This is a genomic window from Fictibacillus phosphorivorans (assembly GCF_023715845.1).
Taxonomy (GTDB): Bacteria; Bacillota; Bacilli; order Bacillales; family Fictibacillaceae; genus Fictibacillus; species Fictibacillus phosphorivorans_D.
Genome location: NZ_JAMBOR010000010.1, coordinates 1 through 115,343, shown reverse-complemented (window position 1 = coordinate 115,343; position 115,343 = coordinate 1). Strand labels below are relative to the sequence as shown.

Genomic DNA, 115,343 nt, shown 5'->3' with positions numbered 1-115,343 from the left:
AGTTGTTTACAAGATTCAAAGAGAATAAATCTTCCTATATCATCGATCAGTCCGATCTCTTCTGCAAGTGGAACAAACTGCATGGGTGAAACAAGGCCAAGTTCAGGGTGGTTCCAGCGTATCAAGGCCTCGAAACCTATAATTCTCTCTGTCTTCATACAAAGCTGGGGTTGGAAGTAAGGCTGAAATTCTCTCTTTTGGATTGCTTTTCGTAAATACCCCTCAAGTTTAAGGCGTTCCAATGTAAAAGCGTTCATTTCACCCGTAAAAAACTCTCGTTTGCCCCGTCCTTTTTCTTTCGCCTTATGCAGAGCAATATCAGCGTTTTTAATAAGTATCTTTGCATCTAGACTATCATCTGGATAGATACTGATTCCGATCGATGTGCTGACCGTATACTCCTGTCCATCTAAATAAATTGGCATATTTAAGACCTCTGTAATTCTGTTTGCCGTATCGATCACTTCTCCTAGCTTATCTAACGTCGGAAGAATAAGCGTGAAAACATCTCCTGCAAAACGGCATAAAAGATCATCCCTCTTTATCGTCTGCCTAAGCTGCTTGCTGACATGCTTTAGTACCACATCACCGATATGGTGACCTAAGCTTTCATTTATTATTTTAAAATGATCGATATCAATAAACATAACAGCTAATTTATTTTTAGTGAGCTGGTTCTCCGCTACTAACTCACGAAGTCTCTTCTCAAATAGACTTCGATTCGGTAAACCCGTTAGCGAGTCATGAAAAGCCAGTCTTTCAATCTTTTTTTCTGCATTCTTTTGCCATGTTATGTTTTTGCTAATCCCGTAAACACCGACAACAGCCTGGTTTACAACGATCGGGATGTTTGTAATGCTGCAGACAATTTCACTGCCGTCTTTTTTCTTGATGCTTGTAACAAAAGTTTGCGGTTTGTCATGAATGGCGAGCCGAAAATGTTCAACCACACGTTTATGATCTTTTTTACAAACAAAATGCAATGCATGAGCTTGAAGCATATCGGTCTCAGAGAACCCTAAAGTCTCTATAAGGGCGGGATTCACACTTGTTATATATCCATTCATATCCATGGAATAGATCATATCCGGGTTGTGTTCAAAAAGTGATTTATATCGCTGTTCAGACTCAAGAAGTGTATGGTTCAGCTGCTCCATTTCTTTCGCACTTTCTTGAACTAAATGAGACATCGCTAAAAAGTCATCTATTTTTTGTGGCTTCTTTGTCATTTTAGAACTAATTTCTATATCTAATTCTAATCTTTCTCGTTCTTTGATGGTTCTCATGAATACACCTCATCTGCTAAAAGAACAATCCTTGTAAATCGGGCATAAGGCCATTATTAATATCGGTGGAACGTTCAATATATTAACAGGACTATTGAGGGTTATTTTTACCATTAAAAAAATCGCCTGATATACGTACGATCAGACGATTCTCTAGCATTTATTAACCTATCACGATATAACCGTAGAATAATACTAAAACCAGTGTAATCCAGAAAAACACCCAGTTCATTAAACGGCCTTCTCCGCGTTTACGTTGAACCAGAATGATTTCCATCAGCCCAACCATGATTAAGCCTAACGTCCCTTTAATAATGAGTGGACCTTTATTAACTATTCCTGGGTCAGTAATATAACCAGCAAGCAGATGGCCTCCTGTAGCTAGGATGGCTAAAAACAAAACGCGCAGGATCATATGAAAAATTTTAGATTTTTTTCCAGCGTTCTTTTTGTATAGCATATACGTTACAAAGAACAAAATGAGACCCAAAAACCAAGATGTCACATGTACATGAATCATAAATATATCCTCCTATGTATAATTCTCCATATTAATATAACACGAAGCCCGCCTAACAAGACAACTAAATGAGTTACCTCTGTAAAGAAAGCACTTTCACTGGTATAATAGCACTGTGAGAAAACTTGCAGAATAGAGGTGTTTCTATGAAACAGACACAGACGAAGAACACAGAAACTGTCATTTCAAAAACGGAGCAATATGGTGCACAGAACTATCATCCGCTGCCGATCGTTATTTCAAAAGCGGAAGGTGCGTGGGTAACCGATCCTGAAGGAAACCGTTATATGGATATGCTAAGTGCATACTCTGCGGTAAACCAAGGACACCGCCATCCTAAAATCATCCAGGCGCTAAAAGACCAAGCGGACAGAGTAACACTTACTTCTCGAGCATTCCACAATGATCAGCTCGGTGATTTCTATGAAAAAGTATCATCCCTAACGAAAAAAGACATGGTTCTTCCTATGAACACTGGTGCTGAAGCTGTTGAAACCGCCATTAAAGCCGTACGCCGCTGGGCATATGATGTGAAAGGCGTTGCTGATAACCAAGCAGAAATCATCGTGTGTGAAGGCAACTTCCACGGACGTACGATGACTGCTGTATCCATGAGTTCAGACCCTGATTATCAGCGTGGATTTGGCCCAATGCTCCCAGGAATTAAAGTGATTCCTTACGGAGATCTAGAAGCACTAAAGTCAGCGATTACACCTAACACGGCTGCTTTTGTTTTAGAACCGATCCAAGGTGAAGCTGGAATCGTAATCCCGCGTGAAGGATTCCTAAAAGAAGCACTTGAAGTATGTAAATCTGAGAATGTTCTTTTTGTCGCTGACGAAATTCAATCAGGCCTTGGCCGATCTGGAAAAATGTTTGCTTGCGACTGGGAAGACGTTCAGCCTGATATGTATATCTTAGGAAAAGCATTAGGCGGAGGTGTCATGCCGATCTCTTGTGTAGCAGCAAACCGCGACATCCTAGGTGTATTCAACCCAGGTTCACATGGATCAACATTCGGAGGAAATCCACTTTCTTGCGCCGTTTCTGTCGCTTCACTCGAAGTACTAGTTGAAGAAAACTTAGTTGACCGCTCATTAAAGCTTGGTGAGTATTTCTTAAACGAACTGAAGAAGATTGATAACCCCGCGATCAAAGAAGTCCGTGGAAAAGGATTATTTATCGGTGTAGAGCTAAACGAACCCGCTCGTTCTTACTGCGAAAAATTAAAAGAGCAAGGACTGCTATGTAAAGAAACACACGAAAACGTAATTCGCTTCGCCCCACCTCTAATCATCTCTCAAGAAGACCTAGACTGGGCGATCGAACGCATCAAAAACGTACTTTCCGTTTAATCATACTAAGAAAGCTGACTAACAAGGTCAGGTGAGACCCTTTTAAGAAAGACTCACCGCCTGCCCCTCGGAAAGGGAGTGCCTGAAGCGGAAATCAACCACTTTCATGAGTAAAAACATAAAGAAGCAGCCAAAAGCTGCTTCTTTTCACTTTACAAAGCTTTCACCATACCACCATCAATCAACAAAGACTGCCCTGTAACATACGTATTAGCACCTGAGCACAAGAACACAACCGTCTTCGCAAATTCTTCAGGCTTCCCATACCTACCAAGCGGAATACCACTTTCCATGGTTTCCTTTACTTCTTCCGCGGAAACACCTTTCTTCTCCGCAGCCATCTGATCAAGCTCACCTACTCGATCTGTTCCAATTCGTCCTGGCCCGATTGTATTAATTAAAATACCATCCTTCCCAAGCTCTTGAGAAAGACTCTTTGATAAACCATGAATCGCAGTACGGAACGTGTTTGATAAAATCAACCCATCGATCGGCTGCTTGAAGGAGGATGATGCAATATTTACGATGCGACCGCCACCGTTCTTTCTCATAGTTGGTGTCACCGCACGGACGGTACGCACCAAACTTAAGAGAGTGAGTTCGAACGCTCCTTGCCAGTGTTCATCTTCAAAGTCATTAAAGGTCCCAGCTGGCGGACCTCCGGCGTTGTTCACTAAAACATCAATACACCCTAACTTCTCTACGGTTTCTGCAACAAGTTCATCGATCTCATTACGCTGCGTGATATCACATTTTTTATATTGAACATCCGCACCTGTTTCGTTTTTGATTTCTTCAGCAGTTTGAGAAAGCTGATGTTCATCCCTGCTTGTAATCATGACGTTGGCGCCTTCTCTGGCAAACTCGAGCGCACATGCTTTTCCGAGTCCTTTACTAGAAGCAAGAACGAGTACATTTTTCCCTTTCAATCCCAAATCCATCTATTATCACCTCGGCTTAACAAAGATTTATAAAACAAAACTTACATATTTGGTTTCAAGATAAGCTTCCATTCCTTCGACTCCGCCTTCACGGCCAAGACCGCTTTCTTTCATACCCCCAAATGGAGCTTGTGCCGCTGATGGTACCCCATCATTCCAGCCGATGATCCCATAGTCCAATCCTTCAATCAGCTGTGTTCCCTTTGACATATTTTCCGTGTAAACATATGCTGCCAAACCGTATGGGCTTGTATTTGCAAGCTTGATCCCTTCTTCTATTGAACCTATCTTATGAATTGGAATAACCGGTCCAAACGTTTCTTCGTTCATGATAAGCATGTCTTGTGTTACATTTTTCAGCACAGTTGGCTCATAATAGTATGCTCCGTCCTCTGCTTTTCCTTTTCCGCCTGTCACACATTCTGCTCCGGCTTTCACGGCATTCTCCACATGTTCAGCTATTTTTTCGTATCCGTCTTTATTGATGATCGGTCCGATATCTGTACCTTCTTCAAGTCCGTTGCCCACTTTCAGTTTTTTCGCTTCAGCAGCAACTTGTTCTACAAATTCATCATAAATGCTTTCTTGAACATAGACCCTATTGATGCAGATACACGTCTGTCCTGCATTACGAAACTTTGAAGCTACTACGCCTGCCACTGCTTTTTTCAAATCCGCATCATCTAATACGACGGCAGGGGCATGACCGCCTAATTCCATCGATATGTTCTTGACCGTCGCTGCACTTTGTTCGATGAGCTTTTTCCCGATTTCTGTTGAACCTGTAAATGTTACTTTTCTTACCTTTTCAGAATCCATAATAGCTTTCCCGATAATTGAGGATGAACCTGTAACAAGGTTGATTACCCCTTTTGGAAAGCCAGCTTGATGTGCAAGCTCTACTAGTTTTATAGCGGTAAGAGGGGTTTCCTTTGGCGGCTTTACGATGAATGTACATCCTGCTGCAAGCGCTGGACCAAGCTTTCTCGTAATCATGGCTGCAGGAAAGTTCCACGGTGTGATCGCAGCTACTACTCCAACCGGCTGACGCAATACTTGCATTCTTTTATTTCCAGCGCTTGAAGGGATCGTTCTGCCGTATACACGCTTTCCTTCTTCTGCGTACCATTTCATAAAGGAAGCAGCATACATCACTTCACCTACAGATTCCTTTAGCGGTTTTCCCATCTCTAACGTCATCAGTTTTGCGAGTTCTTCTTTTTCTTCAATCATCAAATCATGAAGTTTCATAAGATAGTCAGCCCGCTCGTAAGCAGTCAGTTTGGACCAACCCGCAAAAGCTTCATGAGCCGCATCGATCGCTGCATCCGTCTCTTCTTTTCCGCAGGATGGCACAGTTCCGACAACCTCGCCATTCGCAGGATTAAACACCTCTATTTTTTCAAGAGAATTTCCTGTCCATGAACCATTAATATAAAGCAGCTTTTCCAAGTGAATTCCTCCTCTATGTATCTAGTAAAATTCGACTTCATTCTACTATTTCATTACGAAGTGTCCCGATTCCTTCTACAGTAATTTCAATCGTATCCCCGGCTTTCAAGAAAACTGGCGGCTTCATGCCTTTGCCTACTCCTGCTAGCGTTCCTGTTGCGATAATGTCCCCTGCTTCAAGGGTCATGCCTTTTGATAGTTCAGTGATCATCGTTCGTATGTCAAAAATAAAATCTGATGTATTTCCTTTCTGACGCACTTCCCCATTTACTTTCGTTTCAATCATTAGGTTCTCTGGGTTGGATATCTCAGAATGATGGACGATCCATGGCCCCATCGGACAAGTGCCATTTAAACTTTTTCCGAGCAAAAATTGCTTATGCTTCTGCTGCAAGTCACGCGCTGTGATATCGTTGATGATTGTATAGCCGAACACATGATCCATAGCTTCAGCCTCATTGATCCCTGTACCTGTTTTCCCGATAACCACAGCTAGTTCTCCCTCATAATCCAACTGGTTCGTAATATTCGAATGACTTGGGATCCCCTCTTCATGTCCGATAATTGCTGTTGGTGCTTTTGAGAATACCATGATGTTTTCAGGTACATCTGCCTCACTTCCCATCTCAATCGCATGATCACGATAATTCTTTCCGATACAGAAAACATTTTTAGAAGGACGTGGAATTGGTGCTAACAGCTGAACCTCTTCCAATTGATATGTATATTCCGAAGCATTAGCCGTATTCATCAGATGATGTACCGCAGAAGTGAACGCTTCCCCTTGCTGAATACCTTCTAGTAATGTTCGCGCTACCTTTTTTCCATCCGAAGCAGCAAGTGCCGACACATTGATTACAGCTTCATTTTTCACTACTCCTATAAAGCGTTCTTCCTCTCGAACAGCAGTAACAAATTTCATTTCGTATCTTTTCCTCCTCTTAATAAGCGCTTTCATGATTATAAGTTCTACTATATAGTCCAGAGCTTCGTACCGTAAAGAAATTTGCTGTTCCTAATCCCATTCAGAACTGTTTTTTCTTCTTTTTAAAAATATGGTAAAATAGTGTGTCATCTAAATCACCCATTAATGGGGTATATGTAATGAGGGAATGAAATCATGAAAATTGTACTAAGTACATTAAATGCGAAATATATACACACTTGCCTTGCTTTAAGGTATCTAAAAGCCTACAGCGAACCTGAATTTCCTGTAACGATCCGTGAGTTCACAATAAAAGACCCATCTTTAAATATCGTGACCGATCTCTACAACCAGCAGCCTGATGTCCTTGGTTTCAGCTGTTATATATGGAACATCGAAGAAACGATCAAGGTTATTCAGATGTTTAAGAAGATCAAACCCGAAACGAAGATCGTACTCGGCGGCCCTGAAGTCTCTTATGATGTAGCGTATTGGCTTGATCGTATTCCAGAAGTCGATTTTATTGTTGTGAATGAAGGGGAAGAGACTTTCAAACACTTGCTTAGCGAGATTCAGACTAACAGTTCGTTCGAAGCAGTAGCTGGCCTTGCATACAGAAAAGAAGGCAAACCGAAAATCAATGGACCACGTGAAAAACTTGATCTCAAAACCGTACCATCTCCATTTCGGTTTGAAGAAGACGTGGCCAATCTTTCAAAACGTATCACTTATTTTGAAACGAGCCGTGGCTGTCCATATTCATGTGCATTCTGCTTATCTTCCATTGAAGTAGGTGTCCGTTATTTTGATCCTGATCTTGTGAAGGATGACCTGATCTTTTTGATGGATAATGGGGCGAAGATTATAAAATTCGTCGATCGAACGTTTAATATTCGCCGTGATTATGCGCTTGATATGTTTGCCTTTTTAATCGAGAATCGCCGACCAGGCGTCGTGTTCCAGTTTGAGATTACAGCTGACATCATGAGACCTGAAGTAATTGATTTCTTAAACGAACATGCTCCTAAAGGATTATTCCGATTTGAGATCGGTGTTCAATCAACAAATGATGCGGTAAACGAGCTGGTACAACGAAGACAGAATTTTGATAAACTAGCACGTACAGTTACTACAGTGCGAGACGGCGGAAAGATTGTACAGCATCTTGACTTGATCGCTGGTTTGCCTGAAGAGGATTACAACTCGTTCCGTAAAACATTTAACGATGTTTTTGCATTTGGAATTGAGGAAGTTCAATTAGGATTTCTAAAAATGCTGCGTGGCACAGGACTTCGTCTTACAGCCGAGAAGCATGATTACGTTTATATGGATCATTCTCCATATGAAATTCTAGGAAACAACGTCCTAACCTTTGACGAAATCATTCGTATCAAGCAAGTAGAAGATGTTTTGGAGAAGTACTGGAATGATCATCGAATGGATCACACGGTAAAATATTTGATCAACCATGTATTTGAATCACCATTCGACTTTTTCCAAGAGTTCGGAACATTTTGGGAAACAAGAGGCTGGTCGAGAATCGGACATCAGCTGGAAGATCTCTTTAAACGGTTGATCGCTTTCTTAAAAGAATCCGCACCACACGCATTACCTGTAGCGGAAAGCTTGATGAAGCTTGACTATTTGGAGCGCCAGCAGTTCAAGCCTCGGAAACCTTGGTGGGAACATACACAAAATAAAGAAGAAACATCTAAGCTTTTAGCGTTGCTAGCACAGTCACCGGAAATGATCGAAGGCTTCCCGACACTTTCTGAAAAAGATATATTTAAGCATGCTTTTGTAACAGAAACAGCCATTGATCCGTTATCAGAGCAAATTGAACAAGATCCTGAAAAATCAAATATGTTGATTGCTCTGTTTGACCCAAAACAACAAAGTACAAAGATCTTCACAGCACCAAAGTCAATCATACATGCAAAAAAGGACGCGTAACCCGCGTCCTTTTTTCTTTTCAAATGTTCTTGACTAACTAACAGCACTACTTTTTTAACGCAGTTTGTCCTGAAACAAATACTGGTGAAGGATTCAATACGACTTCTTGGTCTTTTTCAAGCCCCTTCTTGATCTGAACAAATCCGTTTTGCTCGATCCCTGTTTCAACTTTTCTTTTATACAATTTATCCTTTATGATAACTAAGACATATTGATTGCCGTCCTCTTTCAAAACGGCTTTTTTAGGAACACTTTTCGCTTTTTCTGCTAGTTTTTCAGAAATGATGATCTTCGCAGGCTGTCCTTCTACCCATGCTTCTTCTTCCTCTATTAGAACGGTCAAAGTAAACGAATTATTTTCCTTAGTCGGCAGAAAGGTTTGGACGGTTCCTTTTACCTTTTCCTTATGATTCGGTGCTTCGATCTGCACAGAATCACCCGTTGTTAAAAGACCTGCGATCTCTTGGTTAACATTAGCCTTTACTTCAAAGTTTCCTTGGCCAACGATTGTTATCAAAGGCTTTTCATCTTGGATGCCGTTCACTTCTGAAACAACACCATCTGCTGGACTTTTTACAGAAAGATCATCCAGGCGATTTTCTAACTCACTGATCTCATCGGATAGTGCTGAACTTTCATTTTCTGCGAGGTCTTTTTGAAGTTCTGCATCGCTTAATTGCTCTTGCAGTCTGACTTTCGTCTCAGCACTGTCTTGTTTTTCATCAAAATTTGAAAGTTCACTTTGCCATTTGCTGATTTCGCTCGAATAATGATCAGCACGTACATCTGCCATATCTTTTTCTTTTTTTAACGATCGAAGTTCTTTTTCGATCGAAAGATTTTCATATGCAATAAGGGTCTGACCAGCAGAAACCGTTTCACCTATATTCACCATGATTTCTTTTATGGAGCCAAATGAATCTTTTTTGTAGATATCAAACGTGTTTTTGGAATAAGTGATTCCTGTCACTTCATGTTTTTTTGAAAAATCTCTTTCTTTGGAAAGTGTCGTTTCAAGTCTTGGTGCAACAACGGCTGAAGACTCTTTTTTATCGAAAATAAAAACATTCATCACAAGTAAGAGGGCAATCATTATACCAGCCGCGATCCACTTCCATTTATTCATATGCCAGTCCCCCTTACACCAATTGTCCGCTGACTAAAGCAGCATAGAAAGAATAGAAAACCAACCAGAAAATAGAGCCACAGATTGTAACTGCTAAACAGTAGCTTTTTGCTTTAAAGGATAACTGTCTCAACGCATAGTAGATCACAACTGCTCCCCATATGTTAAACACATTGATCAAGTTCAACAACTCCTGCCAAAACCCATGCTTAAAGAATAAGACTCCCGCAAAGCCAAAACCTAAAGGCTGTACAACTTCTTCAGCACCTAACACGAATTGAACCGGCAGCTCGAATGCTAATCCAATCAAAAATAGAACGTAGACGACGGTTATCAGATAAAAAAGAGTCTTGTAGCCGATATCTCGGAAGAATGCATATAAAAATAACGTTCCCGCCTGCAGGAAAAGTAGCGCTACGACAATGCCCCAAGCCCCTCCTGCTAATGAAATAAAGAACCTCAGAAGTTCATGCTCTGCTCCAGAAAGTTTTGCTGCTTTTACAAATGAAATGGATTTAAAAGATGGATAGGCTGCGAAGAAAGACAACGCATGAAGAAATCCGCTCACCGCTAAAATCGCAATGAACCTCACCCAGAATCCCTCTTTTTCTTTCCACTCTTTATAAAAGGAAAAATATGTATAAGGCTTCGTTAAAGCAGGAATGAATTGAGCTCTTCCTGTCATAAGGCCTCCCCCTTCTCTCTCTGTTTATCTCTATATCGTATCACAAATTTTTACTCATAATGACAAATTCTGACTCATTTTTTTCAAAAATAGGAACATCTCCGTATAAATGCCTCTGTTCCGCAAAAACTAACGCAAACTACTGAGATCGGGATGAGGTCGAATGACTTTTTTCAAGAAACCTAAAAAGCTGATAACAGAAGCAAAAGTTGAACACGACATTCAAAAAGGATTAAATAACAAATCAACCGTCGTTCAAAATCTTAATCTAGATGAATTATTAACAAAAGTAAAAGAACCATTCTCAGCAACTGAAGATTTAGTGACACAAGAAGTAGAGCTTCCATCTGATACTAGCCGGATAGCTCTTCTTTATATAGAATCCATTGTTGATAAACAGCTGGTGCAAAGTATGATTTTAGACCCTTTATTCACGACGGGTAAAGAGATTACCTTCGAGTCTTTTAAAAAAATGGCGAGCATTGATTTAAAGCAAGAAACAGATTTTAACCAAGTTCCAAAGTTCCTTCTTCAATCAAACACGCTTGTTTTCACTGAAGATACAACTTGTTTTTACACCGTATCAACTCCTGTAAAAACACAACGGGATATTACGGAACCCGATAATGAATCTATAGTTCGCGGTGCTCATGATGGCTTTGTAGAAAACTTGTCAACAAACCTGGCACTTGTGCGAAAAAAATTAAGATCGTCAAAACTAACGATTAAATACCTCCTACTAGGTCAGGAGTCACACATGAAATTAGCATTACTTTATGTGGATCAAATTGCAAATCCTGAACTTGTAAAAGAAGTAGAAAAGAGAGTTAAGTCCATCGAGGCTGATGCCGTCTACGCTCCTGGAAATGTGGAAGAAAGTATAGAAGACAAACCTTTTAGTTTCTTTCCGCAAATATTAAACACGGAACGTCCTGATCGTGTGGCTGCCAACTTAATGGAGGGCAGAGTAGCCCTTCTATATGACACTTCTCCTACGGCACACATCATGCCTGTAAACTTTTTTACGTTCTATCAATCTGTAGATGATTACAACAAAAGATGGCATATCAGTTCATTCTTTCGTTTTATCCGTATTATGGGATTTTTTATTGCCTTAGGCTTACCAGCTATATATATATCAATCGTTTCATTCCATTACGAGGTCATACCGTTTGACCTTATCCTGTTGATCAAAAGTTCCCTTGAGGATATCCCTTATCCCCCTTTAGTCGAGGCACTTCTCATGGAGCTTACGATTGAATTCATTCGAGAAGCTTCGATAAGGCTTCCTGCCAGGATCGGTTCTACGATCGCTATCGTTGGAGGTCTCGTAATCGGAGATGCCGTTGTTAAAGCAGGGCTTGTTTCGAACTTAATGATCATAGTCGTTGCGGTTACCGCCATTGCCGCATATATCGTACCATCTAACGAGATGAGTGCTGCAGTACGTATTCTGCGTTTTCCGTTCATGGTGGCAGCTGCTACTTTAGGTTTTTTGGGAATCGTTTTCGGATTTCTGTTATTGCTTTTTCATTTGTGCAGACTTTATACGTTTGGATCACCTTACTTTGCTCCAATAGCACCGCTGAACGTTAAGGACTTAAAAGATACATTCTTACGTGCTCCTTTCTGGAAACAAGATACACGACCTCAAGACCTAAACACTCAAAAACCGGACAATCGCAACCATACACGAAAGTGGGATAAGTCATGAATAGTCATACCATTACACATAGACAGCTATTCTTCTTGGTTATACAAACACAAATTGGTGTCGGTGTATTATCTTTGCCTTATACCTTATTCAGTAAAGCAAAGATCGACGGATGGATATCGTTGTTCATGGCAGGTATTTTTATTCAATTTTCAGTTTTAGCCATCTGGAAACTATGTGATCGATTTCCGAAACAAACGATTTATGAAATCCTTCCAAAAATCATGGGAAAGAAACTAGGTTACGTGTTCAATGCCATTTATACAATCCATTTTTCTTTCATATCCATACTGATTTTGATTATGTATAACAGCATTGTAGGAAAGTGGATTCTGTTTGAAACTCCGCATTGGGTGATCATTTTTATCATGGCGGCAGTAGGATACTACGTCATTACGAGTTCACCTAGGGAGATTGTAAGATTCTTTGTTCTTGTCACACCACTCTTGATTATTTTGTTTATACTCATCCTGTACGCCTATACAGATGTTCACCTTCTATACCTTTTTCCTGTAGGGCATACTGGAATCTTAACGATTATTAAGAGTTCAGCTGATGCCGTTGTGGCACTGCTGGGATTTGACGCAGCACTCGTATTTCTAGCTTATTCAAACGCTTCAGCAGCAAGAAATATAAAAGTCATCTCGTTCGCATCCTTTTGTATTACGATTTTATATGGATTTATCGTTTTTACAACTTATATTTTTTTCAATCCAAAGGAAATCATAATCGTTCCAGAACCTGTATTATATATGCTCAAAGCTTTCTCGTTTTCGATAATAGAAAGAACCGATCTAATCTTCCTATCAGTGTGGATTATCTCAGTGGCTACTTCGTTCGTTTGTTACCTTTTTATCGCTGCAAAAGGAGTACAAACATTATTTGGCTTAAAGGAACATCAAAAAGGAGCCCCCTATATCGCCATCTTCTGTGCGGTTATCGCTATCATACCTGACGATAAACTAGAAGTAATGACATGGAACAAATATATCACCATGACATCTGTTTTTTTGTCCGCCGTGTTTCCTATCGTTTTGTTGGTTATCGCTGTTTTGCGGAAAAAACAAGAGAAAGGAGCAGCCACTTCATGAAAAAAAAGCTATCTCTTCTATCTGTTCTGCTTCTTCTCACGGGATGCTGGGATCAAAATGTACTGAATAAAACGAAACTTATTACAGCAGGCGGCTTCGATTATACAAAAGATGGGAAGATTATCACTACAGCTTCTGTTCCTGAAGCGAATGCAATGGAATCCGGAAAGGACAGCATCGAAAACCAAATTTATACCGCTACGGGCACCACGGTCCGGCAGAGCAGGTTCAAACTTGATCGAGAAGTATCAGAGCGATTGGATATTTCTAAGAATCAAATCATCATTTTAGGAGAGGATGCTGCAAAAGAAGACATTTACCAGCTTTTAGATGTTTTTTACCGCGATCCAAAATCAGCTTTAAATGCGAAGATAGCAGTAGCAAAAGGAAAAGCTTCGGATGTGATCAGTAAGAAATTTGAGGAAACAAAAAAGGCTGCGGGTTTGGGAGAGTATCTAAGAGATTCGATTCTCAGTGCGGAAGAATCTTCAGCCGTACCACGTGAAAATATACAGACCGTTTGTCCAGTCATGTTCGATCCGGGTCAGGATTTTGCACTTCCTTATCTGGAAGCATTAAAAAGGACTATCCACATTCGAGGAGTAGCTTTGTTTCGTGGACAAAAAATGGTTGGAGAGATTAAAGAACCTCTATCCGTTACCTATACGATGCTAACCGGAAAGAAACATGAAATCGCCATGAATACTACGAAAAAGATCTATAAAAATAAAAAACCAGCTCGACTAAACTATGTAACCATAAAGGTAAAAAAGAATAAGCGATCTTTTCTTGTTGATGTAACCCCAGAAGGTAAAATTTCTGCAAAAATTAAATTAAAAACGAAAGTGACCATAACCGAGTATCCTAGTGATAACCTTTCAACACCTACTGAGGTAAGAAATATCGAAAAACAGCTGTCAAAAAAGCTAACAAAAGATGCACAAACCGTGATCGATAAACTTCAAGCTATGAACAGTGATCCTTTTGGAGTCGGCAGACAAGTAATGGCTTTTCATTATCCAGTCTGGGAAAGACTAAACTGGGAAGAAGAATATCCGAAAATTGATTTCACTGCATCCGTTGATGTCGAGGTGATCGGACACGGAATCATCGAATAAAAAAGGGGCTCGACCCAAAAGTTTTTACACTTTTGAGTCAGCCCCCTCTTTTTAAAACTGATCCAACTTCACTCTCGTTCCTTTCCCTGCATGTTCAGCTGGTTCGACAATGAGTCGTTTCGTTAATCTCGCCTTTAACTCAGGTACGTGTGATATGACTCCGATCGCAAAATTCTCCATTTGAACTTTTTCGAGAGCAGTTACGACCGTATCAAGAAGTTCTTGATCCAGCGTACCAAACCCTTCATCTAGGAAAAAGAATTGCAGCGGAAACTTCCCTCTTAGCTGTATTTGTGCAGATAGGGATAGTGCTAATGCGAGCGAAGTCAAGAATGTTTCTCCTCCTGATAAAGAAGTAACAGGTCTCTTGATGCCTCCATTTGCATCATCACGAATCACAAAACCACTGTTAGAGTCTACTTCAATCGCATAACGCCCCCGTGTTAGCTTAGAAAGCCGGCTAGAAGCATCGCGCGTAACATGGATGAGCTGCTCTTCTGCCATAAATTCTACAAAAGCGTTTCCTCTAAACACACTTTGAAGCTTACCGATTTGTTCGAGAAGAGCTGATACTTTTTGCTTTTCATCTTCAAGCTCTTTAAATCGAGCATGGTTTTTTTCTACTGTAAGCCAGTATTGTTTTGCCTGGCCAACAGCTTCCCTTGTCGCATCGGCTTCATCCTTGCATTCTTTTAAAGCTTTTTGCTGATTTAGCTTCTCTTCCTCCGTTATTGGTTGTTCAGGAAGTTTTGTTTTTATTGCTTCAATGGCAAGTTTTACTTCTTTACACTGATCATCATAGTTCGCCAGCTCTTGTTCCCATTTTTTCTGTAAATCATCGTCTTTAACAGACGTTGCATATTCTTCATAGCTATTAAAAATGGATTGCTGCAGTTTCTTATTCCATTGGATATGAGCTTTCTCACTTCTCTTAAGAGCATCTTCAAAACGGTTTAGCATGGAATGAAAGGCTTTGTCCGCTTCCAAAAAGTGTTTTCTAGAATGCTCATATTGCTCAAAAGCACCCTTGTATTCTGCCACAACGGCTTTCAACTGTTTTTCGGCGGTGTCAAATTGTTCACTTGCTTGTTGATCACCTAAACGGTTAAACAGTTTTTCTTTAAGTTGCGAAATATCTTTGTTCAACATCTCGAGCTGATTCTTACTCGTTTTTATGGACCATTCAAGCTTTCTGTTCTCTTCTTTAAGATTTTCGATTTTGGTTGATTGTGATTCCAGAAAATCCACAGCAGCTTTAAGGCTCTCCTGAATTTCACTCTGTCTCGTTTCGCGAATTTTAAACTGCTCTTTCACTTCTTCAAGGTCTTCTTGCTCAAATGGAATTTTGCTTTTTTTCCACTCGGCCGCAATCTCTTTTTTTACCTTTTCATTACGCTCTACTTTTTCTTGTAAGTCTTTTACTTGTTTTTCGGCATACTCAAGGTTAACCATTAGATGCTCGAGCTCTTTCTGCTTTTCGTCAAAGTGAGATGTGAGTGTTTCAAAACGGTTCTCAAGTGAAAGCTGATCTTGGTACGCTCCTTTTACTTTTATGGAGTGATCATTCAGCTTCTCCATCTCGAATGTTCGGTTGGACATCACATTCTCCGTTACAGCAACCTCACGAGTTGCGGCTGTTTCTTCGTTTACCACATTCATCTTTGACCAAATTTTATTGGATAACTTTTCAAGCGCTTCAGTAAGATGAGTTAGATCATGGTGCTTATTTTGCAAGGTAACCTTAGCCGCTTCTAAATATTCGATCGCATCTTCGTTATTTTCAAGATCATGAGATTCCTTATAAGGAAAAGGATGGACTGTCGATCCGCAAACTGAACAAGGCTCGTTCTCGACTAACTGTACAGATAGCTGTGCCGCCAGCTGATGAACCTTATATTTTTCCTGATGTTCTTTTTCCTTTTTTAGAGTTTCCTGCAATAATCCAGACAGACTTTCATTTTCTCTCACCGCATTTTGCACGTCATCATAAATCGTTAGAACATCCGTTGATAGTGATTTCAGATTTCCTATACTGGTCTTGATCGTACCCTTTACATGGTTTACCTTTTGTTTCCTTTCATCTAGATTTTGCGCTGCTTGTTTAAGCTCGTTTTGAAGGGTTCGTTCATCGTTTTCCACGCTTTGCATTCTCTGTAAGAGCAAGAGCGCAGACTGCATCATCGCACGCTCGTTTTGACTGATCTCAATCTTCGTTAATTCTTCTTTCAAGGCACTTTGTTTATTCTTTCCTTTTTCAAGCAAGTTGATCGCAGCTTCTTCTGATTTTTTACCAATCAAATAAGAGCTTTCCATCTTAGAAAGTTTTACCTTCTCCTTCTCTCGCACGGTTTCCTTTTCATGGAGCTCTTTTTCCCACCCGAAGGCTTCTTCGAGCACACTGAGTCTTTTTATCAATGCCGGCTCTTTTTTATCTTTTATCTCTTTCGCTTGTTCGTACTGTTTCTCATGTTCTGTAAAAAGCTGTTTTAATTGTTCAGCATTTTGTTCAAGTTTTTCTTTTTCTAAGCCTAATTCTTTTTTTGATTTGTTGGCCCCGAGCCATTCTTCCGCGTACGGAGTTAGACGGTCTGCCATCACTGCCTTCTTATGAAGTTCTTTCAGCTTTTCCATGTCAGGCCATTTCGAATCCAGTTCTTCTTGTTTCAAAAGAAGTTTTTCATTTTCAGATTGTGTTTCCCAGTAAGCTTTTATCCGCTTATACTTTTCTTCTTCAGTTGTTAAACGTTTAGAAATGTTAAGCAGCGCTTGTTCTTTTTCTTTGAGCTGTGTTTCAGCTTCTTGCAAAGCTTCTTTTGAAGCATCTCCAAGACCCGCTTGTTCGGCCACAATTTCATTTAATCGGTTCTTTTGTTGATCAGACTTTTTCTTGAGCTTTTGGTTTAAGACATCGCCATATTTTTCTAGCTGGAAAAGACGCTGAAGCATCTGTCTTCTGTCAGCACCTTTTAACGATAAAAATTCGGCAAACTTTCCTTGAGGCAATACGACTGCTCGAGTAAAGTCTTCGATCGTCAATCCTAAAAGTTCTTGAACTAGTCTCGTAACCTCTCGTTCTTTGTCGGCGTGCACAACAGATTCACCATTTACGGATTCAATTAATCTAGAAGTGCTCGTCCGGATCGTATGTTCACCTGTCCTTTTATAAGAGCGTTCAACCGTATAGTTTCTTTTGTTATCCCCTTCGCCTAATTGAAAAGAAAAAGAAACAGAGAGTTTATCCTCAGCCTGATTCATAATGCCATGGGTTCCGCCAGCCGCACGCTCTACTTTACCGTATAGAGCTAATGTAACGGCATCTAGAATAGTAGATTTCCCGCTGCCCGTTGGTCCGAAAATTCCAAATACGCCACCTGAACAAAGTTCACTGAAAGGAATCGTTTGTGGTTCACGAAAACTTTGGAGTCCGGCAACACTTAAATGTAATGGTCTCATCCTGCATTCTCTCCTTCTTCTTCCCCTACAAGATCGAGGAAAAGAGAGATCAGTTCTGAGTCAGGCATCGCACCGCCAGTTTGACGTTTATAAAATGTGGTAAAAAGCTCATCTACCGGAAGCTTTTGTGTAGAAACGCTGGTCTGTTCATTAAACGCTTCATTGAATACAGGCTTAATATGAACAATGCCATCATGCGCTTTTCTAATTCTTTGGATCTCTTCCATTGAAAGAGCATCCTGTATATGAACAGACAGATCAATCCAGCAATTGTGATGAAGCCCTTCCTGGATTCCTTGAAAGACTTCAGAAATGCCATTCTTGGCTTCCCATGCCACGAGTGGTTTGCCGCAGGTTAAGTGGATCTCTTCCACTTTTGCCTTTTGATTAGGTTCAACATCGATAATCGTTACAGATTTCGATTGTCCGCTCTCCGAAAAACTGTAGGATAGCGGAGAACCTGAATAACGCGCTTCTGTTTTAGCTCGTTTTACGATTTGTGGTCTGTGCAGATGGCCGAGTGCAACGTATTGAGCGGCAGCTGGCAGACTTTCTGCTGCGACCGTGTAAGCACCGCCGATATGTACAGGACGTTCCGAGTCGGACTCCTTGCTTCCCGCAACATAGAGATGGCTCATAGCAAGATGTACGCGTCCAGGTGTGAATTTGGATGTTATTTCTTTAAAATAACTGTCAACCCAGTCATCATACTGGGTCCGTACGTCAAGCTCTTCAGCTGATTCACTCAATAACATCTTCAAACGGGATTCAGAAGGATACGGGAGTGCCGCGATCTCCAGCATCTCTCCCGTTCTCCTGATTGGAATCTTCTGCAGCTCCAGAGTCGGAAGTCCGACTAGCGTGATGCCCAGCTCTTTCGCTAGAGGAAAGGAAGCGGCTAGTCTGTCTGGATGATCATGGTTTCCTGCTATCGCGATAAATGGACATTCCCCTTTCCGGCTGATCCTAGCAAGCGTCTCATAAAACATCTGTTCAGCAGCTGCAGGAGGATTCACTGTATCGAAAACATCCCCTGCCATAACGACGGCATCGATCTTTTCCCTTGAAACAATCTCGACGAGTTCATCTAAAAAAGCTTGCTGTTCTTCAAGCCTGCTGCGTCCTTCCAATGTGCGTCCTAAATGCCAGTCAGCCGTATGAAGCAATCGCATCGTATCCCCCCTATTTAACCTGCAGAATATGTCCACCGTCAAAGAAGTAGAGATAGCTTTCTTTTACCGGTTTCTTTAAAATTCTTTCTATTGCTTTTGCGTATAACGTTAACTGCATTTCATATCTGTTCAAGAGCGTTTCTCTTGCTCCTGAAAAGCCCTTTGTAAATCGGTTGTGTATTTTATCTGTTTTATAATCGATCAGGACAAATCCATCTTCATCTTCAATTAAACAGTCGATTACACCTTGAACAAGAACATGCGCCTCTTCCTCATCACTTGTTCTCGTCTCAGAAAGGGGGAGTGCCATACTGAACGGAATTTCCCGCTTTACATTCTCGCTTTCTCTGATTCTCTGTCCAAGTGGACCATCGATGAATTCTTTGATTTGCTCAAACTGGATATAACGGGCCTGTTCAGAGGTTAGAAGCTCTCTTGATTCCATCCTAGTTACCTGTTCTTCCAGATCATTAAGCGTTTCGGAACTCTTAAAATCTACATGTTGCATGACCATATGCATCGCAGTACCCGCTTCAGCAGCACTTAGTTGAGACTCCTGCATGAATCTTGGCCGTTCATGGATCATAGGCTGTGCTGCTTTTACTAGATCTGTGCTGCTGTATTCGTCTGTTGTCTGAAACTGCTTTTTCAGTTCTGTAACAGATTGCTTCGAGCGCGTTGCTGTTGAAGACATATGCTGATACTGCCAGGAAAGTCTTCGGCTAACTTCCTCATTGTCAACACTTGTGATAGCAACCGGTTCAGATTGCTTCAGTTTTAACAACAGCTCTTCTTGTTCCTGCTCTTTTGTTGTTTCTAGTTCTTCATATTCACTCGCTGGAAGAATCGTAATCTTCCAATCTGTTTCATCTATGAAAACTTCTCCTCTTCCTCGTTCAGCCGTACCAAGTACAGATAATAGAGGACCTGCATTTTTATGCCGAATTACCGCACGTCCAATCCAATCCAGGTAACTCTTTACTCCTGCTCGTTCATGGTCTGGCAGCAGCCAGTTCTCTTCAAAAAGAGAATCACTCCAGCTTTCAGCAGATTTTTCTATGTCATTCACAGTACCGACCAAATACAATTTTTCTTTTGCGCGAGTCAGCGCCACATAAAGAACCCGCATTTCTTCTGCGATCAGCTCCATCTTTTTTCTTCCGATGATGGCTAAACGAGGTAGTGTAGGATAGGTTACACGATAAACCGGATTAATATATTGCGTACCAAGACCGAGCTCTTTATGAAGCAATACTTTTTCTTTTAAGTCTCTCGTGTTGAACTGCTTGTTCAAACCCCCGACAAAAACGATTGGGAATTCAAGACCTTTACTTTTATGGATGGTCATGATGCGCACGACATCTTCCTGTTCACCGAGTGCTCTTGCTGCTCCAAGATCTTTGCCGCGTTCCTGCATCCTCTCAATAAAACGAAGAAAACGAAACAGCCCGCGAAAAGAAGTGCTTTCATACATTTTTGCACGGTCATATAAGGCTCTTAAGTTTGCTTGTCTTTGTTTACCTCCAGCAAGACCGCCCACATAATCAAAGTAACCCGTTTCTCTATAAATATCCCAGATCAGATCAGCCAATGATCCTTGACGAGCCTGATGACGCCAAGATTCAAGCTGTTTTAAGAATAGAGAGAGTTTCTCTTTGATCTCTTGATTCTCCCCTTCTTCACTATAAAGCTCGACTGCTCCCAGGTAGTTATCCTTTTTTTGAATGAGCCGGACGATGGCTAGCTCTTCTCCAGAAAGTCCGACGATCGGAGACCTTAGAACCGCTGCAAGCGGGATATCCTGAAGTGGATTATCGATTACTTTTAGAAGCGACATCATCACATGGATCTCGGTCGCATCAAAATATCCGGTTGAAAGTTCTGCATGCGCAGGAATTCCCTGCTGTTTAAATTCTTCAAGAATAACAGGTGCCCACTGAGAAGTCGCTCTAAAAAGCAGGACGATATCCTTATATTTTGCAGGACGCATCATCTTCGTTTTCTTATCAAGAACAAGATGAGGAGAATTCCCTGTTGTTCCCACGATCTCTTTAATTCTTTCAGCTATTACACGCGCTTCGAGTTGTACAGTCTCAAGATCTGACTTCTCCATTTCTCCGCTCTCAAGACCTTCTTCATCGATAACGGGTTGACTTTTATTAATCAAAATAAGTTCCGGTTCGTTGCCAGGCTGCTCTGGATAATAGTCAGCACCTAATTTAAGCTCAGCATCTTCACTGTATTCGATCTCTCCGACTGTTTCGTTCATGATCTGTCTAAACAAATAGTTAGTAGCCTGCAGCACTCCGTTTCGGCTTCTAAAGTTCTTAGCAAGGTCGATTCGAAGTCCGTTGCCGCCTTCTTTTGTGAACTCTTTATACTTCGATAAAAAGAGAAGAGGTTCAGCAAGCCTGAATCTGTAGATCGACTGCTTTACATCTCCAACCATGAACATGTTTCCGGCGTCTTTTGAAACGAGCCGAACAATAGATTCTTGAACAAAGTTCGTGTCTTGGTATTCATCTACTAAAACTTCAACAAAGCGGTCGCGGTATTCAGATGCTGCATCGGATGGAACCGGATTGTCCATTGTTGAACCTTCGCCTTTTAACACTTGCAGACAATAATGCTCAAGATCCCCAAAATCAACGAGTGATTTTTCCCGCTTAGCCACTGAATATCTGCGGCCGAACTCTTTTACAAGTAATGAGAGCTCTCTTACAATCGGTGCCATCTCTTCAATATGTGCAACATACGAATCAGGATGGCGTTCAAAGTATTCTTCCTTTAAACTCACCGTTTTCTTTTTTATGGTGTCTCTCATTGCTTTTACTTTGTTCTTTAAATCTTCATCAATCTCTTTTCCTCGCACTGCCTTAAGCTTTGGCGGTTCATACGTTTGGAAAACTTCGTATAGTTGACTCCAGTTGTCTTTTACACGATTCAGCATTTGTAAAAATTCTAGATCTTCTTCCAATGTCCCAGCATACGGAAGGGGCCCTCCCGGAGTTTCCGCGAGATCTCGTGCTCGAATAGCCATCGCTTGCAGTCCGTCCAACTGAAGAGAAATATCAGCAAGAAGTTCTTTGGTCCATGGAAGATCATCAATCGACGAAGCATTGATCTCGTAAGCATCAGCCATTTCATCAAGCCAGCTTTCAGGATCTGGATGGCTTCTCGCAAAATCATAAAGGGAGAGAATAAGCTTCTGAAGATCCATATCATTTCGGTCTGAACTATAGGCGTCCACCACCTGATAAAACGTATGGTCTTCTCCTTTGCTGTACTCTTCCTCAAAAAGCTCTTCGATCACTTCCTGACGGATAAGTTCTGCTTCCGTTTCTTCAGCTACTCTAAACCCTGGATCTAGATCGGTTTCATAATAATACTTCCTTAAGACCTCGATACAAAAGGAGTGGAGTGTCGAGATAGAAGCTTTGTTCAATAAATTCAATTGTCTTCTAAGATGCAGAGAAGAAGGATGTTTGGTCAGTTCCTTATCGATCGCTTCTCCGATACGCTTGCGCATTTCTGCGGCGGCCGCATTTGTAAAGGTTACGATAAGCAATCGATCTACATCCGCAGACTTCTCTTTTATCATCGTAATAATTCTTTCAACGAGTACGGCTGTTTTTCCTGAACCTGCCGCTGCTGCTACGAGTATATTCTCACCACGCGCCTGGATGGCTTGCCATTGTTCATCCGTCCATGTGGATCCTTCTGGTTTGGGAATCAACGTTTTCAAACGAGGCTGCCTCCTTCCTCTTGCATTTTTTCTAAAATAATTTCATCTTTTTCTGGTCTCAGCTGACGGTATTGATTCTCTTCAAGTGTCTGATCAAACTGACAGACTGGTTTATACGAACAGAACGTGCAAGGCACCTTCTTTTTCATCTCATAAGGCGATATATCGATCACTCCGTCTGTAATACCTGTTCCAGAGTGGACCGCCATTTTTCGTGCGTAATGTCTCATCGTTTCAAAATGAGAAGCAGATGCAACGGAAGAGTGAGACTTATGAAATCCTTTATTCGTAAGTGCCACTGGAATAATATCAGAACGTTTATCCATCGTGCTGTCCATTAATTGCACCGCTTCTTCCTCCGCCAAGACAAGACCCTTCATCTTAAACTTCTTCAGTACTTCTTTTTCAATTTCTTCGGCAGTTAATAGCTTCTTTTGATTTAAAAGAGGATTATGAACATGGAAATAGAGCACCCCTGCAGGAATGGCTTCTTGTCCCAGCCATTTCTCAGAATGAGCAACAGCAACATCTAGATACGTGAGCATCTGCAATGCAATACCATGATACAGTTCAGCAAGGTTCAAACCTGTCGAACTCGATTTATAGTCGATCACCCGCATTAAGAGTCCTTTAGAACTTGCAGCAGTATCTACTCTATCGATACGCCCGATTACTTCCATCGTCGTTCCGTTCGGCAGTTGATACACCAATGGCGGCAGCGGTCCTCCTGTGCCGAATGCCAGCTCAAGGCCTGCCGGAGTAAATCCGCTTGCCTTTGCATGTTCACTTAAAATATGCGATGCCTTGCCTACCACTTCTTTCAGCTTTTTCTTGATATAAAGATGGCGGTTCGAACTCAGCAGGATCTCATGCTGAAGCTGAGGCGCCAAGAGATCAACGATATCTCCGGCCAATCGGTAGCAGTCTCCCTTTGAAAGATCGCTCCACTGAACTCTTCTCTGCTGCAATGCATCATTCATTTGTTTCAACGCGGCATGGAACAGCTGCCCGATATCAGGAGCTTCCAGCTTGTACATCTGACGTTCTTTCAGTTTCAAGCCATATGACATAAACTGTGAAAACGGACAAGACTGAAACAGTTCCATACGTGAAATACTCGTCAAGATGCTTTCTCCATAGAGCTCTTTTGATACAGAAGGACTTAACGGTGCTTCACGATTAAAGAAAAACAAACTCGATATCGCCTTTTTTGCGTAGTGTTCATATTGATCATCTGTGATGATCCAATTATAGACATCCCACCAAACAGGTGAAATTGGATATCCCTTTTTCCATTCGCGCAGTTGTGCACTTAAATAGGACACACTTTTCACAGGATGCTGAACAAAAGATAGATCATCTTCCATACCAGGTTCATTTTGATAAAGGTGCTCTTTTAGATTAGGAAATAGATCTCTCAACCTTTGAATCACCATGGATGGCTGCAACGTTTTTCCCTCTTCATCAGCAAGTGCATAAGATACGAACAGACGGTCACTACCGTTTGTCAATGCCAGATAGATCATAAATTGTTCATCTAATAGCTTTCTCCGTGCAGAAGGTGCCAGCATGACACCGTTTCTTTCGAGCGTCTCTCTTTCGTCTTCCGATAACAGTCCATCATCTTTTGGTTTTTGCGGGATGATCCCATCGTTAACTCCTAATAGAAAGTTTACTTTCACATCCGTGAAGCGGGAGCGCTCTAATGTTCCAGCAAGCACCTGGTCTAGTGATGGCGGAACTAGAGCAAACTTCATACTTTCGAGACCCGTCTCCAGCATCTGCATCCATGTCTCTTTGGAGAGCTTCTCGTCTCCGGTCAGCTCTACCATTTCATCTAGAAGTCCAAGCACTGCATTCCATACTTGCCCATGTTCACTTGCAGCTCGAAGTCTTCCCTCAGATTCAGCGTGAAGCCTTAGACGTTCAAGTTTCATAGGAATAGAGAGGTCTTCTAAATATTTATAAAGAGATGTACACAAATCGGCTACGGTCTCACTCTTTGCTAGATCTCTTGAGAGTCTCTTAAGAGGAGACACGATCATATCTCTTAAGTCATTGATCAGCTTTTCTTTTTCGTCATCCTTGCTTGTTTTTCCGAAATCATCCGCTTCAAAGCCTCTGAATCTCTTATACTTCCAAGGTTTTGAATCAGTCCACTTGCCCCCTTGAATACCGAGTGCCAGTACATAGTTTTCCAGTTCGTCCATACATTTTCTTATTTCAGAAGTTGTTTTTCTCATCTCATCAAGCGGATAGAGCATGTCTGTTTTAACAGCACGAAAAACAGCTTCATACCGCCAATTCTTTAAAACAACGTCCAGGGAAGAACGGATCAGTTCGATAAGCGGATGATGAAGCATGGATTTTTTTTGGTCCAGAAAGACAGGTATGCCATAATCTGAAAATATCGTCTCAATTAAAGGCTGATAACTGCTGGCATTCCTTACCGTTATTGCGATATCCCGGTATCTGTATCCTTCATCACGGACAAGTTCAATAATTCTTCTTGCTGCTCCTTCCACTTCCGCTCTTAGATTGACCCCTGCTGCTAAGTGGATCCCCTCAGGGTTCGAATAGCTGATCGCAGGTCTTGCATCATACTGTTTTTCGATATGGGCAATCGCGGGTGACGTAAATTTTGGCGTATGAGACAGCACGATTGGCTCTTCGATCTCCACGTTCATCTCTTTTGCTTTTTGTATAAGAACTTGTGCGGTCTTCTTTGTCATATAAAAGAGATCTAATTCATGCGGATCAGAGTCTGGTTGATACGATTCCTCTGAAGTCAGGGCAACCGTCACTTTCTTCGCATGTGCCATAAGCCCAGCAGTCGCTTCAAGTTCTTGCGGTGTAAAGGAATGAAAGCCATCTATGTAAATCTCAGCGTCCTTTATCAGATCTGAATAAGGCAGTTTTTCCTGAAGGAGCTGCAAATAATCTTCTGAATCTATATATTTTCCGGCAAGAGCTTTTTCAAGCGCTCCGGAAATGATACTTAAGTCATCCAGCTTGTCTTTGAGCACTTTTTGATTGTTTTCTTTCTGACCAAGTGAAAGCAGCGTTTCTGCATTCCAGGAAAGGTCTTCTGAAGTTAAGCAATATCTCTTTAGCTCTGTCGTCATAAGTTCAAGCAATTCATAGAAACCGCTCTGTTCAGAAGCTTTCTTAAAGATTTTCAATTCTTCTTTTTTGCTTTCAATGATTTTCCGGAGCATCATTCTGATCCCCGTACTCGTGATGTGCATTCTTGTCATCCCGCCTGTTTCTCCAAGAACGCGCCAAGAGAGGCGTGAAAAGCTATAAACTTGCGCACGGATCATTCCGTTTAATCCGGGAGTTGTTGCAAGCTTATACTCAGATTGAAAAGTCATCTGATCGGGCACTAAGTAGATAATCGGATTCCCCGTTGGTTCTTCTGCAAGTTTGTTACGTATATCTTGAAAGATAGAGTGGGACTTTCCGCTGCCGGGTCGTCCCAGAATAAATTGCAAACTCATATTTTCCATCCCCTGTTCCGAACATAAATTCTGTTTTTATTATCTCATAATCTCCTAACAGGGCAAAGGCTAGTATGCTCAAAACTAGCGAAATCACGCTGGGATTTATAGGGTATCATTTTAGCGAGGGCTATTGATTTCCGCTCCTGACCGCTCGCTTTCCATGGTGTGTGTGGGGCGTGCGGACCCTCCTGCCACTTCATGCCTTTAGGAGTCTCCGCCTGACCATGCGTCCCATAGGAGTCTCGCATCTTACGCTTCAATCAACTTGAATAGGAGATCAAATAACGACAACCATTTTTAAGAAAATATCCTCTTGATAGTAGTTCTTTACAAAAAAAAGAAAACAGCCGTATGATGAGCTGTTTTTTATTATTTCCATGGATGCTTTTACTGGAGTTTATTCGAACCACTTGACCCCATTCACTGTTAGTTAGGCTTTGATTTCTCTTTTATTGCTGTACATCCGTTCATCTGCTAGCTGCAGGTAATAGTCTATATTTTCGCATGCATCGCCTAGCAGTTCGATTGCTCCGTATGCTAATGAAATGGATTTGTTCCAAGCCATCAGCTGGTTCTCCATCTTTTCGACAAGTTCGTAGGCAGCATCTTCTTTTAAACCTGGCAGCAAGAAGACAAATTCATCACCGCCAAACCGGAAACCAGATAGAAGCTTTAAACGCTTTGATAATTCTGCGATCTGCTGTAAGAGCTCATCCCCGGCATGATGACCGTATTCGTCGTTAATATGTTTGAAATTATTGATGTCAAACATAACGAGTGTTATTGGGAGCTCTTGTTTTTGAGCTTTGTTCATCTCGTTTTCAAGACAATCGTAGAAGTAACGGCGATTGTATAGATTTGTAAGCGGGTCCCGGATGCTGATCTCTTTTAAATCTTTAAATTGTTGAGATGAAAACCCGCTCAAGAAACCTGTGATGGCACGGTGTGCAACCGTATTCCAGCGGTCTAGCATAAACAGCTGTACCTGCAGGGAATCAGAAGCGATCACACTCTTCATTTCTTGCAGAACGGATTCTCTTATGCTTGAAGAGAAACAAGCTAATGCTTGATGAGGAATTCTTTGATGTCTTAAGAAATGAATACCTGAACGGAATGCTTTCTGTTCCGCTTGATTCAAGAAATGCTGAAAACGTTCCTCTGGTAAAAATACTGCATGTACGATTCCTCGCAAAAATTTCTCTAATATTTTTTCGTATTGCTCAACAAAATCGTTCATGAATGAATGGAAGCTATCAAACTGGCTTAAGTAATCTTTATGTGTATGTATCATGTTTGGAATGGACTTCATGAAGCTCTTAAACAAACTTTTTTTAAGTGTGCGTAATTCTAGTTGGAAGTTTTCCATTATGGCAACCCCTCAAATCTCAAAAATTTGCATACAAAAAGCCATTACCCTTAAATAAAGGGAAATGGCTATAATCTTTAATAAGTATCGGGCTAAACATCAGTAACAAGCAGAGTTACATGAAAAATACAAATGACACCATAGTACCAGGTGCATTGTTTTCGTGACCTCATTCTGTCCCTAAGTATAGATCCTTTCACCTTTAAAACATCAATAAATCCGTTCCCCTTTGGCAACCGGCTGCCATTGTATGTTATTCATACTTTAGGCCCATAGCTTTGCGTCCCAATTTTTCAACTGGTTTGCCTTTAAACAAAGGTTTTCTATTCGTTTATAGATATTATATCTTATGAAGGTAAAATGTGCCAATGTATTTATTAGGACTTTTTAACTATTATTTATTACCCTTATTTTTGGATATTTTTGCCTTACTGTAATATCTATACCCAATTCTGATAGCATTCAAAACAAAATGAGGAACCGGAATGGGAAAACGATAAAATATAGGCTTATAAATCTTGAAATAAGCCTTTCTTAAGTCCTTCCACTTTCGGCAAGGTATCTTCTTATAAAAGTCAGAAACATCAACAATAATGCCTTTTCCTTTGGAAATCATCACATTTTTCCCGTGTACATCATTAGGAAATAACCCTCTTTTTTTAGCGTAATCCAGCGCATCATCAACATCCCGGATAACACTTTCAGGGATTCTGATTCCTTTATGAACACAATCATAAAGCGTGATTCCTTGTATTCTCTTTAAAATTAAGAATCTTTTTTCCGTATAGTAGCAAACCGAATAGCCTGGATGTTCACCTAACCGTTCATAAACCTTCTTCTCTTCAAGCAGACCATGTTCATCTCTGCCATAAATCTTCACAACATAAGAAGGGTAGTCTGGATGGCCAAAGACAGCGGCGTAATTGCCGCATCCGAGCAGCTTCCAGGGATATGGAATATTTACAGGACATACAGGATCAAGTGGGTTGCGGCTTTCGATCATAATCTCTTTATTCAATTGTTGCGCTAGTCGGATAAATCGTTCCATGTGCTTCCTCAATTTCTGGATATTCTTCAATAATCAATATGTCCATTGTATACCTCTAGTGTTAAAAGGCAAACAAAAGGACTATTGATTACTTTGATGCTACTTTAAGATATGAAAGCATGAGGGTTTCTGCTTTATTTTTTAAGTGGACATTTGGAAACCGCATAATTTCGCGATATCCTCTGATAAATATTTCATATTCCGTAATATCATGATCCCTTCGCCCATCCATCACTTTAATTTTTCTTTTTCTAAGTTCAATGCGGACATCGTGAAGGTCTTTGCTTACTTGATTCATGATTTGTTCCAACAAGGCAATATACGGCCGTTTTAATTTAAATGGCGAACGATTCACCACTTTTAAATCTCTATCAAATAAGGTGAGCATTATCGGGTACATCACAAATTTTTCAATTAGTGAACGTTCCTCTTCATTTCCATATTGCACCCCTATCCCCCCATTCTACGAAGGCAAGAACCTGAATTGTGCAGATAAAATGTTTTTAAGCTCAAATGTTCTTATTTGTTTTCGTACTGCGCAATAGGCTGTTATCAATTTACCATCAAAGGAATATGGCCGAATCAATCGATGGCTGATCTCACCTTTTTCAGATAAATAGATCATTTCGATGGCACTCCTCTCTTGGATGCATCTTAACAACATGTTCGTCATTAAAAAAACCTCCTTTTTATTTTTATTATATGCGAACAAATGTTCTTTTTATACAAGAAAAAAATACCTGCCCTTAAAATGGCAGGTATTTTTCTTATTAAATGGTTTGTTGAGCGATTCCCATTGTTTCAAGCTCCTGATAAAGATTCCCCGCAATGGAGATTCCTTTAAAACTGATTCCTAAAGATACAACGGTTTGTGCTAATTCTGGACGCATTCCGCTTAATGTAACCTGAACTCCCAACAGCTGAAGTGAATTGATAACTTTAAAAAGGTTATGAGCCACCATTGTGTCAATGACTGGTACGCCTGACAAGTCGATGAACAAATGTTCAACTTGCAATTCGGTACATTTCTGAAGAGATGTTTCCATGATTAACTTTGAACGGTGTGTATCGATGGTACCAACCAGAGGCAGTACTGCAACTGTTCTTGTTAATCTGACAACAGGAACAGATAATTCCTCAATCGCCTCACGAGCTAGTCCAAGCACTCTGTTGTTGTTTTCAACATAAGCAACACTAAAAGCATGAACGGTTTCATCCAATAGAGGATCAATAATCGAAGCTGCTTTTAGCACAGTTTCAACTGAAAAACTTTCATTATGAATCTCATTCCGGATGAAATCCCACAAGACAACCCTAAAGAATCGGGTGCTCTTTAAGGCAGCGTCTAACGGAACCTCGTATTGAACGGCAAGTTCGCCGCTTCTTTTTCCCCATGCTATAAAATGAGGTTCAACTTCCTCTATTTTTTGATAGAGTGCTTCTCCAAAGTAACGAAATAAATCTCCACGAATCTGCAAAATTTGTTCACTAGGCTTCGTTACGGTTTCGCCATATTCCTTCCTAACTTCATCAATCTTTCTGGCAAGTTCATATTTATGTGCCAGAATTTTTTGCCCCAATTCGCGTAATTGATGTTCCATCTTAACCATAGTCCCCCTATAGAAAATAAAAATGATTGAATACCACTTATCTCTATACCATTCTTATATCTACATTAAACTACTTTTTAAGAAGTTCTGCCTCATTATTTTGTTATGAGCAGGGTGGAACAATAAAATAGAACAGCAGAACCTCTAGCTATGTTCGATATAAACAGTAAAACCAGCCGCTTTCGCTTTTTCTGCAAGCTTCTGTGCGTTTTCCCGTGATGAGAACGCTCCAATCTGGACTTTAAAAAGGCTTTCTGGTGAAATTGCTGAATCCTTGAAAACTGCATGATTCACCCGCATTTTTTTTAGTTCGTATTGAACGTCGTCTAAAAAGAAAGGAAAGGTTTTATCATATTGATAAAAACAGTTCAGCGGGTCTGTTCTTCTCTCTGGATCTAGTTGAAAGTGTCCTTTGATGTGGGTATGTGGATCCCAATTGAATTTTTCACATAAGTACGCAAAGAACCAAACATAGCGGCTGTATGCTTCAGAAAAATGAATGGAAGAACCGTAACAAAGTTCCACACCAATCGCCCAATCATTCGCATCGGAAACATTCGCCCGAACATGCCACGCTTTCTCATGTAATGGAATAAGAACGAGGATTTCTTTATCGTCAATAAAAACATGAGCGGAAGCTTCTAGTTGTCTGCTGTTGAAATAATTAAAATTCTGCCGGGCTGTTGAATTAGGGTTCCCCGTATCGTGGGCGACTGTATAACGAGGGGTTCTGTTTCCTCCTGGACGCTGCTTCAGTTCCTTTTTAATATACTGGTTGGTGATGGGGTATTTCTCCTTCAAAATAGACACCTCCAAATGTGGATAGCTTTCTATATATAATTGTTTTTTTGCATAAAAAAAGAGCCATAACGGCTCGAATAGAGTTTTTATTACATTCCACCGGGTGGCGATTGAGTGGTGATGGCCCAGACCCAATAAGCGATTCCTACTAAAAAACCAAAACCAAGAAGCACAAAAAACAATGTTGAATTCTTCATCTTGTATTCCCCTTATCCCTTTCTTTACCCTTTTACTTTCTTTCTTATTAAATATAAATTATCATATACTAAGAGAAGAAACAAAAAGCAAGGGTGTTTATATGGATAAAAACGAACAGTCCCCATCAAGAAATCAATTGGAACGCAATTTGGAAATGAGTTTACGCAAACTTTTTCGGACACTTAGAAAAGGATTGAATGAGCTTTATTCTGATTATATTCCCAGCAATGAATTTGCAGTTCTACAGACCCTTTATAAGAACAGTCCTTTAATGGCCTCAGAGATCGCTAATGAATTAAAAGTTTCATCCAGCCATATCACTGCCGTTACGGATCGACTCGTTGGAAAGAACTACATTCAACGGGTACGTTCAGATTCTGACCGTAGAATTGTATATCTGGAGATTACAGAAGACGGCAAAAAGATTGCAAATGAGATGGATGAAATTAAAAACGAATATTTAGCTAAAAAGTTTATTCATTTAACAGAAGAAGAAATGAAACTTCTGATAGCTGCTTCTACAAAACTGCTTGATTAGTGAGGCAGTTTTGCTTTTTGCAGATACTTCACTTTATTAATTATTCGCATGATAAATAGGAGGAAACAGCTTATGGAGCATCTTGAATTAAAGCGGAAAATTATCATCATGATTTCTATTATGGCTGCCATGCTCTTTGCAGCTTTAAATCAAACGATCGTAGGAACTTCGCTTCCGAAAATCATTGCTGATCTTGGCGGCATTGAATATTATAGCTGGGTATTTACGATTTTCATGTTAACATCCAGTATTACTGCCATTTTAGTAGGAAAGCTATCCGATATATACGGCAGAAAACCTTTTATCCTTATAGGTATCGGTGTTTTCACTGTTGGTTCATTGCTTTGCGGTATTTCAAACAGCATCCTTGAACTTATTCTTTACCGAGGAATCCAAGGTTTTGGCGGAGGAATGATCATGTCTACAGCTTTTACAGCTGTTGGGGATCTATTTTCTCCACGTGAACGAGGAAAATGGCAAGGGATCATGAGCAGTGTTTTTGGGTTGGCGAGTGTCTTTGGCCCAACTCTTGGCGGCTATATCGTGGATCATTTTCATTGGCACTGGGTCTTCTGGATTTTCCTTCCGTTCGGTTTAGTAGCTTTTGCCGCTATTTATTTTCTCTTTCCATCTGTGCAAAGAAAAGAAAAAGAATCGATTGATTATACCGGGTCACTGCTTTTAACGATAACCGTCGTACCCCTCCTGCTCTCGTTCACATGGGCTGGAAGTCAATATGAATGGCTATCACCAGAGATCCTAGGACTGTTTGGTGTCACAATCGTTGCGTTCTTTTTATTTATCCGTACTGAAAAACGTGTTAAGAGTCCCGTACTTCCTCTTGGTATGTTTAAAAATAAAGTTTTTACCATCTCAAACATTATCGGGTTATTTTTAGGAGCAGGTATGTTTGGTTCCATCATGTATATGCCGTTCTTTATTCAAGGCGTTATGGGCACATCAGCAACAAGGTCCGGATTTGTTATGATGCCATTGACACTTGCGATGGTGGCAGGAAGTACAATCAGCGGTCAGATTATAACAAAGACTGGAAAGTACAAGAAACTGGCACTCTTAGGATTGTTTATCATGGCTAGCGGGATGACAAGCATGCATTTCATGGACACGGAAACGACGAATATGACCGCTACACTAAATATGATTCTTGTTGGAACAGGCCTTGGCGTAACGTTCCCCATCTTTACATTAACCGTTCAAAATGCGGTTGACCATAAATATTTAGGGGTCTCCACTTCTTCGGTACAGCTTTTCCGTCAGTTAGGTGGAACAATCGGTGTTTCGATCATGGGCAGTGTCATGAACAATAAACTGGCAGATCATTTTAATGAACAATCTCAAAAACTAATCGCTTCTACCCCAGATGTCACTCCTCAGATGAGTGAACAAATTAAGGAACTGGCGAATCCTCAAGTATTATTGAATCAAGAAGCAGTGATGGCAAAGTTCAGCAACTTGCCTCCAGAGTCTGTAGTTTTCCTAAAAGAAGTTATGGAAATACTGCGTGAATCATTAAGCTATGCTTTAAATGGTGTTTTCCTGACAGGAGCGCTCGTAATCGGGACCGCATGGCTGTTAACGCTATTCTTCTTAAAAGAGATACCGCTAAGAACATCTAACGAAAGTAAAGCAGAATTAAAAGATCAATCGGCATAAAGTAAAGACGGCAGAAAATCTGCCGTCTTTTTATTTAACAAATGATTCCTGAGTCGGATTGTTCTCTGGAACAGTCATATGAACAGGAAAATTCATACTCCATATCCCGATATCTTTAAATCCAAGCCTTTTATAGATAGAACCTGCTTTTGGATTATCGTAGAAAAGACAAAGTGTCTTTCCTTCTGAAAGTACATCCTGACAAACTGCTTCCATACAAGCGGTCGCAAGTCCCTGGTTTCTTTTTTCAGGATGTGAACATACCCCAACGATCATAGCGGATAACGAATTTTCTGCAGTGGTTGAAGCGCAAGAAACAATGATATTCTCATCCTTCATAAAATAGGTCCGCCCCGTTTTTGTTTTCAGCGCCTGTTCCAAACTATGTCTAGCAGTCTCTCGAATCGTAAATTCTTTGATCTGTTTCTTCAGTTCTAGTAAGGAATCCACATCTTGAATAGTTGCTTGCTGGATTCCCTCTCGGCTTCTGTTTTTATTTAACAGACTGTCATCTTTTAACTCAGCAAAATACATTTCTTTTGTTCGATTAAACGTAACATATGGACGGAACTGTTCCGTGATCTCTTTTTTTCCTGAGAGCATCTCATAGTTTTTGTCTTTACTAATAATCTCTGAAAACCCTTCGGCATGAATGGCTCCTTTTGAATAAGGCAAATAGTTCCCCATGTAGCGGAGCAGAACCCCTTGTAATTCTCCTGCTTCGTCCTGGTCTACCCAGATATCCTGAAAATCAGTTTCATAGCCAAAATTCTCTATATCTCCAATAATAAATAGATTAAGAGCGGGTTCATCACTCAAATAATTCATTATTTTCTCATGCAACGTCTGATCTGCTTTAATTATCATGTATCTGTGCCCCTTCCATATGTTTCTATTTATTTTAACGTCCTTAAAGGAAAAAGCAACAATTTTTTCCATAAAAAAATAAACCAGTCGATGGACTGGTCTACATGGAGACGAGATGGTTTTGAACGGCATAGATGACAGCTTGGGAACGGCTCTTAACTTCTAGTTTTTTATAGATTTTACTGACATGAATCTTTACGGTTTTATCACTGATGAAGAGCTTGTCCGCAATCTCCTTGTTACTAAGCCCTTCTACTAGACCAACAAGCACTTCGTGTTCTCTCTCCGTTAAATTCGAGTCATCTTTTTTAACTTGGGTTTGCTGCAGATGGATATTTACAAGTTTTTTTGTCATACGCGGTGTGATCATTGACTCACCCCGATACGCAGCTTTTATAGCATCCACAACATGTTCAGAAGGAGCATCTTTCAATAAATACCCATCTGCTCCTGCTTTTAACGCAGACATTAAATATTCATCATGCGTGTACATCGTTAATACGAGTATGCGTGCATCAGGATTTCTTTGTTTAATCACGGCAGTTGTTTCGACGCCATTCATCCCCGGTAAGTTGATGTCCATAATGATTACGTCTGGCGATAATTCTTCCGTTAATTTTAATGCTTCTTCACCCGAGATCGCTTCACCAATAACTTCTATATCCTCTTCAAAAGATAAGATATTTTTTAATCCGTCTCTCAAAATAGCATGGTCATCTACGATTAATATAGAGATCATGGAATGTTAGCCTCCTTTGTTTCTAAATGAGGGATTTGAAGTTTAATTTCCGTTCCTTTTCCTTTGGCAGAATCAATATGAAGAGAAGCTCCCAAAGTATCAGACTGTTCATTCATGTTTAAAATGCCGTAATGTGGTTCTTGGCGAGCTTTAATCATGGACTCATAAAGAGAGAACCCAACGCCGTCATCTTTTATTCGAAAGGTAACTTGATCGGATGAATAACTCAGGATGATCGTCACCTTGGCAGCCTTTGCATGTTTCAAGACGTTTTGAAGACTTTCTTGGAAAATATCAAAGATTACTTTTTCGACCATCTGGCTCAATCTGCATGGTGTTCCACGCACTTGAAAATGAATTTGAATGGTATGCCCTTCTTCTTCAACCGATTGAATCTTCGCTTTAATCGCTTGATGAAGCCCGATCCTTTCAGTGAGATAGGGTCTTAATGCATAGATGGATTCTCGTAATTCTTTCAAACTTCCCCTCAGTTTCTCTGTACTTACCGCTACTAGTTGTTTTGTTCTTTCAGGCTTTTTAGTAAAAACACGCTGTGCGGATTCAAGCTGCATTACAGATCCCGCCAATGTTTGGGCGATCCCATCATGTATTTCTCGGGCTATACGATTACGTTCTTCTAATAAAATCCTTTTTTCCCGTTCAGAAATCAACAGTTTTGTTTTCCAAGCAACTGTCAATTGATTGGCCAAAGTCGACATAGATTGTGTATCAACAGCCGAAAAGGCATGCGTTCTTGTTCTGCCAGTAAGCAGTACTCCCAATATCTCTTCTTCCGTCTTTAGCGGTGCAATCATGACAGATTTTATAGACTCCGGAAAAAACGTGAATCCCCATTTATTGTTTTCATTTTTTTTATTACAAACATGCATAGAAGGTTTTGATTCCAACTGATCAAAAAATTCGCTGTAAATTCCCTCGTCAGACGAAAGCATGCCATTTTGATAAGCTTGTTTCCACGAGTTTCCGTCATACAGGAACAGCAGTACTGCATCCGTCCCTAGAAACTCTAAAAAGGGGAGCTCCGCCTCTTGCAGCCAGTCTTTAGACGGAAGATGCGCGTTTAGAGTTGTACTTATCTTATATAAAGCCTTCAGCCGGTTCCTCTCCTGATTCAGTCTCGCGATAAAAGATGAGATAAGCGCGAGTGCCACAAGCGGTGAAAAGAAAAAGATATAGGAAAATACATCAACGACACCGCGGTTTTGGCTCCCTAATAAGAACATTAACGTCATATATGCGATTGATAAAAGGGTAACAAGGCTCTCTGAGATGGTTTTGGTTTTCCACATTTTCAGAGGATAGGATTGCGGCCGAATAATCAAAAGTGTGTCAACGATCAGGTTATTTAAAATATAGAACAAACCCGCCACGAGAATCATTCTTATCTCTGCGTATCCAAAAGGACTCAACCACGTTTTGACGGAAAAAAGAAGGAAATCTGCAATATGAACAGCTCCAAAAAAACTGAGCATGAGCTGTGCTGGATTAAAAAGAACGATACGGAAAGGACGCTTATTCAATGCATGAACAAGACACACCATTCCTCCAAGTACAATAATCGTAATTCCCAAGCCATACAAAAGTTCAATGGTATAAAATAAAGGAAAACTTAATGCACTTAGTCCCTTCCATATAGGAATCGGAAAATTCTCTGTAATAAAAAGAAACAGGAGTAACGTAGAGAAAATGAAGAAATCAGGTGTAGTCGTGATCGAAAAAGCACTATAGATCCAAATCGTTATCCCGAATAAAATGATAGCGCTAACATATTTACTTGCTGCTGCCTCCCGTTTAAAACCCATTCTCCCCACCTTCTTTTTAAAAAAATTCAGTTAATTTATTATAACATAGCTATTCAGCAAACATTTTCATTAAAAAATGTGCTGAAATGTAAAAAATACCGAAATTGATCGAAAGGCTTGCGCCGCTGACCAATTTCGGTATCTTTTCACTATTTTATAAGAGTTTTGATAAAAACATAGTGGCTGTTCCAAAATAGACAAATAATGAGAAAATATCATTCAGTGTTGTAATCAAAGGCCCTGATGCAACAGCTGGGTCTACTTTTAAGCGATACAACAATAAAGGAATCAATGTCCCAGCAAGCGTTCCGATAATTAAGGTGAAGAATAGAGAACTTCCTACAACAAGCCCTAAAATGAGGTTGCCTTTCCATAAGAAAGCGACAATTGCAATGAGAACTCCGCATGTAATTCCGATAATAAGTCCTACACCAAACTCACGCATGATCAGCTTCATGATCGTTGCTCGGTCAATATCGTGTGAGACTAATCCACGAACAACAACGGCAAGGGATTGGGTACCTGTATTTCCGGTCATACCTGCAATCATCGGCATAAAATAGGTCAAGGCAACCGCTTTTTCGATGGTCCCTTCAAATGTGCTGATGATACTTCCAGATAAAATACCAATAAAGAGCAGCAGGATCAGCCAAGGCAGACGGCGATAAGAAGCTACAATCGCACTAGTCTGAAAGTCAATTGATTTACCGGTCGCTGATAGCTTTTCGATATCTTCATTTGCTTCTTCAATTAAGACATCAAGAACATCATCGACGGTAACAATCCCGATCAGCCTCTCCTGATCGTCAATAACGGGAACGGCAATGAAGTCATATCGTTCAATCGTACGTGCAACTTCTTCCTGGTCCATTTCTGCTGGTACAGCTATGACCCTGTTATACATGATGTCTTCGATCTTTTCATCCATTTCAGCAAGAAGCAGGTCTCTGTAAGAAACAACACCAACCAGCTTTTTTTCTTCATCAATTACATAAAGATAATAGATGTTCTCAGCAAATCCAGCAAAGGTTTTGAGCTTCTCAACGGCATCTCGAACCGTATAGACTTTTGGAATCCAAACAAAACGATTCGTCATGATTCCGCCGGCCGTATCTGAGTCATATTGCATCAAGCTCTGAACCGATTTAGATTCGTCTGCTTTCATGGAGGATAAAAAGTCTTGAATTTCGTTTACATCCAGATTACTAAGCAAATCCGCCAGATCATCATTTTCCATCAAGTTCATGATATGAGATGACCGTTCGATGCCTAATTTATGCAGAATCTCCATCTGAAGATCACTTTCAAGTTCTTGAATCAATGAGGCAATCTGTTTAGTCGTTAAGAACGTTACGAACTTATGCCTATGTTTTTCCGGCAAATCCTTATAGACATTTGCAATATCATAAGGGTGAAGTTCATCAATAAGCAGCTGAAATTCTTTTTTTCGAAGCTCTTTTAGGTTTTTGATTACATACAATAAAATCTGGTTTTCTGACATCTCTTTAAACAAGGAACGTCACCTCCTTATAAAATACTCATTCATTATAAGTGATTTTTCTATACATGACTATGAAAGAAATACAGTCTTTTTAAGCTTTTTTAACTTATTTATAGGATGACGATTTTCATAAAGAAAAAACCACCTGAAACAGATGGTTTTCTCCCTATTTTTTATTCTATTTCCCTATTTCAGCCATAAATAATCCAGTGAATAAGTACCCGCTCCCGTTAAAGCGACTCCTACCACTACTGATATAAGAACGAGATTGAATTCATATCCGTTAGCAGTTACCCAAAAACCGTTCTGCAAGTGAACTTTTAGGATAGCAACAAGCATAGTGGCGGCGATCAAAAGTGCTCCTATTTCTGTAAAAAGTCCTGCCGCGAAAAGCAATCCTCCTGCAAATTCTGCAAGACCTGCGATTAAGGCCATAGTATAACCTGGCTTTATACCAATGGATTCCAACCAGCTTCCTGTTCCTTTTAATCCATAGCCTCCGAACCAGCCAAATAATTTTTGCATGCCATGTGCTGCAAGAGACAGACCTACAACAAGACGAATAATAAGTAATCCTACTGATAACATTGTATAATACCCTCTTTCTGACGTTTATTTTTACTTACTTTATGTTAGTATATTACAACTAGTAACTTGTTTATGTCAAGTAACTTTTAAAAAATAATTATAGAAACAAAAGATAGCCGCATTTCTTATTAAAAGAATATGCGGCTAAATCATTTTTAAGCTTGTTCTGTTAAAATAATCGGTCCCTCTCTCGTTATAGCTACGGTATGCTCATATTGAGCTGACAGGCTTCCGTCAAACGTTAATGCTGTCCAGCCGTCTGAACCCATCGCTATAAATGGGAGCCCTTGAGTGAAAATGGGTTCGATCGTGATCACCATCCCTTCCTTTAATTTCATTCCTGAATTTCGTTCGCCAACATGATGTACTTCTGGTTCTTCATGTATTCTTCGGCCTATCCCATGACCGATGTATTCTCTCACGATGGAATATCCTTTTTGATAAGCATACGATTCGATCGCATATCCTATATCTCCTAGCCGGTTACCTGGCTGTGCCTGTTCAATTCCTTTATATAGGGCCTTTTTTGTGGCTTTCATTAACCGCTGTGATTCTGGCGTGATCGTTCCGACTCCATATGACCATGCGGAATCAGCCAACCAGCCATCCAGGTCCACAACAAAATCGACGGTAAGAATATCTCCGTTTTTTAATGGCTTACGATTCGGAAGACCATGGCACACCTCATTGTTCACGGATGCACACGTTGCGAAAGGGTAACCCATATACCCCTTTTGTGCAGGTTTTGCACCTCTTTCGTGAAGAAAGTCTTCCACAAACTGATCAAGCTCTGCTGAAGTAATACCAGGTTGTATTTTTTTACTCAAAGCTTTATGACATTCAGCAAGGATCGCTCCGGCACGTTTCATCTTCTCTATTTGTTTATCGGATTTAATCTCTACCAAACCGCCCTCTCCCTTCCTTTCTTAAACTATATTCGGAGGAAAAGTTCTGCGTGAATCATAAGTGCGGCTTGCTTTGTGTCTTGAAAAGATGTTTTACGGTACGTCTTTTTATATTTGTTACACGTTCGCTCAGAATTTCTGAGTTTCGCTCAACAATGCCAAGTTTCGCTCAAGAATCTCTCCCTGCGCTCAAACTTGCTCTAGTTTCGCTCAAGATCATCTTTTTTCGCTCAAAGTGCACTAGTTTTTAAAAAATACGCATAAAAAAACACCAAGCAATGAATCATGCCTGATGTTCTGATTGTTTTAATCGGGATTCTACCACTTTGCCGCCTAACCATAAAACAAAGATTCCAAAAACAATCAATCCTAACTTCAGCGGGCTTTTTAAAACATCTAAAAAGTCGTAGCCGATGAATGAGACGATGGCAATCATGACTAGTTTTCCAAGTGCTAAGGCTAAAAAGAACGTTTTTTTATGAATCCGTGAGAGTCCTCCCACAATATTTACGATTGCTGAAGGGGTAAATGGAAAACAATAGATCAAGAAAAGCATCCCAAATCCGTGACGTTCCATCCAACTCAGCATACGCGTTGTACTCGTATATCTGTTTAGAAAGTTCAAAAACCGTTTTTGACCATATTTACGAACCAACAAAAAGACAATTGAAGAACCTAAACAGACCCCTATCCAAGAGTAGATAAAACCTAACCAAAATCCATATGCAGCTGCATTACCTGCTACAAAAAGGAATAAAGGTAGGATTGGAATAAACGATTCCAACATAGGTAATAGAATGCCTGGTAAAAAACCAAGGTCCCTGTATTGATCAAGTAGTTTGAGTACGTTTTCTTCTGTAAAGTATTGCTGCCAGTTTTTCCAATCCATCGTTCGCTCACCCTTTTCTTCCTCATACCCTCATCGTTGCCATCGTTAACAATTTTAAAACTAGACTGAGGAAAAACAAAGAGTCTTTATATTCAATAATAAGTTATACTTGGCAGCTAAACTTAGTATTCATATTCTATTTAAATGGGCATTCATCTGCTGAATCAATGACCAAATTCCTCTCTTTACCAGAACATATAGCAAGTGTGTGATAAAACTCGTCTAATTCAAATAATCATTATTTTCGCATATCCAGGTTGCCTGAAAAACTGACTTCATTTACGCATTTCAAGTTGATATCAAATGAAAAGCAAATCCATCACTAAGGGCAGCTAACATGATGGACAAGAGGCTTACATCACTCGTACCTAGTCACTCCCGTAGCCAGCTTTCGAAGCTCCCAGGCAATATGCGCACTCTCCTCCAACTCTTCTAATGCATAAAATGCTTCCATGATTCCTTTTCCCGGTACTACCGGCCCATGATGGCTAAGCAGCCATCCGTCACTTGTATGGACGCGTTTATCGAAAGCATTGAACAATTCTTGACTGCCAGGTTTTTCGTAAGGAATGAGGCCGACTGTTCCCAGCTTCATTTTCAGGTATGGAGTATGATTGGGCATGCAGTCCGATTCATTCAGCCCGGAAAGGCAGCTCCAAAGTACACTATACGTACTGTGCACATGCAAAACGGCACTGGCATCCGGTTTTGCTTTGTAGACCGACAAGTGCAGTGGCCATTCTTTGCTTGGTTTTGTTTCATTCAATCGGACGCCTTCTATGTCGAGGACGGCAAACTCCTCCGGCTTCAGGTTTCCAAAACATGTCCCGGTAGCAGTTACATACATGTTCCCTTCATGCAGGAAACTCAGGTTCGCGACACTTCCAGTTGCTTTCCCGCGTTTAAAGAGATTGTTTGCGGTCCAGATCGCCTCTTTGATCTTTGTGTCTAATGTTTGCTCCATATATTCCCCTTCTCTCTTATGTTAACGATAAGGCTTGAAGGAAAAAATCGGATTTCCCGAAGTTTCCGCTTTTAAATACGACACGGATGCGCCGATCTTCAATCGGGATCATGACGGGCACGCCTGGTGAAATACTGTCCCCGATATGATATCCCTTATAACCAAGCCTTTTCCCCACGGCCCCGCTTGTTTCTCCGCCTGCCACAATGATCCTGTGAAAGCTGGCTTGAACCGCGCGTTCTGCTAATTCTGCCATTGCTTTTTCCAGCCTTTCTGCCACTTCTTCCTTGCCTTGCTGCTGAATATCCCGCACCTTCTCAGGTGTCTCGCTGCTGTAGATCAGGATGGATTCTCCTGAGTGCTGTGAAATCATATCCCATATTCTTTCGACCGATTCCTCACCTGAAAGCAGTTTAAGGGGGTCCATGAAATAGGTTCTGCCGCCTGACTGTTCGAATTCTTTAATCTGGTTCCGGGTCGCTTCACTGCAGCTTCCTGCTAAAAGGATAGCATGGGAATGAGAAGGGCCAAATCTGCCGGCTTCTCCATGTTCCTCATACATTTTCGCCAAAGGATATGCAAGACCGCTTCCGCCGGTGAGGAGCCTGAGACCCCCGAACACTTCAACTAGCTTTTCCGCGTCTTCTTCCTTCTCGTAATCCGGTATGAGATAGAAATGCGAATGTTCCCTTTCCAGTTTTACCAGTTGTTCATTCACTTCTTCTTCGCTTGCATCAGCCGGGATTTTCACACTGGGAAATGAACTTTGCGGATCCATTAAGCGGGCGAGATCACAATCCAGCATAGGCGTCAGCGGATGATTCTTCATCGGGCTCTCATGCAATGGAACCCCGTTTACAAATAAACACCCATTTCTGACAGTTCGGCCATTCACCGGAAGGGCCGGACATAGAATTGTATAAGGCACATTAAGCTCTTCCATAACCGCATCACAAATCGGACCAATATTTCCCTCGGGGGTAGAATCAAAGGTTGAACAGTATTTAATATAAAACTGTTTTGCCCCCTGTTCTTTAAGCCAGCGAATCGCCTCGAGGGAATCGCTGACCGCACCGTTTCGATTCTGGGTTCGGGTTTTCAAGGCTATGACACATACCTCAGCGTCAGGCGCTGCGCCGCTATCAGGCACCTCCGTATATAAAACGGTGCTGAGACCGCCCTTAACAAAAAAAGAGGCGATGTCGCTGCCGCCTGTAAAATCATCTGCAATTACTCCAAAGCGCAAACGGGACACCTCCTTATATTTTTTTAATTGACCAATTCAGCTTCCGCTTCCTGGTAGCTCTTCTTCCGTACCTTTACTCCGAGAAGATCCTCAAAGTAGCGGATCATCGCATGTTTATAGAAATCACCCTGACCGTTCTGCAGGGCAAGCTGATAAGTCTGCATCGTCCCACTCAAGGTTGGAAGCGGCACTTGGTATTTCATCAATACTTCGTTCATGCTTTCCATGTCCTTATAGGCCCGTTCAAGGGAGAAACTATGTTCGAAATTCCCTTCCAGCACCTTCGGAATCAATGTCTTTGATGCAAAACTCGATCCGGTTGCCGTCATCAATACGTCACCGAGCTTCTCGGGATCGAGCCCTAGCTTCACGCCTACCGGCAAAAGTTCGCTGAAGCTTGCGCAGCATATATTCAATACGCAGTTATTGATCATCTTGGTCAGTTGTCCGGCACCGTGATCTCCCATATAGAGGATTTGTTTCCCCATCCGGTCAAGCATTGGCTTAATCGTATTGAACAGTTCCTCGCTTCCGCCGCACATGATGGTAAGCGTTCCTTCGACCGTCGTTCTCGGATGACCGGAAATCGGGCAGTCCATATATTCAACGCCTTTCTCCCTGCAGGCTTCCGCGATTTCGACGGCCCCCAGATAGCTGATCGTGCTAAAATCAACAATCGTTTGTCCCGGCTTCATATGATGCAGCACACCTTTTTCCCCGACGATCACATTTTTGACAATCTCCAGGTCCGGCAGGCAGAGGAAGAGATAATCACTGTCTGCAGTATCAAGGATGTTATTGGTGGTGGTGATCCCCTGTGAAGTAAATTGCTCCAATGCAGCGGGGTTTGCGTCGCACACGAGGTACTCATACTCCCCTTCTTTTTCACCTTTTGCAAGGTTGAATGCCATTCCCGTTCCCATTACGCCTAATCCAACAAAACTCACTTTCATTGAAAACTCTCCTTTTTTATTTCGATTTTATGCCAGACCGGATTGGTTTTACTTATCTACGTGTTTACTTTATCCTGTGCCAATACACGGATGATCTCGTTTACCGCTTCTTTCGGACTCGTTAACACCGGCAGGCCTAACTCACTCGTTTCATCTTCTGCGCAAGCCTGAGTGATCTGGGCAAGGATGATGACTTCGCATCCTCTTTTCTGAAGTTCCGCTGCCGCCAGACGGTTGAGCTGATTATGTTCTTCTTCGTCCCCGGCCTTTAAAGCCGTCATCGCCTGCGTGACGATCTCTGTTTCCACTTCAATGTCTTGGCCCCATTCACCCGCAAGCTTTACGAGCTGGGCTTTTGTTGCCGGTCCTGATGGGGCGGTTGTGGCGACGACGCCTATTTTCCTGTGATGGGTAACGGCCTTTTCGAGCATCGGGCGGTCCACCGCAAAGATCGGCACGGATATAAACGGCTTCACCGTATCAACGACAGGCGTCAGGACGGTGCAGGCTACAAGGATTGCATCCACTCCCGCTTCCTGGGCTTTGCCGGCCATATGGACAAAATCCCGGAATAATTTATCATCGAGCCCGTTGATCCGGTTAGCGTGATACTGAATATTTTCGTCAACAAAGTTTAAAACGGTTACGTCCGGAGCCAGCTGCTTGAATGCTGCATTCAAGGCTGGTACGGCGTTGCAGGTTGCATGGATAATTCCTATTTTCATATAGATTCTCCTCTATTCTCAGTAGTCAGAGAGTTTCATAGTGTGACCATTTACAGTGTAACCTTCACCATACTTGAAGTTTTTTTTAACACATCGATCATTTGATTGATGTCCAGTACTTTGTCACTGAGATTCAATGTATGACACAGCCTGCTGATATGCGGCTGTTTCAGCATCGCTTCCTCCAGTACACCGTGGTTCCAGAAGACATCCTGCTTATGACTGTCGAGGACGACTCTTTTATTAGCCATTACGATGACGCGTTCAAAGTTGTTCACGACGAACTCCATATCATGTGTGATCGTGATAATCGTTTTCCCTTCCCTGACCAGTGCATCTATGATGACGCCCAGCCGCCCGATCGCTTGAGAGTCCTGGCCGGCTGTCGGCTCATCAAGGATGATCGTATCTGTATCCATCGCAATGACAGAGGCGATCGTGACAAATTTCTTCAGGGAATATGGCAGGTTATACGGATGCACATCCAGGAACTGCACAATCCCGGTCAGTTCCGCTGCCTTCATGACATTCTCTTCTATCTTCTCCTCTGAAAATCCAAGGTTCTTCGGGCCGAACCTTATCTCACTCTTGACCGTTTCGTGGAAAATCTGATCATCAGGGTTTTGGAAGACATATCCGACCTTTCTGGAAATCTGAGCTGTTGTATAGTCCTTTGTATTCAAGCCGTCGATGATGACATCACCCTCTGTCGGCTTTGTCAGACCATTCATCATTTTCACAGTGGTCGTCTTGCCCGCCCCGTTTTGTCCGACAATGGCCACGGATTCGCCCTTTTCGAAAGACATGCTGACATTCTCAACCGCTTTGAAACCGTTTGGATAACAATAGGTCACGTTATTCAGCATTAAGTAACTCATGCTTTCACCCCCTGGAATTCCATCCACTGCTTCATCACGCTAACGGAATCACCTTCTGTGATGGGAATCCTTTCCGTGTGCATATGCTGTTTCCGCATCGCCAAATCCAGCAGCGTATACTGGGTCAGTCCCAATCCGAAGTCCTGTGTGGCTTCGTCCGCAAGCACTTCTTCAGTTCTTCCCTGCTTCTTGATTTCTCCGTCTTGAAGCACGATTACATAGTCCGCGTATTCCGCGATCAATTCGATCTTGTGCTCGACCAATATAATGGTCTTCCCTTTTTTCTTCATGATATCGATGACCCTGAATATTTCCTCGGTACCTTGCGGGTCAAGCTGTGAAGTCGGTTCATCAAAGATGAGGATATCCGGCTCCATGACGATGATCGATGCCAGCGCCACCCTTTGTTTCTGTCCGCCTGACAGCTCATTCGGATTTTTGTCCTGGATATACCCGATCCCGAGCAGTCCGATGATGTCCTGAACCCGCTGCCTGATGACGTCCACTTCCACCCCGAGGTTCTCAAGTCCGAAAGCGATCTCGTCAAACACCGTTTCCTTCACGCCGCTGATTTGGGTAAATGGGTTTTGAAACACAAACCCGACTTTCTGCGCAAGATCACTTGGATCCCAGTCCTGGACATCCTTCCCCTCGATCAGCACTTTCCCGGTTCGTTCCCCCTTGAAGAAGTGGGGGATGAATCCGCGGATCACATTGCAGAGTGTCGTCTTCCCTCCGCCGTTCACCCCGGCGAGCGCATAGAACTTCCCGCTTTCGATTGTAAGATTCAGGTTATGAAGCACTTCTTCACTGCCGGTAGGGTACTGGTATGAAAGATTCCTGATTTCAATGGCACTCATAAGAAAAACCTCCCGATCAAGATTGACACAACGGCGATCACGAGCAATGCCCTTACCACATGATCACTTTTCGTCTTTTCCAAATGGTGCAGGCTGGTCTTTTTCGTCCGGGCGGTAAACGCCCTCGATTCGAGCGTGATGGCTTTCTCGTCTGTACTTGAGAATGAAGACAAGATCAGCGGGGTCAAGGCCGGTACAAATGCTTTCATCCGGATAGTGAGGCTCCCTTCTGTTTCAACACCGCGCGTTTTCTGTGCATCCATGATCCGCAGCAGCTGCAGCCTCATTTCTGGGATGATATTCAGGGCGGCCGACAGGACATAGGTCGCTTTTGGCGAGATGCCCATCAATTCCAATGCCCGTGATAAATCATTGATTTTGGTGATCTGAAAGAATAATACAATGGAAGATCCGATTGCCAAGATCTTGGAAGTCAGCTGCAAGCTGAAATGGATTCCTTCTTGTTTAATGGAGAATATGCTCCAGGACCATAAGACGGTATCTCCCGGATAGAAAAATGATTGCAAAAGAAAAATCATGACAACAATCGGGACCAATCCTTTTAGGACGAAATTTACATACAGCTTGGTTTTTCCTGCAATCAACGCAATCACCAGACACAGCACGGGGACCATATAAGAATAAAGATATCCTGGCAGCAGCAGCGGGGTCATCATCAAACAGAAGGCAAACAAGAATTTAGTCGTCGGATAAAGATTCAGTATGAATTTTCCCGGTCTTTCCATACATACAACTCCCCTTTCATCTGTTGGTTCGTATTCATTCGGCAATCCTTATAAATCCTGATGTATAAAGGTGGGGGTGAAGGATGCAAGACCGAAGTCGGACCGGCATGATCACCCCGTGCATGTTAAGCTCCTATTTTGCGGTTGTGCTTGTTTTGGTTCATGTTCAGATATAAGTGTCCATATTTTTGTTTCGACAGGTATTGATCTGACATCTTCCGGACAATCATATAAGCGACCATGATCGAAAGGATTTTGTCGATACTTTCAACAAATATCTTCTGTGTAAAAACGGATGCCCAGATCTCTTTGCCTGAAGCTAAAAGAACGGCAGTGATCGTATCGGATCCGGTACCTGAAGCTCCGCCAAACACGATGACCGTTGTCGGGGTGGCGATCAAGATGGCAACGAGGGCGACGATGAATCCTGTGAAAGCAGTCTTCCAGGCATTTTTCGTGAATCCCTTTTTGGCCATGAGGCCGACCACAATCCCGGAAGCCATGGCAACCGGCATGAATGCCAGCTGAGTCGGGTTAAAGATTCCGAAGATGAGCTTCGAGACCCCTCCGGTCACGGCGCCCACCCAGGGACCTGCTACCATCGCGACAATCATGGTGCCGATCTGATTCAAGAAGAGAGGGATTTTTAAGATCTCAACCAATTCTCCGGCAACGACATTGACTGCAACACCAATGGGAATGAGCAAGATGGAAATAAGCGTAAAATCTTTCTTGAAATTCTTCATGATACATCCTCCTATTAATGGGACTTGCCGATTTCTTCTAACATTCCATGCTCATCAGCAGCATCCACACTGCTGAATGTTGAATCCTTCCCAAAACCCGAATGAAACTTTTTATACATCCTGGTGAAATGAGGCTCTAATGCATTCGCCAGAGAAAGACTCTCCCGGCTCTTTTCAAAAAGGGATTTCTGTCTTTCATTCACCGATCGCAGAAGAGCTTCTTCATCGATTAAGACCATTTTGCGTTCCTTTAGAACCCATTCGCCCTTGATCATGACCGAATCGACCGAGCTTCCATTCTCGTAATACACAAGCTGGGCATATAGATCGGTGCCCACCGCCAGTGCGGGTGAGCGCCTGCTCAGTAGGACGAGATCTGCTTCATACCCCTGTTTGATCCTGCCCCGCTTCTCTTGGCCCAATAAACGGGCGCCGCCGACTGTCGCCATATTTAGTACATCCTTTGGCTGCAGCCATTCCCCGAAATCTGGCTGTTCCTGTCGGCTGTGTATGACTGCGATCCTCATGGCTTCAAATAGATTGTGGGAGATTCCGCAGTTGGAGGAATCGGTCCCTAGCGCCACGTTCATCCCTTTTTGCAGATATGAACCTATCTTCGCCCTCCCGCTTCCGAGCATCATATTGCTGACTGGGTTATGAACAAGAGAGACACCATGCTCAGCAAGTACCCCTGCCTCCTCATCGTCAATCCAGATGGAGTGGGCGCCGGACAACCTCCTTGAAAGCAATTGCTGATCACGTAGTCTGCCGATGATCCCGTCTGGAAATGCAGCATCTCCTACTTCCTTTTGAATCCTTGTTTCGAGGAGATGAGTATGAATATGGGCTCCTCTTTGTTCACTTAATTCCTTGCATAAAGCCAGCATGCCTTCTGAACACCGCTGCGGAGCGTTGGGGCCCAGCAGGATTTGTATGTTCTTTCGACCATGCCATTCTTCGAACAAGGAGTGATAAAACACTCTCATGCCATCAACGGATATCGGTGTTGCTTCGTCAAGCTTCCGCCTCAACTCGTCAGGTAAATCGACTGGCAGGAAGTGATGATCCGGCACATCATGCATCATCGGGGCAAATCCTACCCTTATTGATGCAGCCTCATATGCTTTAAGTGCAGCTCCGGATCTTCTGATATGCGGAAAATGGTCGATACAGCTGGTCACTCCGCTTTTAATCATATCGATCATCCCTAACAGGACGGCATTTGTAATATCTCCATCTTCAAGCGAATAACCATATGCGGTTGTATAAAGAGACCAGATTTCCAATGGAAAATGGCTCGTCGTCCCTTTCAACAGGTTCGAATAGGAATGATAATGAGCATTTGTCATACCGGGCATGATCAACATGTCAGATCCATCGATTGTTTCTTCAGCGGCGATCCGTGGTCCGCTCCCTGGCTGGTGCGGAATCACCTTTTTGATGATCCCGTTTTCCACCAGCACACTGCCCTCTATGATTCTGTCATCATCATCCATCGTCATGATGACGGCGTTTGTAATCAGAGTTGACATGTCGTCACTCCTTTAGTTATCAGAATAGTAAGATATCGTGCAAGACAGGTTATTTTTGCACTTCGGCCACTTTTGTTTCCAGGGTCGAAATACGTTCTGCAAACCTTCGCGCCAGCGTCTCTCCGTCCACATCCATCAGGATGGTTGTATTGGGTTCTGAATGCCCCCACTGGCCGGTAAACTCGGTGACAGTCTGACCTGATGTAAGATTCCCCGCTGTTTCGATCGAAACAAACGCAGGCACCTCCTTGTAGAGCTCCGGCCAGAGCGAATAGGCGACGGCCGGTACGTCATTAAAGAATACGCCGGTCTCCGTTTCCGAGGATTGCTTGGCAGTAATGTATGCCTGGCGCCGGAATTCAGCGGCCTCGAGGAGAAAAGCCCCCGGACGGGTATCCGCCTGCCTGATGCACTCCAGATTTTCCTGCGAGATCCTCACCTTCGTACATACATCGAGACCCACCTGGACGACCGCAACACCCGAATCGTATACAGCCCTTGCAGCCTCAGGATCCGCTGCCAGATTGAAGGACGCCACCGGGGAATAGTTGCCGGCTGTACGGACTGCACCGCCCATCACAATCACTTTTTTCAACTTCTGCGCGATACCGGGGTCTATAGAGAGAGCCAGCGCCACATTTGTCAGCGGACCGATCGCCAGAATCGTGATCTCGTTCGGCGCTTCGTTACAGAGCCTCACCATCTCCATTGCCGCGTATTCTCCCGCCTGGGATACTGTAGGTTTAGGGACCTCAACACCGCCGAATCCATTATCGCCGTGGATATGCTTGGCAAACTGCGGTTTACGAATGAGCGGTTTGCTCGCCCCGCGATAAACGGGGATATCGGTCCTTCCTGCCAGTTCAAGCAGTGAAAGGGCGTTATGTGTAGCTGTTTCCACCTCGATATTTCCATGTACTGTTGTTAATGCTTCGATATGAAGTTCCGGTGACGCAAGCGCAAGATAGATTGCTGCAAGATCGTCCACCCCCGGATCTGTGTCAATGATGACTCGTTCTGCCATACTGTCAACTCCTCCTTCTATTAGGACTGTTTTGAAAGATTACTGCTTTTCGCAGATTTTGTAGGTTCTTCCGTATTCAGATGAAAGGGTGCCATACCTGTAATTCTTTTTATCTAGTTAAAATGATGCCCTTACACCAATAGGTGGTTTCTTTCTCTGTCCACGCCTTCACAGAAGCGGCGTGTTTTTTCTTCATCAACCGGGTTCGTCATGATGTCATCAATTTTCGCTCCGTATCCAAAGACAGCGCCATCCGCATATTTTAGTAGATTTGCCGTTTCTACTTTCATCCCGCTTCCAATGATGATCGGCACATCAGGAACTGCGTTTCTGACAGCCTCTAGATTTTCTACCGATGGCGGCTGAGCTGATTCCTCGCCTGCAAGGATGATGGCATCCGCCATCCCGCGATAAGCGGTATCACGGGCCAGCACATCGATGGGTCTTGCCGCCAGAGGAGCTGCGTGCTTTGTTTGAATGTCAGCGAAGATTTTGACTTTCTTCTCTAATCCCAGGAATTTACGATATCTCGCCACCAGATGCGCGGTACCGTTGATGAGTCCCTGATCAGTCACGTACGCATCCGTCAGGACGTTAAGTCTGATAAAATCAGCCCCGACTGTCCCAGCAACCGCCAATGCGGATTTCCATGAGTTCCTTAGGATATTGATCCCCATCGGAAGCTTCACTTCGCGGCGGATTTCATGGGCGATCAATGTCATAGCCGCCACTGTTTCAGGTTCCTCCGTTTCCGGATAAAACGGATAGTCATTGAAGTTTTCCACCATAACGGAGCTGGCTCCGCCTTTTTCAAGACTTTTCGCATCGCGCAGTGCCGCTTCCAGTACCTGATCGATGTTCCCTTCATACAGGGGTGATCCGGGCAGCGGTCCCAAATGAACCATCCCGAGTACCGGCTTTTCCACACCGAAGATATTAGTGAATGACTTTTTCATGATAATTCCTCCTCCTCCACTTTTCTACTTGCCGCTGTGTATATATGGATGACATCCCACTGATCTTTTCTATGAACCTAGTGATCTTGGGATTTATTCTTTACTTCCGAATGAAGCCAATTCTAAATCGATTTCGTCGAGCGAGAGTGCAACATCGGCATCCATGCTCGGCGCCCGGAGCTGGGACGTAAGGCCGCCGTCAATTGCAAGGATGTGGCCTGTTATATACGAAGCGTCGGGTGAAGCCAGGAACCGGACGCCCTGACCGACATCTTGAGGCATCCCGAGCCTGCCGAGTGGAATAAGAAGATCCGGTGAAGACTCATTCCCTACGGCTGTGCGGTTTTCCACCCACATAGAGCCCGGCATGACCGCGTTCACGCGGATTTTCCAGGGAGCCAGGTCAAGTGCCATCGCTCTGGTGGCTGCCTCGATCGCACCCTTCGTCGCATCATAAGCGACACGGTTCCGATGGGCGCGGGTCGCTCCCCCGGAACTCATATTGATGATGCTTCCGCCCTCACCTTGGCGGATCATGGCTCTTGCTGCCAATTGGCTGCAATGGTACAGGCCATTAAGGTGTATATTCATCAGGTTCTCCCACATCGCGAAGTCCGTCTTCAGGAAGTGTCTTTCCGACATCGGACCGTGCCCAATCCCTGCATTATTCACGAGTACATCAATTCCGCCTTGGAAACGGCGGGATTCCTCAAAGAGGTTCTTCACATCCTCACCTGAGGATACATCCGTATAAACGAATAGCCCCTCGCCTCCGGCTTCATTGATTTCCTGTACGCAGCCCTCACCCGCTTCAGTGTCAACATCGGCAACGACTACCGACGCACCCGCCTCTGCAAAAGAGAGGGCAATTCCGCGCCCAAGCCCCTTGGAACCGCCAGTCACGATCACACGCTGTTTGGTTTGCTCTTTCATATTTTCACCCCTCATGTAAAGTCCGTTCTCGATTTTGTTCCGAAAACCATTCCTGTATCCATTTCCACCTTTATCTTGCGTAATGACATTCATGTAAACCTTTTCATTTTCATGAACAGCACCCCGAATGCAGATCGCTTACCTGGTCTATTTCGCTAACGCTGCATCCTCGGCCAATTCAATCGTTGTATATTTCTCCAGTGTGTCAGTAAACCAATACTGTAAATCAGCTTTTCTTTCATGAAGATAAACCGGTTTCCCGTCCACAAGCTTCATCGGGATATCGTGTCCGGGAATTAAGATACTGTTCTTCTTCTTCTTCCATAATCTCCAAAGATAATCGATCGATTCTTGGCTGTCTAAAAGATTCAGTGTCATATCTGCCTCCCTTGATACAAGCTCCGCCCGGTTCTTAGCAGCATCTCCGCTAAATATCAGGTCATAATCGCCATTGTCTACGGTGTAGGCAAGGTGCCCTGGTGAATGTCCATCCGTCTGATGCGCTGTGATCCCGGGGACAATTTCTTCACGATGCACGACCTGCCGCATTTGTGAAGAAGCGTTTAATTCCCTCACATACAGTTCAGGGACATGCCATCCTCCAGGCGGCTCGTTTAATGCCCATTTCATATCCGCCTGCCCCACCACGATGGTCGCGTTAGGAAACAAAGTCCAATTTACACAATGATCCCAATGCGTATGGGTCAGCAAAACCATCGATATATCCTTTGGGGACAATCCTCTCGATTTGAGTTTATCCAGTATCAACGGTCTGACGCCGAAGCTGCCGACATCGATGATGATGTGTGTATCATTGTGGGACAGCAAGGTGACTGTGCTCCATCCCAGCCCGCCATGGGTGGAAGACTTTCCGGGAAATCCTTGAATAAATATGTTGTATTCGAACATGACGATCCCCTTTCCTATTGGAAGTGCACCGGATACAATCGAGATGTTTTATGGACATTTCAGACCAATAATAAAACGCTATATATGGAAACGTTTCCACAAAACATTCCCTTGATCCTATCCATCGATCGCTTACCAGGTGTTAATTCATCCGAACAACCGTCTAAATGTGTTTCATGGAGGTTTCTTTTACTCAAAAGGATGCTAAAGTGACTTCTTCTTGCTGTATTTCTCTATGAACATCTGTTAACACAAAAAAATTTGATTTAAATAGATGGAAACGTTTCCACTTATTTAAATCAAATTATACATACTCCGTCATTCAGTTTCAATCATTTTTTGAAAATTTATAAAATTATATTATTTAACGCTGCCGAATCAACGTTCACCGTTTATCGTCATCGTGGACTCCCTTTCGATCAGATCTGGATAAAACAGGACTGTTTCTTTAATGATTTGCTTTTCCTTAATGGCTTTCACCATGATTTCTATTGCCCTTTGACCCATTTCTTTAATGGGCGTACGGATAGTCGTCAGCATCGGATACAAAATTTCCGCATACTGAGAATCATCAAAGCCGACAACTGATAATTGCTCCGGAATGTTGATACCCAGTTCCCTTGCTGCTTTATAAACCCCTACAGCTATACTGTCGCTCCCCGCAAAAATCGCCGTCGGCCGATCGTCTTTCTGCAATAATTTCTTCGTATTCTCATATCCGCTTTGTATGTAAAACGTATCAAAGATCACATAGTCATCATTGTAAGGAATGCCCCGTTCATTCAGCGCCATCTTATAGCCCTTATGCCTTTCAACGGATGCATACGTTTCAGGATCCCCGCCCACAAAGGCAATATCCTTATGCCCTAAATCTAGAAGATGCCTCATCGCTTTATATGCCCCATCCACATTATCAACCACGACTTCATTGAGAATTAATTTTGGGAATTTCCCCCCTAATATGACAACCGGCAGCTCCGGAAAGTTTTCCTTCAATTCTTCTATATTTCCATCATCAACCTCTGGAGACGAAAAGATGATCCCATCGACACCTTTAGCAACCAACAGGTGGATATATTCCGCTTCTTTCTGCAAATTGTTATCCGTATTGCATAAAAAAATGTTGAATCCGTGGCTGTTCGCCCGGTCCTCGATTGTCCTGGTCAGATCGGAATAAAATATATTCTTTATATCAGGGATAATCAAACCTAGCGTCAAGGTTTGCTTCTTCTTCATGGCAGCAGCTACCAGACTCCCCTGATAGTTAAGTTTCTTAACTGCGCTAAGCACCTTCTCTTTCGTTTTTTCACTCGTATACCCGCTTTTATTCAGTACTCTCGATACAGTGGAAATCGAAACATTAGCCTCTTTTGCCACTTCTTTAATGGTTACCATTTCTGACACATCCTTATGGAAACGTTTCCTTATTTTTTCCTCAAAAACAAACTATTCTACAGAATTTGTCGATTTCCTTTTATTTTGTAGTGAATTGTTGTTAGAATTCTGCACACAATCATTAAACTCACCTGCAGCCACTGGTTCCAATCAATAAAGCAAAAAGCTATATTTCTACAAGTTTATAACTTTGCTTCTTCTTGTTCTTTCTTTATACGCTTGCGATTGATCTAACCACTTATATTTAAGGTCCAACAATGCTTCTTTTTCATTTAAATACTTTCTTATAAATGTTTAAGAGTCTTTTTAATTATTTTAAGTTAATCTGTGTTTACTAAAAAATAATAAAAAATATAAATGTTAGTAATAACCCTAACCACCCTTTGTGATTTTAGCTGATTACTAACACTGATATAGCAGATAAAAGAAAAAACAGCTTCATCAATTTATATCGAACTCCTAAATTTAATAATAATAAAAATGCCTATTTAACAACCTAACATTTATATCCATTACTGAAAAAATTAAATGAAAACCTAAATACAGGCCCTGATTTACCATTAACGTTTCCTTCGATTCCATCATCATGTCAGATGTTCCTGGAAGCTCTTCAGCTCATGGTTTATTCAACCAATAAAGAAGTTCAATATGTTTAAATTTATGATCAGACTCAGAAATGGCCTGAGGTAGAATAGTTTCAATGGAATCCATTAATAAACCTAGGGCATGTTTAACAGTACCGTTCTCAAACTGCTCTATAGGCTCAGGCAACTCATCTTCGTCTAATATAAAGAATTCACCATTAGGCAGCACCATAATATCAATGATCAAATCTTCAAAGCACACCAACTTATCAGTAAAATATGTATTTTTTACGATATTAAAATAGGAACCTAAATATTTCCCTTCACGATCTCTCCAGATGTATACATTATATGGACGGTCTCCCCAGTAATATGCGATTGTATAACTGCCTTCGGGAATGGTTAATGGCGTCTGATTTGCTACATAGTAAAGGAATTTAATATTCTATGAAATAGCACGAAGGTTTGATCTTGTGCCTTTAATAGTCTACAACTATATTCTATAACTTTGGAGTCATACCGTATCTTTCTTTCAATCATTTTATCCCCTTTTTGAATCGCCGCCTGATTATTCCTCCTTTATACTCTACACCATTCAATTAGTCTATCATTATAAGAAAACTTTCCTGATTCAAACAGCGCGTTCTTCAATATCCCCGTTGAACAAGAAACTAACCTATGAAAATCCATAGGTCAGTTTCAATGTCGTTTATACAAAACGCTCCCGAAAGCGGAACCCATTACGGTAGTATCCCTAAACTTTTATCGTAGTAGGTCCCGGCTTCTGTAACCAGTTTTCAGTTCAGCAAAATTTTAAAAAACACTCTATTTAGAAATCGAATGGGAGCTTATTTTTCTATTCCCCTTTTTACCGATTATGAGGATGCAACAAACAACTGAAAGCCCTGAAGCTAGGCCATAAAAAGAGTTCCCTTTTCCTAGTTCCTGTCCAAGGCCGTCTGGGAATAGGACCCAATATAAAAAAAGTGGTCCGTGAAGCAGAATTCCTGCTCCCGCTAAAACCTTCATCAGCCAAAAATAAGGTAGCCGTTTGAACGAAATCAAGACAGTGGCAATCCCCCAAAACAAAAGAAAGTAGCCCCATAAGCCCATACCTGAAACGGACTTCGTTTTTAATAGATCCGTTACAAAGAAAATACCGGTTAGGACCGATAACAATCCTGATAAAAGCAGCATACGAAAGGCAACAATCATAGCTCTCACCCTCTTTTCGGTATGATAAAAACCGCCTTAACATGTTATAAGACGGTTTCTGATGATGATTTATTCTCTTTATAGATTACTTCATAAGAGCTTCATATACCTTCTCATCCAGCTCTTTTGCTTTCTTTTCGTTATACGTTTTTTCATAGACAGGCTCTTGGACAATCTTAGCACCCCAGAACATGCTCTCAAAAACATGTTCAATGTCTACTTCGATCTTCGCAAGCTTAAGAGGGACATCTGCCATAGCGTTTTCAATGATATTCGCTTTCCCGTTGATCGAATACACGGTTTCCAGTCCGACAACTGTCAGCACAACACTCGGGTTCGCTTGAATGTTCGTAACGATTCGGGAATTGTTTGTAACGGTAAAACGGATTTTTTCTTCTGACAAACTCTTTACCCAAGAAATTGCATTTACAGATGGTGAATTTGTTTTTGCGTCAACTGTACCAAGTAATACGAGCTGCTCGCCTTGCAGGTGTTCAAACAATTCAGGACTTAACTTTGTTGGTGTTTCCTGTTTAGCCATATGATCGCCACCTTAATTTTTTTTATGTATGGTGTCTATTTTACCATATTTTTCTCACGCAGAACATGTGTACAGAAAGCTAAAAAAACCTCCATTTACTCAAAAGTCCCCTTTATTACTGCACGACCGCTCTGAACCATCACTTGCCCGAGGGCTATGACTGTATCGATGTTCAAGTTATCTTTATTCAGCAGAACAAGATCAGCATGAAGCCCTTCAGCAAGGATTCCTTTTTCTTTAAGCTTTAGAATTTTTGCAGGATTGCTAGTAATCGTCTGCAAAGCGGTTTGAAGAGGTATCCCCTCATGAACGACAGCATCTCTTATTTCTTTATACAGCGAGTTCACTTTACCGATACGAAGCCCCGTAAATTCTCCATGTTCATTAAAAGCAGGAAGACTTCCCTGTGCATCAGACGTGAAGGTAATACGTTCGATCGGTACTCCCGCTTCAAGCATCCTTTTTAAGCCGGTGCTGCACTTCACTTCGCCTTCTTCTATAAACTGTTTCGTTGTACTGGTCGTAAAATCTACATAGCCGCCCTTTTTCGCATATTCGATCCCGGCTTCAAACACATATGAATTTCGGTTGATATGCGTCGGGTAAAACTGAGAAATAGGAAGATCAGTTGTTTCGATTACTTCCTCAATCAATGAGAGCATGCGCTTTGAGTCCCCGAGATGGATGTTGACTACTCCCGCTTTCCCTGACAGCATTCCCGCCACACGAGCTTGTGAAGCGAGTCTGGCAAGTTCGTGCGCATTAGGCTGAGAAGATCGATGGTCACTAATCGCAATCTCTCCCACACCGATTACTTCATCAATCATCATGATGTCTGTTTCGATGCTTCCAGTCAGTGTTTTAACAGGTACTTGATAAGAGCCCGTATGTACAAAGCAGGAGATGCCTTCTTCTTTAAGTGCTTTCGCTTTTCCGATCAGGTTGGTCATCGTGCGCGCCGTTCCATCCGTACCAATTACTCCAACAACAGTTGTAACACCTGCAAGCGTGATGTCGGATAAATAAATCTCCGGTGTTCTTGTCTTATATCCCCCTTCTCCTCCGCCTCCTGTTATATGAACGTGAGCATCAATAAAACCGGGTGCAACGATTTTTCCAGTCGCGTCGATCATATGGATATCAATATCAGATACTGGCCATTCAATATGATCAGAGATTTTCGCAATTTTCCCAGCGGCTATTAAGATGTCCTTTTTTCCAAGATGATGAGGTGCATATACCTCACCGCCTTTAATCAATGTAATCATAAAATCAGTCCCTTTTTTTATCTGTTAAACTGGAAGATTTATCATCTTAGTCTATTATCGATGAAATCGTTCCTAAAAGGAAATGTAATGATCCTTCTGCAGCGCATTCTACAAACGACAAAAAAGCTGACTTTAGAATCAATGATCCTCTAGTCAGCTTCCATCTTTGATCACGTTACAAAGTCAGGCTTACGCTGTGCCAATGTTGGGCTCTTTTGTTTAACTGGCTTTCCGGTTTCCACATCTAAAAACGAAGTCGCCTCATTAAACCAGCTGTCTGGTGCTTTATGTCCCCAAAACGTCTGTCTACGTGGGTCATTGATATCCCATTTCACCGGCTTAAAGTCTGGATCACTTGTTAAGTAATCTCCATTGTAAAGTTCGATGCGGTTTCCATCCGGGTCCCGAATGTATAGGAAGAATGCGTTAGATAATCCATGTCGTCCTGGTCCGCGCTCGATATGATCTGCATATCCCATACTTGCCATCACATCACAGCAATGGATGAGACTCATCGGATCTGAAAGCCAGAATCCCACATGATGCAGACGTGGGCCTTCCCCGTTCATGAATGCTACATCATGGACCGTTGGTTTTCTATGAAGCCACGCAGCCCAAGTTCTATCATCTTCTGTAGCGGTATACTCTGAAACTCTGAAACCAAGTTCTTTTGTATAGAAGGAAACAGCTGCTTCAACATCAGGAACCATACAGTTGATGTGATCGATCCGCTGAACCCTTGCTCCCTTGTACAGATCATACTTTTGAATGCAGCGTTCTACCCCTTCCATCTCTACAAAAAACTCTAGAGGTATGCCTGATGGATCTTCCACACAAAGGGTTCTGCCGATGCCCACTGACTGATCGGCTTCTTTCCACAGTACCTTTGACCCTTTTCCTTTAAAAAAGGACGCTAATGCATCGAGATGTGCATCTTCCCAAACTTTATAACTGACGGCATGCACACCGGGCTTATCAGCTTTTTTCAAAAGGAGGCTATGGTGGCAATGTTCTTCTAACCCCCTTAAAGCCATCCAATCGGAAGAGGAAGCTGTTTCAATGAAACCGAGAGCATTTACATAAAAATCACGTGAAGCGTTCAGGTCAGTCACGTTCATGACCACTCGCGCGATTCGAATAATGTTAAAGTCCAACATCTGCACCCCCTTATACACTCGTATAATTATGATCTGAGGATTTCACACGGTTCAAGAAATCTTTCACCATATCTTTATACGGCTCTTTGTTGAACTGATCATAATAAATATTTGACATACGTGCTGGATCACCAAAGAAATAATATTCATATAGTGCTTGGCGGCCTCCAAATGTGCTGATTGAAATATCCCAAGCTAATCGGAATAACTGTGTACGCTCATAACCGTCAATATTTGCGCCTTGCGTATAGCGGTGAACGAGTTCGCCGATATCTTCCGCATTAAAATCTGCTTCAGTCGGAATCCCCATCAAGCCGGAGGCACCAAGAATCTTCACGATCTCCACTATGCGCTGATATATTTTTGGATACCAGTTGCGAGCTGCGTTTAAGGGAGCAAAGTCAGGCGTCATGTTGCCGTACTTATCGATCGACGCATTATGTTCCGCCCGATAAAGGTGGGAACGCATCGTCTCTAGAATCAGCATTACTTCTGATGCTTTTTCTTTTACATGTGGGAACACATCGATTCCAATGGCTTCCATCATATTTAAAATTACACCAAGGACAAATTCTGTTTTCACCGTATTCTTTGCTATAACCTGGTGAGCCATATGAACAATCGCGTTCGTCTCTACATAAGTCCTATTGCAGATGTCAGAGTTTCCGCTGACAAACACACGCTCCCAAGGGACCAGTACATTATCGAACACAACGATCGCATCACTTTCTTCAAACCGTGAACTAAGCGGATGATCCCACTGACTTCTGCCTTGGTCAAAAGATTCTCGGCATAAAAACTTCAGGCCATCTGTATTGTTCGGGATCGCAAATGCCATTGCATAAGGATCGTCTTCTGAAGACGCCTTGTTCAACGTTGATGGGAAAACAACGATCTCATCTGTTACTCCGCCGAGCGTTGCAAGCAGTCTTGCGCCTTTTACAACGATTCCGTCTTTGTTCTTTTCAACGATCCGAGCAGACAAATAAGGGTCCTTTTGCTCGGACTGCTTTTTTGAACGATTGGTTTGCGGATGAATGAGCGTATGCGTTAAGCTAATGTCATTCTCCCTGCAATATTCATAGTATTTCTTCGCATTCTCAGCGAACATCGGATCATCTTGAGCAAAGAAGTTTCCAGATGTACCAAACGCCATCACACTTGTATTCAGATAATCCGGTGTGCGGCCCATCATTCCCCCTGTATACCTTGCCCATTCGGAAATCATCTCGCGGCGGCGGATCAGATCTTCAACCGTTTTTGGAGCGATAAATGAAAGTCCTACCTGATCTCCTGTGGTCTCAGAAGTGTATAGCATCTTGTCTGCTTTTTCATGCTGGAGGTCATACAGGTTGGCAATAGATCTCACAATATTTCTGAATGCGGGATGAGATGGTACGTCATCCACTTTTTTACCATGAATCCAAACATTGTTTTTTGCTTTCGTGATTCCTTGGATATATTGTTCCCCCGTACGTGCAGGCAAAGAAATTCCTCCCTAGTGTTTAGCTTCGGTCTGAAGCGTTTGTTTTTTCTTTCCGAACTGCTGAATATGATGATCAGCGAGTGCCACATGCACCACTTTCGTTTCTGTGTAGAATTCAAACGCATAGTGTCCGCCTTCACGTCCGATCCCAGAGTTTTTTGATCCTCCGAACGGAATGCGAAGATCACGTACGTTCTGCGAATTCACCCACAGCATGCCTGCTTCAACAGCGTTTGCGACACGAAGTCCTTTTTTCATATCGTTCGTCCAGACATAGCCCGCTAGACCATATTTAATGTCATTTGCGTATTCGATTACTTCCGCTTCATCTTTAAAGGTCATGACAGAGAGCACCGGTCCAAATATTTCTTCTTGCGCCACCGTCATATCATTCTTCACATTTAATAAAAGAGTAGGAGCTACAAAGTTTCCTTTTTTATGAGATTCAGAGAGCTGCTGACTGTAGAGCTCTGCCCCTTCATCTTCTGCAATCTTTAGATAGCGTTTCACATTTTCATAGTGTTCATGATGAATGAGCGGTCCAACTTCTGTATCCGGGTCCGATGGATCACCTACAATGATGTTATCTACTCTTTCTTTTAGTTTGGCTATGAATTCATCTTTAATAGATTCCTGTACGAACAAACGTGAGTTAGCGGTACATCTTTCACCATTGAAGGAGAAGATTCCCCACACACAAGCATCCATGGCACGGTCCTTGTCGCAATCGTCAAAAACGATAATAGGAGATTTGCCGCCCAGTTCCATCGAGAACCGTTTTAATGAATCGGCTCCGTTCTTCATAATTTCTGATCCGGTTTTCGTCTCGCCTGTAAATGAGATCAGCTGAACATCAGGATGTGCTACGAGTGAGGCTCCCGCTTTTTCACCAAAGCCGTGAACAACGTTGAAGACCCCTTTCGGCAACCCTGCTTCATCAACCAACTCTGCTAGTTTATTTGCTGTCAGCGGAGACCATTCGGCTGGTTTTAGAATAACTGTATTTCCAGTCGCTAAAGCAGGTGCGATTTTCCACGTTTCAAGCATAAAAGGAGCATTCCATGGTGTAATGAGCCCTGCAACGCCAACCGGCTTCTGGATGGTGTAGTTCATGAACTCTTCATCCACATGATAGGCTTCTCCAGACAGGCGGTTCTTCACCATCTCCGCATAAAATCTGAAATTATCTGCCGCACGCCCGACCATCTTTCTTGTTTGGGCGATCGGTAGACCTGTATCATAAGATTCCAGTAAATCGATCTCTTCGATGTCGCGATCAATAAGTTCAGCGATTTTATAGATGTACTGAAGTCGTTTTTCTTGCTTCATCTTGCCCCATGGCCCTTCCTTAAACGCTTCTTTTGCCGCTTTTGCTGCGAGATTGATATCTTCCTTTGTTCCTTCACTGACAGTATTAATTTTTTCATTCGTAAAAGGATTCAAGTTTACGAAGAATTCACCGGTATGACCGGATACGAACTGTCCGTTTATATAATGTTGTATCGTTTCATTAACCTCTGGCTTCATTGTCCTTCCCTCCTGTTGGCACCTTATCGGTACGGCCATCAACAATCGTGTTTTCCAATGCACCAAGATAATCGATCTCAAGTCTTACAACATCACCTGGATGTACGTGTGAGATCCCTTTTGGTGTTCCCGTCCAGATCACATCGTTCGGCTCAAGTGTCATGAATGAAGACACGAACTCAATGATCTCTGGGATGGAATACATCAGGTCTTTTGTGTTCCCCTGCTGTCTCAGTTCACCATTCACAAATGTGCGGAGTTCAAGGTTTGTTACATCCGGAATATCCGCGGCATCCACATAAAATGGCCCCATCGGACCGAATGTATCGTGCCCCTTCGCACGTACTGGCGGACGGTACCAATTGTTAACGAAGTCACGTACCGTTACGTCATTCGCAATCGTGTAACCGCTTACAAATTCCATCGCATTTTCAGCTTTAATATTTCTTCCTTCCTTTCCGATCACAACGGCAAGTTCGTTCTCATAATGCATGTACGTCGCACCGTCAGGATAGAATACTTGCCCTTTATGTCCGACGAGGGATGAATTGGGTTTTATAAAAAGGACAGGTTCAGCAGGCTTTTCCAGACCCAGTTCATCGGCGTGATCAGCATAGTTTAATGCGAGACCAATCATCTTATTTGGCTGAAAAGGAGGAAGCCAAGTATCGATATCCTTGATATTCGCGGTTTTTCCTGAAGAAAAAGTAATCATATCATCAATAATCGTTCCCTTTTGTTCTCTTCCTTCATAGATCACTCTTGCATGTTTCATTTATGCTTCACTCCCTATTTTTTCTACTAAACCATAGTCAGCCAGAACAGATCTGATTTCCTTCTGCAATGAATCTGACGGCAAGTCCATCGGCATTCTCAAGGTTGGATTAATTCTACCCATCATTCCAAGGGCAGCTTTCAAAGGTGCTGGGTTCGTATCTTTAAACAGAATATCATTTAATGGCATCAGATCATAATGAAGCTTCATGGCTTCCTCAACATTACCTGATTCCCAGGCGTTATATACTTCAGCTACTTTAGACGGCAGGACGTTTGCTGTCGCAGATATGTATCCTGCTCCCCCGATTGCCAGCATCGGATAGCAAAGCAATTCAATACCTGAATACAGTAAAAAGTCACGTCCGCAATTTAATAGCACACGGTTTACATGTTCGAAGTCTTTATTGGATTCTTTGACACCAATGATGTTCGGACAATCTTCATTAAGCCGGGCAAGTGTTTTCACCTCCAAGTTAACGGCAGTTCTTCCAGGGATGTTATAGATGATAAGCGGAATATCTACACTGTCTGCGATCGTCTTAAAGTGTTTGTATAGAGCATGCTGTGAAGGCTTGTTGTAGTATGGGACGATCACCATTGCACCATCTGCTCCCATTTCCTGTGCGAGTTTAGTAAGGTGAAGCGATTCCTGATGATTGGTAGATCCAGTTCCAGGAACGATCGGTACTCGTTTATTAACAGCCTTAATCGCTGTTTCCATCACTTGCTCACGTTCTTTCAGCGTTAATGAGGAAGGCTCTCCTGTCGTTCCGGTTACGGAGATCCCATGACTCCCTGATTGAATGTGCCAATCTATTAAACTTTTTAGTGATTCAAGATCCAATGACTCATCCTTGTTAAAAGGAGTGATAATGGGTGCAATGGAACCGCGCAGTGTTTTTTTAACTTCTTCGATATTCATTTTGTTCCTCCTTAATCAATAATTGATAGTTTTTGACTGAATGGATTTGTCCTCAAGAAATGCTTTTAGCGTGTTCAACTTATGATTGCGGGTAAAAGACTCAATCTTCACAGGATCTTCTCGATTTTGAATCATTTCAATAAGCTGATAATGTTCTGCTATGGACCGTTTCATTCTGGAAGGTTTCATGGTCATACCACTTTTTCGGACAGTACAAAGTCTCTCCCAAGTTGAATGAATCTGTTCTTTTAAAAATTGGTTTGAACAATATTTGTAGGTTAGTTTGTGAAATTCTTTGTTGTAGTTGGAGAAAAGAGAAAAATCCAGTGAATCAAGTGCTTCTTCCATTAACGTGGTGTAGGCTCTTAGTTCGTCGAGTTTTTCGTGAGGAAAGGATTTAGATGATTCTGCTGTTGCAAAACCTTCTAGTACGGCAAGTACAGATAACGTCTCAAGATATGCTTCTTCATCAAAAGGTGTTACGATCGCTCCTGAATATGGTTTGAACGAGATTAGGGAATCAGCTTCCAACTGCCTGATGGCTTCACGCACAGGGATAGCACTCGTTTGAAGCTCTCTTGCCAACTGATCAATAACAAGCTTGTGACCAGGTGGATATCTTCCATCTAAGATGCGGGAACGAATGACTTGATAAGCATATTGCTGTTTGTTGGGTTTATGTAGAGTTTTCATATTTCTATGTTAATCCCAAATCATATATGATTTCAAGTTTATTTTCAGAAAAATCATATATTATTGTCTATTTAGTAATATAGTAATGAATTTAAGATAACTTTCAATATTATCTAGTTATAATGTCATGTTAGATTATTAAAAAGTTTACACTTGTAGTAAGAATAAGCTATGCTATTTATATAGATTGTAAATAAATAAAGGGGTAACCAACCCATGAATGTAAAAAATGCTATGGAAATATTAGTAGATGAAGCACTAAGTAATTATTGGGGACAGCTTCAACTGCCATGCAAATGTGAGATTTGTAAAGCAGATGTATTTGCCATTACTCTCAACAACTTACCTCCCCGATACATATCAAACGAAGATGGCTATGCATACGTAAAAGCACAAAACTTTGATGACCAATCACGAGTGAATATACTGAACCAGATTGTTAAGGCAACGGGTATCGTAGCAACACGTCCTTCACATGATATAAAACCATCTTCCTCACAAGAGTAGAAGATGGTTTTTTAGATACGATTTAGTGATGATGCTCACCTGACTACAAGAATAGCGTGTCTCTTTATTCCTATTTTTCAGAATAGTTCCTTGCGGGGCAAACTACTTTGTGATATATTTGTGACAACCATTCAGTACTGGATTACATCTTAACAAGAGTTTGAAAGTTGTTTGGTAATTACGGCACACAGGTGCAAACGTTCTAGGAGGCATTCACATGCAAACAGGTAAAGTAAAATGGTTTAACGCAGAAAAAGGTTTTGGTTTCATTGAAGTTGAAGGTGGAGACGATGTATTCGTACACTTTTCAGCCATCCAATCTGAAGGATTCAAATCTCTTGACGAAGGTCAAGAAGTAGAATTCGAAATCGTTGACGGAGCTCGCGGACCTCAAGCAGCTAACGTAACTAAAAAATAAGTTTTAACTTATATACGAGACCGGCACACATTGGTGCCGGTTTTTTCTTTTTTTATTTCATAGTGGTTGATTTCCCGGCTAGTGGTGAGCAACCCCTGCATTACACGATTAGAAGTCTCCAATTCAAAAAAATCCAAATAAAAAGAAGAGGCTCCTTGGGGTCAGGACCTCTACTCTTTATAACCAATTTTAGATTTGTAACTTTCAATCTTTCCGAGTATATCTACCTTCTCTTCTTGTGAGAATATACCGAGTTTGTGAAGGATCAATGTATACTGCTGCAGTTTAAACAAAGAACTTTCTTTGTACCACATGGCTGTCACCTATCTTTCCTTAAGGAAACTTTTTTACCCTTTGTAAATACTATATGCCACATGCTACTTTTATGATTCTAAATCTCAACGGCATTTTCCATTTTATAGAACTTCGAGTAATCAACTCCATCATCACTTAATATAAATTTGTGTGTTCGATAAAGTGCCAATTTAAGTGATTCAGGCATTCTTTCTTCATCATAGGCACACATGATGGTTAATCCCATATCTGCCGAAAGTTGATCAACCACCTTTTCAAGTTCTTCCACTATTTTGAGAGGTCCCTCAATCGTACTCCATTCTACATGAGTCCAAGTGCGGATAGACTTATTCTGTTCGAGTAAGGACATGTACATTTTTTCAATATGACCAAGAATGGCTGGGGGGTGATAACATCCAGTTGAAAAATAAAAGTCAAAATTATTTATGATATGGATATCGGTCATCTCAGTATCATTCAGATGCACCTTTAATTCTTTCATTACTAAGGGCAAATACCTTTCATTTTCTATCAATATAATCGTTTGTTGGTTTGCAACCCCATCGATAATGTATTGGACTACTTTTTTTATGTAATTAGTCATACTGTTAAAGGCATAGAGCAAATGGGCACTTCGGTTATCTGCTAAGAGTTCGTCTAGGTCTATTTTCAAACGTTTCCCCTCCCCATTCTTTAATTTTCTTAACTTTTATATACATTAAATTCTTTGTTGTTATAAAAAAACCTTTATTTATCCCTAATAAATAAAAAAAGCGCTCTAATCAGAACGCTTTCTATTATCCTATTTTATTTTTTTAATGTTGAAAGCATAGCCCAGATCGCTTGCTCCCATTCTGCTGATTTTTTATGTTCAGGAAGATTAACCGTGTATTTCACGTGATCTCCGCTCTTAAGCTTTTGAATAACAATATATTTCTTAAAAGAATCTTTTGAAGCGGTGATGAAAAGTTCAGTTGAATCAAAAGCTGGGCCAGCCGTTTCAACACCGTTCAGTTCTTTCACCTCTCCAACCGCTTCAAGTTCATCATGCGCCCATTCTTTAAGATCTTCGATTGATGCATCTTCAGAAAGAGGCTCAATTCTAACGAATGTTTCCGCGAACTCGGTAGCAAATATAACATCTTTACGAGGTTCTTCAGCTGTAAACTCAAATTCATCTATTTTATAAAAATAGTAATCTTGTTCACTCTTCGTCAGAGCCGCTTCTTTCTCAACCTTTTTTCCATCTACTGTATATTTAAGAGTTTGTGAGGCAGCTGGCTGATCTTCACCTGATTCTGCAGCTGTGATCTTCTCAAGAATCCATTGATCATCTTCGTTTTTCTTATAGACGATCGAAACTTTCGATCTTTCTTCTAATTCCGCGACCGTATCCCTTACTTCATCAGTTAATCGGAGAACAAGTGGTTCACCCGCTGTTTCTACTTCAATCGAATGATTATCAATTTGGCCGATGTAAATAACTTCTTCTTCAATAGATGCAGCAGGTTCTGCTATTGCTTCTTTCTTTTGATCTGAATTTTTTTGATCTTGTTTAGCAGATTGATTAATCTCTTCCTTTTTCTTGTTATCCTTTATATCTCCGCTGCACGCTGATAGTAAAAACGCAAGCGCCAATAAAAAGCTCTTCAACCATATCTTTGTTGTCATTACTCATCACCTCATTTAATTAGACGAACGTTTGAGAAAATTGTTACATATTGGAAATTGTTTTTCATAGAAAAATAATTCAGTCGATATATAGAGTGTACGTAACCATTTTAAAACGGAGCTGTATAATTTTGAATCCATCATTTGCCTCAACTTTACAAACAAACAAGCTTGTAGCTACATGTTATGGGGAATGTATTACTATGCCTCGCAAGCACATAAGCGAGTACACAAACGATTAGCAGTGTCATGTTTAGGGTGTATCTGGGGATCTCTTTCTAATCACATATCTATCTTATTATCGGGCGTAAGAGGAGTATTGTTAACCCATTTTTTCTACTTTCACTATACTTGGGCAAAATTTTAATTAACACCATTTAAATAGCCTCACCATCTTCAGAAGTATCTCCATTGAGCTATAATGAATCTACTGGCATCATTGTTAACGTCGAATTAAGTGAACTGCTAAACACAGCGCGGTTTTTATGAATACAAGAGGAGGTATTTTGAAGGAGGAAACCATGCATACACATAAAGGGATCTATGGTATCTGCATAGATGATAAAGGTCATTTGCTTACGGTGGAAAAGAACGGAGGACCTTATAAAAATCGCTTAGACCTCCCTGGCGAACGCCTGAAAAGGGGGAAACGGAAATCGAAACTGTTGTACATGAGATATTAGAAAAAACCGGTTATACGGTTCTTACCGCTGTAAAAATAAAAAAACCGCCAATGGCGGCTTTTTTAATAGCAATAAATGGCCAGAATCTGGCGTGTATCCATGGCGAAGTAAACCCAGCGGCGTCCGTTCCAACGAAATCCTGCTGCTGTTCCTCTGCCTACGAATATCAGCCATGCCCAGAATCCAGGACCCCATGTCGGCCAGATGTAAGAGTATCGGAACAGGCAATAACGAAGTGTAATGGGTGCAACGGCATATGCGCCAGCTTGACCGCCTACTCCGCCACCGCCTTGCAGACTGTAAGCTTGTGATTGTGAAGGTGTGAAGCTTGGAGGAGGTGATGTTGGTGCTAATCCGCCTCCGCCACCGCCTGGAGGGCCGCCTTTACCGCCTGGTCCTTTTCCCCCTGGTCCTTTACCACCCGGTCCTTTACCGCCTGGCCCCCCTGTAAATCCCTGTCCTCCTGGATTGAAGCCTGGGGGATATTGTTGACCCGGATCATAAAAAGATCTATGCCTCAAAATATTCATCTCCTGTATAGATTGTTGTGCTCGGTTTAGTTTATTCACTTAGAAACCTATTCGTATAGACAAGTATCTCGCACTTTCTTATTAAATAGGATTGCTGTTCTATGATTTAGGGTATATTACAGGAAACATCATTGTTTTTAAGGAGGCTGATATCATGGGACGCATTAGCAAAGGGATAAAAGGAATGGTTATTGCTTATTTAATTAAACAGGGTAAAAAGAGATTGCTTCCGGTTATAAAACGAAAACTTAAAAGCAGATAATAAACGGGCCCAGATTCGATGGGTCTTTTTTATTCGGTATTTCTATCCTCTACCAGTTAGTGTTCTCCCGATGTTCTTTCATCTCATCGATTAAGAACCTCAACTCAAACTCTATCATCGATTCATCCAGTACAGTTTCAAACGTATGATAAAAATTTTGATGGTTCTCCATCAGTAATTTCTTTATTTTTGACTGGTTTCCGTCTCTAACTAATTGATCGATCGCATAATAGCTTTGCCGGTATGGAAGATGGGGAGAAATTCTGCGGTTTTCATTTGCCCAATCACTCACGCTCTCTATCCTTTTGAAAGGAATGAAATGAAGCGGGAAAAATTCAGGCGTTTTGTCTATGCTTCTTAATCCCGCATATTCAGCTATCCCTTCCTCAAACCACCGCGGCAAATGGCCGTTTACAAGCCCTCTTTGCCCGAGATAACTCACGATCCAATGATGTGTGTATTCATGAGCGATTAGTTCTAAAAAGGGTAAATCGTCCTCTTCCATTGTTTCAGTAAGTAGAAGGTGCACCGTTTCTTCTGTTGGAACATACATACCATGTAAATTTTCATAGGAATGAACGGGAAGTTGTTTTTGAAAATTCTCTGGGTCTCGATAGAGTATAACCGTTACGGGTACGGGTTGGTGGGCATCTATCAGCTTTTCATTTTCATTGATAACTTTCCGGATATGGTTAATGGCGGCAGCAGCGAAATGCTCGTCCTCGGGGCTAAAGTACACAACCGCCTCTTTTGATGATTTTACGGAGAGTGTTTTAAGGAAGTCAATTCTCTTAAAAAAGAATTGGTTGTCGTAAAATACGGTTTTCGTATAGATTTGATTTTTAGCTCGTGCAGGTAAATCTGGAGTTAACGTATGATGAAGGTAAAAATTGAAAGAAGAAAATATAGCTGAGGATAAAATTACAGTCGTAACGAGACATAGTAAACCGATTCTTTCGGCTTTCGATTTCGTGGACTTCTTGATCAAATAATATTTAATACTGGAAAGAACCAAGGTCACACCTAGCGCTAATCCTAACAGTTGATTGGTCAATAAAAATAAACCATAGATCAGTAATAATAAACAGATTGAATAACCAAGAAATTTCGTAATAAGATAAAGCCTGTTCAAAATATATAAGCCCCTTTTTTTATGTGTAATTTTCTAGAAGTTGTACTATTATCAATATGCAATCCATAAAATCATAGTGAATCCAAGTTTTACAGGAGGCGCTATGACCGGATACATTGTTGAAGGAAAAAGTGATCAACTGAGAGTGCAAAGTGTAGACCCGCTGGCACATTTTGTGATTTTAAACGGCATCTCATTTCGACATAAAGAAAGAAGAGCTATTGAAGAGGCATTGATAATCTGTAACGAAGTGTATGTTTTAACCGATCCTGATGAACCTGGTGACAAGATAGCTAAGAAAATCATGGATGCTTATCCAGAAATTAAACGGATTCCCATCGACCCTGAAAAAGCTAGAAATATAAGAGAACATCGATACAAATACGGAGTGGAATATTGTTCGAATCAATATTTAAAGGAAACACTTCCAGGCATTTAAAAAGAGGCTGCAGAGAAATTCTCTGCAGCCTCCAATTATTTTTATTTTCCTTCAAAGAATTCAAGCAACTCTTCATCAGGTCCGTAAAAGAAAAAATATTTTCCGTTTGGCAGTTCAGTAATCTCTTTATCTTTTAACTGAATGCCTTTTTTCTTTAGAATTTCAAACTTTTCTTCAATGTTTGTAACAGAAAAAGCGAGATGATGAACCTTCCCTTCATTTGTTACCTCTCCTGTATAACCAGCGATCAGTTCTACGAGCACTTTACTTTCTAATCCTAAAAAGGCAAGTTCTACTGGAACGCTTGTATGATCGAATCTGTCGAGCAGTTTTAATCCTAATGTTTCCGTATAGAACGAAAGGGACTTTTCCATGTTTGTTACCATAATCCCCGTATGTTCAATACCAGTAATCATGTTGTTTGCTCCTCTCTTATGTTGAAACAGAATGTTCATCCGCTAATTTCTTACGAATAGATTCCCCGTATTGAAAAAATGGCAAAGACAATAATGAAATCAGTGTGAGACTCCCAAATACGTAGAATCCATGTTCAAAACCGAAAGCACCTAATAGGAGTCCCCCAATCCATGGTCCCGCACTAAAGCCGATCGAGCGAAAAGACATCGCTCCAAAATATGTACCTCTCATATGATCTGGCGCGAGATCGTCTAATAGTACATCACTCATTACGAAAACAATGATTTCACCTATCGTTAAAAACACCATACTGATTACGAGGAAGATCCAATTTGTCGATAACCCGAATCCCAATAGAGCGAGACTGAACGCAATACTTCCAAATCGCAGGGCATTCATCGGCTGAAATCGCCTTACAAAGTTTGTAACCGGAAACTGCAGCAGCAGAACGGTCACAGCATTTGTAACCACTAGATACGCGAACAGCTTAACGCCATTTTCAAATTGCGGGGCATTCCCTATATATTGCGCAAGTGTTGTATCCATTTGTGACTGTGCCATCATCACAATCGTGTTACCTATTAAGAAAAATGCTAAGATCCGATCTCTTGATAGAACCGTTAGTGCAGATTTAATAGAAAATTTCCGAGCATCACCTGCTTTAAGTTCTGCTGAATATCCCTTCAACGTAAAAATGATCAACAGCCCATATACAAGATATGCAGAAGCAGTGATATAAAATGCACTTGTTGAAGAACTCGTTCCTAAGTAGGTCCCTGCAACAGGACCTATCGCGGCCCCGACATTGATCGCAAAATAGCGCGCATTAAAAACTCTCAAGCGGTTTTCTTTCGTTGTCACATCGGCGAGCAGCGCTCGAGAAATAGGCTCGAACCATGATCTGCAAAGACCATTCAGCATATTTAATAAAAAGAAATGCCATACTTGCTCAGCTAGGGCAAACCCTGCAAAAACCATACTCCACGTTAAAATAGCTGCTGTCATAACCGGAAGTCTTCCTATGCGGTCGGAAAGATAGCCCCCAAAAAATCCTCCAAACGTTCCAGTTAGTGCACTGATTCCGATGATCAAACCAACCAAAGCAGGATCGATTCCTTTTTCACTATACAAATAGATCGCTAAAAAGGGCATCGTCATAAAAAAAGCAGCACGTGTAAAAAGTGTCCCCGTAATAATTACAAGAACCGCCGGATGCCACTTTGCAAAGAATCCCTTCATCCCCATTCCTTCTCTCTTCTAATCTGTTTTATGACTTTATCACTATTATATAAATTGATAGAAAAGAATTTTACATTTTCTGAAACTTTCTGTAATTTGTTTCGTCTGATATAGGTGTACCCCCCTTTCCCGGAAAAAAGCCCTCCCCTTAAATGGGCTTTTTTCTTTTTTATTTTATGAGAGGGGATTTCATGTATAGTTGCGATGTTTGGCGAAATTCACCTATTGATCTAATAATCATAAAATTAGACTTAATAATCTTAAATTAGACCTAATTCCTAGCAAATTAGACTCCAATGAAAAGGAATATAGAGCTGAAATCTACTACTTTTAAGATCATCCAATTAAATGTAAAAGTAAACTTTTTGTGCTTCTTTAGTCCGTCAACGCGACTTTGTCACAAAGTGATAACGTTTATCAAAAAAATCACATATTCCCCATAAAATTTATGGGAATTGCTATATTATAAACATCCCTATCAACAACCCCCTTTTTTCATTGTTAAGAATGAAAAAGAGCGCTTAGAGGAATTCCTACTAAGCGCTCTTTTTTCAGTTGTTCGTTTTATTCACATTCATCGCCTTCACAAAATTCCATCTTCTCATCACGGATTGCTCCTCGAAGAGCACGTTCAATATTTGGCTGAGGATGCAGCCCTTTTAATACTCTTTCTCCGACAAACATTGTCGGAACAGCTGTTATCTGCATCTCTTCAAATGCTTGCCGCAAGCATTCTTCCCTTGCTTCGCTAAATTCACGAGCAACGAGTGCTTTTTCAAACGATTCTCCATCTAGTCCAATCTCTTCCGCTATCTCACGAAGTACGTTGATTTGACCGATGTCTTTCCCTTCTTGAAAGAAACTAGCAAAAACACGATGTGTATACTCTTTTTCTTTATTATGCTTTTTTGAATATAATAGACCCTCATGTGCCAAGTGTGTGTGAGGCTGGGGTGATACATCTGGCAGAATGATTTCTACGCCCATTTTCTGTGCGAGTGGACGTACAGATTCCTGCCATGCACGCTGAAGATAATCTTCTTCAGGTTTTAGCGTTTCTTCAGGATAAGGACGCAATTCAAACGGCATCCATTCGATCGTGACATCTTTATCTTTCGTTGCTGCTAATAGCGGAGCTTCCGCTAAAAAACAATAGGGACAAACGAAATCTGTATAAACTTTAACCTGTATCGTCATGTTATATCCCCCTCGTTCCTTTTTTTAATCTTCCTTTACCGGGATTATCCATATTCCGACAAACACCCTCTATTCACCTTTTGGAATACATGATATATTTAGAAGGGCTTATAAGCCATACATACCATATATTGATTTACATACATATGAACCACCCTCGCTTTAGCGCTACCCGCTTTAGCACTTCAATTTAGGAGGATATACTGTGATTTTAATGGCAGGTATGATCGGAACAGGCAAATCAACGTATGCTGAATTTTTAAGCGAACAATTAAACAGTGAAATTTTTTACGAAAGCGTCGTTGATAACCCTATTTTACCCGATTATTACAAAAACCCGAAGCGATGGGCTTTTCCGCTTCAGATTTATTTTTTAAATACACGTTTTAAAACGATCCGCCAAGCTAGAACGAGTCCAGACAACGTATTGGACCGCAGTTTGTATGAAGATCTGATTTTCGCTGAACTCAATTTTGACTCTGGCAACATGACACAGCTCGAATTTGATACGTACAAGGACCTTCTTGAAACCATGATGAATGAGATCGACAAAACACCTAAATCTCGTCAAGACCTTCTCATTTATTTGGACAGTGATCTGGATACCGTTCTAAACCGGATTAAACAAAGAGGCCGTTCTTATGAGCAAGTTGAAGAGCACCCAGAACTTTTCACTTACTATAAGACGCTGCACACGAAATATAAAGAGTGGATCAAAGCTTACGATAAAACACCTGTATTGATGATCGAAAGTGACCAATACGATATCTTTGATAAGAACGATCAGGATAAAATCATGACACTTGTCAGGAATGAACTGAATCGTCTTGAATCTGTTCATTCACGCTCTGCTGTCATGCATGAAATCCGTTAATTTCACAAACACTATGTGGACAATTATGCTTTAAGGAGTGAATATTTTGTTTTCACTATTCTTTATCTCACTGGCTGTCATAGTGGTTGCCGCTGGATTATGGATGACAATGAAAGTTGCAAGAAAACAAAGAGTCTATAACGAAGATGAAGTGAATCCTGCCGTTTCAAGACATCCAGCAACTCTTAATCCTATTTTTTTAGCATTGCTCGGATTTGCAGTAATCATTACGATCATTATCTATATCGCATTCTTCGTATATTAATAAAGAAAAGGCCAATAGACTATTCGTCTGTCGGCCTTTTTTCAAGGTCTTGCGGTTTTTCCGGATTCCAGAAGCTCATCGTCTCAATAAATTTTCTTGTTTCATCTTGACCGAGATCATGGATGATTTGATAAGCTTCCTTTAATTTTTGATCATACCGGTCGTTATCCGAATCATTAGAATAAGGAAGATAAGGTACATGTGAACGATTGAAAGTATCTGTTGCTGCGCTGTCTATTTCTTGAAACTTTTTCTCAAGTTTCCTTACATCCTCTTCTGAAGCTGAGATCTCAAATTGAAAGGAAGATGCGGTCTTGATCGGTAAAATTTCTCCACTCTCTACATTCACATAATAAGGTCTTTTCTCCAAAGTACGCCCTCCTTTTTTCTATATTTTCTACTACACGCTCATTTTTATGTAATCCTCATCATCATCTTTTTCTCTTATAATAACCCATGATCATAATGGCTATCGCAAAACAAAGAGTAACACATAAAAATAGCCGTAACGCCATTTCTATTTTGGGAATATATTCAAAAAAATGGTTTTACTGTATTTTAGCATGATCCTTTTTTAAGTAGCTTTCCCTTCGCAACCAAACTGCATAACAAAGGTTTACAAGAAAAAAACCCTTAAGCAAGATCGCTAAAGGGTCACATGGCTGATGCTTTTTACTTTTTTGACGACAACACGATCACCGTGTGCGGGTGGCTGTGATGTGACGAGGAACTCAGCAGGAAATTCGCTGTCATTTCGAACTTGATGAGGTGTGCCTGCAGGGATTTCAATTCCTTGATGAGCGCTTAGCACACATTCTTCCCCGTCTTTTTCAATAACGATTTCTCCATTTAGAATAAAGAAAAACTGACGGGAAAACACATGATAATGTCTTACCTCTGCTGTCACGGGCGGCATTTTTTCGTGAATGATGCTAAGGTCATCCTGTTTAACGAGTTGCCACCCGTCACAATTATTTCCCCACTGATAATGTTCAGCATTTAAGGTGCTTATTTTAGACATACATCCTCCAATTACTTCTTCAAAACGTCCTCCAGATTCACTTTCATCCGCTGTGCAGTCGGCGGACAGGTTAAGTTATGCTGAAACACTTTTTGGTTAATCGACTCTACTGTTTTTTTGATGTTATATTCTACTGTATATGACTTTAACTCTTCTTTTAATACGTCTATCTCTTTTCCAAGTTTCACCCAATTGGGCAAAATATGATTATCTTTCATGATTTTGTGGAGCCTTTTCTCCGGATTATAGACAAGATCTTCATCAATATTGAGGGGTTTGCCCATCCCTTCAAGATCATCAAAAGCTCCTTCTTTGCGAGCACGGTTCACAATAGCGGTAATATGGTCTTCATAGTACCATGCATGGGTCTGTTCGTCCTTCATTAAAATTTCTCGCTTCTGCAGTTCCTTTTCATAAGACGGTTTTTTATCCACTTAAAAACCTCCAGGAATAAATTTACTTCTTATATATAGTTTATGTAAACCTTTCCATTTGCCTTGTGAAATTTATGACAGATTTGTAGCGAAATGATGTACGAATTATGAACGCTTTACACCATTAAAATTTCTGATGAAAGGAAAAGAAAACACGAGTAAAGCTATAAGCATCTCCATTGAACCACCCCACACAAATACATCAGCTGCACCTATCCTTTCAACGAGGAGTCCAGCGGCTCCTGCCGCAATGGGTTCAGAAATTCCCATGATGATGACCATAATTCCGATCACACGGCCAAACAGCTTTGGCGGTATTAAAGCATGGTTCACACTCGGCGCAATCACATTGACCGCTGCTTCAAGAAAACCGACCATAGATAGTAAAAAGAGAAGAACCGCCAGTTCTTTTGAAAAGAAACCAATCAGAAAAATACTTACCCCCTGCAAAAAACAGGTTAACAACGTCATATATGGCTTAGGTTTATGAATGACAAAAAGGGAAAATAGGACTGCAGCCACAACACTCCCAACCGCAATTGAGGTATGCGCCCATCCGTATCCTTTGATGCCAAAATCTAAATCCTTCATCAAAAAAGGAAGACTAACCATTACTGCACCCACCGCTGCATTTGCAAAAAAGGCAAAGACGGCCATCGTGGCAAGAACAGGAGTACCGGTGAAGAACGCAAATCCTTCTTTCATTCCAGCAAAAAAGGAAGATGTCCTTTCCTCCTGCACCTGTTCGTTTATTTTAATAAAGATGAATAACCCTGCAGCTGTAAAGAAGGCCAGGCCATTTAATAGGAAAGCTATCTTAGCTCCATACATGGCATAAAGAAGTGCTCCAAGTCCTGGACCTACAACGCTTGCTGCCTGTCCAGCCATCATGAGGAGGCTCATAGACTGTGTGTAATGTTTTTCTGCAACGAGACGTGTTCGAAAGGTGATACCCGCTGGCTCGCTTACCGCATCAATCAAACCAAAGAGGACACCAGCTATGTAAAAAATATAAATGGATGGATCGCCTGCAGCAATAACTGCAAACAGGAGAAACAAGAGAGTTCCTCTTCCAATAGCTGACCCAATAAGAAGTCTTTTAACGGAGAAACGGTCAACGAAGGCTCCACCAAAGAGTACAAAAGAGAATTTCGTCAGCGTTACCAACAAGATGTATGTTCCTACAATGACAGGCGAGCCTGAGATTTGAACGAGCAGCCACATTAATGTGATCATAAAAATGCTGTCGCCCAAAGCGGTGATAATCGAACTCAGCCAAAAATATAAAAAACTTCGATTGCGAAAGATTTCCCCTGAGAGTTTCATAGGTATTAGTCTCCTGACCTTTTCATCTACACTCATTATAGGAAAATTCAAACAGGAAAACGATCACTGATTTAATATTTTTTTGAAAGTGGTTCATTTCCGCTGCAGGGCTCGCTTTCCGCAGGGCGTGCGGTGAGCCCCCTCTGTACTGCGTATATTGAGTGGTCTCATCTGCCCCGCTCGTCCTGACCAACGTCAGCCTTCCTTTATAAGTTTACGGTACGTGTTATTTTATTCTGTTACACGTTCGCGCAAGATGACCCGCTTTTCGCTCAAAAACGTCGAGTTACGCTCAGAATCGCTGAGCTACGCTCAAAATTCCTGATCTTCGCTCAAACAGGGTGGGTTTTCGCTCAAACTTGATGTTTCCAAGCTTATAAAATCACCTCGATAAGCAGTCATTTAGGTTAAAGTCCGTAACTTAATCTCGTTTTGATCCATCAAAACGTCCTTTTTCTCTTGTTTGAAATAAAAAAAGAGATTGGACTCAAAAGTTTTTGCCCTTTTGAGTCCAATCCCCTATCATATTAATATTATTTTTCTAAAAAGTACTTCTCAAGATCATCAAGCATTAGATTAGCTGCTTTTACGCCGCCTGCTGTATTCCAGATGGCGTCACTTACTTTGTGTGCATTTCCTTCTTTTACAGCTCCAAGGTTTTTCCAAAGTGGGTTATTTGTCCATTCTTTTTCAGTTGCTGTTGCTTCTCCGTCTCCTGTTTCATAGGTGAAGTAGAAAAGCATGTCTCCATCCATATCAGGAATGCGTTCTTGTGTTACTTCTTCAGCGAAGTCAGGTTTGTTTTGATCACCAGGACGAGCAAATCCGATCTGTTTGAGGATGACACCAGAGAATGAATCTTGGTGGTAGATACGAGATTTCCCAGGCATGAAACGTACCATAGATACTTCTGTTTTCAACTTGTCGCCAGCTTCAGCTTTAAAATCTTCAATACGCTTATCGAACGCTGCTAATACTTCCTTCCCTTTTTCTTCTTTATTTAGAGCTTTAGAGTAAAGTTCAAAGTTAATTTTCCAGTCACCGCGAAGATCTTCCGCGAACACAGTTGGTGCAATTTTGTTAAGTTCATCGTATTGCTTTTCTTGACGCATCTTGTTACCGATAATTAGATCTGGTTTTAAGGCCATAACTTTCTCAATGTTCACTGCGCTCTCGTCTCCAACGACTTCTACGCCTTCCATATCGTCCTTAATATGATCATACCAAGGATCTCCTAACCAAGATTTGACCGCACCGACCGGTTTTACTCCAAGTGCTAGTACAGCTTCCGTTCCTTCGTTTGTAAGAACAACGACACGTTTGTTGCTTTTCACTTCTGCAGTGCCCATTGCGTGTTCTACTTTATAAGAAGAATCTTTTGATCCGTCTGATTTTGCTCCCTCTGTTTCTTTGTCTTTCCCGCCGCATGCTGCTAACGCAAGCATTAATGTGAGTAAGGCTGCAAAAGCCAGCCATTTGTATGTAGTCTTTTTCATTCAGTTGTCTCTCCCCTTTTCATTTATGTAACTGATAATGAGAATCAATTACAATTCGTATCATAATACGGAGATGTATGCGTTGTCAACAACTAATTGATAATGATTTTCAAAGTCATTGACAGATATCCATTTTACTTTTAAACTGTAAATGAGAATATTTTTCATTATTAAAAGAGGACCTGATGAACGGAATATTACAAAGTAATTTATTAAGAACAGCCGCATTAATTCTAGGTGTGATTTTCTCTTTGGTCGTCATGGTAATGAGTGTTGTATTAGGTTACACAGACACTTCGCTATCAATGGCCATCGAAGCATACACCGCTTTTGACGGCTCGAATGAACATTTAATTATTCAGCTCTCTCGAGTTCCTCGTGCACTCGTCGGAATGGCTGTTGGCATCAGCTTAGGAATTGCAGGTGTCCTTATGCAGGCACTTACCCGCAATCCAATCGCCTCACCTGATATTTTTGGTGTAAATGCTGGTGCAGGATTTTTTATTGTTTTTGGTGTTACATTCTTAGGCATTACTTCTATCCAGCAATTCATGTGGATTGGATTTCTCGGCGCGGCTGTAGCTTCTGGTCTTGCTTATGCACTCGGCTCTGCAGGAAGGGGCGGCTTAACGCCAGTTAAACTTACATTAGCTGGAGCCGTTATTGCTGCGCTATTTGCTTCTCTTACACAAGGGATGCTCGTAACGAACGAAAAGGCACTTGATGAAGTATTGTTCTGGCTGGCAGGTTCAGTAGAAGGAAGAAAGCTTTCCATGCTGGCAGCAGTCATGCCGGCGTTACTGATCGCCTGGGTTATCTCCATCCTTCTTTCTCGCCAGTTGAACGCTTTTGCACTAGGAGAGGATGTAGCAGTCAGCTTAGGACAGAAGACTGTAATCTTTAAATTTGCCGCCGCACTCATGGTCATTTTACTAGCGGGAGGTTCGGTAGCGATTGCCGGACCAATCAGTTTTATCGGAATAGTAGTTCCTCATTTTGCAAGATACCTAGTCGGCAGTGACCACCGATGGATTGTTCCTTTTTCAGCACTTACTGGCGGAATCATGCTTGTACTTGCTGACATTGGCGCACGGTACATCATCATGCCGGAAGAAGCTCCTGTTGGAGTCGTTACCGCTTTACTTGGTACACCGTTTTTTATTTACATTGTCCGTAAAGGAATATTTCAACGATGAGAAAGTATTGGGTCATACAGCGAAAATCATTTTCATACTTAATTGATAAAAAAACAATGTTTGCGATCATCATTCTGACCATGATCGCGCTGCTTTCAATACTGATCAGTATCGGAGTAGGTGAACTCTATATCCCGCCGTTAGAAGTATTTACAGCTCTAATCGGGTCTGGGCTAGAAATGAATCAAATGATTATTACTGAATTTAGACTTCCAAGGGTACTCGTAGCGTTTATTGCAGGCGCTTCCCTCGCTCTTGCGGGTGCAATCCTGCAAGGAGTGATCAGGAATCCCCTTGCTTCACCTGACATGGTTGGGATTACAGGCGGTGCTGGATTTGCCGCCGTTGCCTTTTTAACCTTGTTCAGTGATGACAGCAACAACCTGTTGTTAAGCATGAATTATATGCCTTTGTTTGCTTTTGTCGGGGCGACGATCGTAGCTTTCCTAATATATGCTTTAGCATGGAAAGACGGTGTAACGCCGATACGACTCATCTTGATAGGGATCGGGTTGATGGCGCTGTTTCAAGCGCTGACAACGCTAATGATGCTGATGGGTCCGATCTATCGTGCAAGTCAAGCTACGGTCTGGCTGACAGGAACGGTATATGGAACTTCATGGAAGGAAGTAAAGGCGATGCTGCCTTGGTTTTTAGGAATGCTGCCAATCCTCATTTTGCTAGTAAGACGCTTAAACATACAAGGGTTTGGAGATGACCTTACAACAGTTGCAGGAATATCGGTTCACCGGGAACGGTTCATGTTATTAATGGTTTGTACAGCATTGGCTGGATCTGCGGTTGCTTTTGCTGGAGCGATGGGATTTGTCGGATTGATCGGCCCGCATATCGCTAGACGGATCACGGGATCATCATTTGGAGGATTGTTCCCTGCTGCAGCATTAATAGGAGGAATCATGGTTGTACTGGCCGACCTAGCTGGCCGAACTCTTTTCTCTCCATTAGAAGTTCCTGCTGGTGTTTTCACTGCAGCTATCGGCGCACCATACTTTATATATCTTTTATTTAAAAATCAATAACAGGAGTGGATGACAGATGGCTGTATTAACAACCTCAAAACTTACGTTAGCTTATGGTAAAGAACCGATTATTGATGGATTGAACCTTCAGATTCCTAAAGGTAAGATCACTGTCTTTATCGGGAGCAACGGATGCGGTAAATCCACCCTGTTACGTTCTATGGCACGTCTTTTGAATCCGAAGGCCGGAAACGTTCTATTGAACGGAAAAGATATTGCTAAACGCTCTACAAAACAAGTAGCAAAAGAGCTTGCGATTCTTCCACAGGGACCTGTGGCACCAGAAGGATTAACCGTACTGCAGCTCGTGAAACAAGGACGTTTTCCTTATCAGTCCTGGCTTCAACAATGGTCGAAGGAAGATGAAAAAGCGGTTATGAATGCGTTAAAAGCAACGAACCTTCTTCCTTATATGGAAACACCTGTTGACTCTCTTTCAGGCGGTCAGCGTCAGCGTGCTTGGATCGCCATGACACTTGCTCAAGGCACTGATACAATTCTCTTGGATGAGCCTACCACTTATTTGGATATGACACATCAGGTGGAAATTCTCGATCTCTTGTTCGAGTTAAACGAAAAGGAAAAGCGCACAATAGTGATGGTACTTCATGATCTGAACTTAGCTTGCAGATATGCCCATCATATTATTGCGATTCAAAATAAATCAGTTTACGCACAAGGTGCACCTGAAGAAATTATGACGGAACAGTTAGTGGAAGATGTCTTTCAGATGACGAGCACTGTGATTCCGGATCCGGTATTCGGAACGCCGATGTGTATCCCATATGGAAAGGGGCGGGTTGTTCGACATGTCAATACTCCTCAGTACGCCTAAGTCTAACGGTTGGACGGCAGATGAAAAAAAGCATATCAGTTCAAACTACCGATTCTCTTTTCAAGCACCTTTTGAGAATGAAGCCGTTATCTCTGCCGAGCAGCTATTGAACGAAGAAAACTTGCTCGATTTCCTGGATCAAACAGGTCCGCGGATCGGATCTAATAAACGTCCAGTTACAGCGTCCCTATTTTTTAAACGATATGCTTTCTGTAGCCTTACAGCTTCTCTGTACGGAATGACAATGTTAAATAAATCCTTTGATATGAACATTAAGAACGTCTATTTAATCGACCATAACTCTGACGCTATGTGGCTGCCATCATTTACTTTAAAAGATGCCTCTGCACAGCGATCCTTATCATCCAGAGAAGATTGGCGATCAAGTGTGATCGAAACTCTTTTTAAAGAAAATATTTCCGTGATGCTTAATCATGTGGCTAAATCAGCCCGTATTTCTAAAGCAACATTATGGGAAAACGCTTGGATCTACATACGCTGGGTTTACGAAACATGGCTCAGTGAGGATCATCCAGATGAAGTGAAACAGCAGATCCAAGAGGATTATGCATTCTTCATGGATGCGGAAGCCTTTCATTTTGGATTGACGAAGAATCCATTTCATCGATTCATGGTGCCTGTAGGCTGTGGACCTACGAAAGTCCGTAAAACATGCTGTCTTTATTATAAAACCGAAAACGGGACTTGCTGTTCAACATGTCCTAAGAGATAACACCAGGATGAAAGATATCCTGGTTTTTTGTTTTTTCTTATTCATTTCCGGGTACTTTAGTAAGGAAAAAGGATTGGAGGCGTTTGGTGATGATGTGGTTATTTCTATTCTTAGCAGTTTGTGTAGGTGTGGCTATTTTCTTTTTGATCCCAGGTATTAAAGCGATCAAAGAATCAATGAATACGGTTCAGGAAATGAAAAACACAGGAGATACTATTACGGCCCGTATGAACGATATCAAAGCACAGCAGCAGCTTCTTCAAGATAAGAAGGATTACCTTCGTTATGATCTCTATCAAAAGAAGAATAGCTTTTTGGCTGTAAAGGAAGGCTTTTCTGAAGTAAAAGACACCATTCATAAAATAAAAAACTAGAGGATCGTGAACGTATTGCGCATTCATACCTTTGTGATGACAGCTATCGAAACACCAGAGGAACTTGTAACAGAATCATTAGAACAGGAGAAACTTCCTGATTATGAATTCAATAAAAAAGATTTATTTACTGCTTATTCCCTTCCAACAGGTGAGAGGCTATTTAAAGATCAAAACGACCAATGGTATGCGGCTGCTCATTTCGTAAAAGATTCATTACATGCCGTAAAATATGGGAGACAAATCTTTCGTCCTCCTTATAAAGAGATTTCTGAGGAGGAACTTTCGTTTGTAGAAGTATTAGAAAAGAACGGCTTCGTACCTTTGAATCCTCATTATGATAAAGCATTATGTCATGTTGTTGCAGAAGTAGAGAAACTTGAGGAGCTTTCTTTAGAAATGCAATCCCGATTAGCCCATGCCGATGGAGATGATGACCCTCAAGTGGCTCACTCGCTTCACTATATGGAATCTAAACTTGATGGCAAAAGGTCTCGATTCATTTCTGGCTGGGAATCTCACTCTTTTGCTACCATTACAGAAAGCAGTGAATTTGCAGATGATATCTTGATGCCCGTTTCGTCTTGGCTGTATTTGTTATACTTTTCTCATTTCCTTGATAACCAAGGTACAATGGCTTCAGATCAAATGATGCCTCGACTGCTCGGCAACTTATGGGCTTCAACAATGAAAGAATTTCCCTACAACAAAGAACTTATACGGATTCTGCCACTTTCTTAAGCACAAAAAATCCCTCCAACTCAATGTCGGAGGGATTTTTCATTTTATTCAACGACTAGTTTAGAAACCATATCTGCATGTCCGTTTCCACATGGAACGCTGCAGCGAATCGTATATTCACCTGGTTTCAAGTTCACAACATCAGAGGATCCGCCTTGAATATTCACATCTTCCCCTTCAATCATAAGGGCATGATTTCCGTCAACGTTTTCTAATTTTAGAGCAACATCTTTATTTGCAGGAATTTTGTATTCCTTTTTATCGAACTCAAAATTCTTCGCTTCGACCGTTACCGTTTCTTCCGCTTTCTTAGAGCTTTCTTCTTTATCCTTACCTCCACCGCAAGCCGCTAAGATACCAATAGCCATAACTGCGATTGCTGCAAGCCAAAATGATTTTTTTAACATTTGAATTGCCTCCTTGATTCTTTCTACTTTCATTATACCCCTATTTTAACACGTCTTATATGGAGAATCTGTGACATCTGTCACAAAGAAAAAAGCCCGGTGAAAGTTCACCAGACTTACTTTTCCATTTTCTTATATTCTTTGTGTATGCCTTTTGAGGTTTGGTCAATCTGTTCTCCCCAGTGATCGTTTACTTTTGTAAAGATGACTTTACCTTTTTTATCGACTAATGCATACCCGCGCTTTGCAACACCTTCACCTTTCATATCCAGATGGTCGATCAATTTAAACTCAGGAACGGATAAAAATGGGAACGGCGGTTGCATTTCTTGATGGAGGGATGATAGATGCTCTACAGTATCAGAACTAACTGCATAGATGTTTAGATCCATATCTTTAAACTTATCAACATTTTCTTTCAGCTGAACCAGCTGAGCTTGACAGAGTCCTCAGCCAGCTGTTGTAAATAAAAATATGAGTGATGGTTTATCTGAAGGAAATACAGATACCGGTTCACCGTTCTGGTTTTCCAATTTCGCTTCTTTCAGCTTAGAATCATTCCCGCAGCCGGCAACCGCCAACGTTAAAATCAGAGCAAAATAGATTGCAAGTCGTTTATGTATCTTTTTCAAAGGCAATCTCCTTTCTAGAATACCCCACTTTTGTCATGCAATGTGATATTCTATAATTTCTTCAATCTATCTTTATTATAATAGATTCAAGTAATGCATATACCATAAAACGTATTGATAAAGGATGATACATATATGAAATTTAACTTAAGATTTTGGCTGACCCTATCCTTAGTTCTACTCGTTCTCTCAGCTTGCAGCCAGTTGCAAAAGTCTGACAATGATAGAATTCCCGTACGAGTAATCGATGTAGTGGATGGTGACACAATAAAAGTAAAGGTGGATGGGAAAAAGGAAACAGTTCGTTTCTTGCTGGTAGATACTCCGGAGAGCGTCCATCCCAATAAACCCGTTCAGCCTTTTAGTAAAGAAGCAAGCAGCTATGTGGAAAGAATGCTAAGTGGATCTAAGGTTGAACTCGAACTTGGGATCGGGGAACGGGACAAGTATGGAAGGCTGTTAGCATACGTTTATGCAGATGGAAAGAGTGTTCAAGAAGCACTGCTTGAAAATGGTCTAGCCCGTGTCGCCTACGTTTTTGAGCCGAACACAAAATATGTGGAGGACTATGAGAAGATTCAAAAACAAGCGCAAAAAGATGGGATCGGCATCTGGAGTCTGGAGAACTATTCTCAAGATGATGGTTATGTTCCGAAAGAATCCAAAAATCGGAGCGATAAGACTGCTGATTCAAAGTGCACGATCAAAGGGAATGTTAATTCTTCCGGCGAGAAAATCTATCATGTTGAAAGTGGCAGATATTATAAAATTACGAAACCAGAAGAGTGGTTCTGCACAGAGCAAGAAGCAATAGAGGCCGGATTTCGGAAATCTCAGCAATAAACAATAAAAACCGCTGTTAGGCAGGAAAATTCCTGTCACAGCGGTTTTGTTTTAGCAGCATTCATCCTGCCCGACCATGATTAATCCAGAGCCATGCTTAGAATCTTCAAAATCGAGTTTCAAGCTAGTTGTCTGATCTTTAATCCTTGGGTCAAACGCAACACGTATACCATTAATATCTTCAATTACATCAGAGTTTTCCGGCTCATCCAGAGCCAGGCCAAGCTTTGGACCTCCTCAGCCCATGCCCGCAAAATATACTCGGATGCCGTTTGCGTTATTCAATTCAAGCACTTCTTCAATATATCGTTTAGCGCTTAATGTAATTTCCACAACCATCACCTCTTCATGTGTAGTATATCGTATTCTTGCCTAAATCGTGAAGAAAATGCTTGTCCATTGGATTTTTGTTAATCTGTGAGTTTCGTTCAGATTCATAAGAAAAAGCCGCTCATTCGGGGAAACCGAATAGCGGCAGAGTAAGTTATGAAGGGAATAGGTAAGGTGGATGATGCTAGTGTCCACCTTGGACACACAAAATCAGCTAAAGTGTATTTGTCTGGGGTCTGTCCCCGGGACTGTCCCCCCTCAGTTGTTTGAGCACTTGCTCGATGTCGCCGTTGTTGAAGCCACAGTTCCTCATGGCTTCTGAGACTTTTGCTGTCATATTTGCTTTTTCATGATGAGCTTTGATCCGAAGCAAAAGTTCGTTCACTTTTGCCGCATTATACGTATCATGATAATTATCATTATACGACATAAGCCATCCCTCCTGTTTAATTATTTCACAGTAGGGATATATATGATGTGGACGAATCAGCTTAGAATATGTCCTTTCAACAAAAGGAACCAACACACGTATGTGTTTTTTTAGATTAAATCGAGATCTTAGCTTTTACGGTACGTGTTCTTTAATTTTGTTACACGTTCGCTCAAGAAGACCCACTTTTCGCTCAAACTCCTCGAGTTTCGCTCAGGATCGCCGAGCTACGCTCAAAATAGCTGATCTTCGCTCAAAATGGCTGGACTATCGCGCAAACTGACTAATTCAAGTCTTAGTCAGCACTACAAACTGCTTGATAGGCAGCCATTTTTGCCAAAAACCTAACAAAATCAAAAACTCATATGGTTTTGATTTATCAAACGTCCTTTTTGCTCATTTTTACATAAAAAAAGGGGCTGAACTTAAAGTATTACACTTTGAATCAGCCCACTAAACACTAATCTTTCTTTTTTACTTTATACAAGATAAACAAGAAGATAATCAGAACGGCTGCTATCATAATTCCTCTCGTGTAAGGAGCAGCGATTGTCTTGATGTCTTCCCAGTTGCTTCCGAGACGGCTTCCTAATTCAATGAAGAAGATCGACCACGGAATAACGGCTAAGGTTGTATATAAAGTGAACTTCGGAAAAGACATTTTTGCTATCCCTGCCGGAATGCTGATTGCATGTCTGACAACTGGGATAAATCGTGCGAAGAAAATAACGCCTGTTCCATATTTATTAAACCACTTTTCAGATAGATCGATCTGTTTTTTAGAGATGAGAATATATCTTCCGTACTTTTCTAAGAACGGTCGTCCTCCATAATGGCCCATCCAATACAAGAAGAGCTGTGCAAGCGTCCCTCCGATCGTGCCGGCGATCACAGCCAAGGTAAAATTCAGATGACCTTTAGCAACCATGTACCCGCCATATGACAGAACAAGCTCACTTGGGATGACCTCTATCATCAATCCTAGAGCAATTCCTAAATGACCTAAACTCATAATCCATTCAAGCAATGTAATAACTAATTCTTTCATTGTATCTCCTTAACTTCTACTTATATTTTTGCTGCTATCAAGTAGCCTGTCCAAGCAGCTGTCAATCCTAATGTATATGTTAGCACTAGATAATATAGTACTTTTCTTTTATCTTTTTTATAGAGGGTTACCAATTCAAACTGAAGGGTTGAGAACGTAGTAAGGGCCCCTAGAAAACCTGCCGCATACATTGAATTCAGCACGTCCGGCCCACCAATGGTAATATACAAGCCTAATAAGAACGAGCCTATCATATTTACAAAAAAAGTGCCCCATGGAAAATCACTATTTAAACGCTCGCTTACCATATATCGAACAAGAGCACCGAACGCTCCACCGGCAGCTACAGCTATAGTCGTTATTATCATTGTTCAGCACCTTCTTTCCCGAGAAGTACTGAACCGCATTTCATCCCGAGTAAGACTGCGCCAATTCCCATGATCGTACTGATCAAAAAATATTGAATCGCTATCGCATACAATCCTTGGTCCATAAGGAGAATCAACTCTATACTAAAAGCTGAGAAAGTTGTAAAAGAACCTAAAAAACCAGTTTGAACCCCTAACACGAGTGTTCGATTTCTTATCAGCTGAGATCCTTGAACGACAAACCATCCTAGAATAAAACTGCCGATGAGATTAATCACCAAGGTGGGAAATGGAAACGGGGCATGAGGCTGATAAAGTGCAATACCGACCCAAAAGCGGAGAACAGCTCCGAGCATTCCACCCACAGCAATGCTTACGTATTTCAAACGACTTTATTCCTCCTATATGTACAAAAAGATTAAGACAGATGCCTTAATCTTTCGTCAGTTCTTTTTTCCAAATTAAATTAGCACAATACTTGATGATATCTCTTCTTCTAATGATCCCGATGAAATGCCCATCATCATCAGTAACCGGTATGAAGTTTTGGTCTGTAGACAAAGTAATCAGGTCTTCCATATTAGAGTTTATCGATACAGAGATGTTGTTTATACGCTGCGGCACATCTGTCAACTTTGTCTTTAAAACTTCATCATAACCCTTTTCAAAGGCTTCCCTTAGCTTCCATAGAAGATCCCCTTCAGTCAACGTTCCAATATAGCGCCCTTCTTCTGATACAAGCGGCACTGAAGTGTACTTGTGATAGGATAACTTCTCTAATGCCTGCCTAATCGTTGCTTCAGGGTTCAAGTACTTTACTTCATCTTTCGGCAACAAATAAAAAGCAATATTCATGTTGGTACGCGCTCTCCTTTGTAAGCATGATTCACGCTTATTTAAACGCTTTTTCTAACACCTTCTTTATTATATCAAAAAGGAACTTGGTCTGCTTTATTAAACCATTGTACAATTTTAAAAATCTTTTCTTACGGTCATCCGATTCCACTGCCAACGCTGTTTAAAGGTTTCATTTCGTGAACTGTACTTTTCAAACGTTTTACGGTTGCACTTTTTGAAATTAACTCGATCTCCTATCCTTCTCATCATTTTGCATCCTCATTACTCACTAAAAGCAATGATTTATTGATCAACTCACATTTTCTCGAATATTTTTTGCAAATCGTAATGATTCCGCTTATAATGATAAAGGATTGTTTGAAAGGAGAGAAACGGATGAAAAGGCTTGGCATGATAGGCATGATTTTTCTTTTGATCGCAACAGCAGCTTGCAGTAATAAAAGTGCTGATAAAAAAGAGGGAACGTTAAATATATATACAACCATTTATCCTTTAGAATACTTTACAGAAAGAATTGGCGGAAAGCACGTTGAGGTTTCATCCATTATTCCACCAGGGGCAGATGCGCATACGTACGAACCGTCTACTAAGAAAATGGTGGAGATCTCAGAAGGCGATGCGTTTGTATACAACAAAATGGAATCGGATGAATTCTCCTCTTCCGTTGCAGATACATTAAAGGGAGAAAACGTACCTCTTGTAGATGCAGCTAAAGGGGTTGAGCCTGCACATATGGAAGACCATAAAGAAGAAGGCACACATAAACATGGTTCGCAGGATCCTCATATCTGGCTGAACCCGGTACTTGCTCAAAAAATGGCGGACAACATCTTCAAAGGACTAGTGGAGGTTAAACCTCAAGAGAAAGAGTACTTTAAAAAGAATCATGATGCATTGATCAAAGACCTCGAAAAGTTAGATGCTACTTTTAAGAGTAAAGTTGAAGAAGCTCCAAAGGACTCCTTTATCGTCTCTCATGCAGCGTATGGCTATTGGGCTGAGCGCTATGGATTAGAACAGATTGCAATTTCCGGGCTATCCCCTTCTCATGAACCAAGTCAGCATCAGATTGAAAACATCATTCAACGTGCTAAAAAAGAGGAAATTCGTTATATTCTTTTCGAAAAAAATGTGAATAACAAAGTAGCTGAAGTGATCAATAAGGAAGTGAAAGCCGAAACATTGACGCTGCACAACCTTGAAACATTGACGAAAGCGGATCGGAAGAAAAATAGGGATTACCTCTCGATCATGGACGAGAACATTGAAACGTTATCAAAAGCACTCCAATAAAGACAAAACGCCTGGGATTCATTTCCCAGGCATTTTTTATATTGCATCCAACATTTTAAACTGTGACACAACGAGGTGATAATAAACCCCTTCAGCATTCATGAGCTGGTTATGGTTTCCTTGCTCAATGATTTCCCCATGATCAAGGACAACAATATTATCAGCTTCTCTGATCGTGGAGAGTCTGTGAGCGATAATGATCGCTGTTCTGTCATTCAACAACGTCTTTAAGGCTTTTTGAATTTTTTGTTCAGACTCGGTATCGATGCTCGCGGTCGCTTCATCCAGAATGAGAATGTCGGGGTCTGCGAGTAGAGCACGGGCAAAGGATAGCAACTGCCTTTCACCCACTGATAACACATTCCCTCGTTCTTCAACTTCTGTTTCATAACCATTTGTTAGTTTTTCAATAAAAGCATGTGCACCGACCGCTTTAGAAGCATTCTTCACTTCCTGATCTGTTGCATCTGGTCTTCCGAACCGGATATTCTCCATGATCGTTCCTGAGAAAATGAATGTATCCTGAAGAACAACACTCACCTTTTCACGTAAACTTGCAAGAGTAGCATCTTTTAAGTTCACCCCATCGATTAAGACTTCTCCTGAAGTAGGATCATAGAACCTGCTAACAAGGTTTGCGATGGTTGTTTTTCCTGAACCAGTATGACCGACAAGCGCTACCGTCTGTCCGGCCTTAATCTTTAGGTCGATTCCTTTTAATGCTTTTCGTTTGTCATCATAAGAGAACTCAACGTTTTTGAATTCAATTTCTCCATTCATTCTTGTAAATTCATAAGCGCCTTTTTTCTCATGTACGTTCGGCTGCTCATCTAAAAATTCAAAGATTCTTTCAGAGGACGCCATCCCTACTAAAAGCTGATTATACACCTGGCCTAAACGGGAGATCGGTTCCCAGAACATCCCTAAATAAAAGGCAAAGGTAACAAATACACCGATTTCAAGTGCTTCCCCTTGGATCAAGTACGCTCCAAACCATAATAGGATCGCTGTACCGATCGCGTTAGACATCTCAACGAACGGCCGGAACAACGCATTTTGTTGTGTGGCCGTTCTCCAGCTGTCATAGGTCTCATTATTGACACCGTTAAAAAAGCCCATGTTCTCTTTTTCTTGTGTATAAGACTTGGTCACTCGTATACCCTGGATACTTTCGTTCAGATGCGAGTTCAGCTTCGCCTGCTTAATACGGACAAGCTGCCACGAACGTCTGATCTTCTTCCTTAGGCTCGTAGAAATAAAGAACATCAGCGGTAAAATGACCATGATCGCCAAAGTGAGTTCTGGACTGTAAACAAACATGATCACGATAATCCCGAACAGCATGATGACATCCATCAGTACGTTAATGACACCATTTGTAAATAGATCCTGTAAGGAGTTAACATCGTTGATAATCCGAACTAGTATGGAGCCTGCTGATCGCTGATCAAAGAAACGATGGGACAAACGCTGTATGTGCTTGAACAGATGCTGTCGAATATCATAGATCACGTATTGGCCGAGATAGTTCATCCAACGAATCCGGAAAGTATTTGCTCCCCATGAGAGAAGATAGAGAGCTGAAATCGCGATAATCAACTTAATAAGAAGTGAGGTATCTTTATTCTTTATCGCATGATCAAACGTCAGAACCCCGATGAACACAGGCACGGCAAGTCTGACAGCCGTTGTGACCATCATCGCTATAAACGCTTTTGGAAGCAAATTCGTGCTGTAGGGCTTCATGTATCCAAAAAGCCTGATGATCTGACTCCAGTTAAAGGGTTTGTCGATCACCTGCTCAGAGGAATAACGGAAACGGGCTGATTTTCTTCTCTTATCCATTCCTACACCCCCTGCCCGTTATTTTGGAACACTTTATGTCTGTCCTGGTATTGAATGTCATAGATTCTGCGATAGTTCCCATATTCTTTCTGAATGAGTTCGTCATGGGTACCTCGTTCGATGACTTCTCCTTCATGGAGAACCAGTATTTCATCCGCATGTTTCAACGATGAAATCCGGTGAGCGATTATAAATGTCGTACGATCATCCATGACCTCTTTCAAAGCACGCTGGATCTTAAATTCTGTTTCCATATCAACTGCGCTTGTTGCATCGTCCAAGATAAGGATGGCAGGGTCGATAAGGATGGCTCTTGCGATGGAAATTCTCTGTTTCTGACCTCCAGAAAGCCCGAGTCCTCTTTCACCGAGGATCGTATCATAACCATCTGGCAGTTCCATGATAAAATCGTGGGCCTGTGCGCGTTTCGCTGCATCTACGATATCATCCATATCAGCGTCTGGATTGCCATAGGAAATGTTGTCCCTGATCGTTGAGGAAAACAGAAACGACTCTTGAAGTACCGTGCCGATATTTTTTCGTAATGTATTCAGCGAGTATTTTTCTAAAGGCTTGCCATCGATTAAAATACTTCCTGACTCCGGCGTATAAAATCTGGATAAAAGCTGCGTAATGGATGTTTTTCCGGAACCAGTCGCACCGATTAAACCGATTGTATGACCTTGTTTTACTGTAAACGTGACGTCCTTTAAGGCATCCTTCTTTTCATTTTTATAACGATGTGTCACATGTTCGAAGGTTACTTCTCCCTTTAAACGGGTAAAGCCGGAATCAAGATCCTCCTCCCCATCTAACTCAAGGGGTTCATCTAAGACTTCTAACAGACGTTCTCCGGAAGCCTTCGATTGTGAGAACGTGTTCATGATAAACCCGAGATTCATGATCGGGCCCATGATGTACCAGACAAGACTGAAGAATGCGACAAGCTCCCCTGCTGTAAGGTCACCATTGATGACTAAATATCCGCCATATGCGAGCAACAGAACGACGGATAAGTTCCCGATCAGCTCCATGATCGGAAAATAACGTGCCCAAATATGGGATGTGTGTAAAAACTGAGATTTGTAATCTTCATTCGAGTGATCGAATTTATTAATCTCAAAATCTTCTCTTGATAAGGACTTAACCGTGTTAATACCACTGATGTTTTCTTGGACTTTTGTGTTAAGGTTAGCCATTGATTTACGTATTCCTCTGAATGCGGGATGTACTTCTTTATCAAACTTGTATACGACTATTGCGAGGAACGGCATCATGAACAGTGTGATGATTGCTAGTGGAATGGAATAGAAGAACATGACGGAAAGACTGAATGCTATGATGAGAACGAAATTGATAAGCTGTGAAAACCCAAATGAGAGAAAGAAACGAAAACCCTCTACATCTGCTGTTAAACGGGACATGAGATCTCCCGTCTTCGCGTTATCATAATAACTGAAAGGCAAAAATTGAAGCTTCTCATACAGCGATTCACGGAGCTGGAAAACGGAGCTGATGCCAAACAAATCTCCAAAATATTGATGACAATATGTAGCTGCTCCTTTTATTCCCATTAATACGATAAAACCGATTGCTACATAAGGTACGAGTGGATACTCACCTTTGATAATGATTTCATCGATGGTAAACTGCAAGACCATCGGATAGACAACCGTGATCGCTGAAACCAGAATCAAAGTCAGGATCGACCAGTAAAAGTATTTCTTGTACGGCCAATAAAAGTCTTTTAACCTTTTAAACGTATCCAAATCTTCACCTTCCCCCTTTTGTAAAATAAATGACAATATACATCATATAACAGAATAGTTAGAAAAAACGAATCATTTGCTCGCTTTTATTAAAAATAATCAAATTGTAAACATTACACTTAGTTAATGAATTTTTAAATGTTCAAATCCATACAAAAAAGCCCCGAATACTTCGAGGCTTTTTTCGTAGACATTTATTTTTTTCTCCTGAAAGCAAAGAATGAAAAAATCGCGATTAAAAGAACTAATCCAATAGTCAATGGACCAAAATAACTCGGATTATCAGGCTTTTCTTTCTTATCTTGCTCAGGCATTGGTTGTTCGGTACTATCTTTATCTTCTTCTGGTTCTTCTTTTGGTTGGGCTTGTTCAGGACGATCTACCGAGAACGAGTAGTTCCCTTCAATCACATGGCCATCGGCTCCAATGATTTTATACTCAACTGTATAGTTACCATTTTCAAGCCTGTTGTTCAATTTCCCAGTCATTTGATTATCTTCAATACTAATCTGTAAAGGGATTTCTTCTCTTTCGTTTTTCAGTTTCATGGTGCTTAATGATTCAACCTTAGTTGTAAATGTTAGGACCACTGCTTCAAGATCTGTCGTAACCTTCTCTCCTTTTGCAGGTGTAGCCGTTTCAAGATCGGTGTGCGCAAATGCAAAGGAAGGCAGATTCATAGCAACCATAATTAATAAAAGAAAGGATAAGAACGTTTTTTTCATAATTGACTCCCTATATAATATTTTCTTTCTTATTTTATTTAAACAAAGAAAGAATACACCCACAAGTATTCAGTCTTTACAAATCGTTGACACTTTCATCAAAACACATACATTTTCAGCCTATTTTGCTGGATTTTCCGCTCCTGCCCACGTCTAAAACAAAAAAAGGCATAGAATGTATGGAAACAACAATTGCAAGAATTAAAGGAGGAAAAATCGATGGGTTATTCTCATGGCAATTCTTTTGCATTGGTAGTTGTGTTATTTATTCTATTGATTATTGTAGGGGCAGCTTGCTTCTGCTAATAAGAGATAGCAAAAAAAGAAAGCCGGATTCGTCCGGCTTTTTTCTTTTAAAGAACAAAAAGGAAAACTCAGCATTATTGTGCTGAGTTTTCTTCTATTTCTTTTTCCAAGTTTCCATTCACAGTAGCCGCGTTTTCACCATATTCTTCTTTAAGGTCCCAATAAGCCTCTAACGCACGCTGACCGATGTATTTGTTGATTCTTTGGTTACCATTTCGTGTAGTACCTTCTGGAACGACGACTGCAAATGCAATCTCAGGGTTTTCAAATGGTGCGTAACCGACTAGTGTTAAGTTATGTTTTTCTACTATCTGTCCTGTTTGCGGGTGTAAAATTTTACGCTGAGCAGTTCCTGTTTTTCCGGCAGGGTTATGGTACTTTTCAACATCATCAAAATAACCTTTTGCTGTTCCACCAGGGGCATGCATAACTTGCCAGAATCCTTGTTGTACGCGTTTGATGTATTTATCATCCACATCAAGTTTGTTTAAGATTTCTGGTTCAAAACGCTTAAGTAACTTCCCGCTCTGTTCTGTATCTGTTGCTGGTTCACGAATTTCTCTTACTAGCTGCGGTTTCACACGGTATCCACCATTTGCTATCGTGGAAACATATTGGACAAGCTGCATCGTTGTATAGGTGTCAAACTGTCCAATTCCTAAGTCGAAAAGGGTACCCATTTCTCCTGCTGGCGGTTTTCCTTCATATCCAACTGCTTCATTCGGAAAGTCGATTCCAGTTTTGACGCCTAACCCAAACTGATTATACATATAGCGTGCTTCTGCATATGTTTGAGTATAGTGCTCAGGACCGATCATCCGGTCCATGATGTTAAACATATATACGTTGGAGGACATTCTTAAAGCATCTAGATCATTGATCGTACCCATGTTCTTCCAAGACGATTTATTCATACCGTATTTTGTGTAGGTTGTATCGTATATGGTTTCTCCCATGCTGATCAGACCTTTTTGAAGACCTGATAATACAGTTGCTCCTTTTACGGTTGAACCCATTTCGTAGGAATTAAACAAAGCACCATACTCATCATTGATGAACTTGCCATTTTCATATCTTTTGCCAGCTATCCCTTTCACTTCTCCGGTTTTCGGATTGATCATTACGATATAGGCTGACTTGAGCAAATCATTTCCTGGAAGTGTTTTAGCTCTTAATATCTCTTCTTCCAGAATCCGTTCTAATCTAAACTGAAGTTCCATGTCTAAAGTCAGAACGATATCTTTTCCTCGCTGACCAGGTATGGTAGTTGGTTCACCAATCGTTTGACCGGTTTTAGGGTTGGTCAGATAAACAGACTTTTCTTTCGTTCCTTTAAGAACTCGTTCATATTGAACTTCAAGACCACTGACTCCAACTTGGTCACTTCTGTCATACCCAAGACTCGTATAATATTCCATTTTATTTTTAGGAATCTGTTTTACTGCACCAAATATCGCTGATTCTCCGTAAGGATAGATCCTTTTAGAGTCCGCCATGATATCGATGCCAGGCAGGTCGCCAAGGTTTTCAGAAATGATAGAAACTTCTTCGTTCGTTAAATTCGTCTTGATCCTTTGAGCTGAATAGGCATAGCCTGAATCCATTGCGCGTTTATAAGCTAGGATCTTTAATTCTTCTTCTGTAAGACTATTGATTTCCTCTTCTGTGATTTTATCAACAAGAGCTTTGTATTGATCTTTGTCGTCTAATTTTTTCTCACTCTTAGTCAACCGTTCGTCCATTAATTCTTGGATATCATGTGTTGCGATAAAATAATCTTTTTTATCACGTTCTGTAATTTTTTTCTTCTGTTCTTCTGTTACCCCTAGTCGATTAGCGAGCCATTTTGCAATACGCATCGTGTCATCGGCTTTGGTATCTACTGTCTTGGTATACGTAAGTGAGAAAAACGGTTCGTTGCCAACAACCTCACGAAAATTGCTGTCCAACAGCTTGCCGCGTGGTGCTTCTTTTTTAGCAATGACTTCTTCTACAGCCTCAGACTCCATTCGTTTTTCTTCTCCGTTCACAATCTGGAGTACTCCAAGTCTAAGAATTAGAATGGAAAATAGAAAAAATACGATTAAAAACAAGACGTTTAAACGAAAGGGTACTTGTGATTTTTTCTTCTTTCTTTCCGGATCCGCTTTCGTTACCATCATTCCGCTCCTTTTGGAATTTTTCCCGTTAATTTTACAATTATATTACAAAAGCATCTATGTATAGATTACTAGATGTTGACCAAAATTCCAACATATTCATTAAAAAAACCTCATCTTTTTTTGATAATGTTTTTCAACGTTTTATTTAGCACATACCATTAATTTTTCCGTGGGGAGGGGAACCGGTAGATATTCAGATGAAAGAACCGGATAGGGAAGAAGTGATCCAAAAAATATATTAAAAATGAAAGCTGGCTGCAGGGGTTCTTTTGTGAACTCCCACATGCCAGCTTCTTGTTTTTATATATGAGTATTAATTGGTTAGCCAGTTTCTTAAAGCGTCCAACTGGTCGAGCGCGTCTTTTCTTCCTTGTTCATAAAGAACGCTAAGTTTTTTCGGGTCACGTTCTATGCGCTTCACTGTCATCTTTTCAAGAGGCCTCAAGACAAACAGGTTTCCCTTTTTCTCCTCTTCTTCAATGTAATCTAATGTTGCATTATATTTAGCATATCGGTCTCGTAAACTTTTATCTAAACCGGTGTATTCAGGATAAAAGCGTCTCGTTACCCATGTCATCCTTGGCTTTTTCTTTCGATAACCCGGATTTTGTGTTAATACGACTACACCTTTTTTTACCCCGTCTTCTACCGCTCTACGGACAGGTATCGGATCAGCGATGCCGCCATCCATCATATGTTTTCCTTCGAGCTCAACCACCGGGGCTATAAAAGGAATAGAAGAGGATGCTCTGAGTACCATGGAGAGATCTATTTTACTAAAATCTTCTCTATTGAAGTAAACAGGTTCACCTGTTCTGCAGTCTGTAACAACCACTACAAATTTTTCCTGTGATTTTTTAAAAGCCTCATAATCAAAAGGAACAAGGCGGTTTGGAAGCTCATTAAAAATAAAATCCATCCCAAACAAACCCTTTTTCTTAATCAGCCAGTTCTTATAAGAGATATACTCAGGATGTGAACTGTACTCCAGGTTCACCGTACGATTCCTTCCGTGCTGTCTGGATAGATAGGACGCTGCATTGCATGCTCCAGCGGAAGCCCCGATCACATAAGGGAAATAAAGATCATTTTCCATAAACACATCAAGCACACCGGCTGTATACACGCCGCGCATTCCCCCGCCTTCTAAAATTAAACCGGAGTTTTCCATAACCCCTTCACCGCCTTTAGTTAACAAAGTTTACTATTTTTCATTATAAAAAAAACCCCACTTGAAAATCCACTAAAACGATTGAATGTAAAAAAACCTGCCATGGACATTTAGTGACGAGTTTCCTAATTTTACGGTACGTGTTCTTTTATTTATTACACGTTCGCTCAGAATACCTGAGTTTCGCTCAAAAATGCTGAGTACCGCTCAAAATATTCATTCTACGCTCAAACTCCCCTTTATTTCGCTCAGAATTTCAATTTTTCACTCAATGTGGGTATTTTTCAGGATCGGCAGCCTTTTTAAATACCAAAAAAACCCCTTTGCATCAGCAAAAAGGGGTTCTCTGCTATTAAATGAGGCCAAAATGTCTAAGCCCGTGATAGATTCCGTCTTCATCGACTGATTTTGTTACAAAATCAGCTGCTTCTTTCGCTTCTTTCATCCCGTTGCCCATCGCAATACCTGTTCCTGCGGCATTTAGCATCTCGATATCGTTCAACGCGTCACCGAATGCATATACATTTTCAGGTTTCATGTTCATCTTTTTAATAAAAGCTTCGATTCCTTTGGCTTTCGATCCGCCAGTTGGCAGGATATCCAAGGCATCTTCATGCCAGCGGATGAAATCGAAGGTTCCTTTATAGCTTTCTCGGTAAGCTTTTTCATGTTGTTCCTGACAGAACAATAGGACCTGATAGACTTCATTGTCTTTATAAAACTTTGGGTGATAGAGCGGGTAACTAGGCATCAGGTTGAACGTACAGTTTCTGATCGTCTCATGATCATCTGCGTTGCATGTTGCTCGCTGATGGTCAAGATAGACAAGCGGATGTCCTGCACGATTTGCTTCTTCTTCAATTTTAGTAATAAATTCGGCAGGTAAAGGTGTCTTGTGGATCACCTCATCCTTAAAAACAACGTATGAACCGTTAAAGCTGACGAAGGAATCCACACTTAGTTCTTCCCGGATTGGCTCGAACATGAACGGCCCACGTCCGGTAGCAATGGCTACATGTACTCCGTTCTTCTGCAACTGGCGGATACTTTCTTTCGTGCTGTCCGGAATGATTTTTTCATCGTTTACAAGTGTTCCGTCTATGTCAAAAAATACAATCTTATCGTTCATTTTGCATCTACTCCTGTTGTAAGTCGTACCCTATCATAGTGGTACGATTCAGAAAAAAAGTCAAATGTTGCGTGCTAGAAAAGCTACTTATTGACTGTCGTATTGATTTGGATGATCCCTTTTTCCGGCATAGATAATAAAAACACCGTTAAAATGATCAGCATTCCTCCTGCTGTCTGGAAGCTGCCAAAAGCAGTTCCGAGCCACACAACGGAAACAATCGTAGCGACTAATGGTTCAGCACTCCCAAGCAAGCTCGTTTCGGTCGAAGTAATGTATTTCAAACTATCGAGATACAAATAAAACGGCAATAACGTTCCAAAAATAACGACGAACCCAAGCATCCAAAACAGGGATGGCGTCCATACGATGAACCCTGCCTGCCAAGGCTGTGAGAAAATCGAAACGGCTAAACCGCCTAGTAGCATCGCCCATCCTGTGATAGCTGCTGATGAATATAGTTTTAGCAAACGGACTGGATAAACTGTGTAGACAGCAACCGAAACACCAGAGAGTACACCCCAGAAAATCGCTTCTTTTGAAACTGTTATGTAATCCAGCTTTCCATTTGTTAAAAGAAGAAATGTTCCCGTCAGTGCCATCAAGACTGCGATCCATTCTTTCCGCTTTGGCCATTTTAATAGTCTAAGTGCAAAATATATCGTAATAAAAACAGGACCTAAAAATTGAAGAAGCGTAGCGGTTGGTGCGTTTCCGGCTTCGATACTTAAAAAAAACGTCAACTGAGCACCAATCATTCCAGTCAACGAAAAAACAAGCAAATCCAAACGATCTCGTTTGTTCTTCCAAACTAAAAAAATTGGATGTTGGATAGAAACATAAGCTAAAAGAAGAAGCCCTGCCATCACCATTCGAACCGAAACCAGCCATGTTGCGGTTACGGCTGTGTGAGAGAAAATCCACTCTGCAGCATTTCCAGAAAACCCCCAAAGTGAAGCACCGGTTAGGGCAAGTGCAATCCCTTTCCATTTCACCATGTTTTCTTTGTTCTTAAGCCCCATCTCTCCACCTGCTCTCTCTAGATCCATGTATATCCAAACTTATCTGCCAAATTCTTTCTCTATTATAAATCCAAATTCTGAAAATAGCATGCGGAAAAAAAAAAAGAAAAACACTGGCTGGAAACCAGTCAGTGTTCTTCAAGAAAATAAAAATAGGGGGATGCTTTATCATACGAAATCCTAAAGGTTTGGTGTCGTAAATTCAAAAAATATGCGAATACCTATCTCATTAATTACCCATAAAAATATTTTCCGAGAGATGCATATTTTCTTAAAAGATATGCAAACTAGTATTACAAGGAGGTGATACATATGGCACGTAACAACAACTCTAATGAATTAGTAGTAGCTGGAGCACAAGCTGCGTTGGATCAAATGAAGTATGAAATCGCTTCTGAGTTTGGTGTTCAACTTGGACCAGACACAACATCCCGTGCGAATGGATCTGTTGGTGGTGAAATCACTAAACGTCTTGTTCAAATGGCTGAGCAACAACTAGGTGGCGGATACCGTCGCTAATCGAGAGTCTCTTGATTTTAAAAAGCGGACTGTACTCCTTAGAGTCAGTCCATTTCATATTTATTAGGCACTTTTCGTATATACTGTGTGTCAATGTTAGTAATAGATTTCCGCTCCAGATACTCGCTTTTTCGCGGGGCGTGCGGTTAGCCTCCTACCGTTTTGCCGCCTTCCTCAAGTAATGACTACCATTTATATTTTTCAAACAAAAACTGGCCAAACGGAAGGATTTTTCCTATTTGACCAGTTTCTTTTATTATTTTACTTTAACTTGGATCAATACAGGGTCATGATCGCTTGCACGTCCATGTTCTTCCATGAACTGTGAATTGATATGAACAATATCAACCTTTGTTTTCTTTGCCATGTTGTTTGTTACCAAAATATGATCGAGTACTTGTGCGTTACCTTGATAAGAATAGGTGTAACGCTCTCTTGATGGCACTTTTTCAATCATATTCGTAAGCTCTTTGCCTTTAACGATTTCAAGGGTATCTGTAAATTCGAAATCATTGAAGTCTCCAAGTAGAACTACTTTTGCGTTCTTGTTCTTGGTTGTTACATCTTTAACAAATCCGTTTACGACTGCTGCGATTTGTTTACGTTGAACTTCGCTTCCTAAGAAAGGAGGCTGGTTCTTTCCAAATAGTGGCTGGTCTCCACCTTTTGAGTTAAAGTGGTTCGCAACGACGATTACATCTTCACCGTTAAATGTAAATTGTGCAGCTACTGGCTTACGGCTGTTTTCGAACACAGGATTCATCGGATCGATTCTTCCCGGATTCAGTGTTAGTTTTCCTTTGTTGTAACCTACAGCTTCTGTTGCCGTACCTTTAGTGCCTTCAGCAAGTGAAACGCGTTCAGGGTTATAGATGAAACCTACGCGGATATTTCCTCCAGGAATTCCACCATCTTTCCCATCAACAGGAGCAATGTCTGTGTAAACATATTCAGGTCCGCCTTGTGCAGTGATTTCTGCGGTTAAACGATCAGCACTTTCTTTTGCATCAGTCGTACCGTCGTTAATTGGACCATTTCCATCTTGCATCTCGACCAATCCTACGATATCAGGTGCATTTAAATTTTGAACAATTGATTTTGCAATACGTTCTGCTTTCTCATCGGATGTACCGTCTTTGCCCTGTTCATTGGCTGAGAAGTTCTCAACGTTGAAGCTTGCAATTGTCAATTCTTTTTGTTTCTTATGAATATTCGTAACTTCTGGTTTTGTTTTGCCTTCTACAAATGTTGGAAGGTCTTCTACATCTGTTAAAACTTTATAGTTGCTAAAACCGTAGCTTACAACTCCAGTAATCGCACCAATAAAGTAATCTCCTGATTTAGCAACAAAACTTTCATCACCGATATCTATGAAAATACGTTCAGGGTTGTAATCAAATTCAGTAATGTTTAATCCGCCAGATGAGTTGCGCTTGCTCAGAATCCCGTGATCAGGAAGAACAACGAGCTCACCGTAATTTTGAGGAGCAATTACAGCCGGATTGTTTACTTTTACGAGCATGCCTTCTAGGCTTTCATAAAAGTCGATTCCATCTTCTGCGGGATCAAACTTTGCAAATTGGTCATTATCGATCACTTTTGTAGGAGGCTGAAGACCAAAGAGTCCAATTATTATAGCTTGTGGCAGCTTACGATTTTCTTCTTTAACAGAAATGCTTCCGAAATCTGCATTGATCTCCGTCATGGCTAAATCTGTTTTCAATTTATCCGAGTAGCCTTCAAGCACCCATTCTTTGACTTGTCCACTAACCGATACTACATTTCCTTCATTGGTTCCATGACCTTTTTTGTACACAAGAATTCCTTCAGATGTTTTTCTATCAAAATCAGGTTTTAAATCTTGCATATAAAAATTGTTTGCGTCGACCACTTTTGTTACAATTCCCTCTACACCCTCTACAGCTTTATTTTCTACTGGAGATTGGTGTCCAGCACCCTGTATGTCATGAATGCGCAGTCCTGAGAGTGCCACTTGATACTTAAATTCAGCAATACTGCTGTTCTTAAGACCTTCTTTTACGGCGATCGCCTTAATCGTTACGTCTTCTTGAATCGTAATTGGATCTGTGTAAAGCGTGCTATCTGTTGTTGGATTTGAGCCATCAGTTGTGTAATAAATGGCTGCATCTGGTGTTGCTGTTGAAAGGGTTACTTGAGTACCTTTCGAAACAACTTGTCCTTCAACCGAAGACTTCACTTCTTCTACCTGAGGTTCTGGAGGTGATGCGTCCACAAATTGAAATTCACTTGCATTTTTCAATCCAGGAACAGAAAAGTAAGCTTCAACCGTACCAGTAATTTGTACTTTCTTCCCTCTATTATCTGGATGGTCAACTAGGTTCAGTGCTGTTCTTACTGCATTTTGCGGCAATTGAACAGGCAGGATCTTTTTCGGATCCCTTTCATCTGGGGAATCAGCAAGAGCTAAATTCGTTGCAGCTGTAAAAGGTCCTTCAAATTGATAACTGTTCGTTCCTTTTACCGTCCCCACAATAAATCCTTCAACCGTTTGTGTTGACTTGTCTTGTTTTGCTATTGCCTCGCTCACGGTAATAACGTCAGCGGCTGCTGCACTTTGCATAGGTATTATTAAACTGATGACCATAGCAAAGATGATACTTAGATTTGTGAGTTTTTTCGTCTTTCTTCTTAACACAACCATCCACCTGCCTAAATTTTAGTATGTAAAACTTAGTAAATCCATGAAAAATATAACACAATTCTGTCGATTCAAGAGTTAGTTTTATATTAAAATAGTTACATAGGCTTACAAGTATTTTACAACATAGTGCTGTTTTACCATATTTTCTGTACCACATTCAGACGTAAGATTAATCAAATCTAAAAAAACGGCATCTAAGCAGGTTAGCTTTTTAGATGCCGATGTTATCTCGTATTTAAATCTCTTGTAACAGGTGTTGCTGCAAGTTCAGGATTATTTTCATGGAGCATCATAAGCAGGAGGTCTTTCTTTGTTTCACGTTCTAGCCATAGTTCCCCTTCCTCTGGCCTTAACATGACCGGCATCCTGTGGTGATAGTTCCCCATAAACGAATTTGATTCTTTCGTTATAATTGAACAAGATATTATCTCATCAGATCTACCCACAGTTCCTTTGTTCCACCTAGACCAGATACCCGCAAAGGCGAAGGGCTCATTACCTTCCAGTGTAAACTGGTAAGGCTGTTTTTTACTGCCTTGTTTTACCCATTCATAAAATCCGCTAGCTGGGATCAAACACCTTTTTTGATAAAACGATTCCTTGAAGCTCGGTTTTTCTTCAATCGTTTCACTTCTGGTATTGATCAGCTTGTTTCCGATCTTAGAATCATCCGCCCACTTCGGGATAAGCCCCCATTTCATATAACCCGCGCGATTACCTGTGCTGCTTTTAACGACGGCCAGCACATCCTGACTTGGGGCGATGTTAAATCGGTCTTCTTCATAATCGAATTCATTTACAATTTGAAAAGCATCAATGATAAACTCCTTGTCATAATAAAGAAAATATCTGCCACACATGTTCCCCGCTCCCTTTCGTGATGGATAAGAGGAAGAATAATGTAAAAACTATCATTCAGGAGGTGATTAAAATGAAAAACCCTATATCCATCTATCTGATTACATTTTTTACAATGATTGCTCTATTATTAACCATTGATTGGTCCATGGGCATATCGCCTATAACCGTCCTGCGACGATCCTTTATATCATTTTTTAAGTATGTGGATAAAATTGAACTTGTCTTGGTCATCTTCCTATTCTTTCTTCCAATACTGACATGCTTATGGTCTAACTGGATGAAGAAGAAGCAAAATGCTTAAGCTTCTTTTTTCTTAATAAGAATACAATAATAAAGAGTGCCGGTAAAACAGCCTGAAAAGGAATGTGTATAAAATCAGGCACAATATTCAACCCTTCGTTAATGTGTTCTACATAATTGGAAGCTATCGCTATCGAAGACAATATAACGACAACTCCGATTGGTCCGATGATCGAAGTTTCTTCTTTTACCCCGAATACATCCTGCGCTGCTTTTACGGATACATATAAAAAGACCGCAACCTTGAAAAATCCACCGATGATTAACGTAAAAACCACGATTGCATCTAGCCTCTGAATAAATTCTCCGATATTGATCTTCGCTACAGCTGCTAAAAGCGGGAAGTAAACATGTGTTGCTACGTGCCCACCGAGGACAGCTATATCCATGGCGATCGTAGTACTTAATACAAAACCGCTTACTCCCATCCCTAACAAGCCAATCTTTAATGCTTTGTTTCTGTTCTTCACTTTCAAGTAAGGAAGCAGCATCGTAAAAACAACCATCTCTCCAAATGGAAACGTAGGGGTTACAGGGAAAGCTGCTTTTAAAACAGGCATGACCCCTTCTCCAAAAATAGGAAGCAGATAGTTGAAGTCCATAAGATCTGCTGATAGTACTAATACCGTCAGTATGACTCCTAACAGAGCAACTAGTACGAAGAATATTTCTCCCGTCCGGACCAAGACCTCAAAACCCAGTTTTAACACATATACGATCGTTGCGATCATGAGTGTGTTCACGACGATGATTGGGGTTTGTACAAAAACAGCAGAGAGAAGAAGACTCCCAAAGTCACGCAATACTCTCGCCGCAAGATATAAAAAGTACAGCATATAGCAGAATCCAAAAATCTTCCCTATATGTTTCCCGAATAACACTTGCACATATTGAGTTAATGATAGATCAGGAAACTGTTTATAAAGGAAGTAATACCCCGAAAACAGGATCATACCTGCAACCATACCAAACAATATAGCAATCCATGCGTCTCTCCCTGCATCCATACCGAGCCCGACAAGGATGGCGCTCCCAAGTTCGAACAATATGATCAGAATAAAATACTGCTGAAGATCGATTTTATACGATTTCATGAGGAATCAACCTCTTCCTTGTTTTCTATCTTTTTGTCAAATAAAAATGGTGAAGTTCGAATCCCTGATCTTCTGATTCTGGAATCCACTTTTACCTGGACTTTTATTTCAGGAAAAACTCGATTGTATTTCTTTTTATACATATGGTTCCACTTTTTAGGGTTTTCTCTGTACAAAAGTTCACCGAATCCTAAAATATCACTGTTGTAACCTTGAGCGGCTTTAACCGTTTTCATGATTTCCTTTTGAATCACGTTGTTAAATTCTTTTTCAATTTTTACGATCTCAGATGGATCTTGCAGATTGACAGAGCAGTTGGTTTCCGCAATATTCGTTTCAGGAAAAACCTTTACATCTATGGTAGGAACGTCTCCTTTAGTAGATGCTGAGAGTTCCGTATTTGACCGAACAACCTCTATGGCATATCCTTTCTTATTGTTGTTACAAGGGACCGTTACAACGGTGCTTTTAATTTTTCCTTTTAGCCAGAGAACACCCCTTGCGTTTGGACCATCCAGCCATCCCTTTAACTTACCCTTTTTAAAAACCCCCATCCCCGAGAGTTTTACTCGTGCTGGTTCTCCAACTTCATAGTTTCTAGATGTCACGGCAAGATCTTTATCACCAGTAAGTTCAATCCCATTGATTAGTGGCTCTCCACCCTCGTTAATGATAGACTGAAGCACCTCATTGATATCTTGCTGAACATTTTCTCCCCAATTTTGCTCCGTAATGTTTAGGATTGCTGTTACTTCGTCTGATGTGACTTTATCAATCGCGGTAAATGTTCTTAAAATTTTCGAGGGTGTGGTGTTTCTGGCAATTAGAACTTGTATTGTAGAACGTACTTCAGGATCACGTGACATCATATCAAGGGCTTCATATATATTTTTTTTAGCCAGTTTCTCGCTAAATACGAGCATTCGAGCATGTGCAAAAAATAGTCGGCGCGAAGTTTCTTTGGACGCATTCCGGGTGGCTTCCATCAAATTTTTACCTTTGGATTCATAAACAGTAAAAATAGGCTGCTTACCGCCTCCTTCTCCCATAAGGCCAGGTGCGACAGTGGTTGGGTTCACGACTTGGTAGGTAACAATCAAATGCCCTTTATTATCTAGATTGATGCCAATGCCCATCACGATCGATAACTCATCAAGCTCATTCTGATCCCAGCAGCCTGTAAGAATAAGAAGACATAAGGAAAAAGGAATGAAACATTTCAAGACTTTCATCTCGTTGTTTCCTCCTCTCTCTTTTTCTTAACTTGATAAGGATCAGTACGAGTTGCGTTTTGCTTTGCCAGGTTTACGGGACGTTTAAATAAGTGAGAAATAGGATACCGCAATAAGCTGTCCTTTAAGTCTTGTATTTGGATTGGTGCAAAAGGACTTAAATAAGGAACCCCAAATGATCGCAGACTCGTTAAATGAGCCACGATTACGATAAGCCCAAGCGTTAACCCATAAAAACCAAAGATAGACGATATGATCATCAGTGGAAAACGCAGTAAACGAGCGGATGTTGCGACAGCAAAAGAAGGAATCGCGAAACTTGCAACAGCTGTGATCCCAACAACAATGACCATTGCAGGAGAGACTAGACCTGCCTGAACAGCGGCCTGCCCTAAAACGAGCGCACCAACGATCGATACAGCTACCCCAACAGCACGCGGCATACGAATCCCTGCTTCACGCAGAATCTCAAAGGTTATCTCCATGACTAGTGCCTCCGCTATAGCCGGGAAAGGAACTCCTTCACGCTGAGCCGCGATTCCAAAGAGTAAAGTAGTTGGAATCATTGCCTGGTGAAAGGTTGTTAGTGCGATATAAATAGACGGTGCAATCAATGAAATAATAAAAACGGAAAAACGAAGTATTCTCAAAAAGGTACTGATGTCGTATCTCATGTAGTAGTCTTCTGATGATTGAAAGAACTGGATAAATTGTGCAGGGGCGATGAGAGAGAAAGGGGTTCCGTTCACAAGGATGCCCACTCGTCCTTCTAATAAGTTTCCTACCACAACATCAGGTCTTTCTGTACTCATAACTTGCGGAAAAACGGTAACCGTCTCGTCTTGTATGAACTCTTCAAGCTGGCCCGTTTCTAGCACTCCATCCGTTTTCACTTGTTCGATTCTTTCTTTTATCTCTTTAACGATCAAAGGATTTACGATGTTTTCTAAATAAACAATGGCAAGGTCTGTTTTTGTGATCTCACCGACTTCAAACCTTTCAACTCTTAGATCTGGAGATTTAACTTTTCTTCGGATTAAGGAAAGGTTTGTTTTTATGGATTCGGTGAAAGCTTCTCTTGGACCACGGATGACTACTTCAGATGCCGGCTCTTCAATATTCCTCATCTTTCCGCCGGTTGTTCCCAACTTTAGACCTTTCTTGTTCCCTTCAATTAATAAAATACTAAGCCCGGCAAGTAGTGCCTCAAGCAGTTCTTCTTCTGTCTCAACATCTTGAACTTTACCAAGAGCTAAAGCGTTTTGTTTGATGTAATGAAGGGCATGTCCTACAGGAACAGGTGATGATTGTTTTTCCGATGAAAGGTTCATCAGAGGTTCTAAAATAAATTCACTTAAAAGCTGTGTGTCGTTCATCTCTTCAAGGTACATAAGGGTTGCTGTTACTTTTTGTTCCAGTTCAAATTCGAATTCCCGTATAATAAGATCCGTTGGATTGCCAAGAAGTTTGTTAATTCTCGAAACATTAAACTCTAAAGACGGGCTTAATTCTCCTTCTTTCACTTGTTTTTCCTGACTTTTGTAGTCATCAGCTTCAGAAGAAACTTGAAAAGAAGAACGTTCGCCAGCTTTTTTCTCTGCAACCAGTTCAGATAACTTTTTATGTGTTTTGATAACAGGGCGTTTTCTTCTATTCCGCATAAACCATCCGCCTTTTTTCCAATCTTTTCTTATCATTTACGGAATAGACCATGGTTATGTAAAATGAAGTACACAAAAAAGCCCCTAATTCGTTTTATAAACGAATTAGGGGCTTCAAACAATTTAACAAGATGAATGCCAGGGTTCTGTATCCCTGGCTGGAAAAAGGTTATCTTTATTATATCACCTTATTCTCATTTTGCGAATCTTAACATCTATAAATTTTTAAAAATATATCTTAATGCTCAGATGGTTTCCCAAGGCTTTTTTACACCGAATTCTTTTGCTAGTTTTTTGCTTTCTTCCCGACGTTTTTTCCTCGCTACCGCTCGTTCCGGGGCATGTTCATGCAGCCATTTTTCTTCCTCTGTTTCAGGTATGACTTTTGGCACAGGAGTAGGTTTCCCATCCTCTCCTAAGGCTACAAAAGTTAAAAAAGAAACCGCGCAGACTTTTCGCTCTCCGGTTAAAAGGTTCTCAGCAATTACTTTAACGAAAACCTCCATCGAAGTGGTTTTCGTCCAAGTTACGAATGACTCTAAACAAACCGAGTATCCTTCTTTGATCGGTTCCAGAAAATCAACCGAATCCGTTGAAGCAGTCACAACATGTTTGCGTGCATGACGAATAGCTGCAATTGCAGCAACATCATCGATATAGGCCATAAGCTTTCCGCCAAAAAGCGTTCCATGATTGTTGGTATCAGGAGGCAGGACAACTGAAGATTTAACGGTGCGTGACTCGTGTACATATTTGCTTTCCATAATCAAAACTCCTATCCCTTTCAGGTCATTGATAGTATATGTTTATTAAGTGATTTTACGCTGATCGAATTCAGTTTTTTTCAGACTAAACATCTCAATAATTTTTACGGTACGTGTTCTTTTAATCTGTTACACGTTCGCCCCATGTAACCCACTTTCCGCGAACATCTGGAGCGTAAATCAACTACTTTCAATAAACAACCTTGAAAAACCACAACATAGTAAAAGACCTCTGCTTTTTTACCCTAGAACAGAGGTCTTTAAACGAAAAACTATAGAATTATTTTTTTACCACAGCATGTCCGCCGAACTCATTACGAAGCGCAGCAACGACCTTACCATGGAACGTGTCATCTTCTAATGAACGGAAACGCATGAATTGAGAAAGCGCGATAACTGGAGCTGAAGCCTGATAATCAAGTGCAGCTTCAACCGTCCAGATCCCTTCACCTGAAGAGTTCATAACACCACGGATATCTTCCAGGTTAGGCTGCTTGCTGAATGCGTTCTCCATCAATTCGATGAGCCAGCTTCTGATAACAGAACCGTTGTTCCATACTCGAGAAACAGCTTCATAGTCATAATCGAAATCACTCTTATCCAGAATTTCAAATCCTTCACCAATTGCTTGCATCATTCCGTACTCGATTCCGTTATGAACCATCTTTAAGAAATGACCAGATCCTGCGCGGCCTGTGATTAAGAATCCTTTTTCCACACAAATCTTCTCATATAGAGGAGCTAGATAATTTACCGCATCGTCATCTCCACCCATCATTGCACAAAGACCGTAGCGTGCTCCATCCGTTCCGCCGCTCGTTCCAACATCCACAAAGTGAATACCGTCTGCTTTTAATTCTTCGTAACGACGAAGTGTATCCTTGTACATGGAGTTTCCAGCATCAACGATAATATCCCCTTCAGTCAGATGAGTTTTAAGTTCATTGATGACTTGGTCAACAATCTCACCTGCAGGAACTAGAAGGATAACCGCTTTTCTTCCTGAGAATGAATTTGCCAGTTCTTCTACGGACTCTACACCTTTTACACCTTGTTCTGAAATCTCTTTTACAGTGTCTTTGTTTACATCAGTAGCGATAACGGTGTACCCTTTATCGTTCATGTTCAATGCCATATTAAAGCCCATTTTCCCTAGGCCGATCAATCCGATTTCCATTGTTCATATCACTCCATTTTATGTATTTCGTACTTTTTGTATTATTACACAAAATAAAGGCTCTTAACCTTTACTTGCTACACTGTCTACTACCTTATCGAAAAATGACCAAAAAAACAATTATTTAATCATCTTTTAACGATGTTTTATCTATTTTATAAGGATACTTTTTTTCACAGTCTTTTACATGAACCAATTCACGGTTGTCCACATAGTTTATAAGATACCGGTTTAATTGGAGGAGAATACGTGAAAAAAATTATTGTGCTTGCTTTAATTGGTCTCGTGGCACAGCTGATCGATGGATCACTGGGAATGGCCTACGGTGTGACGTCAACAACGTTACTCTTAATGGTAGGACTATCTCCGGCGATGGCATCAGCTTCTGTTCACCTGGCCGAAGTCGTAACATCAGCGGCTTCTGGATACTCTCATTTCAAGTTTGGAAATGTTGATTTAAAAATTGTGAAAAAGCTCGTACTGCCAGGAGCGATTGGTGCATTTTCAGGCGCGGCTTTTTTGAGTTATATACCATCAGTCATCATCAAACCATACATCTCTATATTTTTACTAGGATTAGGAATCTATGTTATTTTAAGATTTTTACTGTTAAAGATCACATTGGTGCCTGTTCCGGAAGAAGTGCCCACTAAAAAGAAGACTTTTTATAGACCTGTTGGACTTGTAGCTGGATTCTTAGATGCCTCTGGAGGTGGGGGTTGGGGTCCTCTTACAACACCACTGCTTCTGACACAAAGACATCTTACACCAAATACAGCTATCGGTACTGTTAACTTTAGCGAATTCGCGGTGTCCCTGTCTGCATCAATCGGGTTCTTTCTGTTCTTTGGATGGGAGTCCCTTTACTGGCAGATCGTACTTGCTATGATGGTCGGCGGTGTTATAGCAGCTCCATTTGCCGCATGGCTTGTTAAGCGTATAAAACCTGCATTATTAGGCGTACTTGCGGGCGGTCTTATTATCCTGACAAATCTCCGCACCATTTTAAAAGAGTTTTATTCGTTGGAATTGTTTCAGGAATTGGAATATTTGCTTCCATTGCTATTTATGTGGCTCATGCTGATCATCGCAGCAGTTCGCAAAAAATCATAATCAAAAAACAGGGGACAGACCCGGGTCTGTCCCCTGTTACTTTTTACACTTTTTTAAGATGAAACTTATTCTTCAAACCAAAGGATTCCAAGTGTACCTGCTCCGACATGCACGCCGATCGCTGGGCTGAGCTGACCAAGATTAATCGTAAGGTCTGGATATTTTTCTTTTAACAGATGCAGCCAATCTTCTGCTTTTTCAGAAGACCCGCTATAAACGACACTCACTCCGTTTACAGATTTTTGAGATGCCGCTTCTTCAAAAAGTTCAAGAACACGCGACTGCGCTTTTTTTAACGTCCGTATTTTTTCAAAAGGCACTAAAGATCCGTCCTCAAAAGTCAGAATAGGCTTGATCTGCAGAAGGTTCCCAACGAGGAAACTTGCACCCGATAATCTGCCTCCGCGTCTCAGCTGCTCTAGATTGCCAATACATACATATCCCTTAACGTTGGCTGCAGATCCTCTTAATCGTTCAGCGATCACTTCCGGATCAAGTCCTTCATCTTCTAATCTCTTCCCTTTTAAAATGAGCTGCTTCATCGCTTCAGAAGTGATTTTTGAATCCACAATATGTATAGGAAAATCTGCCATCTCTGCACCTATCCTTGACCCATTAATCGTTCCGCTGAATTTTTCTGAAATATGTACGGCGATTCCACAGTCATAGTCAAGTTTTAGCACTTCATAAAAATCAGAAAACTCACCGACGGTTGGCTGGCTTGTTTTCGGAAGGTCCGGCATCATTTCCATTCTTTCATAGAATTCAGCTGGTGTGATATCCACACCATCCTTATATACTTCTTCGCCCATAATGACCGAAACAGGGACAATATGTATGCCAAGCTGCTTTGCTTCTTCTTGTGTAATGCAGCTTGTACTGTCTGTAATCCAAGCAATACGCGCCATCTGTTTTCCCCCTTTTTTCTCTCTTTCTTCTATTAGATATTAAGAAAAGAAATCCTCTTTTCAGACCATAATATATTTTTATGGCAAAATTATTCTATATTTCAATAGTTTAAATACTACCTTAGTGATACACATTGGGAACTAGATACTTTATACTACATTTTAATGGAACTTATCGGAAATTTATATTAAAATAGGAATGATGTAAGCTAAGGAGGCAGTACTGTGAAAGTGGCAGAAAGTAGAAATATATTATTGGATGTCGAACGGATAGATCAGGCATTAGCAGAAATCATGGACGTTTTAAAACCTGAGATCTGGGAAGAGGAAGAGATCACCTCTACTCAATTTCAAATTTTAAAGACACTTTCTACACGTGAAAAATGGACGGTTTCTGAAATTGCTGATGCTATGAAGGTTCGTGCAAGTGCAACTACCGTCATTATCGACCGACTTGTTAAACGAGGATTAGTCGACCGGTATCGTTCAGAGTTAGATCGCCGAATCGTTTATGTTCATCTCAATCAAGCTGGTTTAGAAGCTTTTGGAATGATTCAAGAAAAGAGAAATGGCGTTCTATTAAAGTACATGTCCCAGCTTACAGAAAAACAGCTGGCAGATATGGTTGAATGTGTCGAGCATCTTTCCTCAATCGTCAAGAACTAATTATCAATCAACTGCCCTTACTACTATTCACAGTTTAGTTTTACTATTTTACATACTATATAAGCAACACGCTATCATAAAAAGATAGCGTGTTATTTTTATTTTTACTATATTCTGTAAAAAACCTAACATATCCCTAATTTTGTACGATATAAAAAACAGTGAGTCGTACAAAAGTTTGAATACACAAATAGGGGTCAAATATGGCAAAGATAAAAAGATTAGAAAGACTATTACTATCTATTAATACTAAAAAGCACTTTACGTTAAAAGAATTAGCGGTAGAATTTCAAGTATCTACCCGTACGATACAGCGTGATCTATTAAGACTCATGGAGATGGGATTGCCGATCGTTTCAGAATTTGGTCCACATGGCGGATATCGGATTGAAGACGACAGGATCCTTCCACCAATTGGTTTCACAGAAATGGAAGCCTCTTCCATACTTTTTGCCCTTCACGCCTATGAAGCTGAAAGTTTTCCTTATCAAGTTCAAAGCAGGTCTGCCTCTACAAAACTTCTTCATTACTTGCCAGCAGATGCGAAGGAAAAATGGAGACACGTTCAAAAACGCCTAGCTGTCCATTTCCCCCTTCCTAAAGAAAGTTTGCATGCGCCAGTAATGCTCGAAGCGGCAATGAAACAAAAGATTGTAACCGTTCTTTATCATGTCGAAGGGTCTAACATATACTCTAATATTCAGCCTATTGGAATATACAATGAGGATAGAGAGTGGTTCTGCCCGGCTTATTGCTATTCCCTCAACGACTTTCATGTATTTAATCTATCGGATATCCACCAAGCTGTAATCAATTATGAACCGATGGATACTAAAGACTTTACTGCTATCACCATACATAACTGGGCTGCGAAAATAACGCCGCGTTCTTATTTGGAACTCGTAGCTGAGATTGCACCTCATAAAACGGATTACTGCGTCTCACATCCTTTTTTAAAACAGTTCATCGTGAAAGTTGATGATGGCACAATCATGCTCAAGGGTCGTGTTCTATTGAATCATATCAACAAAATAGCAGACTATTTATGGTTCTTAAAATCAGATATCACCATCCATTCACCCCATGAAATCAAAATGATCCACGCTCGTTGGGCAAAAGAGATTTCAGCTAAAAATGAAGTTATTTTCAATATGTAATCAAAATGATACATATTTTTCCTCTTTTAGGCGTATACTATAAGTAGAACAGAAAAGGGGGATATCTATGGCTTTTTTTTCAAAACAACCTGCTGAGCCGATTCCAGACGTGGAAACGAAGGTGTGGGCTTGCTCGAGCGAAGGCTGCTCATGCTGGATGCGCGCTGACTTTTCTTTGCAAAAAGAACCTCAATGCCCCATCTGCAAATCATCCATGAATGAGGAAATTCGGATGCTTCCTGAACTTAAGAGTTAATGAAATAAATAGAAACCGGCCGGGTAGATCCCGGCTTTTTCTATGCCTCTTTTTGGACAAACACCTTGAACCGAACTACCGGTCCAGGGTGTTTTTGTTTATTTTCCTATCCAACCGGGTACGTTTTTTATACAAGCAAAAAAGGAGGAATTGATTATGCATAACGAAAATAACTACAATCAACATACGACAACAGCAGAGCCGGTGTTTACCCATTCTGATTTCCAAACACGCGAAAAAACGAATAATCACCAAAAAGGGTCTAGTTCTAGATTCAGAACAGGTTTAGTAGTAGGAGGTTTAGTAGGTGCTGCAGCAGCACTATTATATGCCCCCAAAAAAGGGAATGAGTTCAGAAACGATTTACGTGATACGTCGATAAAGCTAAAAGAACGTACCATGCAAAAGAAAGATGAAACCATGTTAAAAGCTAAGCTTGGAACGATGGACGCAAAAGATGCTGTTGATAACATGAAGGACAAATCGAGCAGCATGTCAGTTTCTGCCCGTCAAAAATTGCAAGAAGCTAAAAATACGATTAAAGATGCTAAGAAAGAGACGAAATCAGCGATCGACGAAGCAAAAGTGGAAGCTGAAAAAGACGGATACAGCACGCAATCTTCTACGAATACAACTGCTGTAGTCAAACCCCGAACAATGACAGGAACGGATTCCAGTTCCTATGAGAAAAAACAAAGTGATGTAAACAAATTTTAAATGAAATAAAAAAGCCGGGATTGTAGACTGACTTAGTCAATTGAGACAATAATAAAACACCTGTTAGGCTGCCATACTTCCAAATTCGATTGGAGTGTGGTAGCCTAATTTTTCTTGAATTCGCTCTTCATTATAATACTTTATGTATTG

113 protein-coding genes, 2 pseudogenes and 1 riboswitch (1 of these 116 running past the window's edge) are annotated in these 115,343 nt (G+C 41.1%); of the genes and pseudogenes, 28 read left to right on the top strand and 87 right to left on the bottom strand.

Translation table 11 applies throughout. From position 1 onward, the window contains the following. Positions 1-1,286, bottom strand: partial view of a sensor domain-containing protein gene (locus tag M3206_RS09705; RefSeq protein WP_251312322.1) — the 5' portion only. Its footprint begins 559 nt before the window's first position; 1,286 of the gene's 1,845 nt are visible here — the first part of the coding sequence; it begins with the start codon at positions 1,284-1,286; its stop codon lies off the left edge, out of view. A gap of 163 nt (positions 1,287-1,449) precedes the next feature. After that, on the bottom strand, positions 1,450-1,806 hold the full coding sequence (locus tag M3206_RS09700; RefSeq protein WP_251312321.1) for a DUF1516 family protein: 357 nt from the start codon (positions 1,804-1,806) through the stop codon (positions 1,450-1,452). A gap of 146 nt (positions 1,807-1,952) precedes the next feature. On the opposite strand from M3206_RS09700, the gene M3206_RS09695 reads away from it, so the two are divergent. After that, positions 1,953-3,161 carry an ornithine--oxo-acid transaminase gene (locus tag M3206_RS09695; protein WP_251312320.1) on the top strand — a complete coding sequence of 403 codons (1,209 nt, stop codon included), beginning with the start codon at positions 1,953-1,955 and terminating at the stop codon, positions 3,159-3,161. 152 nt (positions 3,162-3,313) lie between these two features. On the opposite strand, the gene M3206_RS09690 is transcribed toward M3206_RS09695, so the two are convergent. From M3206_RS09690 to M3206_RS09680, 3 genes are read right to left on the bottom strand one after another with little or no spacing between them, the layout of a single operon-like run. After that, positions 3,314-4,102: an SDR family oxidoreductase gene (locus tag M3206_RS09690; RefSeq protein ID WP_251312319.1), complete on the bottom strand. Its 789-nt coding sequence runs from the start codon at positions 4,100-4,102 to the stop codon at positions 3,314-3,316. A gap of 27 nt (positions 4,103-4,129) precedes the next feature. After that, a complete protein-coding gene (locus M3206_RS09685) occupies positions 4,130-5,554 on the bottom strand; it encodes an NAD-dependent succinate-semialdehyde dehydrogenase (protein ID WP_251312318.1) in 1,425 nt (474 codons plus the stop codon). A gap of 37 nt (positions 5,555-5,591) precedes the next feature. After that, a complete protein-coding gene (locus tag M3206_RS09680; protein ID WP_251312317.1) occupies positions 5,592-6,476 on the bottom strand; it encodes a fumarylacetoacetate hydrolase family protein in 885 nt (294 codons plus the stop codon). 198 nt (positions 6,477-6,674) lie between these two features. On the opposite strand from M3206_RS09680, the gene M3206_RS09675 reads away from it, so the two are divergent. Further along, positions 6,675-8,432 carry a B12-binding domain-containing radical SAM protein gene (locus M3206_RS09675; protein ID WP_251312316.1) on the top strand — a complete coding sequence of 586 codons (1,758 nt, stop codon included), beginning with the start codon at positions 6,675-6,677 and terminating at the stop codon, positions 8,430-8,432. 46 nt (positions 8,433-8,478) lie between these two features. On the opposite strand, the gene M3206_RS09670 is transcribed toward M3206_RS09675, so the two are convergent. Both M3206_RS09670 and M3206_RS09665 read right to left on the bottom strand, forming a co-directional pair. Continuing rightward, positions 8,479-9,558 (bottom strand): efflux RND transporter periplasmic adaptor subunit, encoded by a 1,080-nt coding sequence (locus M3206_RS09670; protein ID WP_251312315.1) that lies wholly within the window; start codon positions 9,556-9,558, stop codon positions 8,479-8,481. Positions 9,559-9,571: 13 nt separating this feature from the next. Next, positions 9,572-10,243: a hypothetical protein gene (locus M3206_RS09665; RefSeq protein WP_251312314.1), complete on the bottom strand. Its 672-nt coding sequence runs from the start codon at positions 10,241-10,243 to the stop codon at positions 9,572-9,574. A gap of 163 nt (positions 10,244-10,406) precedes the next feature. On the opposite strand from M3206_RS09665, the gene M3206_RS09660 reads away from it, so the two are divergent. The 3 genes from M3206_RS09660 to M3206_RS09650 are packed head-to-tail and all read left to right on the top strand — an operon-like array spanning position 10,407 to position 14,166. Beyond that, on the top strand, positions 10,407-11,957 hold the full coding sequence (locus tag M3206_RS09660) for a spore germination protein (protein ID WP_251312313.1): 1,551 nt from the start codon (positions 10,407-10,409) through the stop codon (positions 11,955-11,957). Next, entirely contained in the window at positions 11,954-13,048 is a 1,095-nt protein-coding gene (locus tag M3206_RS09655; RefSeq protein WP_251312312.1) for a GerAB/ArcD/ProY family transporter, read from the top strand. The genes M3206_RS09660 and M3206_RS09655 overlap by 4 nt, the downstream gene beginning before the upstream one ends. Then, positions 13,045-14,166: a Ger(x)C family spore germination protein gene (locus tag M3206_RS09650; protein ID WP_251312311.1), complete on the top strand. Its 1,122-nt coding sequence runs from the start codon at positions 13,045-13,047 to the stop codon at positions 14,164-14,166. The genes M3206_RS09655 and M3206_RS09650 overlap by 4 nt, the downstream gene beginning before the upstream one ends. A gap of 51 nt (positions 14,167-14,217) precedes the next feature. Here the strand turns inward: M3206_RS09650 and M3206_RS09645 are convergent, their stop codons facing one another. The 10 genes from M3206_RS09645 to M3206_RS09600 form a co-directional block, all read right to left on the bottom strand. Continuing rightward, positions 14,218-17,619 carry an SbcC/MukB-like Walker B domain-containing protein gene (locus tag M3206_RS09645; protein WP_251312310.1) on the bottom strand — a complete coding sequence of 1,134 codons (3,402 nt, stop codon included), beginning with the start codon at positions 17,617-17,619 and terminating at the stop codon, positions 14,218-14,220. After that, positions 17,616-18,791 (bottom strand): exonuclease SbcCD subunit D, encoded by a 1,176-nt coding sequence (locus tag M3206_RS09640; RefSeq protein ID WP_251312309.1) that lies wholly within the window; start codon positions 18,789-18,791, stop codon positions 17,616-17,618. The genes M3206_RS09645 and M3206_RS09640 overlap by 4 nt, the downstream gene beginning before the upstream one ends. A gap of 10 nt (positions 18,792-18,801) precedes the next feature. Continuing rightward, the gene (gene addA, locus M3206_RS09635; RefSeq protein WP_251312308.1) at positions 18,802-22,536 is read right to left on the bottom strand and encodes a helicase-exonuclease AddAB subunit AddA; all 3,735 of its coding nucleotides are present in this window, start codon (positions 22,534-22,536) and stop codon (positions 18,802-18,804) included. Beyond that, positions 22,533-26,036 carry a helicase-exonuclease AddAB subunit AddB gene (addB, locus tag M3206_RS09630; protein ID WP_251312307.1) on the bottom strand — a complete coding sequence of 1,168 codons (3,504 nt, stop codon included), beginning with the start codon at positions 26,034-26,036 and terminating at the stop codon, positions 22,533-22,535. Before addB ends, addA begins: the two co-directional genes overlap by 4 nt. A gap of 433 nt (positions 26,037-26,469) precedes the next feature. Then, on the bottom strand, positions 26,470-27,405 hold the full coding sequence (locus tag M3206_RS09625; RefSeq protein WP_251312306.1) for a GGDEF domain-containing protein: 936 nt from the start codon (positions 27,403-27,405) through the stop codon (positions 26,470-26,472). A gap of 228 nt (positions 27,406-27,633) precedes the next feature. Continuing rightward, positions 27,634-27,722: riboswitch (cyclic di-GMP riboswitch) on the bottom strand. Positions 27,723-27,799: 77 nt separating this feature from the next. Then, complete coding sequence (locus M3206_RS09620; RefSeq protein WP_251312305.1) at positions 27,800-28,453, bottom strand: serine/threonine protein kinase; 654 nt, start codon at positions 28,451-28,453, stop codon at positions 27,800-27,802. 88 nt (positions 28,454-28,541) lie between these two features. Continuing rightward, a complete protein-coding gene (locus M3206_RS09615) occupies positions 28,542-28,901 on the bottom strand; it encodes a hypothetical protein (RefSeq protein WP_251312304.1) in 360 nt (119 codons plus the stop codon). 15 nt (positions 28,902-28,916) lie between these two features. Beyond that, positions 28,917-29,126, bottom strand: coding sequence for a hypothetical protein (locus M3206_RS09610; RefSeq protein ID WP_251312303.1), 210 nt, complete (start codon positions 29,124-29,126; stop codon positions 28,917-28,919). Between the two features lie 97 nt (positions 29,127-29,223). After that, a complete protein-coding gene (locus M3206_RS09605; RefSeq protein ID WP_251312302.1) occupies positions 29,224-30,054 on the bottom strand; it encodes an STAS domain-containing protein in 831 nt (276 codons plus the stop codon). 153 nt (positions 30,055-30,207) lie between these two features. After that, positions 30,208-30,864 carry an N-acetylmuramoyl-L-alanine amidase gene (locus tag M3206_RS09600; RefSeq protein WP_251312301.1) on the bottom strand — a complete coding sequence of 219 codons (657 nt, stop codon included), beginning with the start codon at positions 30,862-30,864 and terminating at the stop codon, positions 30,208-30,210. Between the two features lie 298 nt (positions 30,865-31,162). Here M3206_RS09600 and M3206_RS09595 point away from each other — a divergent pair, with 298 nt between their 5' ends. Together M3206_RS09595 and M3206_RS09590 are read left to right on the top strand one after the other, a co-directional pair. After that, a complete protein-coding gene (locus M3206_RS09595) occupies positions 31,163-31,600 on the top strand; it encodes a MarR family winged helix-turn-helix transcriptional regulator (RefSeq protein WP_251312300.1) in 438 nt (145 codons plus the stop codon). 72 nt (positions 31,601-31,672) lie between these two features. After that, entirely contained in the window at positions 31,673-33,274 is a 1,602-nt protein-coding gene (locus tag M3206_RS09590; protein WP_251312299.1) for an MDR family MFS transporter, read from the top strand. Positions 33,275-33,304: 30 nt separating this feature from the next. Here the strand turns inward: M3206_RS09590 and M3206_RS09585 are convergent, their stop codons facing one another. From M3206_RS09585 to M3206_RS09435, 31 genes and pseudogenes are all read right to left on the bottom strand, one after another. Next, complete coding sequence (locus M3206_RS09585) at positions 33,305-34,141, bottom strand: GNAT family N-acetyltransferase (protein WP_251312298.1); 837 nt, start codon at positions 34,139-34,141, stop codon at positions 33,305-33,307. Positions 34,142-34,241: 100 nt separating this feature from the next. After that, positions 34,242-34,880: a response regulator gene (locus tag M3206_RS09580; protein ID WP_251312297.1), complete on the bottom strand. Its 639-nt coding sequence runs from the start codon at positions 34,878-34,880 to the stop codon at positions 34,242-34,244. After that, on the bottom strand, positions 34,877-36,703 hold the full coding sequence (locus M3206_RS09575) for a GAF domain-containing sensor histidine kinase (protein WP_251312296.1): 1,827 nt from the start codon (positions 36,701-36,703) through the stop codon (positions 34,877-34,879). Before M3206_RS09575 ends, M3206_RS09580 begins: the two co-directional genes overlap by 4 nt. Before the next feature lie 154 nt (positions 36,704-36,857). Beyond that, positions 36,858-38,216 carry a magnesium transporter gene (mgtE, locus tag M3206_RS09570; protein WP_251312295.1) on the bottom strand — a complete coding sequence of 453 codons (1,359 nt, stop codon included), beginning with the start codon at positions 38,214-38,216 and terminating at the stop codon, positions 36,858-36,860. Between the two features lie 174 nt (positions 38,217-38,390). Continuing rightward, the gene (locus M3206_RS09565) at positions 38,391-38,792 is read right to left on the bottom strand and encodes a DoxX family protein (protein ID WP_251312294.1); all 402 of its coding nucleotides are present in this window, start codon (positions 38,790-38,792) and stop codon (positions 38,391-38,393) included. A gap of 155 nt (positions 38,793-38,947) precedes the next feature. Further along, positions 38,948-39,697, bottom strand: coding sequence for a type I methionyl aminopeptidase (map, locus tag M3206_RS09560; protein WP_251312293.1), 750 nt, complete (start codon positions 39,695-39,697; stop codon positions 38,948-38,950). A 283-nt stretch (positions 39,698-39,980) separates the two neighbouring features. Further along, positions 39,981-40,586: a TVP38/TMEM64 family protein gene (locus tag M3206_RS09555; protein WP_251312292.1), complete on the bottom strand. Its 606-nt coding sequence runs from the start codon at positions 40,584-40,586 to the stop codon at positions 39,981-39,983. Positions 40,587-40,944: 358 nt separating this feature from the next. Then, positions 40,945-41,550 (bottom strand): class II aldolase/adducin family protein, encoded by a 606-nt coding sequence (locus M3206_RS09550; RefSeq protein ID WP_251312291.1) that lies wholly within the window; start codon positions 41,548-41,550, stop codon positions 40,945-40,947. A gap of 16 nt (positions 41,551-41,566) precedes the next feature. Continuing rightward, a complete protein-coding gene (otnK, locus tag M3206_RS09545) occupies positions 41,567-42,796 on the bottom strand; it encodes a 3-oxo-tetronate kinase (protein WP_251312290.1) in 1,230 nt (409 codons plus the stop codon). 23 nt (positions 42,797-42,819) lie between these two features. Then, positions 42,820-43,749, bottom strand: coding sequence for an NAD(P)-dependent oxidoreductase (locus M3206_RS09540; RefSeq protein ID WP_251312289.1), 930 nt, complete (start codon positions 43,747-43,749; stop codon positions 42,820-42,822). Positions 43,750-43,805: 56 nt separating this feature from the next. Then, positions 43,806-44,474, bottom strand: a complete 669-nt coding sequence (locus tag M3206_RS09535) for an aspartate/glutamate racemase family protein (protein ID WP_251312288.1) — start codon at positions 44,472-44,474, stop codon at positions 43,806-43,808. A 50-nt stretch (positions 44,475-44,524) separates the two neighbouring features. After that, positions 44,525-45,340: an energy-coupling factor ABC transporter ATP-binding protein gene (locus tag M3206_RS09530; protein ID WP_251312337.1), complete on the bottom strand. Its 816-nt coding sequence runs from the start codon at positions 45,338-45,340 to the stop codon at positions 44,525-44,527. A gap of 8 nt (positions 45,341-45,348) precedes the next feature. After that, positions 45,349-46,212 carry an energy-coupling factor ABC transporter ATP-binding protein gene (locus tag M3206_RS09525; protein ID WP_251312287.1) on the bottom strand — a complete coding sequence of 288 codons (864 nt, stop codon included), beginning with the start codon at positions 46,210-46,212 and terminating at the stop codon, positions 45,349-45,351. Next, positions 46,209-46,958, bottom strand: a complete 750-nt coding sequence (locus tag M3206_RS09520) for an energy-coupling factor transporter transmembrane component T family protein (RefSeq protein ID WP_251312286.1) — start codon at positions 46,956-46,958, stop codon at positions 46,209-46,211. Before M3206_RS09520 ends, M3206_RS09525 begins: the two co-directional genes overlap by 4 nt. Before the next feature lie 125 nt (positions 46,959-47,083). Beyond that, positions 47,084-47,704, bottom strand: coding sequence for an ECF transporter S component (locus M3206_RS09515; protein WP_251312285.1), 621 nt, complete (start codon positions 47,702-47,704; stop codon positions 47,084-47,086). Positions 47,705-47,718: 14 nt separating this feature from the next. After that, a complete protein-coding gene (locus tag M3206_RS09510) occupies positions 47,719-49,236 on the bottom strand; it encodes an amidohydrolase family protein (RefSeq protein WP_251312284.1) in 1,518 nt (505 codons plus the stop codon). Between the two features lie 49 nt (positions 49,237-49,285). Next, entirely contained in the window at positions 49,286-50,260 is a 975-nt protein-coding gene (locus tag M3206_RS09505; protein ID WP_251312283.1) for a nucleoside hydrolase, read from the bottom strand. A 131-nt stretch (positions 50,261-50,391) separates the two neighbouring features. Continuing rightward, a complete protein-coding gene (locus tag M3206_RS09500) occupies positions 50,392-51,216 on the bottom strand; it encodes a BtpA/SgcQ family protein (RefSeq protein WP_251312282.1) in 825 nt (274 codons plus the stop codon). A gap of 93 nt (positions 51,217-51,309) precedes the next feature. Next, entirely contained in the window at positions 51,310-52,149 is an 840-nt protein-coding gene (locus M3206_RS09495) for an SDR family NAD(P)-dependent oxidoreductase (RefSeq protein WP_251312281.1), read from the bottom strand. 147 nt (positions 52,150-52,296) lie between these two features. Then, on the bottom strand, positions 52,297-52,977 hold the full coding sequence (locus tag M3206_RS09490) for an MBL fold metallo-hydrolase (protein ID WP_251312280.1): 681 nt from the start codon (positions 52,975-52,977) through the stop codon (positions 52,297-52,299). 459 nt (positions 52,978-53,436) lie between these two features. Continuing rightward, positions 53,437-54,453: a LacI family DNA-binding transcriptional regulator gene (locus M3206_RS09485; protein WP_251312279.1), complete on the bottom strand. Its 1,017-nt coding sequence runs from the start codon at positions 54,451-54,453 to the stop codon at positions 53,437-53,439. A gap of 615 nt (positions 54,454-55,068) precedes the next feature. Beyond that, a pseudogene (locus tag M3206_RS09480) lies at positions 55,069-55,577 on the bottom strand (DUF402 domain-containing protein). A 285-nt stretch (positions 55,578-55,862) separates the two neighbouring features. Then, positions 55,863-56,252 carry a hypothetical protein gene (locus M3206_RS09475; RefSeq protein WP_251312278.1) on the bottom strand — a complete coding sequence of 130 codons (390 nt, stop codon included), beginning with the start codon at positions 56,250-56,252 and terminating at the stop codon, positions 55,863-55,865. An 85-nt stretch (positions 56,253-56,337) separates the two neighbouring features. Then, the gene (locus M3206_RS09470) at positions 56,338-56,793 is read right to left on the bottom strand and encodes a pyridoxamine 5'-phosphate oxidase family protein (RefSeq protein ID WP_251312277.1); all 456 of its coding nucleotides are present in this window, start codon (positions 56,791-56,793) and stop codon (positions 56,338-56,340) included. Between the two features lie 95 nt (positions 56,794-56,888). After that, positions 56,889-58,061 (bottom strand): beta-aspartyl-peptidase, encoded by a 1,173-nt coding sequence (gene iadA / locus M3206_RS09465; protein ID WP_251312276.1) that lies wholly within the window; start codon positions 58,059-58,061, stop codon positions 56,889-56,891. Positions 58,062-58,231: 170 nt separating this feature from the next. Then, complete coding sequence (hpaD, locus tag M3206_RS09460) at positions 58,232-59,215, bottom strand: 3,4-dihydroxyphenylacetate 2,3-dioxygenase (RefSeq protein ID WP_251312275.1); 984 nt, start codon at positions 59,213-59,215, stop codon at positions 58,232-58,234. A 13-nt stretch (positions 59,216-59,228) separates the two neighbouring features. Next, positions 59,229-60,704 carry a 4-hydroxyphenylacetate 3-monooxygenase, oxygenase component gene (gene hpaB / locus M3206_RS09455; RefSeq protein WP_251312274.1) on the bottom strand — a complete coding sequence of 492 codons (1,476 nt, stop codon included), beginning with the start codon at positions 60,702-60,704 and terminating at the stop codon, positions 59,229-59,231. A 12-nt stretch (positions 60,705-60,716) separates the two neighbouring features. Further along, positions 60,717-62,231 (bottom strand): 5-carboxymethyl-2-hydroxymuconate semialdehyde dehydrogenase, encoded by a 1,515-nt coding sequence (hpaE, locus tag M3206_RS09450; RefSeq protein ID WP_251312273.1) that lies wholly within the window; start codon positions 62,229-62,231, stop codon positions 60,717-60,719. Then, positions 62,215-63,006 carry a fumarylacetoacetate hydrolase family protein gene (locus tag M3206_RS09445; protein WP_251312272.1) on the bottom strand — a complete coding sequence of 264 codons (792 nt, stop codon included), beginning with the start codon at positions 63,004-63,006 and terminating at the stop codon, positions 62,215-62,217. Before M3206_RS09445 ends, hpaE begins: the two co-directional genes overlap by 17 nt. After that, positions 63,007-63,930, bottom strand: a complete 924-nt coding sequence (hpaI, locus tag M3206_RS09440) for a 2,4-dihydroxyhept-2-ene-1,7-dioic acid aldolase (protein ID WP_251312271.1) — start codon at positions 63,928-63,930, stop codon at positions 63,007-63,009. Between the two features lie 15 nt (positions 63,931-63,945). Then, entirely contained in the window at positions 63,946-64,623 is a 678-nt protein-coding gene (locus M3206_RS09435; RefSeq protein ID WP_251312270.1) for a GntR family transcriptional regulator, read from the bottom strand. A 216-nt stretch (positions 64,624-64,839) separates the two neighbouring features. Between M3206_RS09435 and M3206_RS09430 the strand changes: the two genes are divergently transcribed. Continuing rightward, positions 64,840-65,130, top strand: coding sequence for a late competence development ComFB family protein (locus tag M3206_RS09430; protein ID WP_251312269.1), 291 nt, complete (start codon positions 64,840-64,842; stop codon positions 65,128-65,130). Positions 65,131-65,347: 217 nt separating this feature from the next. After that, positions 65,348-65,548, top strand: a complete 201-nt coding sequence (gene cspD, locus M3206_RS09425; RefSeq protein ID WP_066237152.1) for a cold-shock protein CspD — start codon at positions 65,348-65,350, stop codon at positions 65,546-65,548. A 170-nt stretch (positions 65,549-65,718) separates the two neighbouring features. Here the strand turns inward: cspD and M3206_RS09420 are convergent, their stop codons facing one another. The 5 genes from M3206_RS09420 to M3206_RS09400 all read right to left on the bottom strand — a co-directional run bounded on the left by M3206_RS09420 (position 65,719) and on the right by M3206_RS09400 (position 70,120). Further along, positions 65,719-65,862, bottom strand: coding sequence for a hypothetical protein (locus tag M3206_RS09420; protein WP_251312268.1), 144 nt, complete (start codon positions 65,860-65,862; stop codon positions 65,719-65,721). A gap of 77 nt (positions 65,863-65,939) precedes the next feature. Then, positions 65,940-66,515, bottom strand: a complete 576-nt coding sequence (locus M3206_RS09415) for an MEDS domain-containing protein (RefSeq protein WP_251312267.1) — start codon at positions 66,513-66,515, stop codon at positions 65,940-65,942. Positions 66,516-66,649: 134 nt separating this feature from the next. After that, the gene (locus tag M3206_RS09410; RefSeq protein WP_251312266.1) at positions 66,650-67,513 is read right to left on the bottom strand and encodes a hypothetical protein; all 864 of its coding nucleotides are present in this window, start codon (positions 67,511-67,513) and stop codon (positions 66,650-66,652) included. Between the two features lie 745 nt (positions 67,514-68,258). Further along, positions 68,259-68,717, bottom strand: a complete 459-nt coding sequence (locus M3206_RS09405; protein ID WP_251312265.1) for a collagen-like protein — start codon at positions 68,715-68,717, stop codon at positions 68,259-68,261. Between the two features lie 320 nt (positions 68,718-69,037). Next, entirely contained in the window at positions 69,038-70,120 is a 1,083-nt protein-coding gene (locus tag M3206_RS09400) for a collagenase (protein ID WP_251312264.1), read from the bottom strand. A gap of 103 nt (positions 70,121-70,223) precedes the next feature. On the opposite strand from M3206_RS09400, the gene M3206_RS09395 reads away from it, so the two are divergent. Continuing rightward, positions 70,224-70,559 carry a toprim domain-containing protein gene (locus tag M3206_RS09395; protein WP_251312263.1) on the top strand — a complete coding sequence of 112 codons (336 nt, stop codon included), beginning with the start codon at positions 70,224-70,226 and terminating at the stop codon, positions 70,557-70,559. Between the two features lie 41 nt (positions 70,560-70,600). Here M3206_RS09395 and M3206_RS09390 read toward each other — a convergent pair whose 3' ends face one another. The 3 genes from M3206_RS09390 to M3206_RS09380 all read right to left on the bottom strand — a co-directional run bounded on the left by M3206_RS09390 (position 70,601) and on the right by M3206_RS09380 (position 73,412). Then, on the bottom strand, positions 70,601-70,975 hold the full coding sequence (locus M3206_RS09390) for a VOC family protein (RefSeq protein ID WP_251312262.1): 375 nt from the start codon (positions 70,973-70,975) through the stop codon (positions 70,601-70,603). Positions 70,976-70,991: 16 nt separating this feature from the next. Further along, entirely contained in the window at positions 70,992-72,215 is a 1,224-nt protein-coding gene (locus M3206_RS09385; RefSeq protein ID WP_251312261.1) for an MDR family MFS transporter, read from the bottom strand. Positions 72,216-72,779: 564 nt separating this feature from the next. Then, positions 72,780-73,412 (bottom strand): DsbA family oxidoreductase, encoded by a 633-nt coding sequence (locus M3206_RS09380; RefSeq protein ID WP_251312260.1) that lies wholly within the window; start codon positions 73,410-73,412, stop codon positions 72,780-72,782. Positions 73,413-73,626: 214 nt separating this feature from the next. On the opposite strand from M3206_RS09380, the gene M3206_RS09375 reads away from it, so the two are divergent. Beyond that, positions 73,627-74,286 carry a deoxynucleoside kinase gene (locus M3206_RS09375; RefSeq protein ID WP_251312336.1) on the top strand — a complete coding sequence of 220 codons (660 nt, stop codon included), beginning with the start codon at positions 73,627-73,629 and terminating at the stop codon, positions 74,284-74,286. A gap of 46 nt (positions 74,287-74,332) precedes the next feature. Continuing rightward, entirely contained in the window at positions 74,333-74,551 is a 219-nt protein-coding gene (locus M3206_RS09370) for a hypothetical protein (RefSeq protein ID WP_251312259.1), read from the top strand. Positions 74,552-74,570: 19 nt separating this feature from the next. On the opposite strand, the gene M3206_RS09365 is transcribed toward M3206_RS09370, so the two are convergent. The 5 genes from M3206_RS09365 to M3206_RS09345 all read right to left on the bottom strand — a co-directional run bounded on the left by M3206_RS09365 (position 74,571) and on the right by M3206_RS09345 (position 78,828). Then, positions 74,571-74,921: a hydrolase gene (locus M3206_RS09365; protein WP_251312258.1), complete on the bottom strand. Its 351-nt coding sequence runs from the start codon at positions 74,919-74,921 to the stop codon at positions 74,571-74,573. Positions 74,922-75,197: 276 nt separating this feature from the next. Continuing rightward, the gene (locus M3206_RS09360; protein ID WP_251312257.1) at positions 75,198-75,572 is read right to left on the bottom strand and encodes a cupin domain-containing protein; all 375 of its coding nucleotides are present in this window, start codon (positions 75,570-75,572) and stop codon (positions 75,198-75,200) included. An 11-nt stretch (positions 75,573-75,583) separates the two neighbouring features. Then, complete coding sequence (locus M3206_RS09355; RefSeq protein WP_425590720.1) at positions 75,584-76,006, bottom strand: DUF1992 domain-containing protein; 423 nt, start codon at positions 76,004-76,006, stop codon at positions 75,584-75,586. A 105-nt stretch (positions 76,007-76,111) separates the two neighbouring features. After that, positions 76,112-77,332 carry an MFS transporter gene (locus M3206_RS09350; protein WP_251312256.1) on the bottom strand — a complete coding sequence of 407 codons (1,221 nt, stop codon included), beginning with the start codon at positions 77,330-77,332 and terminating at the stop codon, positions 76,112-76,114. A gap of 533 nt (positions 77,333-77,865) precedes the next feature. Further along, positions 77,866-78,828, bottom strand: a complete 963-nt coding sequence (locus M3206_RS09345; RefSeq protein ID WP_251312255.1) for an ABC transporter substrate-binding protein — start codon at positions 78,826-78,828, stop codon at positions 77,866-77,868. A 185-nt stretch (positions 78,829-79,013) separates the two neighbouring features. Here M3206_RS09345 and M3206_RS09340 point away from each other — a divergent pair, with 185 nt between their 5' ends. From M3206_RS09340 to M3206_RS09315, 6 genes are all read left to right on the top strand, one after another. Beyond that, positions 79,014-80,024, top strand: a complete 1,011-nt coding sequence (locus tag M3206_RS09340; protein WP_251312254.1) for a FecCD family ABC transporter permease — start codon at positions 79,014-79,016, stop codon at positions 80,022-80,024. Continuing rightward, positions 80,021-81,064, top strand: coding sequence for a FecCD family ABC transporter permease (locus M3206_RS09335; RefSeq protein ID WP_251312253.1), 1,044 nt, complete (start codon positions 80,021-80,023; stop codon positions 81,062-81,064). The genes M3206_RS09340 and M3206_RS09335 overlap by 4 nt, the downstream gene beginning before the upstream one ends. Before the next feature lie 16 nt (positions 81,065-81,080). After that, positions 81,081-81,899 carry an ABC transporter ATP-binding protein gene (locus M3206_RS09330; protein ID WP_251312252.1) on the top strand — a complete coding sequence of 273 codons (819 nt, stop codon included), beginning with the start codon at positions 81,081-81,083 and terminating at the stop codon, positions 81,897-81,899. Continuing rightward, positions 81,874-82,632, top strand: a complete 759-nt coding sequence (locus tag M3206_RS09325) for an IucA/IucC family C-terminal-domain containing protein (protein ID WP_251312251.1) — start codon at positions 81,874-81,876, stop codon at positions 82,630-82,632. The genes M3206_RS09330 and M3206_RS09325 overlap by 26 nt, the downstream gene beginning before the upstream one ends. Before the next feature lie 89 nt (positions 82,633-82,721). Further along, positions 82,722-83,006 (top strand): hypothetical protein, encoded by a 285-nt coding sequence (locus M3206_RS09320; protein ID WP_251312250.1) that lies wholly within the window; start codon positions 82,722-82,724, stop codon positions 83,004-83,006. A 15-nt stretch (positions 83,007-83,021) separates the two neighbouring features. Next, complete coding sequence (locus tag M3206_RS09315; RefSeq protein ID WP_251312249.1) at positions 83,022-83,747, top strand: hypothetical protein; 726 nt, start codon at positions 83,022-83,024, stop codon at positions 83,745-83,747. A gap of 44 nt (positions 83,748-83,791) precedes the next feature. Here the strand turns inward: M3206_RS09315 and M3206_RS09310 are convergent, their stop codons facing one another. From M3206_RS09310 to M3206_RS09300, 3 genes and pseudogenes are all read right to left on the bottom strand, one after another. Beyond that, the gene (locus M3206_RS09310; protein ID WP_251312248.1) at positions 83,792-84,154 is read right to left on the bottom strand and encodes a cupredoxin domain-containing protein; all 363 of its coding nucleotides are present in this window, start codon (positions 84,152-84,154) and stop codon (positions 83,792-83,794) included. Positions 84,155-84,270: 116 nt separating this feature from the next. Beyond that, positions 84,271-84,588, bottom strand: a pseudogene (locus M3206_RS09305) (redoxin domain-containing protein); the annotation flags it as partial. A 15-nt stretch (positions 84,589-84,603) separates the two neighbouring features. Continuing rightward, a complete protein-coding gene (locus M3206_RS09300; protein WP_251312246.1) occupies positions 84,604-84,786 on the bottom strand; it encodes a hypothetical protein in 183 nt (60 codons plus the stop codon). 135 nt (positions 84,787-84,921) lie between these two features. Between M3206_RS09300 and M3206_RS09295 the strand changes: the two genes are divergently transcribed. Further along, positions 84,922-85,629, top strand: a complete 708-nt coding sequence (locus M3206_RS09295) for a thermonuclease family protein (protein ID WP_251312245.1) — start codon at positions 84,922-84,924, stop codon at positions 85,627-85,629. 51 nt (positions 85,630-85,680) lie between these two features. On the opposite strand, the gene M3206_RS19075 is transcribed toward M3206_RS09295, so the two are convergent. The 7 genes from M3206_RS19075 to M3206_RS18985 all read right to left on the bottom strand — a co-directional run bounded on the left by M3206_RS19075 (position 85,681) and on the right by M3206_RS18985 (position 88,909). Then, positions 85,681-85,962: a HesB-like (seleno)protein gene (locus tag M3206_RS19075; protein WP_349774008.1), complete on the bottom strand. Its 282-nt coding sequence runs from the start codon at positions 85,960-85,962 to the stop codon at positions 85,681-85,683. Positions 85,963-86,173: 211 nt separating this feature from the next. Further along, positions 86,174-86,389 carry a hypothetical protein gene (locus M3206_RS09290; RefSeq protein ID WP_251312244.1) on the bottom strand — a complete coding sequence of 72 codons (216 nt, stop codon included), beginning with the start codon at positions 86,387-86,389 and terminating at the stop codon, positions 86,174-86,176. Between the two features lie 460 nt (positions 86,390-86,849). Continuing rightward, the gene (locus M3206_RS09285) at positions 86,850-87,437 is read right to left on the bottom strand and encodes a DedA family protein (protein WP_251312243.1); all 588 of its coding nucleotides are present in this window, start codon (positions 87,435-87,437) and stop codon (positions 86,850-86,852) included. A gap of 20 nt (positions 87,438-87,457) precedes the next feature. Further along, on the bottom strand, positions 87,458-87,805 hold the full coding sequence (locus M3206_RS09280; protein ID WP_251312242.1) for a fluoride efflux transporter FluC: 348 nt from the start codon (positions 87,803-87,805) through the stop codon (positions 87,458-87,460). Further along, the gene (gene crcB / locus M3206_RS09275; RefSeq protein WP_251312241.1) at positions 87,802-88,191 is read right to left on the bottom strand and encodes a fluoride efflux transporter CrcB; all 390 of its coding nucleotides are present in this window, start codon (positions 88,189-88,191) and stop codon (positions 87,802-87,804) included. Before crcB ends, M3206_RS09280 begins: the two co-directional genes overlap by 4 nt. A 46-nt stretch (positions 88,192-88,237) precedes the next feature. Further along, complete coding sequence (locus tag M3206_RS09270; RefSeq protein WP_251312240.1) at positions 88,238-88,660, bottom strand: CBS domain-containing protein; 423 nt, start codon at positions 88,658-88,660, stop codon at positions 88,238-88,240. Between the two features lie 117 nt (positions 88,661-88,777). Further along, positions 88,778-88,909, bottom strand: a complete 132-nt coding sequence (locus tag M3206_RS18985) for a hypothetical protein (protein WP_285876872.1) — start codon at positions 88,907-88,909, stop codon at positions 88,778-88,780. Between the two features lie 129 nt (positions 88,910-89,038). Here M3206_RS18985 and M3206_RS09265 point away from each other — a divergent pair, with 129 nt between their 5' ends. Then, positions 89,039-89,956 (top strand): metal ABC transporter solute-binding protein, Zn/Mn family, encoded by a 918-nt coding sequence (locus M3206_RS09265; protein WP_251312239.1) that lies wholly within the window; start codon positions 89,039-89,041, stop codon positions 89,954-89,956. Between the two features lie 36 nt (positions 89,957-89,992). Here M3206_RS09265 and M3206_RS09260 read toward each other — a convergent pair whose 3' ends face one another. From M3206_RS09260 to M3206_RS09250, 3 genes are all read right to left on the bottom strand, one after another. Beyond that, on the bottom strand, positions 89,993-91,801 hold the full coding sequence (locus tag M3206_RS09260; RefSeq protein WP_251312238.1) for an ABC transporter ATP-binding protein: 1,809 nt from the start codon (positions 91,799-91,801) through the stop codon (positions 89,993-89,995). Positions 91,802-91,803: 2 nt separating this feature from the next. Next, positions 91,804-93,570 (bottom strand): ABC transporter ATP-binding protein, encoded by a 1,767-nt coding sequence (locus M3206_RS09255; RefSeq protein ID WP_251312237.1) that lies wholly within the window; start codon positions 93,568-93,570, stop codon positions 91,804-91,806. A gap of 194 nt (positions 93,571-93,764) precedes the next feature. Next, positions 93,765-94,295, bottom strand: coding sequence for a copper resistance CopC family protein (locus M3206_RS09250; protein ID WP_251312236.1), 531 nt, complete (start codon positions 94,293-94,295; stop codon positions 93,765-93,767). Between the two features lie 219 nt (positions 94,296-94,514). Between M3206_RS09250 and M3206_RS09245 the strand changes: the two genes are divergently transcribed. After that, positions 94,515-94,601: a YjcZ family sporulation protein gene (locus tag M3206_RS09245; protein ID WP_226537213.1), complete on the top strand. Its 87-nt coding sequence runs from the start codon at positions 94,515-94,517 to the stop codon at positions 94,599-94,601. A 74-nt stretch (positions 94,602-94,675) separates the two neighbouring features. On the opposite strand, the gene M3206_RS09240 is transcribed toward M3206_RS09245, so the two are convergent. The 4 genes from M3206_RS09240 to M3206_RS09225 form a co-directional block, all read right to left on the bottom strand. Next, positions 94,676-96,760, bottom strand: a complete 2,085-nt coding sequence (locus M3206_RS09240) for a peptidoglycan D,D-transpeptidase FtsI family protein (RefSeq protein WP_251312235.1) — start codon at positions 96,758-96,760, stop codon at positions 94,676-94,678. Between the two features lie 316 nt (positions 96,761-97,076). Next, positions 97,077-97,934 (bottom strand): patatin-like phospholipase family protein, encoded by an 858-nt coding sequence (locus M3206_RS09235; RefSeq protein ID WP_251312234.1) that lies wholly within the window; start codon positions 97,932-97,934, stop codon positions 97,077-97,079. Between the two features lie 352 nt (positions 97,935-98,286). Next, the gene (locus M3206_RS09230) at positions 98,287-99,063 is read right to left on the bottom strand and encodes a Cof-type HAD-IIB family hydrolase (RefSeq protein ID WP_251312233.1); all 777 of its coding nucleotides are present in this window, start codon (positions 99,061-99,063) and stop codon (positions 98,287-98,289) included. A gap of 83 nt (positions 99,064-99,146) precedes the next feature. Then, complete coding sequence (locus M3206_RS09225; RefSeq protein WP_251312232.1) at positions 99,147-100,112, bottom strand: EamA family transporter; 966 nt, start codon at positions 100,110-100,112, stop codon at positions 99,147-99,149. A gap of 285 nt (positions 100,113-100,397) precedes the next feature. On the opposite strand from M3206_RS09225, the gene M3206_RS09220 reads away from it, so the two are divergent. Then, positions 100,398-100,604, top strand: a complete 207-nt coding sequence (locus tag M3206_RS09220) for an alpha/beta-type small acid-soluble spore protein (RefSeq protein WP_066288466.1) — start codon at positions 100,398-100,400, stop codon at positions 100,602-100,604. A gap of 256 nt (positions 100,605-100,860) precedes the next feature. On the opposite strand, the gene M3206_RS09215 is transcribed toward M3206_RS09220, so the two are convergent. Together M3206_RS09215 and M3206_RS09210 are read right to left on the bottom strand one after the other, a co-directional pair. Beyond that, positions 100,861-103,281 carry a DUF6359 domain-containing protein gene (locus tag M3206_RS09215; RefSeq protein ID WP_349774007.1) on the bottom strand — a complete coding sequence of 807 codons (2,421 nt, stop codon included), beginning with the start codon at positions 103,279-103,281 and terminating at the stop codon, positions 100,861-100,863. Between the two features lie 230 nt (positions 103,282-103,511). Beyond that, positions 103,512-104,147, bottom strand: a complete 636-nt coding sequence (locus M3206_RS09210) for an SOS response-associated peptidase (RefSeq protein ID WP_251312230.1) — start codon at positions 104,145-104,147, stop codon at positions 103,512-103,514. Between the two features lie 71 nt (positions 104,148-104,218). Here M3206_RS09210 and M3206_RS09205 point away from each other — a divergent pair, with 71 nt between their 5' ends. Continuing rightward, positions 104,219-104,449: a hypothetical protein gene (locus M3206_RS09205; RefSeq protein WP_251312229.1), complete on the top strand. Its 231-nt coding sequence runs from the start codon at positions 104,219-104,221 to the stop codon at positions 104,447-104,449. On the opposite strand, the gene M3206_RS09200 is transcribed toward M3206_RS09205, so the two are convergent. From M3206_RS09200 to gnd, 5 genes are all read right to left on the bottom strand, one after another. Continuing rightward, positions 104,418-105,542, bottom strand: a complete 1,125-nt coding sequence (locus M3206_RS09200; RefSeq protein WP_251312228.1) for a GerAB/ArcD/ProY family transporter — start codon at positions 105,540-105,542, stop codon at positions 104,418-104,420. The genes M3206_RS09205 and M3206_RS09200 overlap by 32 nt on opposite strands. Then, positions 105,539-106,774, bottom strand: coding sequence for a Ger(x)C family spore germination protein (locus M3206_RS09195; protein ID WP_251312227.1), 1,236 nt, complete (start codon positions 106,772-106,774; stop codon positions 105,539-105,541). The genes M3206_RS09200 and M3206_RS09195 overlap by 4 nt, the downstream gene beginning before the upstream one ends. Next, positions 106,771-108,435 (bottom strand): spore germination protein, encoded by a 1,665-nt coding sequence (locus M3206_RS09190; protein ID WP_251312226.1) that lies wholly within the window; start codon positions 108,433-108,435, stop codon positions 106,771-106,773. Before M3206_RS09190 ends, M3206_RS09195 begins: the two co-directional genes overlap by 4 nt. 245 nt (positions 108,436-108,680) lie before the next feature. Then, positions 108,681-109,199 (bottom strand): acyl-CoA thioesterase, encoded by a 519-nt coding sequence (locus tag M3206_RS09185; protein ID WP_251312225.1) that lies wholly within the window; start codon positions 109,197-109,199, stop codon positions 108,681-108,683. A 280-nt stretch (positions 109,200-109,479) separates the two neighbouring features. After that, complete coding sequence (gnd, locus tag M3206_RS09180; protein ID WP_251312224.1) at positions 109,480-110,376, bottom strand: phosphogluconate dehydrogenase (NAD(+)-dependent, decarboxylating); 897 nt, start codon at positions 110,374-110,376, stop codon at positions 109,480-109,482. Positions 110,377-110,625: 249 nt separating this feature from the next. Between gnd and M3206_RS09175 the strand changes: the two genes are divergently transcribed. Further along, a complete protein-coding gene (locus M3206_RS09175) occupies positions 110,626-111,489 on the top strand; it encodes a sulfite exporter TauE/SafE family protein (RefSeq protein ID WP_251312223.1) in 864 nt (287 codons plus the stop codon). Between the two features lie 65 nt (positions 111,490-111,554). On the opposite strand, the gene M3206_RS09170 is transcribed toward M3206_RS09175, so the two are convergent. Beyond that, positions 111,555-112,397 carry a DegV family protein gene (locus M3206_RS09170; RefSeq protein ID WP_251312222.1) on the bottom strand — a complete coding sequence of 281 codons (843 nt, stop codon included), beginning with the start codon at positions 112,395-112,397 and terminating at the stop codon, positions 111,555-111,557. A gap of 225 nt (positions 112,398-112,622) precedes the next feature. Between M3206_RS09170 and M3206_RS09165 the strand changes: the two genes are divergently transcribed. The 4 genes from M3206_RS09165 to M3206_RS09150 all read left to right on the top strand — a co-directional run bounded on the left by M3206_RS09165 (position 112,623) and on the right by M3206_RS09150 (position 115,193). Beyond that, on the top strand, positions 112,623-113,063 hold the full coding sequence (locus tag M3206_RS09165) for a MarR family winged helix-turn-helix transcriptional regulator (RefSeq protein ID WP_251312221.1): 441 nt from the start codon (positions 112,623-112,625) through the stop codon (positions 113,061-113,063). A 203-nt stretch (positions 113,064-113,266) separates the two neighbouring features. Next, positions 113,267-114,220, top strand: coding sequence for a helix-turn-helix transcriptional regulator (locus M3206_RS09160; RefSeq protein WP_251312220.1), 954 nt, complete (start codon positions 113,267-113,269; stop codon positions 114,218-114,220). Positions 114,221-114,287: 67 nt separating this feature from the next. Beyond that, entirely contained in the window at positions 114,288-114,476 is a 189-nt protein-coding gene (locus M3206_RS09155) for a cold-shock protein (RefSeq protein WP_251312219.1), read from the top strand. 156 nt (positions 114,477-114,632) lie between these two features. Continuing rightward, positions 114,633-115,193 carry a YtxH domain-containing protein gene (locus M3206_RS09150; protein WP_251312218.1) on the top strand — a complete coding sequence of 187 codons (561 nt, stop codon included), beginning with the start codon at positions 114,633-114,635 and terminating at the stop codon, positions 115,191-115,193. Positions 115,194-115,256: 63 nt separating this feature from the next. Here the strand turns inward: M3206_RS09150 and M3206_RS19205 are convergent, their stop codons facing one another. Beyond that, entirely contained in the window at positions 115,257-115,337 is an 81-nt protein-coding gene (locus M3206_RS19205) for an IS3 family transposase (RefSeq protein WP_425590722.1), read from the bottom strand. Positions 115,338-115,343 lie beyond the last annotated feature (6 nt).

Bases quoted from the DNA above. Each gene is read 5' to 3' on its own strand.
- M3206_RS09585 (WP_251312298.1), bottom strand. From the start codon at position 34,141: ATGATAATTAAAGCAGATCAGACGTTGCATGAGAAAATAATGAATTAT.
- hpaE (WP_251312273.1), bottom strand. From the start codon at position 62,231: ATGAAGCCAGAGGTTAATGAAACGATACAACATTATATAAACGGACAG.
- iadA (WP_251312276.1), bottom strand. From the start codon at position 58,061: ATGATTACATTGATTAAAGGCGGTGAGGTATATGCACCTCATCATCTT.
- M3206_RS09290 (WP_251312244.1), bottom strand. From the start codon at position 86,389: ATGTCGTATAATGATAATTATCATGATACGTATAATGCGGCAAAAGTG.
- M3206_RS09625 (WP_251312306.1), bottom strand. From the start codon at position 27,405: ATGGAAAACTTCCAACTAGAATTACGCACACTTAAAAAAAGTTTGTTT.
- M3206_RS09240 (WP_251312235.1), bottom strand. From the start codon at position 96,760: ATGGTAACGAAAGCGGATCCGGAAAGAAAGAAGAAAAAATCACAAGTA.
- M3206_RS09235 (WP_251312234.1), bottom strand. From the start codon at position 97,934: ATGGAAAACTCCGGTTTAATTTTAGAAGGCGGGGGAATGCGCGGCGTG.
- M3206_RS09590 (WP_251312299.1), top strand. From the start codon at position 31,673: ATGGAGCATCTTGAATTAAAGCGGAAAATTATCATCATGATTTCTATT.
- M3206_RS09530 (WP_251312337.1), bottom strand. From the start codon at position 45,340: ATGCTGAATAACGTGACCTATTGTTATCCAAACGGTTTCAAAGCGGTT.
- M3206_RS09395 (WP_251312263.1), top strand. From the start codon at position 70,224: ATGACCGGATACATTGTTGAAGGAAAAAGTGATCAACTGAGAGTGCAA.
- M3206_RS09525 (WP_251312287.1), bottom strand. From the start codon at position 46,212: ATGAGTGCCATTGAAATCAGGAATCTTTCATACCAGTACCCTACCGGC.
- M3206_RS09575 (WP_251312296.1), bottom strand. From the start codon at position 36,703: ATGGGTTTTAAACGGGAGGCAGCAGCAAGTAAATATGTTAGCGCTATC.
- M3206_RS09310 (WP_251312248.1), bottom strand. From the start codon at position 84,154: ATGTTAAAAAAATCATTTTGGCTTGCAGCAATCGCAGTTATGGCTATT.
- M3206_RS09535 (WP_251312288.1), bottom strand. From the start codon at position 44,474: ATGAAAATAGGAATTATCCATGCAACCTGCAACGCCGTACCAGCCTTG.
- M3206_RS09170 (WP_251312222.1), bottom strand. From the start codon at position 112,397: ATGGCGCGTATTGCTTGGATTACAGACAGTACAAGCTGCATTACACAA.
- M3206_RS09640 (WP_251312309.1), bottom strand. From the start codon at position 18,791: ATGCGATTGCTTCATACGGCTGACTGGCATTTAGGACGCACATTGGAA.
- M3206_RS09665 (WP_251312314.1), bottom strand. From the start codon at position 10,243: ATGACAGGAAGAGCTCAATTCATTCCTGCTTTAACGAAGCCTTATACA.
- M3206_RS09660 (WP_251312313.1), top strand. From the start codon at position 10,407: ATGACTTTTTTCAAGAAACCTAAAAAGCTGATAACAGAAGCAAAAGTT.
- M3206_RS09680 (WP_251312317.1), bottom strand. From the start codon at position 6,476: ATGAAATTTGTTACTGCTGTTCGAGAGGAAGAACGCTTTATAGGAGTA.
- M3206_RS09295 (WP_251312245.1), top strand. From the start codon at position 84,922: ATGAAATTTAACTTAAGATTTTGGCTGACCCTATCCTTAGTTCTACTC.
- M3206_RS09350 (WP_251312256.1), bottom strand. From the start codon at position 77,332: ATGAAACTCTCAGGGGAAATCTTTCGCAATCGAAGTTTTTTATATTTT.
- M3206_RS09330 (WP_251312252.1), top strand. From the start codon at position 81,081: ATGGCTGTATTAACAACCTCAAAACTTACGTTAGCTTATGGTAAAGAA.
- M3206_RS09345 (WP_251312255.1), bottom strand. From the start codon at position 78,828: ATGAAAAAGACTACATACAAATGGCTGGCTTTTGCAGCCTTACTCACA.
- M3206_RS09595 (WP_251312300.1), top strand. From the start codon at position 31,163: ATGGATAAAAACGAACAGTCCCCATCAAGAAATCAATTGGAACGCAAT.
- M3206_RS09155 (WP_251312219.1), top strand. From the start codon at position 114,288: ATGGCTTTTTTTTCAAAACAACCTGCTGAGCCGATTCCAGACGTGGAA.
- cspD (WP_066237152.1), top strand. From the start codon at position 65,348: ATGCAAACAGGTAAAGTAAAATGGTTTAACGCAGAAAAAGGTTTTGGT.
- M3206_RS09390 (WP_251312262.1), bottom strand. From the start codon at position 70,975: ATGATTACTGGTATTGAACATACGGGGATTATGGTAACAAACATGGAA.
- M3206_RS09695 (WP_251312320.1), top strand. From the start codon at position 1,953: ATGAAACAGACACAGACGAAGAACACAGAAACTGTCATTTCAAAAACG.
- M3206_RS09360 (WP_251312257.1), bottom strand. From the start codon at position 75,572: ATGTCTAAAATAAGCACCTTAAATGCTGAACATTATCAGTGGGGAAAT.
- M3206_RS09540 (WP_251312289.1), bottom strand. From the start codon at position 43,749: ATGAAAGTGAGTTTTGTTGGATTAGGCGTAATGGGAACGGGAATGGCA.
- M3206_RS09650 (WP_251312311.1), top strand. From the start codon at position 13,045: ATGAAAAAAAAGCTATCTCTTCTATCTGTTCTGCTTCTTCTCACGGGA.
- M3206_RS09320 (WP_251312250.1), top strand. From the start codon at position 82,722: ATGATGTGGTTATTTCTATTCTTAGCAGTTTGTGTAGGTGTGGCTATT.
- M3206_RS09260 (WP_251312238.1), bottom strand. From the start codon at position 91,801: ATGGATAAGAGAAGAAAATCAGCCCGTTTCCGTTATTCCTCTGAGCAG.
- M3206_RS09335 (WP_251312253.1), top strand. From the start codon at position 80,021: ATGAGAAAGTATTGGGTCATACAGCGAAAATCATTTTCATACTTAATT.
- M3206_RS09445 (WP_251312272.1), bottom strand. From the start codon at position 63,006: ATGAAACATGCAAGAGTGATCTATGAAGGAAGAGAACAAAAGGGAACG.
- M3206_RS09270 (WP_251312240.1), bottom strand. From the start codon at position 88,660: ATGAATATTGCTTTTTATTTGTTGCCGAAAGATGAAGTAAAGTACTTG.
- M3206_RS09280 (WP_251312242.1), bottom strand. From the start codon at position 87,805: ATGATAATAACGACTATAGCTGTAGCTGCCGGTGGAGCGTTCGGTGCT.
- M3206_RS09265 (WP_251312239.1), top strand. From the start codon at position 89,039: ATGAAAAGGCTTGGCATGATAGGCATGATTTTTCTTTTGATCGCAACA.
- M3206_RS09700 (WP_251312321.1), bottom strand. From the start codon at position 1,806: ATGATTCATGTACATGTGACATCTTGGTTTTTGGGTCTCATTTTGTTC.
- M3206_RS09470 (WP_251312277.1), bottom strand. From the start codon at position 56,793: ATGGCTAAACAGGAAACACCAACAAAGTTAAGTCCTGAATTGTTTGAA.
- M3206_RS09410 (WP_251312266.1), bottom strand. From the start codon at position 67,513: ATGACAACAAAGATATGGTTGAAGAGCTTTTTATTGGCGCTTGCGTTT.
- M3206_RS09420 (WP_251312268.1), bottom strand. From the start codon at position 65,862: ATGTGGTACAAAGAAAGTTCTTTGTTTAAACTGCAGCAGTATACATTG.
- M3206_RS09645 (WP_251312310.1), bottom strand. From the start codon at position 17,619: ATGAGACCATTACATTTAAGTGTTGCCGGACTCCAAAGTTTTCGTGAA.
- M3206_RS09435 (WP_251312270.1), bottom strand. From the start codon at position 64,623: ATGAAAACTCTACATAAACCCAACAAACAGCAATATGCTTATCAAGTC.
- M3206_RS09385 (WP_251312261.1), bottom strand. From the start codon at position 72,215: ATGAAGGGATTCTTTGCAAAGTGGCATCCGGCGGTTCTTGTAATTATT.
- M3206_RS09520 (WP_251312286.1), bottom strand. From the start codon at position 46,958: ATGGAAAGACCGGGAAAATTCATACTGAATCTTTATCCGACGACTAAA.
- M3206_RS09430 (WP_251312269.1), top strand. From the start codon at position 64,840: ATGAATGTAAAAAATGCTATGGAAATATTAGTAGATGAAGCACTAAGT.
- M3206_RS09565 (WP_251312294.1), bottom strand. From the start codon at position 38,792: ATGTTATCAGTAGGATTACTTATTATTCGTCTTGTTGTAGGTCTGTCT.
- M3206_RS09185 (WP_251312225.1), bottom strand. From the start codon at position 109,199: ATGGAAAGCAAATATGTACACGAGTCACGCACCGTTAAATCTTCAGTT.
- M3206_RS09485 (WP_251312279.1), bottom strand. From the start codon at position 54,453: ATGGTAACCATTAAAGAAGTGGCAAAAGAGGCTAATGTTTCGATTTCC.
- M3206_RS09510 (WP_251312284.1), bottom strand. From the start codon at position 49,236: ATGTCAACTCTGATTACAAACGCCGTCATCATGACGATGGATGATGAT.
- M3206_RS18985 (WP_285876872.1), bottom strand. From the start codon at position 88,909: ATGAGAAGGATAGGAGATCGAGTTAATTTCAAAAAGTGCAACCGTAAA.
- M3206_RS09190 (WP_251312226.1), bottom strand. From the start codon at position 108,435: ATGCGGAATAGAAGAAAACGCCCTGTTATCAAAACACATAAAAAGTTA.
- M3206_RS09160 (WP_251312220.1), top strand. From the start codon at position 113,267: ATGGCAAAGATAAAAAGATTAGAAAGACTATTACTATCTATTAATACT.
- M3206_RS09475 (WP_251312278.1), bottom strand. From the start codon at position 56,252: ATGATTGTTGCCTTTCGTATGCTGCTTTTATCAGGATTGTTATCGGTC.
- M3206_RS09245 (WP_226537213.1), top strand. From the start codon at position 94,515: ATGGGTTATTCTCATGGCAATTCTTTTGCATTGGTAGTTGTGTTATTT.
- M3206_RS09555 (WP_251312292.1), bottom strand. From the start codon at position 40,586: ATGGATTGGAAAAACTGGCAGCAATACTTTACAGAAGAAAACGTACTC.
- M3206_RS09550 (WP_251312291.1), bottom strand. From the start codon at position 41,550: ATGGAGCAAACATTAGACACAAAGATCAAAGAGGCGATCTGGACCGCA.
- M3206_RS09340 (WP_251312254.1), top strand. From the start codon at position 79,014: ATGAACGGAATATTACAAAGTAATTTATTAAGAACAGCCGCATTAATT.
- M3206_RS09230 (WP_251312233.1), bottom strand. From the start codon at position 99,063: ATGAACGATAAGATTGTATTTTTTGACATAGACGGAACACTTGTAAAC.
- M3206_RS09220 (WP_066288466.1), top strand. From the start codon at position 100,398: ATGGCACGTAACAACAACTCTAATGAATTAGTAGTAGCTGGAGCACAA.
- M3206_RS09250 (WP_251312236.1), bottom strand. From the start codon at position 94,295: ATGAAAAAAACGTTCTTATCCTTTCTTTTATTAATTATGGTTGCTATG.
- M3206_RS09285 (WP_251312243.1), bottom strand. From the start codon at position 87,437: ATGAAAGAATTAGTTATTACATTGCTTGAATGGATTATGAGTTTAGGT.
- M3206_RS09690 (WP_251312319.1), bottom strand. From the start codon at position 4,102: ATGGATTTGGGATTGAAAGGGAAAAATGTACTCGTTCTTGCTTCTAGT.
- M3206_RS09580 (WP_251312297.1), bottom strand. From the start codon at position 34,880: ATGATCTCTATATTAATCGTAGATGACCATGCTATTTTGAGAGACGGA.
- addB (WP_251312307.1), bottom strand. From the start codon at position 26,036: ATGAGTTTGCAATTTATTCTGGGACGACCCGGCAGCGGAAAGTCCCAC.
- M3206_RS09605 (WP_251312302.1), bottom strand. From the start codon at position 30,054: ATGGAACATCAATTACGCGAATTGGGGCAAAAAATTCTGGCACATAAA.
- M3206_RS09325 (WP_251312251.1), top strand. From the start codon at position 81,874: ATGTCAATACTCCTCAGTACGCCTAAGTCTAACGGTTGGACGGCAGAT.
- M3206_RS09670 (WP_251312315.1), bottom strand. From the start codon at position 9,558: ATGAATAAATGGAAGTGGATCGCGGCTGGTATAATGATTGCCCTCTTA.
- M3206_RS09620 (WP_251312305.1), bottom strand. From the start codon at position 28,453: ATGGAACGATTTATCCGACTAGCGCAACAATTGAATAAAGAGATTATG.
- gnd (WP_251312224.1), bottom strand. From the start codon at position 110,376: ATGGAAATCGGATTGATCGGCCTAGGGAAAATGGGCTTTAATATGGCA.
- M3206_RS09380 (WP_251312260.1), bottom strand. From the start codon at position 73,412: ATGACGATACAGGTTAAAGTTTATACAGATTTCGTTTGTCCCTATTGT.
- M3206_RS09675 (WP_251312316.1), top strand. From the start codon at position 6,675: ATGAAAATTGTACTAAGTACATTAAATGCGAAATATATACACACTTGC.
- M3206_RS09505 (WP_251312283.1), bottom strand. From the start codon at position 50,260: ATGGCAGAACGAGTCATCATTGACACAGATCCGGGGGTGGACGATCTT.
- M3206_RS09655 (WP_251312312.1), top strand. From the start codon at position 11,954: ATGAATAGTCATACCATTACACATAGACAGCTATTCTTCTTGGTTATA.
- hpaI (WP_251312271.1), bottom strand. From the start codon at position 63,930: ATGAATATCGAAGAAGTTAAAAAAACACTGCGCGGTTCCATTGCACCC.
- M3206_RS09500 (WP_251312282.1), bottom strand. From the start codon at position 51,216: ATGAAAAAGTCATTCACTAATATCTTCGGTGTGGAAAAGCCGGTACTC.
- M3206_RS09225 (WP_251312232.1), bottom strand. From the start codon at position 100,112: ATGGATCTAGAGAGAGCAGGTGGAGAGATGGGGCTTAAGAACAAAGAA.
- M3206_RS09195 (WP_251312227.1), bottom strand. From the start codon at position 106,774: ATGAAAGTCTTGAAATGTTTCATTCCTTTTTCCTTATGTCTTCTTATT.
- M3206_RS09210 (WP_251312230.1), bottom strand. From the start codon at position 104,147: ATGTGTGGCAGATATTTTCTTTATTATGACAAGGAGTTTATCATTGAT.
- M3206_RS09205 (WP_251312229.1), top strand. From the start codon at position 104,219: ATGAAAAACCCTATATCCATCTATCTGATTACATTTTTTACAATGATT.
- M3206_RS09515 (WP_251312285.1), bottom strand. From the start codon at position 47,704: ATGAAGAATTTCAAGAAAGATTTTACGCTTATTTCCATCTTGCTCATT.
- M3206_RS09375 (WP_251312336.1), top strand. From the start codon at position 73,627: ATGGCAGGTATGATCGGAACAGGCAAATCAACGTATGCTGAATTTTTA.
- M3206_RS09150 (WP_251312218.1), top strand. From the start codon at position 114,633: ATGCATAACGAAAATAACTACAATCAACATACGACAACAGCAGAGCCG.
- M3206_RS09495 (WP_251312281.1), bottom strand. From the start codon at position 52,149: ATGAAAGAGCAAACCAAACAGCGTGTGATCGTGACTGGCGGTTCCAAG.
- M3206_RS09200 (WP_251312228.1), bottom strand. From the start codon at position 105,542: ATGAAATCGTATAAAATCGATCTTCAGCAGTATTTTATTCTGATCATA.
- M3206_RS09610 (WP_251312303.1), bottom strand. From the start codon at position 29,126: ATGACGAACATGTTGTTAAGATGCATCCAAGAGAGGAGTGCCATCGAA.